The following is a 115,343-nucleotide window of genomic DNA, read 5'->3' on the forward strand; positions in this document are numbered from 1 at the left end:
GGAACAGGAGTAGTWACCATTGACACRACKGCWCCAACAGCAGATACRTTTACAAGTARCGATACTACCCCAACCTTAACAGGAACAGGAGAGGCAAATGAAACCTTAACAATTACTGTTGATGCAAATGGCGATGGTACGCCAGAGGTAACCTATACAGTAACAACTGACGGAACAGGAAACTGGAGTATTGATCCAGATACAGCAACAGCCGATAGTGGAACATTCCCAACGTTATCAGATGATGATACAATTGATGTAACCGCAACTGATGCAGGAGGAAACAGCGGAACAGGAGTAGTTACAATTGACACGACTGCACCAACAGCAGATACRTTTACAAGTAACGATACTACCCCAACCTTAACAGGAACAGGAGAGGCAAATGAAACCTTAACAATTACTGTTGATGCAAATGGCGATGGTACGCCAGAGGTAACCTATACGGTAACAACTGACGGAACAGGAAACTGGAGTATTGATCCAGATACAGCAACAGCSGATAGTGGAACATTCCCAACGTTATCAGATGATGATACAATTGATGTAACCGCAACCGATGCAGGAGGAAACAGCGGAACAGGAGTAGTAACCATTGACACGACTGCACCAACAGCAGATACATTTACAAGTAACGATATTACACCAACCTTAACAGGAACAGGAGAGGCAAATGAAACCTTAACAATTACTGTTGATGCAAATGGCGATGGTACACCAGAGGTAACCTATACGGTAACAACTGACGGAACAGGAAACTGGAGTATTGATCCAGATACAGCAACAGCSGATAGTGGAACATTCCCAACGTTATCAGATGATGATACAATTGATGTAGTAGCAACCGATGCAGGAGGAAACAGCGGAACAGGAGTAGTAACCATTGATACGACTGCACCTGTAATAACAATCGAAATAGATGATATTACCGAAGATAATATATTAAGTGCAGCAGAAGCAGGAGGAACAGTTGCAGTAACAGGAAGGGTAACGGGAGATTTTAATGAAGGAGATACAGTAATATTAACAGTTAATGGAACAGATTATACAGGAACAGTTGATGTATTAGGAAACTATAGCATTAATATACCAGGATTAGAACTGGCATTAGATGGAGATATAACAGTAGATGGAAGTGTAACAACAACAAATGGGATAGGAAACATTGGAACAGCGACAGATGTACAAATTTATAGCTTAGAAGATACAGACGGAGACGGAATTGCAGATGTAAATGATTTAGATGACGATAATGACGGAATTCCAGATACATCAGAAGGAACAGGAGATACCGATGGTGATGGTGTACCTGATTATTTAGATTTGGATAGTGATAACGACGGAATATTAGACGTTAATGAAGGAGGTGATGGTACATTAGATACTAATAATGATGGGGTTATTGACGCAAATGATAACGGATTTACAGATGTTAATAACGATGGCCAAGCTGATGGATCAGAAAATGCAGGAAACGAAGAACCAGATACTGATGGTGATGGCGTACCAGATTATCAAGATTTAGACAGTGACAATGACGGAATCAATGATGTTATAGAAGATGGTAATGTTGATGCTAATAATGATGGAATTGCAGATGGAGCAGATGCAGATGGAGATGGAATCGTGGACAGTGTAGATGCAGACGATCTAGTATTTGGTGAAGGAAACGGAGGTGAGTCTGATAATACAGATAGTGATAGTGATGGTATTCCAGATTATCAAGATTTAGATAGCGATGATGATGGAGTTAATGATGTTGTAGAAGGAGGAAATGAGGATATTGATGGAAACGGTCAAATAGATGGTCCTGATAACGATGGTGATGGGATCTTAGATATTGTAGATCAAGACAACGGAGACTTTGGAGATACAGGAAACACAGACGTAAATGATTCAGATCCAACGGACCCTACTGATGGAGGAAATGGAACAGTAGGAGATAGTGGAACAGATTCAGACGGCGATGGTATTCCAGACAGTGAAGATGGATTAGACGGATTCGGAGATGCAATAGATTTAGATACTTGTGTTGAAGTTTATAATGAGTTTACACCTAATGGAGATAATATTAATGACTATTTAGTTATTGGATGTATTGAAAATTTCAAAAATAATACATTAGAGATATTTAATAGATGGGGTAATACAGTGTATAAAGTAAAAGGATATAATAATTCTGATAAAGTGTTTAGAGGTATTTCTAATGGGCGAGCAAATGTAAGCGTTGATGAAAAATTGCCAGTAGGAACTTATTTTTATATGTTAGATTTAGGAAATGGATCTAAAGTTAGAAAAGGATGGATTTATATTAATAGATAATTAATACTTTTACAAAAAAAGAAAATTGAAATAAAATTTTATATAAAATGAAATTATTTTTAAGCATAGTTTTGGTATGTACATTTGGTATATGTATGATTACAAATGTACACGCACAACAAGATCCTCAATATACACAGTATATGTATAACACAATGAGTGTCAACCCTGCTTATGCTGGTTCAAAAGGTTATGGTGTTATTACTGCAATTGGAAGAACGCAGTGGGTAGGTTTTGAAGGAGCACCAAATACACAAAACATAAGTTATGATACTCCTATAGGATATTCAGGTTTGGGTTTAGGAGTTAATTTAATGAACGATGAAATTGGACCATCAAAAGAAATATATTTAGATGCAAATCTTTCTTATACAATCGAAACAGGAGAAGAAGGTAATCTAGCTTTTGGTTTGCGTTTAGGAGGGCGTTTTCTAAATATTGATTGGAGTAAAGGAAAGGCAGACAAGGATGAACCTATTTTTGGAGAAAATGTAAATAAATTTTTACCAACAGTAGGTGCAGGAATTTATTATCATGAACCAGAATGGTATGTAGGGTTATCGGTTCCAAATATTCTTCGAATTGAACACTATGATGAAAACCTTGCAGATACACAAACAACAGCAGTTGAAAGAATGCATTTCTTTTTTATAGCAGGTTATGTTTATGATATTAATGAAGATATCAAATTTAAGCCAGCAGTATTAGTAAAAGCAGTTTCAGGAGCTCCATTATCATTAGATGTTTCGGCTAATTTCCTATTTAATGAAAAGTTCAGAGCTGGTTTAGCATGGAGATGGGATGATTCTATTAGTGCTCTTTTGGGTTTCCAAGCTAGTGATAGATTATTAATAGGTTATTCATATGATTTAACAACATCAAACTATAATGTAACAAATTCAGGAACTCATGAGATTATGTTACAATATGAATTATTAAGAAACACAAAATTTAGATCTCCTCGATTCTTTTAAAAATAACTAATATGAATTTAAAAAAAGGACTATTATTACTTGTATTAATAGTAACTTTAAAAAGTTTTGGGCAAAGTAAAAAGGTAGCAGATCGTTATTTTAATGAATTTTCTTATGTAGAATCAGCCAAATTATACAAAGCTTTAGTCGAAGAAAAAGGAGACACATCTAAGCATGTTTTAAGTCGTTTAGCAGATTCTTATTACAATAATGCAGAAACTGAAGAAGCTGAACTTTGGTATAAAAAACTTGTTTTAACATATAAAGATAAGTTAGAAGACAAACATTTATTTAAATATGCCCAAGTATTACGAAGCAATGGTAAATATAAAAAGTCAGATTCTATATTTTTATCCCTAGCATCGTCAGATAATAGTAATCGAAAAAAGGAGTTAAAAAAAGACGATTATTTATTAGATTATTCAAATAAAAAAGTTCGAATAGGTGTTAGAAATTTATCGATTAATACTGAGTTTTCTGATTTTGGTGGTTTCTTATTGAATGGAAAATCATACTACACATCTGCAGTACCTAAGGGAATTAAAAAAGAACGTATTTACAAATGGAATAACCAACCATTTTTAAATATTTATAGTGCCGATGAAAAAATTGAAACGCTTGAAGAAAATGAAAAAGATACAGTGTTAACATTGATTAATCGTCGATTAATTGATGTGCCTATCACATCTGAGTTTCATGAGTCAACTCCAGTTTTTACAAAAGACGGTAAAACAATTTATTTTACACGTAACAATGCAAGCGGTAAAAAAGTAAGAAAAGACAAGAAAAACACTTCTAATTTAAAAATATATACAGCAAGTTTTGTAAACGGTTATTGGGTAAATGTTAAAGAATTACCATTTAACAATGACGAGTATTCTGTAGGACATCCAGCCTTGAGTACTGATGAAAAAACATTATATTTTGTGTCTAACATGCCAGGAGGTTTTGGAGGCACAGATATTTATAAAACAGCTATTTTAGGAAATAATGAATTTGGGACTCCTGTAAACTTAGGAGAAACAATTAATACTTCAGACAAGGAAATGTTTCCTTTTATAGGAGAAGACAATACGTTATATTTTTCATCAAACGGACACTTAGGTTTGGGACTTTTAGATATTTTTCAATCTAAAATAAGTCAAGATTCTATATACGCTAAAGCAGTTAATTTAGGAGAACCATTTAATAGTAAAAGAGATGATTTTTCTTTTTACGTTAGTAAAGAAGGTAAAAAAGGTTTCTTTTCATCTAATAGAAAGGAAGGTAAAGGAGATGATGATATTTATAGTTTTTATTTATATACAGAACCTCCAATTTGTGCTGAGCCAATTGAAGGTATAGTTACCGAAACAATAAACAACAGCCCTGTTGATGGCGCATTAATTAAATTAGTTAATGATGGTGGTAAGGTTGTAAAAGAAGCATTATCTAACAATTTAGGTAAATATGTATTTGAAGACATCTTATGCGGTAATAATTATACAGTAATTGCAAGTAAATTAGATCATAAATCAAAAGGTAAAAAGACTGTTACTATAACTAAAGGTGAAAGCAGTAATGCGAATTTAGAATTAACACCATTAATTGTTGGAAATCAGATTGTGATTAACCCGATCTTTTTTGATTATGGGAAATCAGTCATTAGAGAAGACGCTCAATATGAACTAGAAAGTATTGTAATGGTAATGACAAATCATCCTGAAGTTACAATAAAGATTGAAGCACATACAGATAGCAGAGGGCCTAGAACATTTAATAGAAAATTGTCAGATAAAAGAGCAAAATCTACAAGAGACTATATTTTATCAAGAGGTATAGCTAAAGACAGAATTGTAAGTGCAATAGGTTATGGTGAAGATCAATTATTGAATAAATGTAATGATGCGAATAAAAATAAGTGTACAGAAGAAGAGCATCAGAAAAATAGACGCTCATATTTTTACATAGTTAAAGGTGCTGATAATATTAAAATAAGACAAGCGGAACAAAAAATTAGAGTAAAAAGAAGAATTACTAAAAAGAATAATTTTTTGCTTTTTTTAAAAAATAATTTTAAAAAATCAAAGGGTAAAACTAATGGTAAGTGTATTATAGGTAAGGAGAAAGATTGTCACACAGATAAAAAAGGGTTTAAGATAAACTATAAAAACTAATTTAAGTCCCCCTTAAATTTTTGTGTATTAATAATTAAAAGCTCCTTTTTTAGGAGCTTTTTCTATTTAAATTCATAAGAAATAAAAAAACTCCTAAAAAAGGAGTTTTTAAAATATGTTGTCGGAAAAAAAATTATATAAATAAATTATCTATTTTTTCTTTTTCTTCTAGAGCTAAAGCAGCATCTACCAAAATACGACCACTATGTTCATCAATTGTAATTTTTTTACGATTAGCAATCTCTAACTGTACCTGAGGAGGTATTGTAAAGAAAGAACCTCCAGCAGCTCCACGTTCAATAGCTACTACAGCCAAACCATTTCTTACTTTGGTACGAATACGGTTGTAAGCTTTTAATAAATGATCATCGATAGATTTTGCGTATTCTTCAGACTTCTCTTTTAGTAACTGTTCTTCTTTCTCAGTCTCTTTTAAAATAGCATCTAACTCATTTTTTTTATGCGTTAAATGATTTTCTTGCTGTTTTAATTTTTCTTTAGTAGCTTCAATAACTTCATTTTTCTGAGCTATTTTAACTTTAAATTCTTTAATTCTTTTTTCAGATAATTGAATTTCTAATTCTTGAAATTCAACTTCTTTTGTTAAAGAATCAAATTCACGATTATTACGAACATTTTTTTGTTGTTCCTCGTACTTTTCAATTAATGCTTTAGATTCAGTGATAGCTAATTTTTTATTACTGATATCAGTATCTAAACTAGTAGATTCTTCTTTTAATTTAGATAATCTTGTGTTTAACCCGGCAACTTCATCTTCTAAATCTTCAACTTCTAAAGGTAATTCACCACGAACATTTCTGATTTCGTCAATTCTAGAATCGATTAACTGTAAATCGTATAACGCTCTTAACTTTTCTTCTACCGTTACTTCTTTTTTTGCCATCTGTTATATATAGTGTATTGGATTTGTACTTTTTTCACTTAAAATAATCGCAAAAGTACTAAATTTTTCACTAAGATAATCAAACAAAAGGTTTTTTGTAAACTGTTCACTTTCATAATGCCCAACATCAGCTAATAATATCTTTTTTTCGGCACTAAAAAACTCATGATATTTAAAATCAGCGCTTATATAAGCATCCGCTTTAGCTTTAATCGCATTTTTAATTGCAAAACTTCCTGATCCTCCTAATACAGCAACTTTTTTAATTTTTTTATTGAGTAATTCAGAATGTCTAACACAATCAGTTTTAAATGTTTTTTTTACAAAAGATAAAAATTCTTTTTCATCCATAGTGTTTAAAAATTCGCCCATCATTCCCATTCCTATATTTTGATTAGAATTGTTAAGCGTTATAATTTCATAAGCAACTTCTTCATAAGAATGAAAATCAAACAAAGTTTTTAATATTTTGCCTTCTAAATAACTATCAAAAGTTACAGAAATAGAAGTTTCTTCAGTAAAAGTTATTTCACCTTTTTGACCTATTGTTGGGTTCGAATTTTCATTGCCTCTATAGCTTCCTTTTCCATTAATATTAAAAGAGCAGTTATCATAATTACCAATGGTACCCGCTCCGGCTTCAAATAGTTTTTTTCGTAAATTTTCAGCTTCAGCAATCGGAACATACGTGGTAAGTTTTTTTATAATTCCTTTTTTAGGAATTAATGTTTTACAGTTTTGTAAGCCTAAAACTTCACACATTTTAGCAGAAACACCATTGTTTACGTTATCTAAAGCTGTATGTGTAGCGTAAATAGCAATATTGTTTTGTATTGCTTTTAAAACAACACGCTCTACATAATTATTACCGTTTATTTTTTTCAACCCACTAAAAACAATTGGGTGGAAGCTTACTATTAGATTACAGTTTTGTGCGATGGCTTCATCAACTGTTTCTTCTAAAGTGTCAAGCGTAACTAAAACTCCAGTTACTTTTGTGTTATAATCGCCTATTAATAAACCTACATTGTCAAAATCTTCAGCGTACGCAAGCGGAGCTAATTCTTCAATATAGTTAGTAACGTCTTTTATTTGCATAATTTAAAATATCTTGAATCAAAGTTAAGATTTTTATTACTTTTGATATAATGAAGTTACTTCGATTTTTATTATTTCCGTTTGCCGTTTTATACAACGTGATTACAACGATTCGTAATTGGTTTTTTGATATTGGTATTTTTAAGTCAACATCTTTTGATATACCTGTTATTGTAGTTGGGAATTTAAGCGTGGGCGGAACAGGAAAATCGCCTCAAATTGAATATTTGATAAGGTTGTTAAAGGATACCCATAAGGTAGCTGTTTTAAGTAGAGGTTATAAACGAAAAACAAAAGGTTTTCAAATAGTTAATACTTCGCACAAAGCGATTGATGTTGGTGATGAGCCTTTGCAGTTTTTTAAAAAATTTGGAAAAGAAGTAACCATTGCTGTTGATGCTGATAGAACAAACGGAATTCAACAATTATTAAACTTTAAAACTTCACCTGAAGTAGTTTTGTTAGATGATGCTTACCAACACAGAAAAGTAAAAGGAAGTACGTATATTTTGTTAACTAAATTTACAGATTTATATGTAAATGATTTTATGTTACCTACTGGAAATTTGAGAGAAAGTAGGAGCGGAGCAAAAAGAGCATCAGTAATTATTGTAACTAAATGTCCGCATGATTTAGATCAAAAGACTAAGGATACTATCATTAAAAAGATTGCACCTGAAAAAGAACAGCAAGTGTTTTTTACAACAATATCTTATGATGAAAATATCAAAGGAAGTGCAGCTCTGTTAACAATATCAGATTTAAAAGAAAAAGAAGTGTTGTTGGTAACTGGAATCGCAAACCCGGATTCGTTATTGAGTTTTTTATCAGAAGAAAATATAAAATACAAGCATTTAGCGTATCCTGATCATTATAATTTCACGGATAATGATATTATAAAGATTAAAAATGAAAGCAAAACCATTTCTTCTGAAACCGTAATTTTAACAACAGAAAAGGATTATATGCGTTTAAACGGAAAGATTGATAATTTGTGTTATATAACGATTAAAAGTACTTTTTTGTCAGATGAAGAAAAGTTTAATCAGTTTGTATTGAGTCACGTTAAAAAAAATATTAAATAACGCGTTCATTAGCTTTATAAGCACCACGTCGGTGTAAAATCCATTGTGCTTCATCTAAAGGATTCACTCCTTTAAAATCTTTTGTTTTACCCTCTCCTTCTGGGCAAACAGCATATTTATCAAACACCATTCTTAAACGAAGTCTTCCGCTACAAATAGTATTTAATTTAAAGCTTAAATCTAAAGATGTTGCTACGGGTATAGTTCCAGACAGAATTACTAAATCTTGATCAAAAGTAGGAGAACCTATAATAGCTCTTCTATTTGTAAGTTCTGAAATTAATTTACCTAATAACTCTTCATTAGTCTTTATTTCAAAGCGTAATAAAGGTTCTAATAAATGTGTACCTCCGTTTTGTAAACCTTTCATGATGCCCATCGGTGTTGCTAAATTAAAATCTCCAGGTCTAGAATGTACATTATGATCTTCTCCTTTAATTAACGTAATTTTTACATCGGTAACTTCCCAACCTAAAAGTCCTTGTTCAAGAGCTTTTGGAATTGTTTTTGCTATTTCGTTTTGATATTTATTATGAACGTCATTTTTCGAAACAATGGATTGATAGGTAACTCCAGAATTTAAAGGCGCAGGTTCAATTAAAAAAGTCATAATTGCCCAGCATGGTTTCGGCATCCAATAACGAATATAACCCTCGGAAGCTTTAGTAATGGTTTCTTTATAAACTATTTGAGGATCTGTAAAATTTACAGCAATATTAAAACGTTCTTGTAATAAATGAGTAAGTACTTCTATTTGCATATCTCCCATTAATAAAAGAATCAATTCTTTTTCGGGTTTGTGCCATTTAAATTGTAAACTCGGATCTTCCTTATCTATAAGTTGTAATGCCTGAGCAAGCGCATTATAATCTTTATCGTTGATAGCGATTACTTGTACGCTTAAAACGGGAATGTTTAATTCTGGCAAGGTTGGTGTTTCAGAAGGATTACCAAGAATGTCTCCCGCTTTTGTTCCTAAAACTCCAGTAATTATTCCGATATCTCCTACTGTAATATTGGTATCTAAATGTTTTGTTTGATGGAATGTTTTTGTCTGATTAATTTTAGTTTCTAATCCTTGTGTATGATTATCAATAACCGATTTAGCAGATAATTCACCCGAAAAAACTTTTACATATGCCATAGCACCATGTACTTTATGATGTTCTAATTTATATACATACGCAGCAACTTCTTCAGAAACATTTCTTTTTTTAGGTTTGATAAAATCAACAATTCCGTTTAATAAAATTTCAACACCAATGTTGTTTTTCGCAATTCCAGTAAAAACAGGAACGATCCTATTGTTTGAAGTACTTTTTGCAATTATATTTAAATAGACTTCATCAGAAAAATGAATTCCGTTTAAATATTGAGTAAGTAGCTTTTGATCAGTTTCTATGAGCTCTTCAGTAATAGTTTCTTTTTGCTCTTTACTAATTTTATTATTGTTAAAAACTTCGGATATATAGGCAGAAGTTAAACCTTCGTCATGACTTGTAGAAATAGCTACCGTTTTATATTGTAGCTCTTTTTTTATTTGCCTTAAAACAGCTTCTGTATCTGCACCTAATCTGTCTATTTTATTGATAAAAATTAGCGTAGGTATTTTTAAATCATGCAAGGCATCTACTATTGTTAAGGTATGTGCTTGCACGCCCTCAACAGCCGAAATTACTAAAATAACAGCATCCACAACACAAAGAGTTCTAGCAACCTCACTAGAAAAATCTACGTGACCAGGAGTGTCAATTAAGTTAATTTTAGTGTTTTTCCAATTAAAAGAAGTAGTAGCGGCTTTAATCGAAATTCCGCGTTCTTTTTCTAATGCTAAATTATCGGTAACCGCAGATCCTTTATCTACACTACCTATTTTTCTGATAGCACCAGTATGATATAATAAATGCTCTGTTAATGTCGTTTTTCCGGCATCTACATGTGCCAGAATACCAATATTAAGAATGTTAGAATGCTTCATTAATTAGTATGATGCTTGTTGTAGAATTAAAATTTTTTAGTAGCTGCTGCGCTTATTTGTTTGATATCTTGCTCATCTTTTCGTGGACAAATTAAAAGCACTCCATCTTTTTCAACCACAATAAAATCATTTAAACCTTGAATAATTACCTTTTTACCACTTTCGGTACGAATCATATTTCCGCTTGCGTCCCTAAAAATGGTTTCAGCACCTACAATAGCATTTTTTTGATCGTCTTTATCTAATTTATTATACAAAGATCCCCAAGTACCAAGATCATTCCAACCAAAATCTACAGGTAAAATGTGTACGTTGTTTGAGCGCTCCATAATTCCGTAATCAATAGAAATATCTTCACATTTTTCGTAATTGTTTTTAATAAAATCAGCTTCTAAATCAGTATTGTAAATAGCATTTGTACCTTCTAAAACCGTTAACATGCTTGGTAAGTGTTTTTTAAAAGCATCTAAAATACTTTTGGTAGACCAAATGAAAATTCCTGCGTTCCATAAATAATCACCACTAGCTATAAACTCTTTAGCAGTTGCTAGGTTTGGTTTTTCAGTGAATTTTTTTACCTTTTTTATATCCGAAGAACTTTCTTGAAACTGAATATACCCATAACCAGTGTTTGGTGCATCTGGTTGAATACCTAGCGTCATTAAAGTGTTGTTTTTTGCAGATGCTTCAAACGAAGTTTTTATGTTATTTAAAAATTCAGTTTCATCTTCAATCCAATGATCAGAAGGTGCCACTAACATCACTGCGTCTTTATTTTGAGCATTAATTTTTAAAGCAGCATATAAAATACACGGAGCTGTATTGCGCATTGCCGGCTCTAATAAAAGTTGCTTTTTAGTGGTTTTTGGTAATTGCTCTAAAACCAAATTTTCATAACGTTCGTTTGTAGCGATTAAAATATTTTCAGCCGGAATTAAAGCATTAATTCGGTTAAAAGTACGCTGAATTAATGATTCACCAGTTCCTAACATATCATGAAACTGTTTTGGGTATTCTTCTGTGCTTACTGGCCAAAAACGTGAGCCAACACCACCAGCCATAATTACTGCGTAATAATTTTTATTCATAAAAAAATATTATCATTCCTGAAAAAACAGGTGTTTTGTTTATGTGTTTGAAGCTACTAATATCACTTCTGCATTTTGATTAAAAAGATATATTCTTTTGTTCGTTAAATTTAAACATTCATAACGAGTTCTGCGTTTGTTTCCTCTTTTATATAACGTTTCTTTAAACTGAAAAATACTATCAACAGGGATTTGAAAGATAAAACTCTTTCCGTTTTCAGCTTCGCCACCACGTAGCGCTAATGATAAATTAACATCAGTATCGGTACTTGCTTTCGGGTTTTTAAGATAGTTAGCTAAATAAGGTAATATTTTCTTCGGATAAATATCTGGTTGTAAAAACGGCAACATTAAATGCTGAAAAACTGTTTTCCAATGTTTGCCATGAGGTTGGACTCGCCCAAACCTTTTATGCGTAACATGATGTGCAATTTCATGAATTAAAGTTAATAAAAACTGAAATTCGTTCAAGTTATTATTAACCGTAATTTGTGTTTGCCCGTTCGGAAAAGTTCGAAAATCACCATGTTTTGTTTGTCGCTGATTTACAATTTTAAGGTTGATTTTATGCTCGTTAATTAAATACTCAACTAACGGAATTGCTTTTTCAGGAATATATTTTATAAGTGTTTGGTACAAATGATATTAATTCGAATGATTTTTATTCTAGAATATAACAGAGAAATAAAGTTTCTCGAAGAGATATTTCGTTTTTATGGTGTTGAACTAGATACTTCTAGTACTTTTCCGTTGTAAAATTTATTTCCTGTTAAGGCGAAATCAAAAATATAACTTGCCATTTCTTTTGCTGATAATGGAGCAATGTAACCAGGAAAAGCTTCTTCTAACATTTCAGTTTGTACAGCACCTAAAGCCAATATATTAAAAGCAATTTGTTGCTCTTTGTATTCTTCTGCTAATAATTCTGACAAAGTAATTACTGCTCCTTTTGCAGAGCTATAAGCAGCTAAACCAGGAAATTTCATACTTCCTTGTACTCCGCCCATAGAGCTAACTGTAACTACATGACTTCCTTTTTTGAAAAACGGAATTAATAGCTTTGTTAACTCGGCAACAGCAAATACATTTACTTTATAAACTTCCTCGAAATCAGCCGTAGTTAAATCTGTAAAAGGCTTATTTACTAGTTTTCCTGCGTTGTTAATTAAAACATCAACAGTTTTCCATTCTTTTTTAATGAATAAGGTTACTTTGTTTAAATCGTCATTATTAGATAAATCGACAGCTATCGTTGTAATGTTTTTATGATTTATTTTTTCTAGTGGTTTTGTGTTTCTTGATAAAGCCAATACTTTATGTCCTTCGTTAGCAAACTGTTGTGCTAATTCAAAACCAATACCTCTACTGGTTCCTGTAATTACAATATGTTTCATTTTTATAATGATAATTAGAAAGAGCAAGCTAGTTAATTTTTCATACATTTATGTATCTAATAAAACTTTTAATATGAAAAAAAATAGCTTTTTACTTTTGTTTTTATTGATGTCAGTATATTCATTTAGTCAAAAAACGTATGTTTTATGCGGAAAATTAATAGATGTCGCATCAGGTGAAATTCAAATTAAAAAAACAATTGTTGTTAAGGATAATAAAATTATACATGTTAAGAGTGGTTATATAATGCCTAGAGATAAAACTTCTAAAACAATAGATTTAAGAGATAAAGTGGTTATGCCAGGCTTGATTGATATGCATGTGCATATTGAAATGGAATTTGATGCTAAAACTCGTTTGAATAAATACACTTTAAATGAAGCTGATGTAGCTTATAATTCTGTTGGTTTTGCAAAATCAACTTTGTTAAACGGATTTACAACAGTAAGAGATTTAGGAGGAACGGGTGTAAATATTTCAATAAAAAAAGCAATCGAAGCAGGGAAAATTCCAGGGCCAAGAGTTTTTACAGCAGGTAAATCATTGGCAACTACTGGTGGTCATGCAGATCCTACAAACGGAAGTAGTCGACTTTTAACTGGTAATCCGGGGCCAAAAGAGGGAGTTGTAAATTCGGTGGAGGATGCTAAAAAAGCCGTACGGCAGCGTTATAAAAATGGAGCAGATTGTATTAAAATTACCGCAACAGGTGGCGTTTTAAGTGTGGCTAAATCAGGTGATAATCCTCAGTTTACTGTTGAGGAAATAAAAGCGATTTGTGATATGGCTAAAGATTACGGAATGCATGTGGCGGCACACGCACATGGTGATGAAGGAATGCAACGTGCAATAATTGGCGGTGTTAAAACGATTGAACACGGAACTTATATGAGTGATGAAACCATGGAGTTGATGAAAAAGTACAACGTTTTTTTAGTGCCAACAATTACAGCAGGAAAAGAGGTAGAAGAGAAAGCTAAAATTAAAGGATTTTATCCTGATATTGTGGTTCCGAAAGCATTAGCTGTTGGGCCAAAAATTCAAGGAACTTTTGCAAAAGCATATAAACAAGGCGTTGGTATTGCATTTGGTACAGATGCAGGTGTTTTTAAACATGGTAACAATGGTAAAGAATTTGGTTACATGGTTGAAGCGGGTATGCCAGCGATAGAAACCATTCAGGCAGCAACTATTACGAATGCTAAAATCTTAAAAATGGAGAATGAAATAGGGCAGGTAAAAAAAGGTTTTTTTGCTGATATTATAGCTGTAAATGAAGATCCAACTAAAAATATTAAAACAATGGAAAACGTTGTTTTTGTAATGAAAAACGGTGTGGTTTATAAAAAGTAAAGTATATGAAGTTACTGAAGATAGCTATTTCAGAGGTAGTAAACGAAGGAAAGAAGTTTGTTTTAGATGAAAACAATTTGATAAGTTATGATGAGTTTTTATTGTTGAAAAGTACTTTATTTAAAGATAGAGGAGTAGTGTATTTTATTTTTGTTGAAAAAGAACTTAAATACATAGGGAAATCTAAAGGAAAGAACTTTAAACAACGAATGAGGAATCATTTTATAACTAAAAATAAGAAAACAGCATCTAAGTTAGATAAAATAAGAAAAGAAATCAATGCAGGTAAGAAGGTTAACTTATCATTTTTACTCACAGAAAAAGAGTCGTTTAGATCAGTTATTGAAGATGAGTTGATTTTATGGTTTAAAGATAAATATGAACTTTGGAATCAACAAAAAGGATAAGTTATTTAGTTGTTAAAAAATAATAATTTTTAAAACGTTATGTGTTGGTAAGCACCAATATCAGGATTTGTAGTTCTGTTAACTCCTAAAATATCTTCATAAATAGTAGAACTTTTAGCTTTATTAATAGCATCAGAATTTTTACCAATTATAAAATGATTTAAAGAAGTGTTTTTAAAGTGATAATTACCATTTAAAATATTGTTTTGATAATGTGTAGTATTATCAAAGTTTAACTCATTATTATTAGTAAAAGAATTATTAAAATCATTAAATTGAATCATTGAACTCTCAACATTATAGTTAAAAGTAGTTCCGTTTATTTTGTCTACAATTAATTCAATATTATTTCCTCCTGTAATAATGCAATTGGTAAAATTTGCAGCAATCAAATCGTTAGTTAGTACTTTTTCTTCATTATTACTATCAATAAAAGTTGTGTGATTGTTCACTAAAACACTTGGTAATTGCCTAAAACTATTGCCCCAGTAATTAGCAAAGGTTGCATGTGTAAAGTTATAAATACCACCATAAGTACAGGCTAAAGAAGATTGTCCTGCGTTACCAATAACCAAATTTTCTCCTAAGATGTTAGTATTTCTTCCTAAAATACCGTAGTTTGAGTTGTTGTAAATTTCAGTGTTTTTTATGGTAAGTGTGGGGGGTGTATTTGTACTTAGGCTATCGACTAAAATACCGATAACTCCGTTTTTAATTACGGCATGATTAATTTCATTTCCTTTACTACCAGCCCGCATCCAAATACCACCCCATTGACCAGGAACATTACTAAAACGATGTTCTAATCTATCTCCTTCAAAAACTACTTTTTTGTTAAGTGTTCCGTTAACTTCTAAGCTACCTTTTTTGTCAACAATTAATCCTGAATTTTTATGAAAGTGAATTTTAGCACCTGCATTAATAGTTAATTTTTTATCCGAAGAAATAGCAGCATAACCATAAATAACATAAGGTTTTTCATCTGTAAAAGTAAGTTCGGTATCTGTTAAAAAACGTCCTTGAATTTCGGTGTCTTTTCCATCAATAGTCAAGGTTTCAATTACTGAACCCGTTTTTGAAGGAAAAATAAAATGCGCATCTTGTACTAGAGTAACTAAATTTACATTTTGTTGCTTGTTTCCGTTATCAAATAATAATTTATCGGTATATAGTGGATTTGGAGTAGTGTTAAAATCAATAGTGGTTTCAATAAAAATATAGATACTATCGTTTGCTAAAATATCAATATTATAAAATTCTTTTCCTGCTATTCCATCAACATTTATGCGGTAGTTGGAAGTTATTCCATTGGCCAATTTAATTTCTGGAATTGATATTGCTTTGTTACTTCGATTATATACTTTTAAATTATAAGTAGCAGATCCAATATTTGAAAAAATGGTATCTAAAAAAACGGTGTCTTTAGAAAATTCTAGCTTTCCGAAGTTAGACACCGTTTTAAAATCTTTTCTACATGAAGCTATTGTTATTAAAATTACAATTATAATAAATTGAAAGAGATGCTTCATAGGTAGTTATTTTTTAATTTTACTTGAAGAATATATTATTTTTTTATCAACTCAATTTCAAATAATTTTCCCCAATGTTTTCCAGTAACAAATAAGCGATTGTTTTCTTTATCGTAAGCAATACCGTTTAAAACATCATCACTTCTTTCTAACTCTTGTTCTTCAGCAACAATATCTCTTAAACCATTTAAATTAGCAACACCTTCAACAACACCAGTATTTGGATTGATAATTAAAATTGAATTTTGCTGCCATTTATTAGCGTAAATTTTTCCGTTAATTAATTCAATTTCATTTAAATTATCAACAGCATATTTATTGGTGTAAACCTGAATATTTCTTTCCTCTTTCTGATTTAGGGCATTTAAAAACCAAATTTTATTAGTTCCGTCAGATTTTATTAATTCACTGTCGTTATGTGTTAAACCCCAACCTTCGTTACTATGGTTGTAATTAAATTCATTAATTTGTTTAAAAGTTTCCAAATCATATATAAAACCTTTACGAGCTTGCCATGTTAACCAATAAATTTTATTGTCAAAAATGGTCATTCCTTCACCAAAATATTTTTTATCTAAATCAATCTTTTGTAAAATTTCACCAGTTTTTATAGCAACTTTTCTTAAGGTTGATTGCCCTCTACGTCCTGTAGTTTCATATAAAAAACCATCATTAAACTCTAACCCCTGAGTATAGGCATCTTTATCGTGTGGGAAAGTGTTGATAATTTTATAAGTGTAAACAGCAGGAGCGTTTTTTGCTAAAATTTCAATAGAATTGTTAATTTTTTTAGATTTATTAGGATAAAAAGCCAAGGCAGTAACCAAGTGTTTTCCTACACCAAAATCAGTAGTGTTTATAGCAATACTTGTTTCGTTTTTGTTTACACGTTTTTTATTAACGAATAAATGTACCGAATCGATTTTATTTCCTTTAAGTTGTTCAAACTTTATAGCTGCTTTTTGTCCTAAAGTTGTTTTTTTAGAGGTGTTTAACTTAAATTTGTAGCCAGTTTCACTACAAGATGTAATAAATGTTGCTGTTAAAGCTAAAGCTAAGTATGTATAAATACGCATATTTTATAGTTTGATTTCTAATTTATTCGTTTGTACTACAAATTAAAACAATTTATTTGTTTGAAAATTAAAAAATATGGTTAAATTTGCATCCTCAAACAACTAAAAAAATATTTTTAGTGTAAAACCTTACCATTTTTACATGTTTGATAAAAAATTAAAACAATATTTAAAAGTCATTTAAGATGCGTAAAGGAATACATCCAGAAAATTATAGAATGGTAGCTTTTAAAGATATGTCTAACGGAGATGTATTTTTAACACGTTCAACTGCTAATACTAAAGAAACTTTAGACGTAGAAGGAACTGAGTATCCATTAATAAAATTAGAAATTTCAAGAACTTCTCACCCTTTCTATACAGGTAAGTCTAAATTAGTAGATACTGCAGGTCGTATTGATAAGTTCAAAAATAAATATGCGAAATTTAAAAAATAATTTCAAGTATCTAAAATATTTAAAAGCTCTAACATTTGTTAGAGCTTTTTTTATGGTATAAAACTTGTATTTTTGCCTATCAAAATTATAAAAATGAGAGATACAATCTTAGCAATTATTGTTGTCATAAATATACTATGTGGTATATTGGTTTACTTTATGCCAGATATGGGAAACTATATTTTATTAACCATTGCTACTGGAGTAACAATACTGGCTTTGTACGATGCTTTTATTCAAAAAAAACATTCATTGATGCGTGCTTTTCCTGTTGTAGCAAGGTTGCGTTGGGTATTTGAAGAAGAGCGCGAAAAAATTCAACAATATTTTATTGAAGATGATTTAAACGGAACCCCAATTAATAGAGAAAAAAGGAGTCTTGTTTATCAACGATCAAAAAAAGAAATAGAAACTGTACCTTTTGGTACACAACATAATGTGTATGAAAAAGGATATGAGTTTGTAAAACATTCATTATTTCCTAAAGATCACCATCATATTAAAGGCGAAAGGGTTATTATTGGTTCTGATAAGTGTACTCAAAAGTATGATGCTTCTATTGTAAATATATCAGCTATGTCTTTTGGATCCTTAAGTAAAAATGCGATTAAGGCGTTAAATCAAGGTGCAAAAATGGCAAATTTTGCTCATAATACTGGTGAAGGAGGAATTTCACCTTATCATTTACAAGGTGGAGATTTAATTTTTCAAGTAGGAACAGGTTATTTTGGAGCAGGAAAAAGTGTAGTAGGTAAACGTGTTTTTGATGCGGCTATTTTTAAAGAAAATGCAATTCGCCCTGAAGTAAAAATGATAGAAATTAAATTTTCACAAGGTGCAAAACCTGGGCATGGTGGTATTTTACCAGCCAAGAAAAATACCGAAGAAATTGCAAAAATCCGTTCAATAAAACCCTTTACTAGAGTCGATTCTCCACCAAATCATTCCGCTTTTACAAATTTTGAAGAAATGATTGCTTTTATTCAACAAGTAAGAGAGTTATCTGAAGGAAAGCCAGTGGGAATAAAATTTTGTGTAGGAGATAATGAAGAAATTGAAATGATGATAAAAGCATTTGCTGAGGCAAATAATTATCCTGATTTTATAGCGGTTGATGGAGGAGAAGGAGGTACCGGATCTGCTCCAATAGAGTTTTCAAATTATGTAGGTACGCCATTGTTAGAAGGTTTAGCTTTTGTAAATAAAACATTACAAAAATATCAGCTAAAAGATCAAATAAAAATTATTGCAAGCGGTAAAGCTATTGATGCTTTTGATATTGTTAAATATAAGGCATTAGGAGCCGATGTTATTGGTATGGCTCGTAGTTTTATGCTAAGTTTAGGTTGCATTCAAGCACGTGAATGTAATTTAGATACTTGTCCGGTTGGAGTTGCAACTCAAGACGAGGATTTGGTTGAGGCTTTAGTAGTTGGTGATAAAAATATTCGTGTTAAAAATTATCATGATAAAACCATTGCAGCGGTAAAAGAAGTAGTTGCCGCAATGGGAAAAGAATCTATTTTAGATGTGAAAGCAAAGCATGTTTTTAGAAGAAATAAAGCAGGAGATATCATTTCTTTGGATAAAATTTATAATTAAAAAATAAAATTATTGGAAACAACAATACAATTCAATTCTAAAGAATATCAATTAGAACGTTACCCAAAAACAGAAGATGAATCTTTACGTGCATGGAGTAGTGCTGAATTACTGGTGTTGGAATATATTTCAGATAAGAAAGACGATTATGTTCATTTGTTTAACGATCGATTTGGAGTATGGAATACTTTATTAAATAACAAAAAACTAACAACGGTTTGTACTTATGCTAGTCAGGAAAAAGCAATTATTCAAAATTTAAATTTAAATAATTTACCCGCGAATAATGATTTTAAAACGCCTTTAGATATTTTAAGTAGTATTGAATTAGCATTATTAAAAATTCCGAAATCGGTCGAATTATTTGAATTGTTTTTACAACAAATTCACAAAGCTTCCAGCAATGAGACCGAAGTTGTTTGCGGGTTTATGACCAAGTATTTTTCAATATCATTTTTAAAAATAGCAGAAGTGTATTTCGATGAAGTTGTTCAGACAAAAGCATGGAAAAAAGCGCGCTTGTTAGTTTTAAAGAAGCCTAAAAAAATAACCAAGTATAAAGAGTTGATAAATGAAGTTGAATGGAAAGATGAATTTTTGCAGCAGTATTACGGTGTTTTTTCATCAGGTAAAATTGATATTGGAACTCAGTTTTTATTAGAGAATTTAAAAGTAAGGTCTGATGAGTTAAATGTGCTTGATGTTGCTTCAGGAAATGGAATAATAGCTTATGAAATAATAAAGAAACAACCAAAAGCTATTTTAACGTTGGTTGATGATTTTAATTTAGCAATAAGATCTTCTCAGTTAAATTTAAAAAGTGAAGGAACACAGTTTGTTTGTGCTGATAACTTAGATAATTTACAAGACAAAAATTATGACTTGGTGGTGTCAAACCCTCCTTTTCATTTTGAGCATGAAAATAATATAGAAGTTGCATTAACACTTTTTAAAGGTGTAGAAAGTTGCTTGAAACTTGACGGGCGTTTTGTGTTGGTAGCAAACAAACATTTAAACTATAAAACACACTTAGAAAAACTTTTTAAAAATGTTTTTGTTGTAGCTGAAAATAAAAAATTTGTAGTTTATGAGTGTATTAAATAAGTTAGTAATTTGAATAGAATACAAACAAAGGTCTTGGTAATTTTACCAAGACCTTTGTTTGTATTAGGGTGGTGATTTAGTTTTTTTTTATCTCTAAACATTAGGATAATTATTTTTTAGTTTTTCTGAATAAAAGTTATTAACAATTTATTTTAAAAGTTATTAACACTTGTTAGTAAAATTTGTATATTTGCAGTTAATAAACGTATATTGAATTAATCCCTAAATTCCCCCATTCATATGTTTTCAGAAAAAAAAACACCTATAGGTGAAAAAAAAAGTAAACTTTTAGAGTTTCCTAAAATAAATGTGTTAGAACACAAGATTGAACAGGTAAATGAGTTTATAAGACAGCGAAAAGTCTTTTTTTTAAGAAATTTAAATAAAGATAAGTTTGAAATTTTTTTTACAGATCATACAGGTTTAAAAAGAATAGAAGCTTCAGTTTGGACAGTTTCAGAAAAAGCTATTATTCTTAAAAATACAACAGTAGTTCCGTTTAGTGATATTGTTGCAGTAGCATAAAAAGTAAAAAACCACTCTTTATTAAAGAGTGGTTTTTTTATGAAATTAAAACGTGTTAGTTTTAGTCTATGTAATCTTCAATAGGATTACAAGAACAGATTAAGTTTCTGTCACCAAAAGCATCATCTACTCTACGTACCGAAGGCCAAAATTTATTGTCAGCAATATAATCTAAAGGAAAAGCAGCTTGCTTACGTGTGTAAGGTAAAGTCCACTCATCAGCAGTTAACATCTCTTGCGTATGTGGTGCGTTTTTTAATGTGTTGTTACTGTTATCTTTTGTAGCATCTGCTATTTCTTTCCTAATAGAAATCATAGCATCACAAAAACGATCTAACTCGGCAATACTTTCAGATTCAGTTGGTTCAACCATGATAGTTCCGGCAACTGGAAAAGAAACCGTTGGCGCATGAAAACCATAATCCATCAAACGTTTTGCAATATCAACAACTTCAATTCCGTTTTGTTTAAAAGAACGACAATCTAATATCATTTCATGCGCAGCACGATTCATTTCACCAGAATATAATGTGTCGTAATGACCATTTAAACGCTCTTTAATATAGTTAGCGTTTAAAATAGCTAACTTAGTAGAGTCTGTTAATCCGTTAGCACCTAGCATTGTTATGTATCCGTAAGAAATTAAGCAGGCTAACGCTGATCCCCAAGGAGCAGCAGAAATAGCAGTAATTGCATTTTCTCCGCCAGTAGTGACTAAAGGATTTGTAGGTAAAAATGGTACTAATTGCGGTGCAACACAAATTGGACCAACACCAGGGCCACCTCCACCGTGCGGAATAGCAAAAGTTTTGTGTAGGTTTAAGTGACAAACATCAGCGCCAATGGTAGCTGGATTTGTTAACCCTACTTGAGCATTCATATTAGCTCCATCCATATAAACTTGACCGCCATTATCATGAATAATTTGCGTAATTTCCATAATAGCTTTTTCATACACACCATGTGTTGATGGGTAGGTAACCATTAAGGCAGCTAAATTATCTTTATGTTTTTCTGCTTTTGCACGTAAGTCTTCTACATCAATATTTCCTCTTTCATCTGTTTTGGTAACCACTACTTTCATACCAGCCATTACTGCTGACGCAGGATTGGTACCGTGGGCAGATGCAGGAATTAAACAAATGTTTCTATTAGCATCATCGTTAGATTCGTGATAAGCTCTAATTACCATTAATCCTGCAAATTCTCCTTGTGCACCAGAGTTTGGTTGTAAAGAGGTACCTGCAAAACCAGTAACAACATTTAATTGATGTTCAAGATTTTTTAAAACTGTTTGGTATCCTTCTGCTTGATTTAACGGAACAAATGGGTGAATATTACCCCATTGTGGATTACTTAAAGGTAGCATTTCAGAAGCAGCATTTAGCTTCATGGTACAAGATCCTAAAGAAATCATTGAATGATTTAAAGCTAAATCTTTACGTTCTAACTTTTTAATATAACGCATCATTTCAGTTTCTGACTGATACGTGTTAAATACTTCGTTATCTAAAAATGAAGTGTTTCTTTTAATATCAAAAGGAATCACATCCGAAGAAGTAAATTCAGTAATTGTAATATCTTGAATGTTAAAAGCTTGCTCAAAACAGTCAACAATAGCGTTAATTTCTTTTAAACTAACAGTTTCATTTACAGAAATCGAAATATGGTTATTGTCAATATAATTAAAGTTGATTCCGTTTGCCTCGGCAACAGGACGTAATTTATTTGCTTCAACTTCAATTAAAATAGTGTCGAAATAAGCGTTGTTTTTTTGCTTAAAGCCTAAGCTTTCTAAAGCGGTTGCTAAAGTGTTTGTGCTAGCATGAACTTTGTCAGCAATATATTGTAACCCGTCTTTTCCGTGATAAACAGCGTACATACCAGCCATAACTGCTAATAAAACTTGAGCAGTACAAATGTTTGAAGTTGCTTTTTCGCGTTTAATATGTTGTTCACGTGTTTGTAATGCCATACGTAACGCACGACCACCATCTACATCTTTAGTAACGCCAATTACACGACCAGGAAGGCTACGCTTGTATGCTTCTTTCGTTGCAAAATAACCAGCATGAGGTCCTCCATAACCTAACGGAATACCAAAACGTTGGGTTGTTCCTACAACAACATCGGCACCAAACTCACCAGGGGCTTTTAATTTTACTAAAGATAAAATATCAGCAGCTACAGCTACTTTTATGTTTTTTTCGTTACAGTTGGCTACAAAGTCTGTATAGTCACAAACTTGTCCATGTTTTCCAGGGTATTGAAGTATTGCTCCAAAAAATGCTGAAGAAAAATCAAAATCTTCATGGTTTCCAATCACTAACTCAATTCCGATAGGGATAGCACGTGTTTGTAAAACAGATAATGTTTGTGGTAAAATTTCTTCAGAAATAAAGAATTTATTTACACCTGCTTTTTTCTGAGCACGTTCACGTACATCAAATAACAAAGCCATTGCTTCGGCAGCAGCAGTACCTTCATCTAATAAAGAAGCATTTGCAAGTTCCATTCCTGTCAAATCACAAACCATTGTTTGGTAATTTAATAAAGCTTCTAAACGACCTTGTGCAATTTCTGCTTGATAAGGAGTGTAGGCGGTATACCAACCTGGGTTTTCTAATATGTTACGTTGAATAACACTCGGCACAATTGCCTCGTGGTATCCTAAACCAATATAACTTTTAAAAACCTTGTTTTTAGCTCCTAATTCGTTAATATGATTTAAATACTCATATTCACTCATTGCAGGCGCTAAATCTAATCCATTTTTAAGACGAATATCGTCAGGAATAGTTTCAAAAATTAATTGATCTAAACTATCAGCTTTAATAGTTTTTAACATTTGTTCTTGGTCCTTTACACGAGGGCCAATATGTCTTAGTTGAAATGAATTTGTGTTCATTCTGTGTTGTTGTTTTTAAGTGGCTCAAAAATAATGAAATTGTCTAATTTTTAGGGTATAAATTTTCGTTAAAAATGATATTTTATTAACTAAATGTTAGGGTTATAAACATAAAAACTATTTTTGTGTAATGAAGTTTTTTAAAAAACTACTTGATTTTTACATAAACGCTAGTATTCATGTTGCTTTAGCGGTGTATGCTTTTGTGCGAATTACTGAGTTTTATCTTGACTTGAGTTATAATGAATCGTTAGATTTTTTTCTTTTTTTTGCAACAATTACAGGTTATAATTTTGTAAAATATGCAGGAGTAGCCAAATTGCATCATCGAAGTTTGACAAAGAACTTAAGAGTGATTCAACTTTTTTCTTTAAGTTGTTTTTTGTTGATGTGTTTTTATGTAAGTAGACTAAATGTAGAAACCTTACTTTTTTTTATACCTTTCGGATTGTTAACGTTTTTATATGCAGTTCCTTTTTTTAGTAGATTTCAAAAAAACCTAAGAAGCATCGGTTATTTAAAAATTGTTGTGGTAGCCTTAGTTTGGGTTGGGGCAACAGTGTTTCTTCCTGTTTTTGATGCAGCAGTAGTATTTACAAGTAAAATTTATATAATGGCATTGCAACGTTTTTTATTAGTAATGGTGTTGATATTGCCTTTTGATATTAGAGATGTAAAATACGATGCAATTTCACTACAAACCATTCCCAAAAAAATAGGGATACAACAAACTAAAAAACTAGGATATGTTTTGTTAATATTTTGCTTGCTATTTGAGTTTGTAATATCGTCAAAAGAAGAATTTAAAACAGTGTTTTTAGTGGTTTTTACTATAATATTGTTTTTACTAATGCGAGCTTCAAAACAACAAGCAAAATATTATAGTTCTTTTTTTATAGAGTCGATTCCTATAATTTGGTGGTTATTATTGTTAATAGTTTAGTGTTTTTGTTAATAAAACAACGCAAACCTTTTCGAAGATTATTGCCTTTTTTATTAATTTGATTTGTATTTTTGATTGCTTATCAATAATATAAGTACGATGGCACCAAAAAGAAGTTTCGTTTTCGATTTTGATAGTACGTTAACAAGAGTTGAAGCATTAGATGTTTTAGCGGAGATTACTTTAGAAAAAAATCCGAAGAAAGAAGCCGTTATTAGAGAAATTGTCGAAATAACAAATCAAGGAATTGATGGAGAAATATCCTTTCCACAATCTTTAGAAAAACGCATTCAATTATTAAATGCTAAAAAGGCAGATTTACCAATTCTTATTACTGAATTAAAAAAACATGTTTCCTCATCTATCGAAAGAAATAAAGAGTTTTTTGAGCAGTTTTCTGATGACATTTATGTGATTTCAGCAGGATTTAAAGAATTTATAGATCCGATTGTGGCTGAATATAATATTCCATCCGAAAGAGTATTTGCTAACACTTTTCAATTTGATGAAAACGATTTAATTGTTGGTTTTGATGCTAATAATTCACTCTCAAAACATAATGGAAAAATTGAATGTTTACAAAACTTAAACCTACAAGGAGAAATACAAGTAATTGGTGATGGATACAGTGACGCGGTAACAAAAAAAGCAGGTGTTGCTGATACTTTTTTTGCCTATACCGAAAATATATCTAGAGAAAAAACAGTAGCCAATGCTGATCATATTACACCTAATTTAGACGAATTTTTATACCTAAACGATTTGCCAAGAAATATATCATATCCAAAGAACAGAATTAAAATATTATTATTAGAAAACGTACATGCCGATGCTTTTACAAAATTAACAGCCGATGGTTTTTCCGTTGAAACAATATCAAAAAGTTTATCAGAAGATGAGTTGATAAAAAAAATTAAAGACGTACATGTTTTAGGTATTCGATCTAAGACTCAGGTAACTAAAAAGGTAATTGAAGCAGCAGAAAAATTAATGGTTGTTTCAGCATTTTGTATAGGTACTAAACAAATTGATTTAGACGCTTGTAAAGAAAATGGAGTGGTAGTTTTTAACGCACCTTATAGTAATACGCGTTCTGTAGTTGAATTAGCTATCGGAGAAATTATTATGTTAATGCGTAGTGTTTTTCAAAGAAGTACAGAATTGCATAATGGACAATGGAACAAAACAGCACAAGGTTCGCGTGAGGTTCGTGGGAAAAAACTGGGAATTGTTGGTTATGGAAACATAGGTAAACAACTATCAATTTTAGCAGAAGCTTTAGGGATGGATGTGTATTATTATGATGTTGAAGATAAATTAGCGTTAGGAAATGCAACCAGAATTTCTACACTTAAAGAATTATTAAATATTTCTGATGTAGTAACCTTGCATGTTGATGATAACGCAGCAAATAAAAACTATATAGGGAAAGAAGAAATTTCACAAATGAAAGATGGCGTGCATTTTGTAAATCTTTCTCGTGGATTTGTAGTAGATATTGAAGCGCTGGTTGAGGGTTTAAAATCAGGTAAAATAGCAGGGTGTGCTATAGATGTTTATCCGGAAGAACCAAGAAAAAATGGTGATTTTATTACGCAATTAAAAGGTTTAGATAATGTGATTTTAACACCACATGTTGGTGGAAGTACAGAAGAAGCTCAAAAAGATATTGCCGATTTTGTACCTAATAAAATTATGGCATATATAAATTCAGGAAATACAGTAGATGCAGTAAATTTTCCGAATATAAGATTGCCACGTCAAACAAATGCACATCGTTTTTTACATATTCATAAAAACGTACCAGGTGTAATGGCAAAAATTAATAAAGTTTTGGCTGAGTATGAATTAAATATTACAGGGCAATACTTATCAACAGATGCTAAAGTAGGGTATGTAATTACAGATATTGACAAAGAGTACAATCAGGAAGTGTTAAATGAACTTCGTAAGGTTGAAGGAACTATAAAATTTAGAGTACTTTATTAAGAGTGCTTTAATGAAAGAGAATGATAAAAGCCTTGTAAATTTTACAAGGCTTTTTTTATAAAGAATTAAAATCTTGTAATGAATTTTCAATTAAGGTAGCTCCTTTTTGCAGAATAGATATATAGTTTTGTACGTTTTCTAATTTAAAGCGACTAGAAGGACCAGAAGCACTTATGCAGGCAATCGCATTTCCTTTTTTATTAAAAATAGGAATAGCTATACATATTAAACCTAATTCAAACTCTTCTAAATCTAAAGAATAGCCTTGTTTTTTTATGATGTTTAACGCTGTTTTTAATTTAGGAACTTTAGTAATTGTTTTTTGAGTATATTTAGTGAAATTGTTGTTTTTAAAATATTTTTCTTGCTTTTCAATAGAAGAAAAAGCTAAAAGTAATTTACCTGATGCTGTTGCATGAATTGGTTGATAAGAACCAATAGAGGTACTTATTTTTAAACCCTGTAAGCTATCAGCTTTATTTATGTAAAAAACTTGCTCTTCTTTTAAAATAGCAAGTAATATTGTTTCTTGTATTTCTAAAGCTACATTTTTAATAGATTGATTAGTCACTGTAATTAAAGATTGGTATAAAGAAACACGATTTCCTAATTCAAAAAGTTTACTGCCTAAACAATATTTTTCATTTTCATTCTGATGTATAACATTTAAAGAAACCAAAGTACTTAATAATCTATAGGTTGTACTCTTATTATAGCCTGTTTTATTCGCTAATTCACGAACACCCCATTCTTTTTTATCATTTGTAAAAGCATCTAAAACGGTAAACGCTTTTATAATTGATTGGTTTAAATTTTTGTTGTCAATCATTATTTTTTAAAAATCATTTTTGCTAATATAATAAAAAAGTGTAAATTTATAAAACACCGTTTCATTTAATGAAACACTTTTGTTTTTTGATTTGTTTATAAATCAAGTATCTTTAGTGTTTAAAAAGAAAGGTTTTTTTGAAATAAAAAGAAGCATGTACAAAGCAACACTCGACTACGCACAACAACAAGATAAAGAAGATAAATTAGCGCACTTGCGCAATCAATTTCATATACCAAAAGATAAAGAAGGTAATGAATGGTTGTACTTTACAGGGAATTCGCTTGGGTTACAACCTAAAAATACTCAAAAATATATTCAACAAGAATTAGATGATTGGGCTAATTACGGAGTAGAAGGGCATTTTGAAGGAAACACACCCTGGTTGCCTTACCATGAGTTTTTAACCGAGAGTATGGCGAAAATTGTAGGAGCAAAACCGCTAGAAGTTGTGGTGATGAATACGCTAACAACCAACTTACATTTGTTAATGGTGTCTTTTTATCAACCAACAAAAAAGAAATATAAAATAGTCATAGAATCTGATGCATTTCCTTCAGATAGATATGCCGTACAATCTCAATTAAAATTCCATGGATTTGATGTAGCAGACGGATTAATTGAATGGAAACCGAGAACGGGAGAAGAATTATTAAATATTGAAGATTTAGAAACAATTGTTGCTGAGCAAGGAGATGAAATAGCATTGCTATTGATAGGTGGCGTTAATTATTATACCGGTCAATATTTAGATTTAAAACGTATTGCTGAAATAGGACATTCAAAAGAATGTTTTGTAGGGATTGATTTAGCACACGGAGCAGGAAATATTTCTCCTAATTTACACGATTCAGGAGTAGATTTTGCAGCTTGGTGTACGTATAAATATTTAAATTCAGGCCCAGGAAGTTTAGGAGGATTATTTGTGCATGAAAAACATGCACATAATAAAGAGTTGCCACGTTTTGCAGGTTGGTGGAATCATAATAAAGAAACGCGATTTAATATGCGTCAACCGTTCGATGTAATGACAGGGGCAGAAGGTTGGCAATTAAGTAATCCGCCAATATTATCCATGGCAGCAATTAAAGCTTCTTTAGATATGTTTGCTGAGGTAGGAATGGAAGCTTTACGAGAAAAATCAGAAAAACTAACAGGGTATTTCGAGTTCTTGATCAATCAAATAGATTCTGATAGTATTAAGATTATTACACCATCTAATCCAAAAGAAAGAGGTTGTCAATTATCTATTCAAGTAAAAAATGCAGATAAAAGTTTGCATAAAAAACTAACAGAAAATAATATTATTACCGATTGGAGAGAGCCAGATGTTATCCGTTGCGCACCAGTACCAATGTATACGAGTTTTGAAGATGTATATAAAATGGTTTCAGTTTTAAAAGGATTGTTGTAACAAAACCAAACCTCACAGGTTTTTAAAACCTGTGAGGTTTAATTTATCAAAATATGAATAAAAAAGATAACATACTAATAATAGGAGCTGGTTTATGTGGAAGTTTATTAGCTTTACGATTAGCACAAAGGGGGTATAAAGTTGAGGTTTTTGAAAGCAGACCAGATTTACGAACTACGGATATTTCGGCAGGAAGATCAATAAATTTAGCATTGTCTGATCGCGGATTTAAAGCCTTACGTTTATGTGGTGTAGAAGAAAAAGCACGTGAAATATGTATTCCGATGTATGGGCGTTTAATACATGATAGTAAAGGAAATACTTTTACTTCTAATTATTCAGGAAGAGAAGGAGAATACATAAATTCAATTTCTCGTGGCGATTTAAATGGTATTTTGTTAACTGAAGCCGAAAAGCATGAGAATGTAACTATTCATTTTAATAAGAAATGTAGTTCGGTAGATATAGAAAAGATCATTGGACATTTTAAAGATTATAAAACCAAAGAAGAATTTTCTATAAATGCGGATGTAATTTTCGGAACAGATGGAGCTGGTTCGATATTGAGAAAAAGTTACTACTTAGAGAGAAAATTCTTATTTAGTTATTCGCAAAATTATCTATCACACGGTTATAAGGAATTAGAAATTCCTGCAGATGCCTTAGGGAATCATCAAATAAGTAAAGAGCATTTACATATTTGGCCTCGTGGCGAGTATATGTTAATAGCATTGCCAAATATGGATGGAAGCTTTACTGTGACCTTATTTTTAAGTTATGATGAAGGAGAATATAACTTTAATAATTTAACATCTGAAGAAAAGATAACTTCATTTTTTGAAACACAATTTCCAGATGCTTTAGCGTTAATTCCGAGTATAAAAGATGAGTTTTTAAATAACCCAACAGGAGCATTAGGTACTGTAAAATGTTCGCCATGGCATTATCAAAACAAAACCATTTTAATGGGAGATGCGGCACACGCTATTGTTCCGTTTTACGGACAAGGAATGAATGCTTCGTTTGAAGATATAACTGTTTTTGATGAAATCTTAAGTCATTTCGAGAGTAGTCGAGAAGTAGAAGATTGGGAAGCAGTTTTTAAAAGGTACGAGAAGGTAAGAAAAGAAGACACCGATGCTATTGCAGATTTAGCAATTGATAATTTTCATGAGATGAAAGATCATGTTGCTAATCCGATTTTTAAAGAAAAGCGAAAGTTAGAAATGACTTTGGAAGAGAATTTTCCTTCAGCATATTTTTCAAAATACTCGATGGTAACTTTCAATGAAAATATTCCTTATGCTGAAGCAATGAAAAAAGGAAGAGCACAAGATAAAGCGTTATTAAATATGGTTGCGCATCATGATTTAGATGCAATTACTGATTTAAAAGAAGTACTTAAAAAAGTACAAGAAGAAACAAACGAAATTTTAGAAGAGGATAAAATTGCAGGGATGTAATGTGTAAAATACCTCACAGGTTTTTAAAACCTGTGTGGTCTCAAAAATAAATATGAAAACATATATTGTTTTATTACGCGGAATTAATGTATCGGGAAAAAATAAACTCCCGATGGTTGAGCTACGTGAATTATTAAAAGGTTTAGGTTTTAAAAATGTTGAAACCTATATTCAGAGTGGTAATATTATTTTAAGTTCAGATAAAACAAAAGTTGAGGTTTGTAAAAAAGTAAATAAAGGAATTGCTGATAAGTTTGGTTATGATATTCCTGTGCTAGTAAGAACGCCACAAGAATGGACAGCGGTAATTGATAAATACCCTTTTTCAATAGAGAATGAAAAAATAGTTGCTTTTACTTTTTTAGATAAAACAACAAGTGAAACTGAAATTGAAATAAAAGGAATTAAAGAAGATCAATATAAAATAACGGGTGATGTAGTTTATTTAAACTGCCCATCAGGTTTCGGAAAAACAAAATTGACGAACAATACAATAGAGAAGAAATTAAATTTAATCGCCACAACAAGAAATTATAAAACAACTTTAAAGTTATTAGAATTAGCGAAAGACCTCACAGGTTTTTAAAACCTGTGAGGTCTACACAATAAATAGATGAAATACGAAATCTTACAATCAAATAATTATTACCATATTTTCAATAAAGGAAATAATGGAGAAAATATCTTTATAGAAGATGTTAACTATATTTATTTCTTAAAATTACTCAAAAAGTACGTAAATCCTATAGCTAATGTTTTATCGTATTGTTTATTAAAAAATCATTTTCATTTATTAGTTCAGATAAAAGAAGTAGCAGAAGAGAAAAAAGTATCTAAATCATTTTCTAACCTATTTAATTCATACTCAAAATCAATAAATAAGAAGTATAATAGAAGTGGTAGTTTATTTAGAGACCGATTTAAGAGAATTAAGGTTGAAGAAGAAGTCTATTTAAAAAAGTTAATAATTTATATAAATTTAAATCCAATTTATCATCAATTTGTAACGAGCTTAAATGATTATAAACACTCATCATATTTAAGTCTTATTTCAGAAAAAAGTACTTTATTAAAAAGAGAAGAAGTGCTGTTTTTATTTGAGAATAAAGAAAATTTTATACACCATTTAACTTACAAAAAATTGGAGTTTGATGAAAAATTGGCGGAATTAGTTTTAGAATAATTAAATATAGACCTCACAGGTTTTTAAAATCGATAAGGTCTTTTAAGTAAAATAATTATGGAGAAAAAAGTAACACCAAGAGGCGCATATCCACACGTAAAAGTTGTAGGAGATTTTATTTTTGTATCGGGTACAAGTTCACGACGAGCAGATAATACGATTGCAGGAGTAGATATTATTGATGAAATGGGAACCAAACATTTAAATATCGAAACACAAACACGTGAGGTTTTACAAAACATAGATAAGAATTTACAAACAGTAGGAGCAAGTTTAAAAGATGTAGTTGATGTTTCTACGTTCTTAGTAAATATGAATGATTTTGCAGGCTATAATAAAATATATGCTGATTTTTTTGAAAAAGAAACTGGGCCAACACGTACAACAGTAGCAGTACATCAATTACCACACCCTGATTTAGTGGTAGAAATAAAAGTAACGGCTTATAAAAAATAAAAATAGAGGAAAAACCTCACAGGTTTTTAAAACCTGTGAGGTCTAGTATAGAGTATGCATATAAAAAACTACATAAACGGCGAATTTGTAAATCCAATAAATGGAAATTACATTGATAATTACAATCCTTCAATAGGAGAAGTGTATGGTCAAATTCCTAATTCATCAAAAGAAGATGTTGAGTTGGCATATAATGCTGCCAAATCTGCCTTTAGGCAGTGGTCAGAAACAACCTTAGACCAAAGAAGTAAAATATTATCGAAGATTGCGGAATTAATAAAAGAGAAATTATCTTTTTTAGCAGAAGCAGAATCTAAAGACAACGGAAAGCCAATTAGTTTAGCCAAACAGATTGATATACCAAGAGCAGCAAGTAATTTTCAGTTTTTTGCAAATGCCATTACGCAGTTTTCATCAGAAGCACATGAAAGTGTTGGTTTAAATGCGATGAATTTCACTTTGCGACAACCAATTGGTGTGGTAGGTTGTATTTCTCCGTGGAATTTACCGCTGTATTTATTTACATGGAAAATTGCTCCGGCAATTGCAGCAGGAAACTGTGTGGTAGCAAAACCAAGTGAAGTAACACCAATGACAGCTTATTTATTAGGAGAAATCTGTAATGAGGCAGGCTTACCAAAAGGAGTTTTAAATATTGTTCACGGTTTAGGAGGATCAACAGGACAAGCAATTGTAGCACACCCGAATATTAAAGCAATTTCATTTACTGGAGGAACAACTACTGGAGCACATATTGCACGAGTAGCAGCGCCAATGTTTAAGAAGTTATCTTTAGAGTTAGGAGGGAAGAACCCTAATTTAATTTTTGCAGATTGCGATTACGATAAAATGTTAGCAACCACAGTTAGATCTTCATTTGCAAATCAAGGTCAGATTTGTTTATGTGGAAGTAGAATTTTTGTGGAAGAAAAAATATATGAACGATTTAAAAAAGATTTCGTTCAAAAAGTATCTGAATTAAAAGTTGGAAATCCAGCAAATAGCGATACAAATATTGGAGCTTTAGTGTCTAAACAGCATTTAGAAAAAGTAAAAAGTTATATAGATATTTCTGAACAAGAAGGCGGTAAGATTCTTTTTGGAGGCAAAACTGTGACTGTAACCGACAGTGAAAATGGTTATTATTTACAACCCACAATAATTGAAGTAACGGATAATAAATGTCGATTGAATCAAGAAGAGATTTTTGGACCTGTTGTTACTATTATGCCTTTTAAAACAGATGAAGAAGCATTAGCATTAGCAAATGATGTAAAATACGGATTGTCAGCAACGTTGTGGACAAATAATCTAAACAGAACTATGCAAATATCAAAACAAGTTCATGCAGGAATTGTTTGGGTAAACACATGGTTATTAAGAGATTTAAGAACTCCGTTTGGAGGGCAAAAAGAAAGTGGTGTAGGACGCGAAGGAGGTTTTGAGGCATTGCGCTTTTTTACCGAACCTAAAAATATTTGTATTAAATATTAAAAGATTAAATAATGTCAGTTCGAGTGATTTTGAGGAACGAAAAATTGTATCGAGAACTAAATAAAAATGATGAATAAAGAAATACGACAAAAAATAATTGAAGTTTGTAACGAGAAAATTGCAAAAAAAGGAGATAATGTAGGTTTGTCTTTCTACGCATTTTTCAAGAATAAAAATGACAATCCGAAGCTGTTAATGGAAGTCGCAAAATGGTGGATTGAAACTCATCAGTTAGATCATTTTGAAAAAGCAGTAAAGATTAAAGCAATGATTTTAGAAAATAAATAAGAACCTAGAGAAAAGAATCAAGAAAAAAGATGTAAAAATCTTTCTTCTAACATCTTTTTTCTTTCATCCATAAATTATGAATTTAAACATACAAAATAAAAACGCCTTGGTTTGTGGAAGCACGCAAGGAATAGGAAAAGCATCGGCAATTGGTTTGGCACAAGAAGGTGTAAACGTAACGTTGATTGCTCGTAACGAAGAAAAGTTAAAAGCTGTTTTAACTGAATTACCAGAAGGGAATCACAGTTATATTGTTGCCGATTTTTCAAATCCGAATGAATTAAAAGAAAAAATTGAAGCATCAAAATTAAACTTTCATATTTTAGTTAATAACACAGGAGGTCCTGCAGGAGGTCCTATTTTTAACGCCGAAATAGATGAGTTTGAACGCGCTTTTACACAACATTTAAAATGCAATCACGTATTGGTACAAGCAGTGGTTCCGTTTATGAAAGAAGCAGGTTTTGGAAGGGTAATTAACGTAATTTCTACTTCTGTAAAACAACCTTTAGAGGGTTTGGGAGTTTCAAATACCATTCGTGGTGCAGTTGCAAGTTGGTCTAAAACATTGGCAAACGAGCTAGGGCAATTTAATATCACCGTAAATAATGTATTGCCAGGAGCTACAGGAACAGAAAGATTAAAAGAAATTATAAACAATAAGGCAGCAAAAACAGGATTGTCTGTTGATGAGGTTTCAACAAATATGATGAATGCTTCGCCAGCAAAACGTTTTGCGAAACCAGAAGAGATTGCCAATGCAGTGGTTTTTTTAGCAAGTGAAAGTGCAAGCTTTATTAATGGGATTAATGTTCCTGTTGACGGAGGAAGAACTAAGAGTTTGTAATTTTTTTAGAAGCTGTTTCCTGCTTTCACTACTCGCTTTTTTAAGTAAAAAAAACTTAAAAAGAGCTCAAACAAACCGTTCAATCAGGGCTAAACTTGTTTGCTGAGGTTTGTTATAAAAGTGAATTTGAAGACTGTTTATAAAGAGATAAAAAGTTTGTAATTTAGAAACGAAATTTGCGTTAGGGATTGCAGCGGCATCCTTTTTATGTTAATTCGAGTGTTTTATTTTGAAGTGATAACGGAAAAATAAAATGTATCGAGAATACATAAAAAGATACAGCGAAAAGCCCGACCTTTAGGGAACGCCCAAAATATATAGATATGAATTTAGTACAGCCTTTAAATTTTAAAAAGTGGATTGATGAAAACCGTCATTTATTAAAACCGCCTGTTGGTAATAAACAAGTTTGGGATAATGGCGAGTATATTGTTATGGTCGTAGGTGGGCCAAATAATAGAAAAGATTATCATTACAACGAAACGCCCGAATTTTTTTACCAAGTAGAAGGTGATATGGTTTTAAAAATTATTGATGATAAGGGTAAAATGATTGATGTGGAGATTAACGAGGGCGATATTTATTTATTACCGGGAAAAGTACCACATTCACCACAACGAAAAGAAAACACGGTAGGTTTGGTTATTGAATATCCGCGTGCTGAAGGAATGTTAGATGCCTTGGAGTGGTACTGTGAAAATTGTGGAAGCCCGTTGTATAGAGAAGAATTTGCGTTGGATAATATTGAAACCGATATGCCTATTATTTTTGATAAATATTATTCAGATACTCAAAAATGTACTTGTGCTAATTGCGGAACAGTAATGGAAGCTCCTAATAAAATTAAATAAAAATTGCCTTAATTAAACCATCAAGTAAAAGATGACAAAAAGAAAACTACGCATAAACGGACATTCACATTTATTACCATACCCAGAACAGATTCCTCAATTTATGAAGGAAAAAGAAATTTTTTGGGTAGATGATGAACGAAAACACATGTTACAAAAAGGTTGGAAACGACCAGTAACAGATTCTAGTTTTTTTTTAGATGAAAAACTACGATGGATGGAAAAAAATAAATTAGACCATGCCGTAGTTTTAAACTTATCGCAATTATATGGTAACGGATTGCGCTTGGAGGAAATGAAAAAGGCATTACGTTTTCAAAACGATTTTAACGCAAAAGTACAGCATGATCATCCAGATAAGTTTACTTGTGGTTTTGTGGTACATCCAGGTTTTATTTACGGTGCATTGTATGAAATGGAACGTTGTGTTGAAGAGTTAGGTTTAAAAGTATTATGCTTACCAACGCATTTTATGGATTCGATAGGGCAGTGGCGTTGTGTGTTTGATAAAGAAAATGATCGCATTTTTGAATTAGCAGATAAATATAAATTAGCTATTGAAATTCATCCGTATGACGGTGATAAGATGATTAAGTTAGAAAATACCAATTGGCGTTTTCATTTAATTTGGATGTTGGCTCAATGTGGTGATGCGTATCATTTTTATACTTTAAACGGTATGCAAGAACGTTTTCCGAATATTCGAACCTGTTTTGCACATGGAGGACAATTAGCTCAAATGAATCTAGGGCGTCGTATTCAAGGATTTGACGGAAGACCAGATTTGTTTGAAGGGAAAACGCATCCAAGGAAAGCAGTAGGGCATCCAAATATCTTTTTTGATACCTTGGTACATGATACAGATTCTTTAAAATTAATGATAGATCGCCAAGGATCTAATCAAGTAATTATGGGATTAGACGATCCGTATCCCTTAGGAGAAATGGAAAGTGATGCACAATCTTCATATCCAGGAAAATTGTTAGATTTAGCAATTGATAGAGATATTATTAATCAAAAACAATATGACGAAATTTGGGAAGATAATACCTTACGTTGGTTGTTTGGTGATGATGAAAAAGCAAAACAAGATTTAATATCGAAGATTTTAAAATAGCATGTCTGAAGTTACCCAATTTCATAACATATCACATATTTTTATTTCCTTTATAGGTGCAGTTTTACTATTAGCAATTTATTATAATATTACTAAAAGGTTTCAGCAAGTATTAGCAGAAGGAAATGTAATAAAGCGGGTAGATAAAGGCTTATTATATTTAAGTTTTGGTATGTTGGTTTGGGTAATTTCAGGTATTTGGGCATATATAGCAGGTTATTTTAGTTTTACTGAAACTGTTAGTTATCAAATAGGTGTAAATATTTTATCAACTGTTAATAATTTGTTTTGGTTGTTGGCATTGTATTATGTGTATGATGCACCAAAATTTATTTATCAGAATGAAAAAAATGTAAAAATTATAGGAATTATAATTGTAGCAGTAGCTTCATTAACCATGTTATTGTCTTTTTTTGTAGGTAAAGAGGTTTATTATGGTGTAAAAATAACGGCGGTTCCTGATGTGTTATTAACTACTTTTTTGTGTTATTTAATGGGAGTTTCTTTTTTTAGAACCTTTATGCATCGAGATTTAAAGTTAGTGGCTATTATTTCGGTCGTTGTAATTTCGTTGTTATTTGTATCACAATTATACGATGTTTTTGTTGGGTTAGATAACGATTTTGTAAACCTGATGATTCGTATTATAGCCAAAACCTCTTTGGTTTCTGTCTTTTTAGTATTGGCAACAAGTTGGGTAATTCAATTAGCGCACACTCCGAAACCTAACGAGATTCGAATTAAATTTTTAGATTGGTCTTTAATACAGTTAAGTGTACCATCTAAAGGTATTTATGAGCAAAAAATTGACTTTGGATCGAAAACAACACAGTATAAAAATTTATTAAATTTTGCGTATAGAAGAAAATTTGCTGAAGCTTCTAATCAATCTATTGTTGTAAATTCAGGAGGCGAAATTAAAAGTCAAACCTATTTAACTAGAATCGTTGATAATATAAATTCGATACTTCAGTTAGAAGAAAACGATCGATTGGAGCGCAAAGATTTAATCACGTTTATAGGCGAAAGTAAATACCGTTTACGCATTTTACCTGAGCATATATTTATTGATGAAGCGTTATTAGAAGAGTATAAGCATTAATTATAAAGTGTTTAGTTGTCCTAATAAGTTAATAAGTTTGCTTTTTGTTTTAGCGTAATTGTATTGGTTTTTTACTTCTTTTAAATTGTTTTCAATTAATTTTACTTCTCTATAATTAATTAAAAATAATGAACTTTCGCCTAACGAAAACTTTCGTTCTTCACTTTTAACGATTGTTTTGTAATCATTAACTAAGTTTTTAAGAATGATATTTTGTTTTTTATACGAGGCAATTTCTTGCTTTGTAGCTTTAATTTTGTTTAGCAATATTGTTTTTGTGGTTGCTATTTCAAAATCTAAATCTTGTATTTTTAATTTTGCTAATTTTAAATCACCTCTTGATTTTCTTAAAAATAACGGAACGCTAACTTGAAGTGAATTTTTGTAATTAGATACGTTAAAGGCATCTAGATTATCTACTTTAGCACTTAATAAATTGTATTGAAAATCAATTTTAGGTAATAAGTTGTTAACTTTTAATCGTTTATTTATTTCTAAATTTTTTCTTTTTAATTCTAATAATTTTATTTTCGGATGGTTACTTATACGATTTTCAATAATCGTATTTGATGTTGATTTTAAAAGTCCATCCATCTTATAATACGTAGTGATATCTGGTACTACTTCTTGCTTTAATTCCATCGGAATATTAGCATCAATCCATAAAAAATTAGAAAATTCTAATTTTGATTTCAAGTATTTAATGTTAGCTTTTTCTAAATCTAGTTTTCGACTTTTTAAATTAATACTCGCTTCTAAGGTATCAACAGCAGCCTTATCACCAGCTTTAAAGCTTTTAACAACATTCTTTAAGCGATTTTCTGCGTTTGCATGATAATTTTTGTAAATAGTGTGTTGTTGGTAATATTGAATCCAATTTAGATATGAGTCTATAACATCAAATAAAATATTGTTTACCAATAATTGCTGTTCTAGTTTACCTTGTTTTGTATATAGTTTGGCTTGTTTTAAGGTAGCCATTCGCTTATTGATAAATAAATTTTTAGCTAAAGGAATACTTACACCAATGTTGTATAAACCATTTTTAGGAGTTTTAAATTGAGGGTTTAAATATTGACCAGAGTTGTTTTCATAACTCGCCTTTAATTCAATACCATACCAAGTTGGTACTTTAAAAGTTGAGGTTATTTTTTTATAATAATCGGTGTTTTTAAATTCTTTTTTGTCGTAATCAACCTCAATTTTAGGGTCAAAAGCACCACGAGCTTTCATTAATTTAGCTTCGTTTTTACTGGTAATAAGTTTTGCTTGTTTTAAAATAGGGTGATGTTTTTTAACATACCCTAAGCTTTCTTCTAATGAAAGTGTGTTGATAGATTGATTTTGAGAAAAAGATATAAAACTTATAAATAGGTGTAAAAAGGATAGTTTTTTCATCATTTCTTTTTCTTTGAATTTGTGTTTTTAGGTTGGTAAAAATTAGGAGGAAAGCTATTAATTTGCCTCCATAATTCATACCAAATAGGTACATTTTCTAACAAAGCAATTGTTTTTGCTCCTGAACCAATTCTAATAGCTTTAGGCCATGGTTGTTTGTTATTGTTAGGAACGATTAAAACTCGATACTTACCATTATCGCTAATAAAATTTTCGATGGCAATTATTTTAGCTTCGTAAGTTCCGGTAGACATATTTGGCCAACCGCTAAAAATTATTGCTGGCCAGCCATCAAACTGAACCCTAACTTTTTCGTTAATATGTATTAGTGGTAAATCAATTGGTTTTATATACATTTCTACTGCTAAATCATATGTAGCAGGCATAATATTCACTAATTGTTCACCTTCTTTAAAAGTTTCACCAATACCAGACTTTATAGTTTTATTGATGTAGCCATCTTGGGGTGCAGTAACATATAATAGAGAGCTTCTTTTATTGTAATTAGCAAGATTTGTTTCTAATTTAGAAACTTGTATTGCCGTTTCATAAGCTCCAGATTTAGCAGAATATAAACTACTTTCAGCTTTTGATATTTTGTCGATATAAGAAGCTCCTATACTTGAAATAGCAATTTCAGCATTGATAATATTGTTTTTAGAAGTTAATAGTTTATTTTTTTGAGAGATAACTTTTGCTGAGTATTCTTGTAATTTAGCTTTCTTTTCTTCAACATCTTTTACCGCTTTTAAACCTTCTCTTTGTAATGTAAGTGTTCTTTCATATTGAGTTTTGGCAATGCCTTGCTTTATTGTTGCTGTTTCTAAATCAATACTATCACTAGTAACTTTTAAATAAGCTTGTTGTAATTTGTTTTTTGCTTGTTGTAATTTTAGCTTACGTTCGTTTTGTAAACCGTTAATTTGTCTTTTTAAAGCAGCTACTTTATTTGTATAAGATTTTTCTGAGAGGCTTTTAGCGTTTAATTGATTACCGGTTCTTTCAGCTAATTTGGTGTCAAAATAATTACTCTTTATTTCAGATATTCTTAAAATAGTATCTCCTTTTTTTACAAAATTACCTTCTTGAATAAACCATTCTTCGATACGTCCAGGTATTTGAGATTGTATCGTTTGTGGTCGTTGGTTGGGTTTTAATGTAGTAACATTACCGGTGCTAGTTACATTTTGTGTCCAAGGTAAAAACAAGGTTATTAAAAGTATAAGTAAAAAAAAGAGTAAAAATTTTTTAAACTTTTTATGGTGCTCTTTTCTAAAAACTCTTTTACCTGATTTTAAACTAGATAAATCTATTTGATTTGCCACCGTATTATTAGATATGTTTAACATTTTATCTGTTTAATTATTAATAATAATACCTTTTTTTAGGGTAATTTTTTTTGTGCATTTTAGTTCCCAACTATCGTTACTGCTAACAATTATTAAACTCCACTCTTGTTGAGGTTTTGTAATAAAATCAATAATTGTTTTTGCTTCATTTTTTTCAAATTGATCTAAAGGATCTTCTAAAATTAATAATTTAGGCTTTTTTATAATTGCTCTTGCTAAAATTATTTTTTTGGCAATAGTGTAGCCTATAAGTTTTCCTTCAGGTTTTAAATAAGTATCCAAACCGTAGGGTTGATTTTTTAAAAAATCGGTTAAACCTACAATAGTAAATATTGAATAAATTTCAGAATCAGTAATTGAACTATCTCCAAAAGTTATGTTTTCTCTTATAGTTCCTTTAAAAGGAGTTTCTTCTGATAAAGACAACCCTAAATTAGCTCTGTAATCATTAATCTGTATACTTGTTAATGCTAAATCGTTAACAAATATATTACCTGCTGTAGGTTTTATAAGTCCACAGATTAGTTGAATTAAACTAGATTTGCCAGAACCACTTTCTCCTTGAATTAAAATTCGATCTTTTGGATTTACTTTAAGTGATATGTTATTTAAAATTACTGAATTTTCTTTGTTCATTTTATAAGAAACATCTTGAACTTCAATTGTAAAGGGAGTTGTTTTATCTATCTTAGTTCCGTTTTGATTTTCAATAGGTTTATCAATCACTTGCCCTAGTTTTTCTATTGAGGTAAGCACATCGTAAAAAGACTCTAACCCCAAAATTAGTTTTTCAACAGAGTTAATTACTAGTAATATAATTATCTCCGCAGCAACAAATTGACCAATATTCATTTGTTGATTTAATACTAAAAAACCACCCATTAAAAGTAAGCCAGCTGTAATAATAACTTTAAAACTAATCATTTGAATGTATTGAATGATTAATATTTTAAAGTGGCTTTCTCGAGAGTTTAAATAATCATTAACTAACGCATCGCTTTTTTCTAAAGCATGTTTTGTTTTGCCTGATAATTTAAAACTGATTATTGTTCGGGCAATTTCTTGCAACCAATGTGCTACTTTATACTTGTTTTTAGATTCGTTTAAACTTGTTTCTAATCCTGTTTTTGCGGTATACTTAAAAACTACATAAATTAATACTAATAATAAAGCACCAAATAAAATAAAAAAGGCATGATAAAATGAAAGTAATAATAAGGCAAAAACAATTTGTAAAAATGCTGACGGAACATCAATTAAAACTTTTGAAATTCCTTTTTGAATTGTGAGCGTATCAAAAAAACGATTTGCCAATTCTGGCGGATAATAATTTTGCAATTCGCTCATTTTAATTTTCGGAAAACGATAACTTAGTTCTATCGATGCTCTTGTAAATATACGTTGTTGTATGGTTTCTATAATTCTAATTTGCATTAGTTTTAATACACCACTAAAAGCAACCCCTATGGTAACTAAAATTACAAGAACTATCCAAGAAGCTGAAATTTGGGCGCCTTGTAATAAATTTATAATTGCTTGGATTCCTAAAGGAAGCGATAAGGCAACAATACCTTCAAAAATAGCATAGTATGATATTTGTAAAATATCTTTTTTTTCTATTTTTAAAAGTCCTAAAAAACGTTGCCAAGGAGTTAATTTACTCTGAATCATTTGTTAATGTGTTTAATGTTAGGTCTATAAAAAATGAAGTCGGTGAAATATTATTATTGCAATTTGTTAACGTTTTAAAATGTTGTTTTATAAACTGTTGATGTAAGGCTCCTTCAATAATTGTACTTGCCAATGTTAATGGGTGTTGGTAGTTGTTATCATAAATTATAATTATATCTGCTAAACGTCTAATTACTTCTTTATAAAGCTTAAAAAAGCCTTCTTTATTTTCAATATCTACGTCTTTTGTGGAGTATGATTTTGAGTTTTCGTTAATTACAATTAAGTTTAACAAAATTTCATTAATGTGCGAAAAATTACTGTCTTGTTCGGTTGTTTTTGTAACTACTTTAATAGCTTTAATTAGTTTTTCCTTCGGATTATTAATGCTATAGGTTTCTATTACCAATTGATACTGTATCCAACCCCAGTACCATGAAGTTAAATAAATTAATAGCTTATGTTTACTTTCAAAATATCGATAAATAGAGCTTTCATTTGAACCAATTAATTTTCCTAACTTTTTAAAGTTAAAGCTTTCAAAACCAATCTCTTCTATTAATTTTATACTGTTTTCTATTATTCTTTTTCCTAAATCAGATGTTTCAGGGTCTTTAATATAGATTCCCGAAGGGATTTCAATTTTAATATTTGATAATAAATTTTTCATAAAATAAAATTACACATGCAAATATAATAGTAATACTATTAATAAAGAAAGTGTTTGTGTTAATTTAATTTTAACATGACAGTTTTTAAGAGTTACAAAAACTCACAAGCACTTATTTTTTAGTATAATAAGCCACAATGCTTTTTAATTTTATTAAAGGAAGATAGGTTTGTGAAAAATTTATTTTATGAACACACAAACATCTACGTCAAATTTTATGGGACACCCAAAAGGATTGTTATATCTTTTTTTTGCTGAATTATGGGAACGATTTTCGTTTTACGGAATGCGAGCTTTACTAGTTTTATACATGACCAAACATTTGGTATATTCAGATGAAATGTCGTTTGGAGTTTATGCTGCTTATATGTCGCTCGTATATGTAACCCCGATGATTGGCGGTATACTTGCTGATAAAATTTTAGGATTTAGAAAAGCAATCTTATTAGGCGGAGTATTAATGGCATTGGGTCATTTTTTATTAACTTTTGAGCAACCGATTTTTTTTTACGGATCATTGGCTTTGATTATTGTCGGAAACGGATTTTTTAAACCCAATATATCATCATTTGTAGGTGATTTATATGAACAAGGTGATGTACGTAGAGATGCTGGATTTACCATATTTTATATGGGGATAAATATTGGTGGAGCTGTTGCTCCTTTGGCTTGTGCTTGGTTTGCCGAAGTGTATGGTTGGCATTACGGGTTTGTATTAGCAGGAATTGGAATGTTATTTGGTTTGCTTGTTTTTCAAAGAGGACTTAAGAATAATACATTTAAAGATAAAGGGCTGGTTACTAATGAAAAACTATATAATGAAACTGTTTTTGGAATAAAAAAAGGAAATGTTATTATTATTGCCGCATTTTTGTCGGTGCCAATTTTTGCCTTAATTGTACGATTTCATCAGTTTGAACATTATTTAGTTTGGGTAGTTTCATTATTTTTAATCGCCTACATCACATATATTTTAAAAAAAGTAAGTAAAACCGAAAAGCAGCGTTTATTAGTTGCTGTATATTTTACGGTTTTGTATACACTGTTTTCAGCTATTTTTGAACAGGCAGGTAGTTCGTTAACACTTTTTGCAGATAGAAATGTGAATTTAATAGGAATGAGTGCAGCAGGTACCAATAGTATCAACTCTGGATTTATTATTTTATTAGCAATTCCGTTTTCTATGTTATGGACCTTTTTGAGTAAAGTTAATAAAAACCCTAATTCTGTAATTAAATTCGGACTAGGGGTGTTGTTTTTAGGACTTGGATTTGTTATTTTCGGCATGTCAGCAAACCAAGTAGACGCTTTAGCAAAAACACCAATGTTTTACTTAGTGATTGGGTATTTAGTGTTAACAATAGGAGAGTTGTTTTTATCGCCTATTGGTTTGTCAAAAATGACAGAATTATCGCCTACAAAATATGTTGCTTTTATTATGGGAGTTTGGTTTTCTGCAAATTTTTATGGACATTTTTTTGCAGGTAAGATAGCGAAACTAACTACTGTTTCAGAAGGTGATTTAGGTATTTTTTCAACAGGAATATTTGGAGAAATTACTCGGTTTGTTACAGGGGTATCAAGTAGTGTAGTTTTAGAAAAAGGAATTGTATTTCAACAGTTATATTCGTATGTTTCAGTATATGCAAGTTTCGGAGTTATAGCTTCGTTAGTTGGGGTTTTGGTAATTGTTTTTTCATCTCCTATAAAAAAAATGATGCACAATATTCATTAAAAAAGTAAAACACCAAAAAGCCTTTGATTAAATCAAAGGCTTTTTGGTGTTTTATAATCAAAATGGTTTACTTAAAAGTAGAAGTAATGTTTATAGTAACATCATCCCATGTTTTAGAAACACCGTCAGCACCTTTATGTAGGTCTTTACAAGCTTCATTTAAAGATGTTAATGCTTTCTCTGCACCCCAATTAGTAATTTGTAGTTTACCTGTTAGTTTAAAGGTTTTTCCGTTTAACGAGTATTTAAATGGTAGTTTTTTTGTTACTCCATTCATGGTAATGTTTGAATAGCCAATAGAATCATTTTCTAAAATTAACTTACCAGATAGCAGCTTAGTGTTGTCCATAATACCAAAAAAGAACTTCTTAATCTTAAAGTCTCTACTAGTATCTTTCGTAAATACACTACTCACAGGTATTGTAAATTCAGCATTGTTAATAGCTTCTTTAGCGGTGTTCCCTTCTCCGTTTGCAGTAATTGTAATTTTTTGAAAATGACCATTTACAGGTATTTTTTCAGTTGTTTTATAGGCTGTCCAATTGATATTATTGTCAGCATCTTGTAATATAAAAGCAGCTTTCTTTTCAACTTTTACTTCTTCTTTTTTAACAGGTGTTTCTTTTTTTGCTTCTGTTTTACAAGAAACAAAACTTCCTATGGCAGCAAATACAAATAATGAATAAATGATTTTTTTCATGGTATTTATTTTATAATTGAGTTAACTAAATTGATGTATTCTTGTTTAGCTTCATTTTCATTCATGCCCTGTAATTGAATCCAAGCATTAAATTTAAAAGCATTTCTTAAATCATGATTGTTGTTAAATGTAAATTTATCTCCTTTTACCGCCTGTTTATAGTAAGCATAAAGCTTAAGCATAATATCAGGAGGTAATTTCTCTTTTAAGCAAGAAGCTTTAAGGTAAGCTTTTCTAAATTGGATATCTATATCGTTTTCCATAAATAATGAGCAAGTAGAAAATAATTACATTATGTAATGTATATACAAATATACAAAGGGAGCTAGGAAAAACAAACTATCTAACCTATCTAATAATCCTCCATGACCTGGCATAATTATACCGCTGTCTTTTATGTTAGCTTGTCGTTTAAATTTAGATTCTACTAAATCACCTAAAGATCCAAAAACAGCAACAATAATTGCAATAATAACCCAGTTTAATATCGAAAATGAATTGCTTAATTTACCAATTAAAAAACCTGCTAAAATGGAAAAAACTAAACCTCCAATAAAGCCTTCAATTGTTTTTTTAGGAGATACAGATTCGAACAATTTATGTTTCCCAAAATTTTTACCAACTATAAAGGCAAAGCTATCATTAGTCCATATCATTAATATAATACAGATAATTACATTCGGATGATAACTGTTATCTATAAACGGTAATTTTATTAAAAAATAAAAAGGTAAAATTAGATAAATTACTTGTAAAAATAATTTTTGTCCTAATTTTTCGGTTTTTATAGGTTTTGTACTTATTAATAAATAGAGTAATATTAATAAACCCGCAAATGAAAAACCAATTAGGTTACTTGTTAATGTTTTGGGTATTTCAATAACCGATAAATATATAAATGCGGTTAAAATAAAATAGGGTAAAATATTTTTAAGTTGTAGTATTCTTGAAAATTCAAAAACACATATTACTGAAAAAATCGCCATTAATCCTATATATGATTCTTTAGAAAAAAGAATAGCAGAAATGAAAATTATAGCATAAACAAGTCCAGAAATGCTTCTTGTTATAAGGTTGCGCATAGTTTATAAATCTTCAAAGAGGAGCAAATATAAGTTTTTTGAGTTACTATTACCATAACTTAGAAAACTATCATCTTCGCTGTCAATTTTGTAGTTTGTAGTAGAGCTAATATTAGTAGGTATATTACCGCTAAAGTGAGTTTTGATACCAGTAAGTCCTTCCCCCATATTTTTTACTAACTGACTTGTGGTAGCGTATACTATAAAATGATCCGAATGAGAAGGTAGTTTGTTGCTGCCGAGTTGATTAGATGAAAATAAAATATTACCGTTATTAGCAATTAAATGTTCACAAGAAGTAAAAAAAGGAACCGATTCAGTAATATGTTGTTGGACATCTATGTTTAACTTTTGGCTTACTTTTAATAAATCATAATCTGAACACGTAATTTTGGTCCAATTATTTTCTTGTAAAATATGTTTTAGGTTATTTGATACTTCATCAATGGTAGTACAGTATAAAAATTTACCTCCTTTATTAATAAAGTTATGAACAAAAGAATCATCTAAAGATAAAATAACTTCTTGTTCGTTAATTATCTTTTCTTTAGATGACTCTTTATATGATTTATATATTTTTTTTAAAAAATTCATTCAAATAAAAACTATTCTTCAATTTTAGGATTAGCTTTCTCTTCTTTTATTTCAAAAGGTCTTTCTCCAAATACCTTTACTAAATCATCTTTAAAAATAACTTCTTTTTCAAGTAGTAATTTAGCAAGTTCATTTAGTTTGTCTTTATGTTTGCTTAAAAGTGCAATAGCTCTTTCATATTGATTTTCGATCATTTTAGAGATCTCTTCATCAATAGTTTTGGCAGTATCATCACTATAAGGTTTTACGAAAGCATCGTTTCCTGATGAATCATAAAAAGTAACATTTCCTACTTTATCGTTTAAACCATAAACAGTAACCATAGCACGGGCTTGCTTGGTAACTTTTTCTAAATCACTTAAAGCACCAGTAGATATTTTATTGAACATTAGCTTTTCAGCAGCTCTACCACCCATAGTAGCACACATTTCATCAAGCATTTGTTCGGTTTGAATAATCTTCCTTTCTTCTGGGAGATACCAAGCCGCACCTAAGGATTGTCCACGAGGTACAATGGTAACTTTTACTAACGGAGCAGCGTGCTCTAACATCCAACTAACAGTTGCATGACCAGCTTCATGAAAAGCAATAACTTCTTTTTCTTTTGGAGTAATTACTTTATTTTTCTTTTCTAAACCACCTACAATTCTATCCACAGCATCTAAAAAATCTTGATGCTCAACAGCTTCTTTGTTGTTTCTAGCGGCAATTAAAGCAGCTTCATTACATAAGTTTGCGATATCGGCACCTGAAAAACCAGGAGTTTGCTGGGCTAGTAATTCTAAATTAGCATTTTCTGCTAATTTTAAAGGTTTTATGTGTACTTCAAAAATCTCTCTACGTTCGTGTAGGTCTGGTAAATCAACATATATTTGACGGTCAAAACGACCAGCACGCATTAATGCTTTGTCTAATACATCGGCACGGTTTGTTGCGGCTAAAACAATAACATTGGTATCGGTACCAAAACCGTCCATCTCTGTTAAAAGTTGATTTAAGGTGTTTTCACGTTCATCATTACCACCTGTCATGCTGTTTTTTCCTCTAGCTCGACCAATGGCATCAATCTCATCAATAAAAATAATTGAAGGTGATTTTTGTTGTGCTTGTTTAAATAAATCTCTAACACGAGAAGCACCTACACCCACAAACATTTCTACGAAATCTGAACCTGATAAAGAAAAGAAAGGTACACCAGCTTCACCAGCAACAGCTTTCGCTAATAATGTTTTACCAGTACCAGGAGGTCCTACTAATAAAGCTCCTTTTGGTATTTTACCACCTAATTTAGTGTATTTTTCAGGTGTTTTTAAGAAATCTACTATTTCTTGAATTTCTTCTTTAGCTCCTTCTAAACCTGCTACATTTTTAAAGGTAGTTTTTACCTTGGTTCCTTGGTCAAAAAGTTTGGCTTTTGATTTACCAATGTTAAATATTTGACCACCGCCAGCACCACCGCCAGCACCACCTGACATTCTTTTCATAAAGAAAAGCCAAATAGCGATAAGTAATATAAACGGAAGGAAATCAAATAAAGTAGTTATTAAACTTGTTGGTTCGATGTTACTTCTATCAAAGTCAAGGTTTTTTTCAGCCTTTTCTTTTTTAATTTCATTTTCGAAATTTTGTAAATCACCAAAGTTATAGGTGTATAAAGGCGCACCTTTTCTGTAAAAAGGAGAGCTTGTTATTTTTTTATGTTCTTCTTTTTTTTCAGCTTCACTTTTTAAGAATACTTGCGCAACATTATTGTTTTCGATAACAATTTTTTGAATATCGTTAGCTTGTAAAATCTTATTAAATTCGTTTTTTGAAATATTACGAGACCCTAAGTTGTTTGAGTTAAAAAAACTCAATCCTAAAAGGATTACTAAAATAGGAATATAAAGCCAAAATGAATTAAATGTAAATTTTGGGGTGTTTTTTTTCTTATCACTCATAAAAGTATGTCTATATTAGTAGCAATTAAGCGGGGTTTATTTCGGTAATTTTAGCATCACCCCAAAGGCTTTCAATGTCGTAATAATCACGTACTTGTTTTTGAAAAACATGTACAACTACGTTTACATAATCCATTAAAACCCATTCGGCATTTGCTTGTCCTTCAACATGCCAAGGTTTGTCTTTTAGTTCTTTACCTACAATTTTTTGTATAGATCCAGAAATAGCATTTACCTGTGTGTTTGAATTTCCTGAACAGATTATAAAATAATCACAAACTGTATTTTCTAATTCTCTTAAATCTAGTAGCTGGATATCTTCTCCTTTTACCTCGTCAATTCCTTTTATAATCACAGCGATTAAATCGTCAGTGCTTGCTTGTTTTTTTGTCATCAAAAAAAATTAAGTTTTAAGCAAAGTTATTATTTTTTTGCGAGTAATTTGCTTAATATTGATACTTGTTTTATTCGCAAAACTTATATGAAAATAATCAAACTTGATGCCATTGATTCAACCAATTCTTTTTTAAAGGATATGGCAGCAAAAGTAAGTGTTGAAGATTTTACTGTAGTAGTAACAAAAAAACAAACATCGGGTAGAGGACAAATGAATTCTAACTGGGAGGTGATAGCAGGTAAAAACCTGACTTTTAGCGTTTTTAAACTATTTGAAAGTTTGTGTATTACTGATTATAAGTATTTAAATTATTGTGTTTCTTTAAGTGTTTATGAAGCCATTAAGTACTTAAAACTACCTCGATTAGCTATTAAATGGCCTAACGACATTATGTCAGAAAATAAAAAAATAGCGGGTGTTTTAATTGAAAATTCGTTGAGTTTAAATAAAATTAATAGTTCTATTATCGGAATTGGATTAAATGTGAATCAAGAGATTTTTTCTTCAGATTTGCCAAACGCATCTTCTATAAAAATAATTTTAGATAAAGAAATTGATTTAGATCTTTTATTAAAAAGGATTTTATTTTATATGAAAAAGAAGATTTTATTGCTAGAAAAAAAGGAATATTTAATTTTAGAAGAGGAGTATTTACGTGTTTTGTATAAAAAAAATGTTCCGAGTATGTTTAAAACAAATCAGAACATTTTATTTATGGGTAAAATCATTGGAGTATCCGCTTCTGGAAACCTTCAAATAGAATTAGCTGATGAAACGTTTAAAGAATTTGGTATTAAAGAAGTTTCGTTTGCTTAATTTATAATTTTGCAATATTTTCAGTTAAAGTATCAATGAATTTGGTTAATGGTTTTTTTACCATCATTGCCATCATAGGATTAAAATCTCCGTCAAATTTTAAAACAACCTCACTTTCATTTTCTGATACTTCATTAATATTAGCAGCTAAAGTGAAAGGTAGTTTACTACTAGCAGCACCTAAAGTGATATTAGAGTATTCGGTTTTTTCTTTCATCACCAATCTAATTTCAGGCATTCCTTTTAATCCAAAAATAAAACTATCGCCATCAACCTCAAATTTTTGAGTGTTTTCAGGCATTAATTGTTCAAAATTATCTAGTTTGTTTAAGAAGTTAAAAACCTCTTCTGTTGATTTTTTTACAACTACTTTGTTTCCTTCAATATTCATTTTTCTTATTTTTCGTTTTGTTTCCATTTACTTGGTTCAACTCTCCAATCTTCTAACATTCTTAGTTCTTCACTCGTAATGTATTGGCTGTCTAAAGCTTGCTCAAGTAAATATTCATAATTACTTAATGTAGTAAGAGCTACGTTGTCATTTTTAAAGTTTTCAGTAGCAATATCAAATCCGTAAGAAAAAATAGCAATCATACCTTTTACATTGGCATGTGCTTCTTTTAAAGCTTTTACAGCATTTAAACTACTTTTACCTGTGCTTATTAAATCTTCAATAACCACTACGTTTTGCCCGCTTTCTAAATGCCCTTCTATTTGGTTTTTTCGCCCATGTTTTTTAGGTTCAGGACGAACATATATAAAAGGTACGCCTAGCTCTTGTGCAACTAACATTCCGATAGCAATAGCTCCTGTAGCAACCCCAGCAATAACATCAGGTTTACCATGTTTTTCTTCAACCAACTTAGCAATTTCCTGTTTCAAAAAATTTCTAACTGGTGGATAAGATAATGTAACTCTGTTGTCGCAGTAAATTGGTGATTTCCATCCCGATGCCCAGTTGAAAGGTTCGTTAGGGTTTAGTTTAATAGCTTTTATTTGCAGTAAAAGTTCTGCTGTTTTTTTTCCTGTATCTTTATTAAAATCCATAGCGCAAATGTATAAAGTTTTTGTTAATGATAAACCAATAATTTTTACAACTTCAATAAAAAAATGAAGAAGATTATGTGGTTTTTATTTACAAAAATACAATTATGGATGGACTTACGCATTGGTTAAAATCAGAGAAGTTAAAAATAAATTTACCTTATGAGTTTAAATTAGATATTATAGTGAGGTAATTATGTGTAGTGTTAAATTTTAACTTAAAGTTAGTGTTGGGTTTAAATAGTTGTTTTGTAGAGGTTTTTATTGCGGTTTATTGTTTTTAATAGTATTGTTTTGATGTTGTTCTTGAATTTAATATTTTAAAAGATACTATTTGTATTTAAGTTAAAGATAAAAATATACAAACATTATCAATTTTCTACAGCGCTTTTTTTGTACCTTTCAAAATGTAAAAATAAAGTTAATGCAATTAGAAAAATCGACACTTCAATTCTTACAGGACTTAAAAGAAAACAATACTAGAGAATGGTTTGCTGAACAAAAAGATACTTTTAAAGAAGTACAAAATCAGGCAAAAGATTTTTATGCACAAATAAGAGAAAATTTAGAAAAACACGACGTAGTAGATAAATTTAAACTATTTAGAATTTACCGAGATGTACGATTTTCGAAAGATAAAACACCGTATCAACCCCACTTTGCAGGTTCTTTTTCAAGAAAAGGAAAACATTTAAGAGGTGGGTATTATTTACGTATTCGCCCAGGAGAAAGCTTTTTAGCGGGCGGATTTTGGGAACCTAATAAAGAAGATTTATTACGTATACGTAAAGAAATAGAAATGGATGCTTCTGATTTTAGAGATATTCTAAAAGATCCTGAATTTGTACAGCTTTTTGGAGGTAAATTTGAAGGAGCCGAGTTAAGATCAGCTCCAAGAGGATTTGATAAAAGTCATCCAGATATTGATTTATTACGTAAAAAAGGATTTATTGCAGTTCGTAATTTTAGTGATAAAGAAGTGTTATCAAAAGATTTCTTATCAGAAATAAACAGGTCATATAAAGCTTTACGACCGTTTTTTAATTTAATGAGCGATGTGTTAACTACTAATTTAAATGGCGAAAGTTTAATTTAAACGAAATTTAACTTCCTTTCTTAAATATATATAAGTTACAAAAGTAGCTAAAACATCAGCAATAGGAAAAGACACCCACACACCCAAAACACCATAAAATTTAGGTAAAAAATATACCAATGGAATTAAGAAAAAACCTTGTTTTAACAAGGTTAAAATTAGCGCTGGTAACGCTTTTCCTGCGGCTTGAAAATATGCAGATCCGATTAATTGTATAGTAATAACAGGTGTTGCTAAAAAGACTATAATTAAAGCATCTGTAGTAAGGTTTTGTAAATTGATATCATCAGTAAACAAAGCAACCAATTCAGTAGGAAAAAACATTATAAATATAAAAATAAGTGTTGCTATTGCTGTTCCGAAAGCAATGGCTATTTTAATACATTCTTTTACTCTTTTAATATCTTTTGCTCCGTAGTTATAGCCAGCAATAGGTAAGAATCCTTGCATAACACCTAACACAGGAAAGAGTGAAAACATCATTATTCTATTGATAATTCCATATACGGCAATTGATATTTCTCCTCCGTATATAAATAAACTGTAGTTTAAGATAATTATTAAAATACTTATGGTTCCTTGCCTGATGATGGTAATTCCACCCAACGAAATGATTTCTTTTAATATATCTGAATCAATAATAAAATACTTAGGAATAATTTTTAAATCCGTATTTTTTGATAAAAAGAACCACAGTATGAATAAACCGCTAACAGCATAGGAAATAGAAGTTGCTAGCCCAGCTCCATACATTCCTAGTTCCATAAATTTTATAAACATAATATCTAAAATAATATTTATAATTGCGGGAAAAATCATGGTAAACATAGCATAGTTAGGTTTTCCTACAGCTCTTGCAACAGGATTTCCCATCATGGCAAAAGCTAAAAAAGGGATTCCCCAAACAATTACATTAAAATATTCGGTAGCAGGAGTTACGATAGTACCTTTGGCTCCAAATAATTGCAGCACAGGAAAACTAAAAAAAGTGCCGATAATTACAAATACAACGGATAAAGAAACAGTTAAACTAATTTGATTTCCAAATACTTTAAAAGCTTTTAAAGAATCACCTTTACCTAAAGCTCTTGAAATGATAGAACTGCCTCCGATACCAATTCCCATACCTATAGAAGAAATTAAAAAAGCAATTGGTAAAACCACTGTAATTGCAGCTATTGCCATCATATTAATCCAACGACCTACAAAAATGGTATCTACAATCATATTTAAAGACATTACTAAAATTCCTATAGAAGCCGGAATTGCTTGCTTTAAAAGAAGTTTACTTATCTTTTCGGTACCAAAATTGTTTGTAATTTTATTCATGTATGATTTAAAAGGTTCGAATATCAACAATATTACGATACCAATGCAAAATCAGGAGTGGTTTTAAGTAATAATTAACATCAATCGCGTAATTTTGTTAAATGAATTTTTACGAAAAAAAATACACAGTAACTTCAACTGAAATTGATGAATATAAACATGTAAATAATGTAGTTTATGTAAAATGGATGCAAGAAGTATCATCTGAACATTGGGCGTTATTGATAAGTAATATTCCAACACCAGACTATGTTTGGTTTGTAATTAGACACGAAATAGATTATAAAAAACAAGGTGCCTTAGGAGATGAAGTAATTATAAAAACTTGGGTTGGTGAAACTGCGGGTATAAAATCAATTCGCCATTTTGAAGTGAGAAGAGGTGAAGATATTTTGGTAAAATCACAAACGATATTTTGTTTGTTAGATGCCAAAACTCAAAAACCCAAAAGAGTAACTAAAGAAATAACAAACTTACTTTTAGGCAAAAAATAAGCAATATCTTTGCATTTATAAATAAATAAGATGACAACATTTACAGCATTAGGCATACGAAAAGAGTATGTTAAAGGATTAAAAGAGTTAGGTATAAACACACCTACTGAAGTACAAGAACAAGCAATACCTTATTTATTACAAAATAATGCTGATTTTGTGGGGTTAGCACAAACAGGTACTGGTAAAACAGCAGCTTATGGATTACCTGTTTTACATAAAATTGATGCATCAAAAAATACTACCCAAGCCTTAATATTATCACCAACGAGAGAATTGGTGCAGCAAATAAAAAAACAATTATTTAAGTTTACAAAATATGTTGATGCTAAAATTTTTGTAGAAGCAGTATATGGTGGAGAAAAAATTGATAGACAAATTAACAATTTAAAAAGAACTACACATATAATAGTAGCCACTCCTGGAAGGTTAATCGATTTAATTGAAAGAGGAGAGGTTAATTTAAAAGATATCAATACTTTAGTACTTGATGAGGCTGATGAAATGTTAAGTATGGGGTTTAAATTAGAGTTAAATCGTATTTTAAAATACACTTCAGGAACTAGAAAAACATGGTTGTTTTCAGCAACAATGCCAGATGAAATAAGAAGTATCATCAAAAAATATATGAATGCCTCAGCAAAACAAGTAGAAGTAAATAAAAACGCTTTAGTAAATGCTAATATAACCCATCAATTTGTACAAACTACAATTCCTGAAAAGGTAGATGTTATCATTAAGTTTTTAGATAAAAGGCAAGCAGAAAGAGGAATAATTTTTGCTAGAACAAAAGCAGGTGTTCAAAAATTAACCAAACAACTTAAAGAAGAAGGTTTTTCGGTAGATGCCTTAGAGGGTGATATGATGCAAAAAGAACGTGATAAAGTAATGCGTGCTTTTAAAAAAGAAAATATTCAAATTTTAGTATCAACAGATGTTGCAGCAAGAGGTATAGATGTTCAAAATTTAGGTTTTGTATTACATCATCAATTGCCAGAAAAATTAGAGTATTATACGCACAGAAGTGGAAGAACGGCAAGAGCTGGTAAAAAAGGAGTTTCGTTAGTATTAATTCTTAATAATGAAAGAAATAATATAAAAGAAGCTGAAAGAACGTTACAAATACAATTTTCTGAAATAAATATATAGTGGAAATTATTTACATCTTAGATTTGGCAGGTACATTTGCCTTTGCTATAAGTGGTGCTTTGGTTGCAATTAAAAAAGATTTTGATTTATTTGGAGTTGTTATTATCGCTTTTGTTACCGCAGTTGGTGGAGGTATGATTCGCGATGTTCTAATTAATGCACACCCTATAAATTGGATTGGTGATATTAATTACATCTGGACGATATTAATAGCTGTTCTAGTAACTTTTTTATTTAGAAGTAAAATAGCACCACTTCGAAAAACCATGTTTTTGTTTGATACTATTGGTATAAGCGTATTTACTTTATTGGGATTACAAAAGGGGTTAACCTATAATTTACATCCTTTTGTATCTTTGGTTATGGGAATGTCATCTGCGGTAATGGGCGGGGTTACACGCGATGTTTTAACCAACGAAATTCCGTTAATATTTCATAGAGAAATTTATGCGTCAGCATGTTTGGCAGGGGGAGTAGTTTATTTGATTTTAAATAATTTTCAAATAAATGAAGATATTCAATTTATTATAGCAGCTTCAGTAATTATTGTCATTAGAACCATAGCTGTTAAATATGAATTAGAATTACCACGAGTTAAAAAAGATGTATTAAATAATTTTTAACGTTATGAAAAAGTTAGTATTTGAAGACTTAGCAAAACTACACTCTATAGAAGGTAAAGAATTACCGGTAGGAAATTGATTTACTGTTACCCAGCAAATGATTAATGATTTTGCAAATGCTACGTTAGATAAACAATGGATTCATGTTGATGAAGAAAAAGCAGCTAAATATTCACCTACTAAAACAACCATCGCACACGGATTTATGTCTGTAGCCATGTTATCGGAATTAATTTCTGATTTGACAGAAATAAAAAGTGTAAAGTTGGGGTTAAACTACGGGTTAAATAAAGTTCGTTTTCCTAACTCCGTTCCTGTTAATAGTAAGTTACGCTTGGTAAGTTCGCTTAAACAAATAGAAGATTTCAATAACGGAAAAAAACTAACTTTTAATTGCTTAATAGAAATAAAAGGGCAAGAAAAACCAGCTTGTGTTGCTGAATTTATTTTTGTTTTAATTGAATAAAAAGCTGCCTTAATTTTACAAGACAGCTATAAGAAAAATTAGGTTAAGAAAGCAAACCGTTAGCTTCACTTTTTTTGGTATACCATAGTATAAAAACAGCAAAACCTATTATCATAATAGGCATTATAACTGCGCCAAGACCATAAACATCTAAAGCACCGCTCATAAAAACATTATAAAACATTTGTATTACAATTGCTATTAAAGAAACTAAAAAAATAGGTTTGGCTATTTTTTTTCGAAGTAATAAGAAAACACTTCCTAAAGCTCCACCAAAAACCGCAATAGCAAATGCTCCCATTACCCAAGAAGGAGTATTTAAAGCCATTTCTAAAACTTTTTCATCAGGATACATCGCTTTAAAAACATCGGTATTATATGCTTGTTGTAAATATTGATTTACGCCCATAGCATTCCATAATACCGCAATAATACCAATTACCCAAAACCATATAGTAGGTTTGTTTGAAGTTGTCATAAGTTTAAAATTTTAGTTAGTTTTATTTAAAAATAATGATAAACTATTATATAACAAAATTATGAGTAAAATCGATCAATCATAAAAAAGTGTTAAACTACAAACAAATTGTAACAATTAAATAAATACATCGTCATATATGTAAGTAATTACTTAATAATTTATTTTTAGTAATTAATTAGTTTTTAATAGTTGATTGAAAAAGGCTCGGAATTTTAAAATCCCGAGCCTTTTGAATTGTATAAAGATAATAGTTGTTATTTTCTTACTAATTGCGCCATGTAAAATCCGTCAAAACCAAATTTATGCGCTAATACTTTATTGTCTTTTACAAGTGTAAAATCTTTTCCATCTTCAGAGGCTAAAAATATTTTAACCTGATCTTGATTTTCAGATGGTAATACTGAACAAGTAGCATAGACTAATTTACCTCCAGGTTTTACCATTCTTGAGTAGCGTTGTAAAACATCTTGCTGAATTTCTTTAATATTATCTATAAATTCAGGTTGTAATTTCCATTTACTATCAGGGTTTCTACGGATAACTCCTAAACCAGAACAAGGTGCATCAATTAAAACCCTATCAGCTTTACCATATAATTTTTTAATTACTTTGGTAGAGTCAATTACTTTTAAATTGATATTACTAACACCATTTCTACGCGCTCTAATTTTTAGTTTTTTCAATTTACTTTCGTAAATATCCATCGCTACAATTTGCCCTTTGTTTTTCATTAAGGCAGCTAAATGTAATGTTTTTCCCCCAGCACCAGCACAAGTGTCAATTACTTTCATACCAGGTTCAACATCTAAATACGAAGCTACTAATTGTGATGAAGCATCTTGTACTTCAAAATATCCTTTATGAAAAGCTTCGGTTTTAAAAACGTTGGCACGTTCAACTAGGCGCAGTGCGTCGTCACAACCGTTAATAAATTCGGTTTCAATGCCTTCTTGTTTTAAATCTTTTTGGAGATTTTCTTTAGATATATTTAAGGTGTTGGTACGTAAAATAACATCGGCACGTTTGTTTAAGGCTGCAATTTCTTTTGTCCAAACAGCTTCGCCTAATTCTTTAACACCTAATTCATCAATCCAATCAGGAATAGATTCTCTATATTTTCTGGTTTGAGAAAGTTCATCAAACTTCCCTTTAATTCGTCTAGTAGGGGTTTCTTTAATTTGGTTCCAATCTGGTAATTTAATACCTCTTAACACACACCAAACTACTAGTAAACGCCATAAATCGGGTCTTGAATACGGTGTTTTTACATTGGCAATTTCACCATACAAACGTTTCCATCGTACAATATCATAAATAGTTTCGGCAACAAATTTCCTGTCACGTGCTCCCCATCTTTTATCTCTCTTTAACGCTTTTTCAACAGCCTTATCAGCATAAACATCTTCATTAAAAATATCGCGTAAACTATCAATAACTGCGTAAACTAAATTTCTATGTAATCTCATTTGGTGAATTTAAGAGTGCAAAGATAGTTGATTTTAATGGGTTTTTGTATTTTCGTTTTTAATGAATTTAAATCATCCCATAACATATATAAAAGGCGTAAGTGTTGCCAAGGCAGAATTGTTGTTTACCGAGTTGGGTATAAGAACATGTAGCGATTTATTGCATCTTTTTCCGTTTCGTTATATCGATAAAACTCAGTTTTATACCATTAATCAATTACAGCAAAATTCAGCCGAAGTTCAAATAGTGGGTAAGATTGTTGGAGTAAAGGAGGTGAAACAAAAACGTGGCAGTAGGTTAGTAGCTACTTTTTCTGACACTACTGGGTCGTTAGATTTAGTTTGGTTTAAGGGCGCTAAGTGGATTAAGGATAGCTTAAAAATAGGTGTTCCGTATGTAATTTACGGAAAATTAAACTGGTATAATAATACCGCCAACATGCCACATCCAGAAATGGAAACGGTAAAAGAATATAAAAGTAAGTTACAAATGGCTATGCAACCTGTATACCCATCCACTGAAAAATTAAGTAATAAAGGATTTAGTAATAAAGTTTTACGAGGGTATATTCAAAACTTATTTAAACAAGCATTCGGGGTAATTGAAGAATCATTTCCGACGTATCTATTAACCGAAAATCAATTTTTAGGAAAAAAAGAAGCCCTTTTAAATATTCATTTTCCTAAAAGTCAAGAATTATTAGCCAAAGCACAATACCGATTAAAGTTTGAAGAGCTGTTTTTTATTCAGCTACAATTATTGCAAAAAAAACTCATCAGAAAATCAAAAATTAAAGGGTATGTTTTTGATAAAGTAGGAGATGATTTTACTAATTTTTACAATAATTATTTACCTTTTGATTTAACTAATGCCCAAAAAAAAGTTTTAAAAGAAATACGAAAAGATATAGGTTCGGGCGCACACATGAATCGTTTACTACAAGGTGATGTTGGCTCGGGTAAAACTATTGTTGCTTTGTTAACTATGTTAATAGCAATTGGTAATGGTTACCAAGCAACTATAATGGCGCCAACTGAAATTTTAGCCATTCAACATTATAACGGAATTGTAGAGCTATTATCAGAAACGAATATAAAAGTAGATTTGTTAACAGGATCTGTTAGAACTAAAAAACGACGTGAAATTCATGCGGGTTTAGAAGACGGATCTTTACATATTTTAATAGGGACCCATGCAATTTTAGAAGATAAGGTTCAGTTTAAAAACTTAGGGATTTCTATTATTGATGAGCAGCATCGTTTTGGAGTAGCACAGCGATCTAAAATGTGGCAAAAAAACGAGTTGCCGCCGCATGTTTTAGTAATGACAGCTACACCAATTCCACGAACTTTAGCAATGTCGGTGTATGGAGATTTAGATATTTCTGTTATTGATGAATTACCACCTGGGCGTAAAGAAATTAAAACGGTACATCGTTACGATAGTAATCGCTTAAGTGTTTTTAAGTTTTTAAAAGATGAAATCGATAAAGGACGGCAGGCTTATGTGGTGTATCCGTTAATTCAAGAATCTGAAGCAATGGATTATAAAGATTTAATGGATGGGTATGAAAGTATCGTTCGTGATTTTCCGTCGCCTAAATATCAAATAAGTATTGTACATGGGCAAATGAAACCTGCCGATAAAGAATATGAAATGAATCGTTTTGTTAATGGGGAAACTCAAATAATGGTAGCAACAACGGTTATTGAAGTAGGTGTAAATGTACCCAACGCATCTGTAATGGTTATTGAAAGTGCAGAGCGTTTTGGTTTAAGTCAATTGCATCAATTACGAGGTAGAGTAGGGCGTGGTGCTGAACAAAGTTATTGTATTTTATTATCAAGTTATAAGTTATCATCAGACGGAAAAACACGTTTACAAACTATGGTAGAAACTACTGATGGATTTAAAATAGCAGAAGTTGATTTAAAACTCCGTGGTCCAGGTAATATCATGGGAACCCAACAAAGCGGGGTGTTAAACCTTAAAATTGCTGATGTTGTAAAAGACAGTGCTGTTTTACAAAAAGCACGACAAACTGCTGTTAATGTATTAGAAAAAGACCCTAATTTATCTAAGCCAGAAAATGCTAGTTTATTAAAAGTATATAGTCAAATACAAAAAACAAGCGGACTTTGGAGTAATATTAGCTAAGTGTATATGAATGTAAAAAAGAAAAACAAACAACCTTGGCCAACCAAAAAAGCTATGGAACAGGTGTATGAAATGAAACTTTGGGGCGATAATAAAACTGAGTTTTATTCAGGCGAAGGTTCTCATGATTTATTAATAACCGAACCATATATAAAGGCAGTAACAACATTTTTAATGTCTTTTAATAAACCAATTACTGTATGTGATTTAGGTTGTGGCGATTTTAATATAGGTAAACAATTAGTAAAATATACACATAAATACATTGGAATAGATATAGTTACCGATTTAATAGCTTATAACAAAGAACATTTTAAAAATTCAAAATTAGATTTTCATTGTCTTGATATCTCAAAAGATACGTTACCAACTGCCGATTGTATTATAATAAGACAAGTTTTGCAGCATTTGTCTAATGCTGAGGTTTTAAAAGTTGTACAAAAGTTGCAAAATTTTAAATATGTTATTGTAACCGAACACTTACCAGAAGGAAATTTTACTCCAAATAAAGATATTATTTCAGGACAAGGGATTCGACTAAAAAAACAAAGTGGAATTAATTTACTAGCTCCACCATTTAATTTTAAGATAAAAGAAGAAAAAAAATTGGTAAACAATGTTTTAAGTAATGGTAAAGGAGTTATTGTTACAACACTTTATCAGGTTTTTTAAAAAGTTAATTTTATTATTTTTTAATAAAATTTATAACTATTAATAAAGTAAATACTTTTCACGTACTTTTTTAAAGTCTTCTATATCTTTTGCCCAAGTAGCTTTAATTTCTGCTTCAGAAAAACCCTTTTCAATTTGTTGTTGTAATTTTTTTGTACCTGCTAATTTTGTAAAAAACGCATTAAAAAAATCTTTTTTATTAGCCATTTTATACGATTTTATCAGCCATGATAAATTCAAATTACTTAAAAATTCATTTTGTTGTAAATTTTCTCCGTAGCATAATTTACCCTTATGTTTTGGGTGTTTAGCTCCAGGGTTGGGTTGTGGTGTAAAACTAAAGTCATATTCAGTTAAAAAAGGAGCACCATAAATTTGAAACTGATTCTCAGTGCCACGACCGGCAGAAACATTGGTACCTTCAAAAAAGCATAAACTAGGATACAAATTTATACTTGTATCATTAGGTAAATTAGGCGAAGGTTTTATAGGTAAACTATATTTAATGGCATGTGTGTAGTTTTTTAGAGGAATAACAGTTAAATCACACAGAATTCCGTTTTTTAACCACTTTTCACCGTTAATCATTTGCCCGTATTCGCCAATAGTCATTCCATAAACTACCGGAACAGGATGCATACCTACAAAACTTTTATGCTCGGTTTCTAATATTGGGCCATCGATATAATGTCCGTTCGGGTTAGGTCGATCTAAAACAATTACAGGGATATTAGCCTCAGCAGCAGATTCCATTACATAGTGCAACGAAGAAATATAGGTGTAAAAACGAGCACCCACATCTTGAATATCAAACACAATAATATCTATGTTTTTAAGCTGTTCTTTAGATGGTTTTTTGTTTTTTCCATATAAAGAAATAATTGGCAACTGTGTTTTAGTATCAATACCATCTACCACAGTTTCACCAGCATCGGCTTTACCACGAAAACCATGTTCAGGAGCAAAAACTTTTGTAACGTTAACGTTATTATAAGTATGTAAATAATCAACTAAATGATGCTGTACAAGTTTAGAACCCATAATATTTGGTGCTATTTCAGTGTTTTGTAAAACATTTAAAACAGATGTTTGATTGGCAACAATAGCAACATTTTTACCTTTTAATTTAGATAAATAGCTAGCAGTTCTGTCAGCACCAATTATCAAAGAGTCAACAACTTTAATTGTTGGTGTTGTTTTTTTAGTAACCGTTTTTTGTTGCTTAGCACAAGCTATAAATAGAAAATTAATAGCTAAACTAAACACTATAAAATACTTAAAACTGTTTTTCATCTAAAGGTAAATTTAAAAGATAAAATTACTATTTAAAAACCTGTTTTATATAAAAAAGAGTAAAATATTTAAATGAAGGGTATTATTAAGTTTAGTTAAGTAAGAATTAATTACTTTTGATTTTGTTAAAAATAACGCTTTTGAATTTCGAATTATTTATAGCCAAACGAATTATTGCTGGTAAAGAGCATAAAAGTAATATCTCATCGCCAATTATTAAAATTGCAACCATCGCAATTACTTTAGGTATTGCTATTATGTTAATAGCTGTGTCTATTGCCGCAGGTTTTCAAAAAAAAATTAGCGATAAAATGACAGGCTTTAAAGGGCATGTTCAAATTGTAAATTACGATAGTAATAATTCAGATATTACTACTGCGCCTATAAGTATTAATCAAGATTTTTATCCAAAATTTAAAAATATAACCGGTATTAAAAACGTACAGGTTTTTGCAAATATTGGCGGTATTATAAGAACACCTACCGATTTTGAAGCCATTGTTTTTAAAGGTATTTCATCTGATTATGATTTTTCTTTTTTTAAAGAATATTTACTAGAGGGGCGTTTGCCAAATTTTGAACAACCTAGAAATAAAGAAATTTTAATCTCACAATCAATCGCAAATCGATTAGGATTTAAGTTAAATGATACTATTCAAACTTTATTTAGTGCAGCAAAAAGTAAGTTAAAATACAAAATGCGTAAACCAATAATTGTAGGTATTTATAATACCGGTTTTGAGCAGTTTGACAAAACAATGTTAATTGGTGATATTAGAGAGGTACGTCAAATAAATAGATGGAAACCAGATGAAATTGGCGGGTTTGAAGTTTTAATTGATGATTTTAGTCAGCTAACCCAAAAAGGAAACGAAATTTATAGTACTATCGGAACAACATTAAATAGCTATACAATTGTTGAAAATTATCCGTTAATTTTTGAATGGATAAAACTTTTTGATAATAATGTATGGTTTATTATCGCCATAATGATTGTCATAGCAGGTATTAATATGATAACCGCTTTATTGGTATTAATTTTAGAAAGGGTGCAAATGATAGGTATATTAAAAGCCCTAGGAAGTGCTAATTGGAGTGTTCGAAAAATATTTTTATACAACGCATCATACCTAATTTTAAAAGGATTGTTTTGGGGTAACTTAATCGGAATAACATTGCTATTACTACAACAAAATTTTAAAATAATTACCTTAGATCCAGCAACATATTCAGTAGCAACAGTACCAGTACATATTAGCCTTTTAGCAATCATTTTATTAAACCTAGGTACCTTATTATTATGTTTTTTAATGCTAATAATTCCGTCATATATAATTACCAAAATACAACCATCAAAGTCAATTAAATTTGCTTAACATAGTTTTTTTTTGAAGCTATTTCCCGCTTTTCGCACTCGCTCTTTTTTTGAAGAAAAATCAAAAAAAGGAGCTCAAACAAATGCTACAATCGGGGCTAAGTTTATTTAGTAAGTGATAGATAATTTAACAGTGAGTTCGAATTTTTTTTAGCTAGCAAAAACAATATAAAAAATAGATTAAAATTATTTTTTAATTTATAAAATAACACTAATAAACTGGTTGCGTTAGCGATTGAATGGTGTGTTTGAGCTCTTTTTTAATTTTGTTTTTTATTTGTGAGGGACGAACAAATTAACAAAGTGTACAAAATTAAAAAAAGCGAGTAATGAAAGCGCGACACTTGTGAAACGCCCAAAAAGAATTTACCTTTTTAGTTGTGAAATTATGACACTCTGTCATTGTAATTAAATGAATGCTTATTTTTTCTGCCAAAATAAAAGCAAATACTTGTTGGCACACACTTTGACTATTACTACTCGTAAAATTGAATTAAAAAAATTAAGATAAAATAGTTAATTATGAGTAAAATTATAGGAATTGATTTAGGAACCACAAATTCATGTGTTTCTGTAATGGAAGGAAATGAACCAGTTGTTATTCCTAATGCTGAAGGGAAAAGAACTACACCATCTATCGTAGCATTCGTAGAAGGAGGAGAACGTAAAGTTGGTGATCCAGCAAAGCGTCAGGCGGTAACTAACCCAACAAAAACAGTTTATTCTATTAAACGTTTTATGGGTAACAAATTTTCTGAATCTTCAAAAGAAGCAGGAAGGGTACCTTATAGCGTTGTAAAAGGAGATAACGATACACCACGTGTAGATATTGATGGTCGTTTATATACGCCACAAGAAATATCAGCAATGGTATTACAAAAAATGAAAAAAACTGCTGAAGACTATTTAGGTCAAGATGTGGCAGAAGCAGTAATTACTGTACCAGCATATTTTAACGATGCACAACGTCAGGCAACTAAAGAAGCTGGTGAAATTGCGGGTTTAAAAGTTAGAAGAATTATTAACGAACCAACTGCAGCTGCATTAGCGTATGGTTTAGATAAGGCAAATGATGATAAAAAAATCGTTGTTTTTGATTTTGGTGGAGGAACACATGATGTTTCTATCTTAGAATTAGGAGACGGAGTTTTTGAAGTGTTAGCTACGGATGGTGATACGCATTTAGGAGGTGATGATGTTGATGAAAAAATCATTAACTGGTTAGCTGATGAATTTAATGCAGAAGAAGGAATGGATTTACGTAAAGACCCGATGTCTTTACAGCGTTTAAAAGAAGCTGCTGAAAAAGCGAAGATTGAATTATCTTCTACTACTTCATCAGAAATTAATTTACCTTATATTACTGCTACTGCTAGCGGACCAAAACACTTAGTAAGAACATTAACAAGAGCTAAATTTGAAGCTTTAATTGATGACTTAGTAAAAAGAACTATTGAGCCTTGTCAAACAGCTTTAAAAAATGCTGATTTATCAACATCTGATATTGATGAAGTAATTTTAGTAGGTGGTTCAACTCGTATTCCTGCAATTCAAGAAGCTGTTGAAAAATTCTTCGGAAAATCACCAAGTAAAGGAGTAAATCCTGATGAAGTTGTTTCTTTAGGAGCTGCAATTCAAGGAGGTGTTTTAACTGGAGATGTAAAAGACGTTTTATTATTAGATGTAACGCCTTTATCTTTAGGAATTGAAACAATGGGTAATGTATTTACAAAGTTAATCGATGCAAATACTACTATTCCAACAAAAAAATCTCAAGTATTCTCTACAGCAGTAGATAATCAGCCATCTGTAGATATTCACGTTTTACAAGGTGAAAGAGCAATGGCAGCAGATAACAATACAATTGGTCGTTTTCAATTAACTGATATTCCACCAGCACAAAGAGGAGTTCCTCAGATTGAAGTAACTTTTGATATTGATGCAAACGGAATTATCAAGGTTTCTGCGGCTGATAAAGCAACAGGAAAATCTCAGGATATTCGTATCGAAGCTTCTTCAGGATTATCAGAAGAAGAAATCGAAAAAATGAAAGCTGAAGCTGAAGCAAATGCTGATGCAGATGCAAAAGCAAAAGAAACTGCTGAAAAAGTTAATGGTGCAGATTCAATGATTTTTCAAACAGAAAAGCAATTAAAAGAATTTGGTGATAAATTATCTGATGATAAAAAAGGACCAATTGAAGCTGCTTTAGTTGAATTAAAAGCGGCTCACGAATCTAAAGACTTAGCGCAAATTGATGCAGCTATGGAAAAGATTAATGAAGCTTGGAAAGTAGCATCTGAAGAAATGTATGCAGCACAACAACAACAACAAGCTGGTGGCGATGCAGGAGCGCAACAACAAGGTCAACCAGAAGCAAACAATGCTCAGGAAGATAATGTTGAAGATGTAGATTTTGAAGAAGTGAAGTAATTTTTACAAAATAATTTATAAAAGCTCGCCAATAGGCGAGCTTTTTATTTTATAAAAATCTCATTTTTCTTTTAGAAAAGAAAAGAAGTGCTTTAGAAAAAAATAAAGTCACTTGAGCAATTTTTTCTCAATGTGTTAGTAATCACTTATATATTTATGCTTAAATAAGGGAAAAACACCTTTATGTAAAATGTAAAAAAACAAAAAATAGACACACATGAGAAAAAAAATGACCATTTATGTTAGTGCAATACTTTTTGTATTAGCAAGTATTACAAGCTGTGATGATGATGAAAAAATTAGTCCAGCAGAATTTTCTATTACAGCGATAGAAAAAGATTTTGGAACAATAGAAGTAGAGCAATCGATTAACTACTCATTTAAAGTAACAAATGAGGGAGAGGCAGATTTAGAAATTGATGAATTTGTATTAATAGGAACAAATGCAGCTGATTTTTCAACTAGTGCAGTACCTAAAATAATTAAAAAGGATCAATCGTATAGCTTTGAAATTACCTTTGCTCCTTTAACAGAAGGAGAAAAAGAGGCTATTATAGAAATTACTACCAATATTGGAAAAAAAGAAATTACAGTAACAGGAATTGCAAAACCAAAACCATTACCAGGAGTTGATTTAAGTGCAACAGCGTTGGCTTTCGGAGATGTAGAGGTTAATCAAACAAAAGATGTTATGTTTAGTATAACTAATAGCGGAAGTGCAGATTTAGAAATTACTGCTTTTGAGGTAAAAGGAACAAATGCTTCTGATTTTTCAACTTCAGCAACAGCAGAAACCTTAGCAGCAGGAACAACAAAAACAATTACAGTAACGTTTGCACCAACAGTCGTAGGCGAAAAAACAGCAAGTTTAGAGGTAACAACCAATACAGGAGTTAAAGTTATTACTTTAAGTGGTAAAGCTACAGCAACACCAATACCTGTAATGGAATTTAGTGAAACACCTATTCGTTTTGGAAATGTAGAGGAAGGGAAAAACGTATCTAAAAACATTACAGTTTCTAATACAGGAAATGCAGATTTAGAGATTACTAATGTAAATATTATAGGAGGTAGTTCTGCATCATTTTTTACAGTAGTAGGAGGTACAAGTTCATTAATAAGAACTATTGCGCCAGGTGATACATATACTTTTGAAGTTAAGTTTACGCCAAGTTCACAAGGATTTGCTTCAGGATCTATTAAATTTTTTAATAATTCTAGTGATAATGAAGCGTCTTTACCAATGAATGGAACAGGAACAGCACCAGCACAACCTGCAATTGCTTTTAGTGAAACTGGATTAGGTTTTGGAGATGTTACAGTAGGTAACTCTTCAAATGATTTAACTTTTGCTATTCAAAATAATGGTCAAGGAAGTTTAGAGGTAAGTAATATTAGAATGAGTGGACTTAACCCTAGTGATTTTACCTTGGTAAATGTATCTGCACCACAAACAATTGCTCCTAATGGTGGTGTTTATGAGGTAACAGCACGTTTTACACCACAATCTGAAGGACAAAAACAAGCAATGATAGTTGTAGAAAGTAATGATCCTACAAAGCCAAGCCTTGCTATTATTATTAATGGTACGGGGTTACAAGCTACAACAGGTACTATTGTAAATATACCAGATACTAATTTTAAAACAGCTTTAGTTGCTAATAACGCTATTAATATTAATGGAGATAGTGAAATTCAAGTGTCAGAAGCTCAGGCTTTCACGGGTGAAATTAAAGTAGACGGATTGAATATCTCAGATGTAACAGGTATAGAGGCTTTTGTGAATATTACACAGTTTAATGCTGATAATAATTCGTTAACAAGTATAGATTTAAGTCAAAATACAGCATTAAAAAGATTAATCTTAAGAAGAAATAGTTTAACAGCCTTGGATCTTTCAGCTAATACAGCACTAGAAACTATATTAATTGAGGAAAATAGTATTAGTGCAATAGATTTAACAAATCATTCTAGCTTAGAGAATTTTCAATGTGGAGATAATAATATTGCTACTTTATCATTACCAACAACAGCCAATGATTTACGAACTTTATACTTAGAGAAGAATCAAATTAGTACGTTAGATGTTTCTATGTATCCAGATTTAAGAACTTTAGTTGTTTACAACAACAATTTAACAAGTGTAGATATTTCTAATAATTCGAGAGTTGTTAGTTTACATGTTAGACGTAACAATTTAACAAGTTTAAACGTAGCTAATGGCAACAATATAAACTTTATATATATGGTTGCAGATAGAAATGATAACTTAACTTGTATTCAACATGATGCTGGTTTTGATCCTTTAAACCCACCAAATACACAAGCAAACCAATGGGCTAAGCCATCTGGAGCTTCTTGGAGTACTTCTAGTTGTCAATAAAAAACATTCCCTTTAAATAGTAGTTCAAGAAAGTTACCTGTGTAAAAAAGCAGGTAGCTTTTAATAGCATAAAAACAATAATAGAAATGAAAAAATATACAATATTAGTTTGTTTATTCTTCGCTAGTTTTTTGTTTCATCAAACAGCTAATGCTCAGTTTGGTGGTATGTTAAAAAAAGCTAAGCAAAAAGTAACAAAAAAAATAACAAAGAAAGCTTCTTCATCAATAGAAAAATCAGCTACAAGTTCAACTACTAATTCAACGTCAAATACTAACGAGTACTCAGACGAAGAGTTTAAAAAAGAGTTAGCTAAAAAGTATCCCAACGATAAACAAAAGCAAGATTTTTATTTTAAAAAGTATAAAGAATATCAACAAAAACAGGCAGCAGAAAAAGAAGCCTTGTTAGCTAAAGAAAAAAGTAAAGGTAAAGAAGTAAATAAAATTCCTTCACCAATTGAAAGTAGTGAAAATGATAAATTTAAAGACAATCAAATTTATGTATTAAACAGAACGAAGTTTAAAAAAATGCCTGCTTATGATGGTGGTTTTTCAGATAAAATGGAACTGTCTGGTTACTACCATCTATCACAATACTTTGTTAGAAATCCAACAAATCATTTTGATAGAGATCCAGGTGATATTTACGAAGGTTTTTCTATTGAGTACGACCCAGCATCATATCAGTTAAATGCATATTTTTCACCAAACCAAAAACGTTACGGTGTTGTTCCTGAGAAGTACAGAAAATCTGCCGATAAAGGTAATATTCAATTTCAATTTGGAATGGGGGGTGGACCAGAATGGACGAATACAAATGTGCTTTTATTGGAGCCAGGAGTATTATTAATTGGAGCAGCGGTATATCATAAAAATGATAATGTTGGTCATAAATGGATGAATAATGCCCAACCAAAACAGTTTGTAATTGCGGCAAAAGATCCAGAAAAAATTAAGAAGTATTATAAAAACCCTGAAGTAACTTCTCAAACAACTTTTGCTAAGTTTGATGACTTACGTAAAGATTGGTTAGGAGCAAAGTTAAATAGTGTAACAATGCCAGCTAAAGGAAGTTTTGATAAAAATTCAGCAATTAAAAGAGCAGCTGTAAGTGGATTGAATAAATATTATGGTAAAATGAGTATGCAAAATATATATCAATACATGACATCTAATAGATGGTCAACTGTAAAACATAGAGTAACAGGAGTACCTTTGTATCAATGGGCAGTTGGGGCTGTTGTACAGAAAAATACTGGCGGAAAATGTATGTTGCAACAGTTTATAGTAAGAAAAGACTATACTGGGGGCGGAAAATATGGAAGTCCTTTTTTTAATGGAATTAACAGAGCTAGTGTTAGAGCTCCTTATGGTGGGTATGTAAAATGCAATGCTAAACCTAAAAACTAAATAGATACTTTAAATTAAGAATCGTTGTAAAAGGTGGTGTTTTGCGTATTATTGCATAACCACCTTTTTATTGTAATATTAAATTTGTGAAAAAAACGTTTTATATACTAATTATCATTTCATTTTTTGTTGAAAATATATTTTCGCAAGAACCTTTTTATACACAATTTACATCTGATGATGGATTAGTGTCTTTAGCAAATTATAATATTATACAAGATAAAGATAACCTAGTTTGGGTTGGAGGCGAACAAGGATTGTTTTATTACAACGGTAAAAAGTTTCGACAAGCAAAAAAAACGATTGCTACCACAAAAGGTATTTTTAATTTACAAATAGATAATGAAGGACAAATTTGGTGCTCAACTATTTCAGGGCATATTTATAAAGTTGTAAATAAAGAGTTACAGTTATTCAAAGATTTTTCTAATGAGCTAAAAGGAACTTATGCGCATTTAATAGTGATGAAAAATGATGTTTTTTTTATATCACAAAGAAATAGCTATCAGGTAGATAAAAAAACAGCATCAATTAAAAAAAACTTAAATGCTCATGTTTCTAAATTTGTAAAAACAAAGAATGGTTTTTTTTATTACAACTTAAAAGAAACTAATACGATAACGCAAGTTTATGAAGAAGAAGGAAAGCCTATTTTTAAAAAAATAAACTTCGATATAGAAAAAAACTGTTTGGATGAGGGAAAATTTCAAATGTTTCAATGGTTTAATGATGTTGTTGTAAAAGTAGATAAAGAAGAGTTTAAGGAATTTTCAATCAACATACATACTCGAAAAATTAATAGTGTTAAGCTACCAAAAAATCTTAAAAAAGCACAAGTTTATAATACTAAAAATTTTAAAGAAAACTGGATGCTAACATCAAAAGGTATTTTTATAGCTTTTGATAATGAAAAAGCTGATAGTACTAGACAAGTTTTTAAAGGTTATCATATAACTGATATTTTAAAAGATAATGAAAATAACTATTGGCTTACCACACTTCAAAATGGTGTTTTTGTTGTGCCAAATTTAGGGATAACAAAAAAAAGTTTTTTAGGAGTAAACGAAGATATTATTTCAGTTGAAATAATAGGAAAAGAGCGTTTATTATTAGGTACTCAAAATGGTAATTTAATTGATTATGATGTGCAAAATAACAGACATAAAGTTATAAAGTTAACTAACCAACGCCCCGTAAATAGAATTAAATATAACAAAACACTTCAAAGAGCATACATAAGTACCAACGGAACCAGTAGCTATATTTATGATTTAAAAAAGTTGAAAGTTATTAATCTAGGAGAGCAATTTACTACCGCAAAAGGTTTTGCACAAATAAACAAAGATTCACTGGTGTATTTATCATACCGTCATGCTGTTATTTATACTCATCTTTCTAAAAATAATAAAAAGTACACCGTTTTAGAAAATAAAAGACCAATAAGCACTCATTACGATGCTAAAAATAAACTTATTTATGTAACTTATATTGATGGGACAGTGGTTTATAATAAAAAACTACAAACTATTCCTGTGAGTTATCAAAATAAACCTATTATTTTTTCAGAATATACTCAAACTATTGATGGTGAAATATGGGCAACAGCAAGAAATAAAATTTTAAAGCTAGCAGCAGGAAAAGTTACTGATAGCATAACGTTTTCAAATGGATTATTAAAATCTCAAATAAAAGGAATTTTAGGAGAAGGTAATTTTTTATGGATTGTAACAGAAAAAGGGATACAAAGATACGATACTGATAAACAGCAGATAAAAACAATCAATTTAACAGATAAAAGCACTTTAAAGTTTAAATCTCCCGTAATACAAAACGGTTATTTGTGGATAGCAGGTAATAATTTCTTATGTTCAGTAAATACCGCTATTTCAGAGCTAAAACAGCCAAATTTAGCTCCGTTAGCTTATATAAGTAATATTAAAATTGGTGGAGTTGAACAAGAAATTAAGACAAAATACAAATTACCATATAAAACTAATGATATTACGTTTAATTTTAACGCTAATGGTTTTAAAGCTAGTGCTAAGAATGTTTTTCAGTATAAACTTTTAGGTTTTAATACAACGTGGCAAACATCTGAGTTGAATGATGATGTGGTAAGGTATATTGGAATTCCATCAGGAAAATACGAGTTTTTGCTTAGAACCAAAAGCATAGGTGGAACTATTGGAGAAGAAAGTAAAGGTGTTAAAATAATTGTACAAAAACCTTTTTGGAAAAACTGGTGGTTTATTATAATAGTATTTTTAATAGCTGTTTTAGGAGTAATAATATATTACCAAATTAAGTTAAAATGGAAAGAGGAAGAAGGAGAGCGAGAATTAGAAAAAGTAATTTTAGATAGTAGAATAAGTAAGTTAAGGTTAGAAAACTTACGTTCACAAATGAATCCTCATTTTATTTTTAATTCTTTAGGAGCTATTCAAGATTATGTAATGAAGAATGAAAAATATTTAGCAAGCGATTATTTGGTTAAATTTTCTCGTTTAATAAGAATGTATTTAAACCACAGTAGAGTTAATCTAATATCACTTAAAGAAGAACTTAACTCGTTAGATATATATATAGCTTTAGAGCAATTACGATTTGAAAATAAATTTAAAGTACATTTTTTAGTTGATAAAAAAATTAATAAAGAAGATTTTGAAGTTCCCCCATTGTTTATACAACCATTTGTAGAAAATGCAATAAAACATGGACTCGTTCATAAAAAAGATCAAGGAAATTTAACGATAATAGTAAAAAAAGATATAAGTAATACTCTAATTATAATTATTGAAGATGATGGTATTGGGCGAAAAAAATCATCAGAAATTAATAAAAAAAGACAAAGGCATAAGTCTTTTGCGGTAAATGCTACTCATGAGCGAGTTGCTTTGTATAAAAAAGAAAATTTATTTGATATTTTAGTACATTTTACAGATAAAGAGGATGAATATAATAATGCCACAGGAACAATAGTAACACTAAAAATAAAAAGAATTTAATAATGAAAGCTTTAATTATTGATGATGAAACAAAAGCACGTAGTGTAATGAAAACGATGCTTACTGAGTTTTTTCCTGAAATAAATAGTGTTATTACAGCAAATAATTTAGTAAACGGAGTAAAATCAATCCGTGAAAATAACCCTGATATTGTTTTTTTAGATATTGAAATGCCTGAATACTCTGGTTTAGAAATATTAGATTTTATTTCTGAACCTATAGAGTTTCAATTAATTTTTATAACAGCATATCAACAATACGCATTAGAAGCATTAAAATTATCGGCAATAGATTATTTGGTAAAACCTATTGATAGAGAAGAGTTGCGAGTAGCTATAAATAAAGCTAAAATAAATATTAATCAAAAGAAAGTAACTGCACAATTTTCAGAGTTAAAAAAAGCAATTCAATCATTATCGTCACATAAAATAGCTTTAGAAGTACCGGGAGAAATTATTTTTGTTTCGCATGAAGATATTTTATATTTAGAAGCAGATGGAATGTATACAAAAGTGTATCTAGCGAATAAGGAAAAACAACTAATATGTAAACCATTAGTTTACTTTGAAAATCAACTTCATAATAATAATTTATTTTTTAGGTGTCATAGGTCTTTTTTAATAAACCTCCACTATTTAGACAAGTTTGTAAAAAAAGATGGCGATTTTTTACTGATGCGAAATCATACAACGATCCCTATTTCAAAAACAAAAAAGCAAGAATTTTTAAAAATTATAAAAGAAGTGTTTTAGATTTGTAAAATGCAATTTTATCAAAAAGAAATTCAATTACCAGTATTTACTAGAGGTTATCATTTAATTACTGATGTTTTAGTTGCTGAAATACCTGAAATAAAGAGTATTAAAATAGGACAATTTCAGGCATTTATAAAACATACCTCTGCAAGTTTAACGATTAATGAAAATGCTGATCCAACGGTTCGGTTAGATTTTGAATCGCATATTAATAAAATGATTCCTGAAAACATGCCCTATTATAAACACAATTATGAAGGAGCAGATGATATGCCTGCACACATAAAAAGTTCTATGTTGGGTTGCCAAGTACAAATACCAATAACTAACGGAAAATTAAACCTAGGTATGTGGCAAGGTGTTTATTTAGGTGAACATAGAAATTACGGAGGAAACAGAACAATTGTAATTACCATATTTGGAGTTTAATGAAGTATCATAAATTCAATTTTTTTAAATACACGTATTGCGAGTTTGAATCTCGGTCAATAGATTTTTTTAAAGATAAATCAGCACATTATCAAAGTAAATCGGGTAGTTTGTATTTTTATACAGACGAAGGGGTTTACAGATATTCAAACCATTGGGGAAGAGTAGCAAATTGTCGTTGGAAAATTAAAAATATTGAAGATTATAAAAGTCAAAATTATTACGTAGGTTTTGCCAAATGGAGCGATTTTTACCCGTTAAATGATACCGATAAAGTGTTTTATGTAACCGTAGATTTTTTATTAAAACAAGCAAAAATCCAAAGAATTAATAAAAATGAGGTAGGAAATGGAAATTTTTTAATGACATCAATATTAGCACATCAGCGGTTAAAACAAATTAATACCTTATTTAAGGAGCATAAATGGGCACAATATTTTGATGAAGACATTGAGCAACTAAGAAAAATATTAATAACAAATTTAGTTACCACAACTAAAACAATACAACAATTAAAAAGAGAATTGTAGTTTTAGTAAACACTATTAACCCCTACGCTAAATCCAAAACGAATTTCACTTTCACTACCAAGCCTTTGAATAGCAATTTTACCTAAAGCAATTTTACCAAATTCATTATTGGTAATTTCTTCATCATTTAAAAATAACTGTCCCGTAAACTGCTTTTTAGTATTGTACTCGCTTTTATCTTTTTTGTTTTGGTACACATTAATAGATAAAATATTGTTTTTATCGGTGTAACCACAAAAAACACCATAATTATCCCAAAAAATATAATTATTACTTTTAGTAAGTTCTCTATCAGGTTTTCCTAAAGCGTTAATTAAAGTATCGTATTTTGTAGGAAAAGAAATAGGTTTTTTATTAATAAAAATAACATCAGTATCGCATTTAATAATTAAATTTTTTACTTTTTTCTTTTTAAAAAAATTAAACATAATAGCGTATTTTTATTAAGTGATTACTTTTGTTAAGTTGCATGCAAATTTAAAGAATAAAACTCAACTTTTCGTTAAATTTGCTAATCTGAAACAAAATCATTTAAAATGAATATACCTCAAACAAGTTTTCCTCGAGTCGTGATTATAGGGGGTGGATTTGCAGGACTGGCAGCTGCAAGAGGATTAGAAAAACAAGAACTTCAAGTTGTTTTAATAGATAAACATAATTACCATACTTTTCAACCATTATTATATCAAGTAGCTACTGGTGGCTTAGAGCCCGATAGTATTGCATTTCCGTTGCGTAAACGTTTTAATGATGTAGAAAATTTCTTTTTTCGTTTGGCAGAAGTAACTAATATTGAAACAGATAAAAAAAACATTGAAACAACTATAGGAAATTTAGAGTATGATGAGTTAATTATAGCTACAGGATCTACCACTAATTTTTTTGGGAATACGAATATTAAAAAATATGCGATGGAAATGAAATCGGTTCCGCAAGCATTAAATATTCGTAGTTTGGTGTTAGAAAATTTTGAAGAAGCGCTGTTAGAAACCAATTTACAAAAACGAAGCGCTTTAATGAATTTTGTTATTGTTGGTGGTGGGCCAACAGGTGTTGAGTTAGCAGGTGCATTGGCAGAAATGAAAAAAGGAATTTTACCAAAAGATTACCCTGATTTAGATATCCGATTGATGAAAATAAATTTGATTCAAAGTTCTGGCGAATTGTTAAAAGGAATGAGTAGTAAAGCATCAGAAAAAGCAGAAGATTTTTTAATAAAATTAGGCGTTGATGTTTGGAAAGATCTACGAGTTTTAGATTATGATGGAGTAACGGTAACAACAAATGGCCATGATAATTTTAATGCAGAAACTGTAATTTGGGCTGCAGGAGTAAAAGGAAAAACAATAAATGGCTTACAGCAAGAGTGTATTGTTGAAAGAGCAAGTAGGTTTAAGGTTGATAAATATAATAAGGTAATAGGTTACAATAATATATATGCCATAGGCGACGTTGCTTGTATGCAAACTGAAAAGTATAAATACGGACATCCAATGATGGCGCAACCTGCCATTCAACAAGGAATATTATTAGCAAAAAATATATTAGCGAAATTTAAAAGTAAAAAACTTAAAGAATTTAAATATAATGATAAAGGAGCGATGGCTACCATTGGTAGAAATAAAGCGGTGGTAGATTTACCTAGATTAAAATTTCAAGGCGTTTTTGCTTGGTTTGTGTGGATGTTTGTACACCTGTTTTCTTTAATAGGTTTTAGAAATAAAGTAATTGTTTTTATGAATTGGATGTATAATTATATTCGTTTTGATAGGGAGACAAGGCTTATTATAAGACCTTATAAAAACAAAAATAAATACAGTTTTAAAGCGTAAGAGATGAGTATTACAAGAAATATTAAATGCCCCGAATGCGGATTGTTTAATACGAATAAAGAGTATTGCGAAAATTGTAATACGCTAATTTCTCATGAAAAAAAACGAGCTTTAAAGCAAGAGGCTTTCAAGAAGTATGAAGTAAAGAAGGCGAAGCATAAAATAGATAACCCTAACTTAACAGAGCGTTTAAAAAAACATCCTTTCTTTTTATATAAAGCTATTGGTTGGGTATTATATTCTGCATTTTTAGTGATTAGTTTAATCGGAGGAGCATTAGCTTGGTTTATAGCAATGGTTGCAGCTGGTTAAAATGAAAAAAGCAATATATGTTTACTTTGTGTTTTCATTGTTTTTAGGAACAACTGTGTATTTTGCTCAAAAGTTAAAATTATCACTTCCAAAAATTATTAATTTTTATCTGAATGATTTTTTAATAATCCCAATTTTATTAATTAGTTGTTTAATTTTTTTAAGATGGAGTAAGCAAAATAAAAACTATCAAATACCTATTTGGATTGTTTTATATATTTGTGGTTTATATGCGCTGTTATTTGAGTACATATTACCTAAATTCCATCCACGGTATACCGCTGATATAATAGATGCGGTTTTGTATTTTGTAGGCGGTTTTGTATTTATGGTTCTTCAAAAAAAAGAGTAAAGGTAAAAATGACTTCTGAAAAAATAACTTCAAAAACAGTTGTAAGAATAAGTAAGGCAATTACTTATATTGAAGAGCATTTACAAGAAAAATTAATTTTAAAAGAAATAGCATCAAAAGCATATTTTTCTCCATTTCATTTTCACCGTCTTTTTTCAGTTGTAACTGGCGAAACATTAAATAATTTTATTGTTAGAAAAAGAATAGAAAAAGCCGCAGCATTTTTATTGCACAAAAAAGAAATGTCGGTTACAGAAATTTCAGAAATGGTTGGGTTTACAAGTATATCTTCTTTTTCAAGAGCATTTAAAAAATTTTATAGCATGAGTCCTCTTGAATTTAAGAAAGAAAGTAAACATAAGTTTAGCAAAATTTGTAAAATAAAAAGCAAGAACGGACAAATGGAAACGTATTTTGAACAATATATTTGTAATGTAAATAACGCTTTAAAATGGCTAAAAATGAATGCAAATACTGAAGTTAAAATTGTATCCGAATTACAATTAGCGTACATAAATCATCAAGGAAATATAAATTTAATTAGCCAAACCTATGGTAGGTTAATGCAATGGGCTTTTCCTAGAGGGTTAATGGAACAAGAAAATTTAAGAATGGTAACCATTTATCACGATAGTCCTAAAATAACAGCTCCAGATAAAGTACGTATGAGTGCTTGTATGACTTTAAATAAGAAAGTAGAAACAGCAGGAGAAGTAAATTTAAGAACACAAGCAGCATTAAAATGTGTTGTTTCTCGTTTTGAAATTACGGTTAACGAATTTGAAAAAGCATGGGAAAGTAGTTTTGTTTGGATGAGTGAACACGGTTATAAAAAAGCAATTCAAGATCCGTTTGGTATTTATTATAACAATCCAGACGAGCATCCAGAGAAAAAGTGTATTGTAGATATTTGTATACCTGTAGAATAACTAAAAATGCCTGAATTTTAATTCAGGCATTTTTTATTAATCTTTTAAAAAGTAGGTAACAGTAGTAACCACCCTTACAATTTTAATATCAGGGGTGTTTACATCTCTATCGTTAATTGTAAATAAACCTTGTTGTGCGTTTTTAATTTTTCCTACGGATGAGTTGCTGTCTTTTGCAAATTTTTCAGCAACCTCTTTTGCTTTTTTGGTAGCTTCTTCAATCATTTGCGGTTTAATCGTATTTAAATCTGTAAAAATGAATTCAATTGGGCGCCACGTATTTTTAGAGTTTATTATAACTCCTTTAGCAACTAAATTGATTACTTCCTTTTGTGCTTCCTTTATCTTTTTTAAGTCAGATGTTCGTAAAGTAACTTCTGTTTTGGCTAAATATCTAAAGTTTTTTTGTCGATTGTTTCCATATAAATCTGCTTGAGCATCTGTAATATTTGTATTCTCTATAGCAATTTCGTTATCAGAAAATCCTTTAGATAAAAAGAAATTTTCAACAGCTTTTTTCTGATTATCAAGATTGGTTTTTAAATCGCCTAAACTATTATTAGTAAGTGTAATTACCATTGGCCATACGGCTAAATTAGCATTCACCTCTTTTTTAGCTAAACCTTTAACAGTTACTTTACGGTTGTTTTTTAATGCTTTCCAATGAGAATTTCCAATAAAATAACCAGCAAAAACTAATGCCATTGCTAACAATGAGGTTTTTGCCAAATTTAAATTTTTCATAACTTGAATTATTTTTAATTATTAATTAAAATTGATTTTCTAAACACATCAATTTTATCTTTTGCTTTAATAGCAATTTTTGTACCATCTTTAGTAAACCAAGCATGGGTTGTTCCTAGGTAATTCATGCCTAAATAATTTGCACTTTCAATAAAAGGCATTTCAAACCCATTTTTTAAATCGTTAGCGCCAGAATTACTTATCATCGCCATATTTTTTCCTCGTAATTTTCTGCCTAATTCTTTTTTATAATGTAAAAGGTCCGACATTCTATCAAAAAAAGTTTTTAAAACTCCGCTCATTGCATACCAATATACAGGAGTAGCAAAAATAATAGTATCATACTTTTCAATAATCATTTCCATTAAAGAAATAAAATCATCATTAGCATTACTAAAATCGTACTCAAAAGCACCAATTTTTTTAGTTTTTAAATCAATAATATCAAAATCATTGTTTTTATTTAAATAGTTAATAACAGTATTTGTATTACCGTTACTTTTCGAACTTCCTTGTATAATTACTTTTTTATTCATTGGTTTTTATTTAGCGTATAAATTTCAGAATTTATATAAAAAAGATATTTAATATTTGATTGTAAAAATTGATGATTATCAAGAAAAAATCAATCGTAAAAGGAGATATTTTTTGTATTTTTATGCTACAATTTAACCTGAATAGATGAATGTAGATAGCTATAAGTTTTTTAACGAAGCAACATTAACAAGTTTTAATACAAAAGAAGTTGATGAAGATGCTAAAAAGAAACTTAAAAAAGTAAGAAAAGAAATTAGTGAACTTCAAGATACTATGTATGCCGAAGGTAAATACAGTATGTTAATTTGCTTGCAAGGAATGGATACTTCAGGAAAAGATAGTTTAATTCGCGAAGTATTTAAAGATGTAAATGCGCGTGGAGTAGTGGTACATAGTTTTAAAGTGCCTACAGATTTAGAGTTAAAACACGATTTTTTATGGAGACACTATATAGCGTTACCTGCAAAAGGAAAAATAGGAGTGTTTAACAGAACACATTACGAAAATGTATTGGTAACAAGAGTGCACCCTGAATATATTTTTGGAGAAAATATACCTACAGTTAAAAGTTTAGATGATTTAAATGATGAATTTTACCATGCTAGAATGGATAGAATCAATCATTTTGAAAAACATATTTCAGACAGTGGTACCATTATTTTAAAGTTCTTTTTAAATGTATCAAAAGATGAACAAAAAAACAGGTTGTTACGTCGTTTAAACATTCCAGAAAAAAACTGGAAATTTTCCTCAGGAGATTTAAAAGAACGTAAATTGTGGGATAAATATCAAGAGTGTTATCAAGATTTATTAAATAGAACATCAACAAATTATGCACCTTGGTATGTTGTACCTGCAGATGATAAACCTACAGCACGATATATTGTAGGTAAAACAATTAGTGAAGCCTTAAAAAAGTACGGTTTTAAAGAGCCAACATTAGCACAAAAGGATTTAGATAAAATAAACGAGTTTAAAGCTCAGTTAAATAACGAATAATTGCCAAAAAAGATGGAATTAAACTTAACAAAACCAATTATATTTTTTGATTTAGAAACCACAGGAATCAATATAGCAAAAGATAGAGTGGTAGAAATATCAATATTAAAAGTATTTCCAAACGGAAATAAAGAAAGTAAAACATGGTTGGTAAATCCAGAAGTAGCGATTCCAAAAGAATCGTCAGAAATTCATGGAATAACCAACGAAAAAGTAGCTAATGAACCAACTTTTAAAGAATTAGCACCAAGTATAAACGAAATGATTACAGGTTGTGATTTGGCAGGATTTAATTCAAACCGATTTGATATCCCGCTTTTAGCGGAAGAATTAATGCGTGCAGGCATCGATTTTGATATGAAAAATAGAAAAGCGATTGATGTTCAGGTAATTTTTCATAAAAAAGAACAACGTACCTTAAGCGCTGGTTATCAATTTTATTGTGGAAAAGAATTAGTAGGAGCCCATGGTGCAGAAGCTGATACTAACGCTACCTATGAAATTTTATTAGCACAGTTAGACAAATATGACGACATTGAAAACACTGTTGATGCGTTAAGTGAATACTCAACACACGGTAAAAGAGCCGATTTTGCAGGTTTTATTTTGATGAATGATAAAGATGAAGAAATTTTTTCATTCGGTAAATATAAAGGACGTACAGTAGAAGAAGTATTTAAAGAAAACCCAGGGTATAATGCTTGGATACAAAATGCCGATTTTCCGTTATACACCAAAAAAGTATTACGTGAAATTAAAGAACGCATGGCGGTACCTAAAAAGAAAATGTCTGACAAAGAAAAATTAGAAGCTTTGCAGCAAAAATTTAATTTAAGGTAATTTTTAGTATCAAATTAAAAAAGAAAAAAATGTTTACAGAATATAATAATTTACCAAACAATTCAAGAGTTTGGATTTATCAAGCGGACAGAGAATTTAGTATCGAAGAAGTAGAATATATTTGTGCCAAAGCCATCCTTTTTATTGATAATTGGACACGACATGGCGATGATTTAAAAGGATCATTTACCATAAAATACAATCAGTTTTTAGTATTAGGTGTTGATGAAGGTTTTAATAATGTGTCAGGCTGTTCAATCGATTCATCAGTGCGTTTTATACAAGAGTTAGAAAAAGAACTTCGAATTGATTTAATGAATAAAATGAATGTGTCTTTTAAAGATGGTGAAAATATTAATGTAGTAAAACTACCCGATTTTCAGCAATTAATAAAAGACAAAAAAATAACATCAAAAACTACCGTGTTTAATAATATGGTAAATACCAAAGAAGATTTTGAAACCAACTGGGAAGTAACTGCCGATAAAAGTTGGCATAAACGATTTTTGGTATAACAATTGATTTTAAATATTGTGAAGAGCAATATTATTTTGAAAAGAGAAGAAAAAATATAGATGAAAAAGATATTTATCATAATAGCGATAGCTTTTATACAAACATTACAGTCGCAACAAATAGATCCGTTGCTAGCAAAGGATACAGAAAATCAAAAAATATGGGTAGATAGTATTATGAATAATATGTCGATTGATGAAAAAATTGGACAGTTATTTATGATACAAGCCTATTCAAATAAAGATAAAAAGCACGAAAATTTTATAACCAATATGCTTACAAAATATCATGTTGGAAATGTTATTTTTATGCAAGGTACTCCTGAAAAACAGGTTGCTTTAAATAATAAATACCAATCAATAGCAAAAGTACCATTGCTGGTTGGTTTTGATGGTGAGTGGGGATTGGATATGCGTTTAAAAAACACCTATCGTTTTCCTTGGAACATGACTTTAGGAGCAATTCAAGATAATGAACTGTTAGAAGCAACAGGAAAAAGAATAGGAGAACACTGTAAAAGAGTGGGAATTCATATAAATTTTGCTCCGGTAGTAGATATTAATACAAACTCTAAAAATCCAATTATAGGAAATAGATCTTTTGGTGAAAATAAAGAAAATGTAACCCAAAAAGCAATCGCTTTTACCAAAGGTATGCAAAGTGTTGGAGTGTTGGCAAACGCAAAACATTTCCCAGGGCATGGAGATACAGCTGCCGATTCACATCATACTTTACCAACTATTAATTTTAACGAGCAACGATTAGATTCAATAGAGCTATATCCATATAAAAAAATATTTAAAGAAGGTGTTGCTAGTGTTATGACCGCGCATTTAAGTATTCCTGCATTAGAACCTAATAAAAAATTACCGTCATCATTATCAAAAAATGTAGTTACAACTTTATTGCAAGAAAAACTAGGTTTTAAAGGGTTGATAATTACTGACGGATTAAATATGAAAGGAGCTGCTAATTACTCAACACCAGCACAAATAGATGTGGCAGCAGTTTTAGCAGGGAACGATATTTTATTAATTCCACAAGATGTTCCTGGTTCGGTTAGATTACTAAAAAAAGCTTTAACTGAAGGGAAATTAACAGAAGAGCGATTAGATTATTCAGTAAAAAAAATATTGAAAGCAAAATATTTAGTTGGTTTAAATTCATATAAATCAATTGAAACAACAAATATTTCAAAAGAAATTAATTCGCCTTATGATGAGGTTTTACATCGAAAATTGATTAAAAATGCAATTACAGTTGTAAAAAATAAAGAAGCTATTTTGCCTATTAAGAATTTAAAAGACAAAAAAATAGCTTACGTCGCTTTAGGAGGTGCGAAAGGCGGAGCTTTTGTAAAGATGTTAAAAAATTACACATCAGTTGATGTAGTTTCAGATAAGTATTTAAGTGTACTGAGCCAAAAATTAAAAAAATATAACTTGGTTATTGTAGGTTTTCATAAATCCAACAAGCATCCATGGAAAGGGTATAAATTTTCGAACAAAAACTTAGTTTGGCTACAAGAAATAGCAAAAAACAAGAAAGTCATTTTAGATGTATTTACAAGTCCGTACAGTTTGCTACAAGTAAAATCGTTTGAAAATATTGAAGGAGTTGTGGTATCATATCAAAATAGTAAATTATCGCAAGAATTATCAGCGCAAGCATTATTTGGTGCTTTTGATATGAAAGGAAAATTACCAGTGTCTATCAAAAATGAATTTAAAGAAGGAACCGGTATTTTTGTAAAAGAAACGGGTGTTTTTCAATATACAATTCCTGAAGAAGCGGGAGTTTCATCAGAAAAATTATCAATAATTGATAAACGGATAGATACTATTTTACAAGAAAAAATGGCCCCAGGTGGTCAAATTTTTGTTGCTAAAAACGGAAAAGTTATCTATAATAAAAGTTTTGGATACCATACATTAGCAAAAAAAAAAGCAGTAAGAAACTCTGATATTTATGATTTAGCTTCTTTAACCAAAATATTAGCATCTTTACCTATGGTAATGAAAGCCGAAGAAGAGCGAAAGTTAAGTTTGTATTCTAGTTTAGGTGATGTTTTACCAAGGTATAAAGATTCTAATAAAGATACATTGCTAATAAAAGAATTATTGTCTCATTATGGGCGGTTACGTTCTTGGATTCCTTTTTATATGAATACAAGAGATGAAGAAACAGGAAAAAATTCAGTAAAGTATTATAGAAAAAAACGAACAGGTAATTTTAACATTAAAGTAGCCAGAAATTTATATTTAAATAAAAGCTATAAAGACTCAATATATAAACATATTGTTGATTCTGAACAACGAAAAAGAGTAGGATATAAGTACAGTGATTTAGGTTATTATATGATAAAAGAAATCATAGAAAAGAAATATAAAAAACCACTTAACAAGTTAGCAAATGATTTTTTTTATAGCTCTTTAGGTGCTAACAGAACGAGTTATTTACCACTTAGAAAGTTTAGAAAGTCAGAAATAGTACCTACTGAAAGAGATACATACTATAGAAACCAATTAGTACATGGTTATGTGCATGATATGGGAGCGGCTATGCTTGGTGGAGTAGGAGGGCATGCCGGATTGTTTTCAAATGCAAATGATGTTGGTAAAATAATGCAAATGTATTTGCAAGAAGGAACCTATGGAGGCACAAGGTATTTGGCAGCAGAAACTGTACAAAAATTTAATAAACGTTATTATGAAAATAAAAAAGTACGTAGAGGTTTAGGGTTTGATAAACCACAACTAAACCCTAAGGTAAAAGCAACTTGTGGTTGTGTTTCAGATAAAAGTTTCGGTCACAGTGGTTTTACAGGAACTTATACGTGGGCAGATCCTGCAACTGATATTGTATATGTCTTTTTATCTAACAGAATATATCCTACAATGCGAAATAGAGGATTGGTAAAAAGTAACATACGTACCAAAATTCAAAAAGATATTCAAGAAGCTATTTTGATGTCGGAGTAGTACTTAATTTGGTATAAATAAGTACAATTAATATTGAAGTAGCTAGGTAAATAAAAGCCATTTTATAATCTGTATAATAGCTAATAAGTAAACTTTGCAAAAGGTAAAATAAAGGAAAAAGCACGATATTTAAAGCAAATCTAAACGTGTCGATAAATTCTATTTCAGTTATCTTTTTACTTATTAGCTTCCAAATTAAATAAGGCACTATACTATTTATAATTAGTATATAAAATAAGAAAGAAACGTAGTTTTTACTACGTTTTTTTGCTTTTATAAATTGTGTTGTTTTAATAATTTTGTTTACATAATTAACATCTGTAAAGTCTATTTGTGCTTTATTTAGTTTTTGTAAGCTAGCGTGATATTCTTCATTGTTGTTTATGTGAACACTTAAACTTTCTAATTGATTTGTTACTTGTTGTTTTATTGTTTTTACAGATTTAGTAATGTTGTTTTTATCATAATAAGTATTAGCTAAAATAGGTTTCCCGAAGTTTAAAGTAACTTTTGAAGGATAAGAGGAAGCATTTTGATATGTGATTCCTACAGGTATAATATGTATTTTAGTAGTAGGGAAGTTATCTAAGGTGCCAAAAACAATTCGAGTAAAACCTTTACTTAAGGGTCGTATAAATCGATCTTTACAATGACTGCCTTCAGGAAAAATAAGTAACGTTTTGTTTTCTTTTAAAATAGTTTGGCACTTGTTAAAAATTTCTTCATTTTTAGAAAGTTGTTTTATCCCATCTCTTATGCGATATACAGGCATCATGCCTAATAAATCGAAAAAATAAGCTAAAAATCGATTATTAAAAACAGCAGCTCTAACCAAAAAATGAGTCTTTCTCTTTATATGTGTTGCAATGAATAAAGGGTCAATTAAGCCATTTGGGTGATTAGCAGTAAAAAGAACAGCTTCGTTTTTAGGAATGTTTTCTAAGCCCAAAACAGTTGTTTTTTTTGAGTAAAAAAACAAACCTGTTTTCACGTATACTTTTAATAAATAATATAAAAATGTTCTCATATACTAATTTTTTCTTCCCCAATAAGTTGCAAGTATCATTCCTGAAAAAACGTCCCAAATACCCCAAAAAGCAGCGAGTAATGCCATGCCACCAAGCCCTTCAAAGAAACCAAAAATTAATAATAATCCCAATCCGCCATTTTGAATTCCAGTTTCTATAGCAATTGTTTTGCTATCAGCCTTGTTTAAACCAAAAATTTTAGCAGTAAAAAAACCAAGAAAATAGGCTAAAACATTGTGGAAAATAACTAAAAATAGGACTAAATGAATATAATTTGTGAAAATAGTTAGGTTTTGAGAAAAAGCAATTACAATTAAAATAATAAAAACAATCATAGAAAGTGGTTTTAATATCTTTTCTGTTTTTTCAGCCATTTCAGCATGATAATGTTTTATAATCATACCAATTATTAAAGGAATTCCTAGTATTAGGGATACTAGTTTAAATAATTCGAAAGGATTTAATTCAACAGTTTTTAAAATTGTATTTGTAGGTTTGTATAAACTTCCCCAAAAATGTAAGTTTATAGGAGTCATAAAAATACATATTAATGTAGCAAAGGCAGTTAAACTTACAGATAAAGCGGCATTTCCTCCAGCCATTTTACTAAAGAAGTTAGATACATTTCCGCCAGGACAAGCAGCAATCATCATCATTCCTAAAGCAAAACTAGGATGTGGTTGTATTAAAATAATTGCAATAAATGTTACAGCAGGTAACAAAATAAATTGTGATAACACACCAACAAAAACAATTTTAGGTTTTTTTAAAAGGCGTTTAAAATCGTCTATTTTTATGCCCAATGCAACACCAAACATAATAATAGCAATTGCAATGTTTAGAAGCCATAAACCATCTGTATCAAAATTTATTTTAATACTGTCTATTTGTGTGTTATTAATGTTTAAAAGCATATTCAATAATATTTGCTCCCATTTTTAAAGCTTTCATCCTTATTTCTTTCGGGTTGTTGTGAATTTCAGCATCTTCCCATCCATCACTTAAATCACTTTCATAATCATAGAAAATAATTAATCGGTTTTTATAAAAAAGCCCCAAGCCTTGAGGAGGTTTTTTATTGTGTTCATGAATTTTAGGCATGCCTTTTTTAAAAGAAAATGTTTGATGATAAATTGGGTGGTTGTTAGGTATTTTTTGCAGTTTTAATGTTGGGAAAACCTTTTTTAACTCTCTTCTTAAATACTTATCTAGGCCATAATTGTCTGATATATGTATAAATCCGCCAGAAATTAAGTAGTTTCTAAGGTTTTTTACATCGTTATCAGTAAAGAATATATTTCCATGACCAGTAACAAAAACAATTGGATATTTATTAATGGTATCATCTTCTAAAGTAACTGTAGCAACCTTTTGGTTAACCGCAGTATTTATATTGTTATTACAAAATTGTAGTAAATTAGTTAGTGAGGTAGGGTTGGCATACCAGTCGCCACCACCGTTATATTTTAAAACAGCAATTTGTTGAGAAAAAATCACTGAATAATTTATAAGTAAAAAAAATAGTATAAAGCTTTTCATTAGGTAATTTAAGTTATAAAAAGCAAGATAATAAAAGAACAATAAAAAAACACTAATATTACTATTAGTGTTTTTAATGTATAGTCTTCTTCTTTTTCAATATTGAAACGAATTTCAATGTTTTTTTTTGAAGTTATAACTTTAAAAATAGAAAAACCCTTCAAAAATTCTCTAGCTTTAAATTATAGACTCTATTACAAATCTAAAAAAAGAATATTAAAAAAGAGTTCGAAAACGTCCAATCTGGGTGTTTCCGAACTCTTTTTTTTCTTTTATATATTAATTTTTTTGTTTTTTAAATTGTACAGGAGTACAGCCACATTGTTTTTTAAATACAGTATAAAATGTAGATTTTGAATTGAACCCGCATTCTAGTCCGATGGCAGTAATTGTGTAATTAGTATAATCAGAGTCAAGTAAAAGCAACTTAGCTTGTTTAATTCTTTTTTGGTTTAGGTAATCTGTAAAAGATTTACGAGCAATGTTGTTAATAATTAAAGAAAGCGTACTAGAGCTTAGTTTGGTTTCATTAGAAAGTATCTTTAACGTGTATTTAGGGAGTAAAAATTTTTTGTTTTTTGTAATGAAGCTATCAATTTCTAAAAATTGTTTTTTTTGTTTTTCAGAAGGAGAATCTTTAGTGTTTATATCAATAGTTTCTGTTTTATTTTCATCTAAATCAATTAGTAATGATTTTCTAATTTTCTTACGTTCATTTAAAATTCTTATTTGTTGTAATCCTTGGTAACCTAGCCAATATATAAGTATAGTAGTGTATATTCTAAGCGGATAATATGAAAAGATGAACCCAGTATAGTCCATTTTTACTTTAATAATTAAAGCAATAATCCATAAAGTATAGCCAATAGCGGTTAACTTAAAAAAAGTAAACAACCATTTTAAATTGTCAAAAGAAGATATTTTAGAAAAAATTCGCTCTTTTTTATGCAATATGTAAAATGAATAGATGAAAATAGAAAAAGAAACTACTAAACTAAAGATCTCTTCAAAAGAGGTGTATTTTTCATAAATATAATCAATGTCTACTTGTGGATAAACATCATCACGGCTTATCACGAATGTGATTTGAGTAATTATTATAACTAAAAATACAGGAATTATAATCTTTAAAATATTAAATGCTTTTTTTGATACATTTAAATAATTAATTAAAAACATATATAAAAATGGCATTGCTAAAAAATGCCAAGGTATTTGCAAATAATCTAAAGAAAATTTATGTTGAAATAATTGTTTTTCTAGTGCCCAAGATTGAATGTTATTTAGTGAGATCGATATTATTAAGAGGTTTAAATACAGCATACTTTTTTCTCTTCCATTTTTAGAACAAAAAAGAGTAAAGCTAAAAGTAAAACCAATTAAAGCACTAAAGATTAAAAAAAAATTAAATAAAGTAGCTGAGTTCAATGAGGGATATTTTGAACGAAATATACAAAAAAAACAGTTATTGATTTATAAAAGCAATATTTTGCACTACATTTAAACCAGCTGTTTCTGTACGAAGACGATTTATACCTAACGAAATAGGTTTAAAATTAACGGCTAATGATTTTTCAATCTCTTTAGATGAAAAATCTCCTTCTGGACCAATCATAATTGTGTATTTTGAATTTTTAGTAGCGATGTTTTTTAATGTTTTTTTCTCAATATTATCCTCACAATGTGCAATAAACACTTCTTCTGTAAAGGTTTGTTTTATAAAATCTGAAAATTTTATTGGAGCGTTAAGTTTGGGTAATGTAAATTGTAGTGATTGTTTCATTGCAGCTTGAATGATTTTCGACAATCGCTCAAGTTTTACAACCTTTCTTTCGGAATTATCACAAATGATTGGTGTAATTTCATCAACACCAATTTCGGTAGCTTTTTCTAAAAACCATTCTAAACGATCATTGTTTTTTGTAGGGGCGATTGCTACATGTAAATAATAATCTCTATTATTAGGTTTTTCTTCATACTTAATAACTTTTGCAAGGCATTTTTTGTCACTAGCAATGGTTATTTCTACAAAAAAAAGAAAACCACCACCATTAGTTATATGTAAAGTGTCACCTTCTTTTTTTCTTAAAACACGAACAATATGCCTGCTTTCTTCTTTTTCAAACTTAATTTGTTTGGTTTCAGGAGTAATATCTGGATTATAAAATAACTGCATTATAAATCGAGTTTATAGGTTCTTCTTCTTTTATGTATTGTTGGATTAAAATCTTTCCAAATTTTATGAATGGCTTCATTGTCTTCTAGCTCAGGAGTTCTAATACAATTTATAATCCCTTTTTTAGAAAAAGTGTCAGAATATTCTTTAAAAATAATGGCAAAAACCCCTTTGTTTTGATATTCAGGAGCTACTCCAATTAAATAAAAAGTAACATCTTTTGAGTTTTTACGGGCATTTAGTAAATGAAAAATACCAAAGGGAAAAAGTTTTCCTTTAGCTTTTTGTAAAGCTTTAGAAAAAGAAGGCATTACAATTGCAAAAGCTACTAGTTTGTTGTTTTTATCAACTACAAACTTGATGTACTCTGGGTTGATAAAACTTATGTATTTTTCTTTAAAATGCTTTACTTGTGCTGCTGAAATAGGTACGAATGTTGATAATTTAGCGTATGATTTACTAAATAATTCAAACATTTCATCAACATAAGGCATTATATCTTTGGTTGTAGTAAAATTTAAAGGCTTTAAGTTATATCTTTTTTGAATAATATTACTCGCTTTACCATATTTTACAGCATCAACATTTTTAAAAAGAAATTTGTTTTCTAAATATTCTTTTTCTTTTTTGTAGCCTAACTGCTCAAAATGTTTTGAGTAATACGGATGATTATACCATGTAATCATAGTACCAATATGGTCAAACCCATCAACAAGTACTCCTGTTTTATCTAAGTTGTTAAAACCAATAGGACCTTCAATATATTTTAAGTTATTTTTAAGACCAATTTCTTTAACTTTATTAAGTAATGCTTCTGTTACTTTAATATCGTCAATAACATCAAACCAACCAAAACGTATTTTTTTTATTTGTTGTTTTTCAACTTCGTAGGTATTAATAATCGCTATAACTCTCCCTACAATTTGTTGGTCTTTTAAGGCGATTAAAAAGGTTGCTTTTGCTTGCTCAAAAACAGGGTTTTTATCAGGGTTAAAACTATCAATTTCATCTTTGATAATAGGTGGTACCCAGTTTTTATTGTTCTTATAAAGAGAAAAAGGAAATTTAACAAATTGTTTCATTTCCTTTTTTGATGTTATTTCTTTGATTTTAATCATACAGCAAATGTAAGATTTTTAATTATCCTTCTTCTTGTCTTTTTCTTCTTCCTTTTTTAAATCTTCTTCTAGTTTTTTTATTTCTTTTTCTAGTTTTAAACGTTCTTCTTCTTTACGTTTTGCTTCCTTTAAAAGATTTTTTTCAATTTCTTGACGTTCTTTTTCTTTACGTTTAGCTTCTTTTTCTTCTTCTTTTTTAATGTTTTTTTCTAGCTTTAAACGTTCTTTTTCTTTTTTCTTAATAGCTTTTTCAGCATCTTTTTTAGCTTTTTTAGCGGCTTTCTTTTCAGCTTTAGTTGTTTTTTTCTTTTCTTTTATATCTTCTTTAACAATTACATCAACCAATGATTTAGAACGTTCTCTTTTTGGTTTTTCTACTGTTATTTTTTCTTCTTTTTCGCCTTCTTTTACAGTAACAGTATGTTTGTCTTTCTTTTTGAAAACACCTTTAATTTTATCAAACAAACGACCAAAAAAGCCTTTGTTTTCGGTGTAATTTGTAGGTTTTTGTTCTTCAATTTTATTACCAAATTCATCAACTTCTAAAAATTTGTCGCGATGCCTGTTTAATCTGTACGAAACTCCTATGCTGGTTTGAAAACCTATTTCATCTTGAATAAAATTACTTCTTATAGCTGCATTAAACTGCATGTTTTCGTTAAATAAATAAGCAGCACCAACACCAATATTGTTTTTACGTTCGTATTTTTCAAAGGTATCTTGCCATTCAGCAAAACCAGACCAATAATCATTAAAATTATAAGTACCAGTTATAATGTATGAAAATTCAGAAAAATCAGTGCCTATATAATCATAATGAATATTGGTAACTAAATTTAATTGATTTGAAAATTCGTTTTGAAGTAAAATTCCTACTTTAGGGCTAATACCTCCTTTTTTATGAGGTGTGTTTAATATGCTTCCAAAGTTAAGTCCGGCATAGGCTCCAACATGCGGAATCCATCTTTTCCAATCAAAAGAATGCCTTGCTTTCCAACTTCTAATTTCTTCTTTTTTGTTATTATAGGTGGGTGTATATATTAAATACTTAGCGCCTAAAGTAAGCTGACCTAAACCAAATTTATTATATGAAGATTCAAAAACGTTTTTAAAAGCAATTTTATCGCTTTGAAAACTGGTTTTTAAGTTAAATTCTAACTTTTCAGAAAAGAAACTCGTCCTAAACATAAGTCCTAAACCTACTGCTTGTGGATTACTAAAAGTAGGTGTAGCATTTATATTTCTAAAAAACAGGTTGCTTTCAAATTGATAAACATCTGAACCAACACTATAAGGGCTTTCAGAAAAACCAGGCATATTTGAGTTTATAACCGTTGTGTACTGGGCGTTTATAGCCAAGGTTGAGAAAAAAGCAATAAATAAAAAAAGTTTTTTAATCATGTTATAAATTCAATTAATACAATTAGTACAAACATACATAAAATACAAATTACTATATAATATAAGTTTTGTAAAGTCTTAACGCTTCCTTTTGCTTCAAATTGTTATTTTTGATTAATTTTTTATTAAAAGTTAAGATGACATATATAAATGAAGCTGGACCTATGAATTTTTTAAGAACCATATTAATAATTATACTTGTTTATTACGTGCTTAAATTTCTAGTAAAGTTATTTGCTCCTTATTTGTTAAAAAAAGCGGTAGATAAAGTTCAAAAGAAAGCAGCACAACAGTACAATAATCAACAAGAAAGTACTGTTGATGAAGGTAAAACTGTTGTAGATAAAAAGCCACAAACCACAAAACAAAGTAACAATTCGGTAGGCGAATATGTTGATTTTGAAGAAATAGATTAAGCATGAATTATAAAAAAATGATTCCGTATGCAATAACAATCATTGTTTTTGCAATTATTTCACTATTGTATTTTAATCCGGTTTTAAGCGGAAAACGAATAAAACAAAGCGATATTACCCAATTTATAGGGATGTCGAAAGAGGTAAAAGATTATAGAATTACCAATAACGAAGAGCCATATTGGTTAGGAAATGCTTTTAGTGGTATGCCAGCTTACCAAGTTAGTGCTTATTACCCGAATGATTTTGTGCGTTATATAGATAAAGCAATTCGCTTTTTACCAAGACCAGCAGATTACTTATTTTTATATTTCTTAGGATTTTTCTTATTACTTACAGCTTTAAAAGTAGATTGGAAACTTGCTATTTTAGGAAGTTTGTCCTTCGGGTTTTCAACATACCTAATTATTATTTTTGGGGCTGGTCACAATGCAAAAGCACATGCAATTGGGTATATGCCAATGGTAATAGCAGGAGTTTTATATGTTTTTAGAAAACGATATTTAGTCGGATTTGTAATTACAGCCTTGGCAATGGCTTTAGAGGTATACACAAATCATCCACAAATGACTTATTATTTAGGTTTTTGTTTGTTGATATTGGCAATTGTAGAATTTATAGAAGCTTTTAAAACCAAAACATTACCAGTATTTGCAAAACAAGTAGCCGTATTATTGGTTGCAATGTTTATCGGCTTGGGAGTAAATTCTACTCGATTATTATCAATGAAAGAATACGGTGATTTTAGTACGCGTGGAAAATCGGAATTAACGATTACTCCCGACGGATCACCAAAAGAAAAATCTACAGGATTAGAAAAATCGTACATTACCGAATATAGTTACGGAATTGCGGAAACTTTTAATTTGATAATTCCTCGTTTTATGGGAGGAGGAACAGTTGAAAAATTAGGAGAAGATTCTAACTTTTATCAAGTTTTAGAACAAAACGCAGGTAAAAGTGTCGCTAAAGATTATTCAAGTCAGGTATTAACCTATTGGGGAACTCAACCAATTGTTGAAGCACCAGCTTATATTGGTGCTATTTTATTTTTTTTATTCTTTTTAGGTGTTTTCTTAGTAAAAGGACGTTTGAGAAATTGGTTAGTTGCGGCTACTATTTTTTCAATTATGTTAAGTTGGGGGAAAAATTTTTCAGTTATTACAAACTTTTTTATTGATTACGTACCATTGTATAATAAGTTTAGAGCGGTTTCATCTATTCAAGTAATAGCCGAATTATGTGTGCCGTTATTAGGAATTATCGCTTTACGAGATTTCTTTTCATCAAAACCTACATCCGAAGAAAAAGAAGATGCGCTAAAAAAGGCATTTTATGTTTTAGGCGGAATTACTTTAGGTTTTGCGATATTCGGATCTAGTTTATTCGCTTTTGAAGGATTAAGAGATGGCCAATATCAAGAATTACCAACTTTAATAGATGCCTTAATTTCTGATAGAAAAACAATGCTATTTAACGATAGTGTTCGCTCATTTTTATTGATTTTAGGTGCAGCAGCTTTGTTGTGGTTTTATCTAAAAGGAAAACTAAAACAAGTTCCGGTTTTAATTATTTTAGGAAGTTTAATTGTTTTCGATTTGGTTTCGGTGGATATTAAATACGTAAATAAAGAAGATTTTACATCGGCAAGAAGAGTGTTAAAACCATTTACACCAACTAAGGCTGATAAAGATATTTTAAAAGATAAAAGTTATTATCGTGTAGCTAATTTTGCAGGTAACCCAATGCAAGATGGTCGAACATCATATTTTCATAATTCGATTGGTGGTTATCACGCCGCTAAAATGAAACGTTATCAAGAGTTATTTGATTATCAAATCGCAAAAAATAACATAAACGTATTAAATATGTTGAATACAAAATACGTTATTGTAGGTGAAGATAAGTTTCAAGAAAATACCGATGCAAACGGAAATGCTTGGTTTGTTAATACGTTAAAAATAGTAAGTTCAGCAAATGAAGAGATACTTGCTTTAGATAGTTTAAATACTAAAATATCAGCTGTAATTAATGGACGAGAGTTAAAAAGAAGTCCACAAGGATATATGGATTATAATAATATATTTAAAAAAGATTCAACAGCTACAATTTCATTAATTAAAAATAATATTACAACCTTAGTTTATAAAACAGCTACGCAAGAAAATCAGTTTGCTGTATTTTCAGAAATTTATTATAAAGATGGTTGGAATGCTTATTTAGATGGCGTTAAAACTGAACATTATCAGGTGAATTATGTACTTAGAGGTATGAATATACCAAAAGGAAAACACGAAGTTGTATTTAAGTACGAGCCAACTGTAATACGAAACGGAAATATAATTACATTATTTTGTTATGCGTTATTATTGCTAATTCCGATTGGCTGGTTTGTAATTCGCAAAAAACAGCAACAATAAATTTAGTTATAAATTTTTTAAATAGAATTAATGAAAACATATTATCCTCAAAAAAGGTATAACCATACGATAAAATTTTTAGAGAAAGTATTACCAGCACCAGCAACTATTTTAGATTTAGGTACTAGAAATAGGTTTACAGAAATTATGGAAAATCATGGGTATACTGTGATTAATACCAAAGGAGAAGATTTAGATTTTATTACAGATGTTGTAAAAGAATACGAAGTAGACGCAGTAACATCGTTTGAGATTTTCGAACACATGTTAGCGCCATTAAATATTTTAAAAGCAATAAAAAGTACAAAGCTAATTACTACAGTTCCGTTAAAACTATGGTTCGCAAATGCCTACAGAAGTAAAACGGATGTGTGGGACAGGCATTATCATGAATTTGAAGACTGGCAATTTGATTGGTTACTAGAAAAATCGGACTGGAATATTGTTGATTCAGAAAAATGGACAAGCCCGGTTAATAAAATAGGTTTCAGACCAATATTAAGGAAATTTATTCCGAGATATTATGCTGTTTACGCAGAAAGAAAGTAGTTGTAGATGAGAATAGGAATGATATTGGATAAGGTTTTTCCGCCAGATCCTCGTGTAGAAAATGAAGCGATAGAGTTGATAAAAAAAGGGCACGAAGTGTTTTTATTTTGTTTGACTTATGGAGGAGATCAGCAGGAAGAAACGATCAACCAAATTTATGTTAAGCGATACCAATCTAATAAATTAGAATATAAATTATCTGCTTTAGCATACACCATTCCTTTTTATTCATTTTTGATGAAAAAGAAGATTGCTGATTTTTTATCTAAAAATAAGATTGAAGCCATTCATATTCATGATATTCGAATCGCTGAAGCAGTTTTTTTAGCAAATAAAAAGCAGCAATTACCTGTGGTTTTAGATTTGCATGATAATATGCCAGAGGTGATGAAGTTTTATCCACATCTACAGAAATTTCCAGGAAAATATATCATTTCTCCTAAAAAATGGAAGCGAAAAGAAGAGGCGTTTATTAAAAAAGCTGATAAAGTAATTACGGTTTCTCAAGAGTTTGTGAATGAGTTGGTTGATAGAACTAAAATAGCTGAAAATAAAGTGGTTTTAGTACCCAATACGATTCGTAAATCTTTTTACGATTCCTTTGAACTGAATACGAGAATCATCAAAAAGTATAAAGAAAATTTTGTAATTCTTTATTTAGGAGATACCCATGTTCGTAGAGGTTTACTAACGGCAATAAGAGCTATTGCAAAATTAAAAGAACAAATTCCGACTATTAAATTGGTAATTGTTGGTAAAAACACGACCGATTACATATTAAAAGCAGAAGTTGAAAAATTAAATATTAAAGAATTTGTCGATTTTGAAGGTTGGCAAAATGTCTCGTTATTTCCGTCTTATATAAAAGTAAGTGATATTTGTATTTCGCCTTTAAAACGTAATATTCAGCACGATGTAGCGTATGCAAATAAGCTGTTTCAATATATGAGTTTGGCAAAACCATTATTGGTAAGTAACGCCATTGCTCAGAAAAACTTAATAGAAAAAATAAATGGAGGTTTGGTGCATGAAGCACAAAATATAGCAGATTTCGAGGATAAAGTTTTAACGTTATATAACAATCCTACTTTAAGGGAAGAATTAGGTGAAAACGGAGAAAATTTTGTTAAAAATGAATTTACTTGGGATAAAACATCTAAAGGATTAATCGATTTATACAATAATTTATAATTTGAAAGTATTAATTATTACATATTATTGGGTTCCGGCTGGTGGTTCTGGAGTACAGCGTTGGTTAAAATTTGTAAAATATTTACACGATTTTAATATAGAACCTGTAGTATATACAGTTGACGAAGCCAAATATCCAATTTTAGACGAATCTTTAGCAAACGATATTCCTAAAGGTATTGAAGTAATAAAAAAAGCTATTTGGGAACCGAATGATTTTTTGTTAATATTTAAAAAGAAAGAAACTAAAACAAGTGCCGGTTTTTTAAATCCGAATCCGACTTTTTTCGGTAAAATATTACAATATGTGCGAGCTAATTATTTTATTCCAGATGCAAGAAAATATTGGATAAAACCATCGGTAAAATACCTCGAAAAATACTTATCAGAAAATAAGATTGATGCAATTATTACTACAGGGCCGCCACATAGTTTACATTTAATCGGATTGCATTTAAAGAAAAAAACAAATGTAAAGTGGATTGCCGATTTTCGTGATCCTTGGACGGATATTGATTATTTTCATCAATTACCATTAACTAAAAAGGCTATAAAAAAACACCATCAGCTAGAAAAAGAAGTCCTTAAAAATGCCGATGCAAGTTTGGTGGTTGGTAAAACAATGAAGGCTAATTATGAGGTGTTTTCTGATAAGATACATGTGGTAACAAATGGGTATGATTCTGAAGAAAAGACTAATAATCAATCAGTTTTAGATTCTAAATTCTCCATCACACATATCGGGTTGATGAATGCAGATAGAAATCCGAAAATGTTATGGACAGCACTGGCAGAATTATCCGAAGAAAACACCGACTTTAAAAACGATTTAGAAATAAAACTGATTGGAAAACTATCTGATGATGTTGTAACAGATTTAAAGAAGTATGACTTTAAAAATGTAACACGTATAAATTATGTGCCACATAAAGAAGTACAACAGTATCAGCGAGCTTCACAAGTTTTATTATTAGCTGTAAATAATGTTCCAAGCGCTAAAGGAATTATAACAGGAAAGATTTTTGAATATTTACAAGCAAAACGTCCTATCTTAGCAATTGGTCCTGAAGATGGAGATTTAGGGGAGATTTTGGCAAAAACAAATGCAGGTACTATTGTTGATTTTGATAAGAAAGAAAAACTTAAAAAGGTAGTAAGTGATTTGTATAAAAAATACCAACAAAACTCGTTAACAGTTTCATCTGTAAATATCGAACAATACCATCGCAAAGAATTAACCAAACAATTATCAATAATACTTAAACAAGTAGTATATTCTTGAAAAAAATAGTTACCATATTAGGGGCTCGTCCTCAGTTTGTAAAAGGAGCTGTGTTAAGCCGAGTGATACAAAAACATGGCGAAGTTGAAGAAATAATTGTACATACAGGTCAGCATTTTGATGCCAATATGAGCGACGTTTTTTTTGATGAAATGCAAATACCGAAACCGAAGTATAATTTAAATATCAACGGTTTAAGTCACGGTGCCATGACAGGGCAGATGCTAGAAAAAATAGAAGAAATTTTAGTTGTTGAAAAACCAGATGCTGTTATAGTGTATGGAGATACAAACTCTACACTTGCAGGTGCTTTAGCTGCAAAGAAATTACATATAAAAGTGATGCATGTTGAAGCTGGTTTGCGTTCTTTTAATATGCAAATGCCTGAAGAGGTGAATCGTATTGTAACGGATAGAATTGCTAATTTATTAAGCTGCCCTACACAGGTTGCTATGGATAATTTAGAAAAAGAGGGTTTTAATAATTTAGATATTAAGATAGAACAGCATGGAGACATCATGAAAGATGCTGTTGAGTTTTACGGTAAGTTTTCAGAAGAAAAATCGACTATTATAAGCGAGTTAAACTTAACAGAAAACGAATTTGTTTTAGCAACTATTCATCGTCAGGAAAATACAGATTTTAAAGAGAAATTAACCGAAGTGTTTTCAGCTTTAGAAACCATAAATAAAACAAAAAAAGTAATATTACCACTACATCCTCGAACTAAAAAAATGTTAGCGGAGTATAACTTACAACCTAATATTACTTTTATAGATCCTGTTGGCTATTTTGATATGTTAGAGTTGTTAAAAAAATGTAGTTTGGTGGTTACCGATAGTGGTGGACTTCAAAAAGAGGCGTTTTTTAATAAAAAAAACTGCATTATTGTAAGAGAAGAAACCGAATGGACAGAATTGGTAGCTTGTAAATATGCTGTAATTACAGGAACCCATCCGAAGAAAATGACGAGTGCTTTCAGTGAGTTTTTAAATTCAGAAATGACATTTAAAGAACCGTTATACGGCAATAATGTTGGAGATAAAATATACAAATCAATCATAAAATTAATTCAAGAATAAATTGGGAATCGTACTAAGACAGTCGCTAAAAAACACCATTATAATCTATCTAGGGTTTTTAATTGGTGGAATTAATACATTGGTTTTATACACACGTTTTTTAAAGGATGAGTATTACGGATTAACAATGTATGTTTTTTCGGCTTCTAATTTAATTATGCCAATTACAGCATTTGGAGTACATTTTACAATTATAAAATTTTACTCGAGCTATACTTCTAAAGTAGAAAAAGATAAATTTTTAAGTACAGTACTATTTTTACCACTGCTAATAGCAATACCAATAGGTTTCTTTTGGAGTTATTTTCATGATTGGATTATGGATTTTGTAGCAAAAAGTAATTCAAAAGAAAATTTAATTATCGAAAACTACACGATTTATATATACATCGTTGCGGTTTCATGTGCGTATTTTGAAGTATTTTATTCGTGGGCAAAGGTACAAATGCAATCCGTTTTTGGTAATGTATTAAAAGAGCTCTACAATAGGGCAGCGGTTATGTTATTGTTAGTTGCGGTTTATTTAAATGTAATTACCAAACAAGAGTTCTTGTACTATATCTCGTTTGCATATATTTTAAGAACAATTCTTATGATGTTGTATGCTTTTAAGTTGTATACGCCAAAGCTTAGTTTTACGTTGCCAGATAACTTTAATGAAGTGCTTCGTTACACTTTTTATATTATTCTAGCAGGAAGTGCTGGTGCTATTATTTTAGATATTGATAAAGTAATGATACCAGGTAAAGATGGGTTTGCTACGGCAGCTTATTATGGAGTTGCGGTGTTTATAGGATCGTTTATAGAAGCGCCAAGTAGAGCTATGGGGCAAATATTACAACCGCTTACCTCTAAATCTATCAATGAAGATAATGATATAGAAACTAGGAGTTTGTATAAAAAAAGTTCGATTAATTTATTATTAGTAGGCGGTTTGTTTTTTATACTAGTAAATTGTAATGTAGACGAACTATTTAAACTAATGCCTAATAAAAATTATGCCGCAGGTGGTGGGTTAGTTGTTTTGTTAATTTCTATCGCAAAGTTATTTTTAATGTCTTTAGGTAACAATGGTGCTATTATTCAAAATTCAAAGTTTTATAGAATCACTTTACCAGTTGGAGTTGGTATGGCTTTGTCGGTATATTTCTTAAACACTTATTTTTATACCTATTTAAATATGGGAACCGAAGGGTTAGCATTGGCTACTTTAATTACTGTTTTAGTATTTAATATCTTTAAAGTATGGTTTGTAGGACAAAAGTTTAAGATGATTCCTTTTACCCAAAAAACACTTTTAATGGTATTTATAATTGCCATATTGTTTTTAGGATTTTATTTCTGGAATTTTAATATCCCTGAGATTTTTATCAAAGAGTTTCCAATTCATCCAATAATAAATATCATCTTAAAAAGTATTTTAATTGTTGTAGTGTATGTATTTGTGGTAATTAAACTAGCAGTATCAGAGCAAATGAATAATTTAGTAGGTAAGTATATAAAATAAAAAAGACTCATACACATAAGGGAATAAGTCTTTTATTAGGGGAATGAAAAACAAATAATTTAGGGGGATTATTTATACTACAAAGATATACGATGTTTTTAATAGTCTGATAAACATAGTTTTATAAATTTATTTTAACACAGTCAAAGTCAAAACGTTTATTAAAAATTATTTTTAATAGATGTTTTAGCATAAAATAGCGGTAACTTAAACCTATTTTGCAATTTGATTAAAGTTTGTTAATTGGAGTAAATTTGCTGGATGATACTCTAGTATATTTGTATAGAGAATCAAATACAAGTACTTAAAAACTATTCTCTATATAGTTTTATTTGATTTCGACTGTGCCAAATTTTACAAAAAAATACTCAATCTGATATTTTAGGTATATCAAAATTGCATAAAACATTTTAATTTTAAACCAAGTTTATAAGCGTAATTACTAAAACGCTAAGTACATAATATGATTAGGATTTGAATGGCTTGCTGATATTTGAAAATCAGTTTCTCCTACTATTGTAAAGCCAACTTTTTTATAAAACTGAATCGCTTTTTTGTTCTCTACCCAAACGTTTAACCAAATTCCTGACTGGTTATTTTCCTTACATAAGGCTACATTAAAATCGAATAATTTTTTACCGAGCCCTAAACCATAAAATTCCTCAAGTAAATACAATCTACTCATATAAGTGATGTTTTTAGCGGTAACATCTTTACAGGTTTTATTGAAAATTATTTTTGAATACCCAGCAGTTTGGCTTTCATATTCGAGTAAATAATATTCATTTTCTGGAGTTTCTAATTCTTCTATAAAGTCGCTTTCTTTAAAGTTATTAGCGATATAAGCATCCATATCTTTAGGCGGAGCAGAATGACCATGTGCAGTTAAAAAAGAAGGAACACTAATTTTAGAAAAAAGTTTTGCTTGTGAGGTGTTTGCTTTTGTTATTTTAATGATTTCTATTTTTTTAAGATTATACAAAGTATTCTGATATTATTCTTGCAGTTCTTCTAGCATATCTAAATAAACATCTTCAACATGTTCACGAGCCCAGCGAGTTCTTCTTAAAAAACCTAAACTCGATTTCATGGTAGGGTTGTACCTAAAACATCGAATATTTACACGTTCTGCCAAGCTTTCCCAACCATAATAATCAACTAAACGTTCTAGAAGTTGTGCAAGTTTAACACCATGTAGTGGATTGTTAAGTTGCTCTTCAGTAGCTTGCCTTCTATTTTGTCTAGAAGGATTTTCTTTATTTAATTGTTCGTTAGTTTTTGGTTTAAAAAAGGTGTTTACAATACTTTTAGATTGTGTTTGATTATTTTCTGTATCTATCACTTGTGTTTTTATCTTAATACTTAGCAACAAAAATATAAACTTACATCAGTAATTAAATCAATTTGATACAGTTTTTTAGATGATGTACAAAAAAACCTCCTTGAAAAAACAAAGAGGTTTTGTAATATTTAAAGTAATAGAATTACTTATTTAATAAGCTCATAAGAACGCTTAATAAAGTTGGTTAAATCTTCACCATGTAAAAGGTTTTGAGATAATTTGGCTAAATCGAAAGCTTGCGTAATTAAGTCTTTTTTCTTGTCTTCATCAGCATTTAAAATTTCAGAAACTAATGGGTGATTTGTATTTACAACTAAGTTATACATTTCAGGTAAATTACCCATTCCCATCATTCCACCTCCACCACCAGAAGCTTGCATTTCTTTCATACGACGCATAAATTCTGGTACAGTAATTAAGAAAGGAGAAGAAGAAGAATCCATAGATTCTAATTGAACAGTATATGTTTGAGATGCAATTACACCTTCAATAACTGGTTTTAATGTTTCTTTTTCTTCATCAGTTAATTTAGAAATAACAGCTTCGTCTTTCTTAATTAAATTATCAATAAAATCAGAATCTACACGTACAAACTGAACTTTTGTTTCGCCTGAAGTTTCTAATTTTTGCATTAAATGTGATACAATTGGAGAATCTAATAAAAGAACTTCATATCCTTTAGCAGTTGCTTCTTGAATATAACTGTGCTGAGCTTCTTTGTTAGAGGCATATAAAATTACGTGATTTCCATCTTTATCAGTCTGAGCGTCTTTTGTTTTTTCAATTAGCTCATCAAAAGTAAAATAAGTATCAGCAACGGTTGGGTATAAAGCAAATTTCTTAGCTTTATCAAAGAATTTATCTTCTGATAACATTCCGTATTCGATAATTACTTTAATGTCGTTCCATTTTTGTTCAAAATCAGCACGATCTTTTTTGTATAAAGAAGCTAGTTTGTCGGCAACCTTTTTAGTAATATAACCAGATATTTTCTTTACAGCTCCGTCTGCTTGTAAGCCTGAACGAGAAACGTTTAAAGGAATGTCTGGCGAATCGATAACACCTTTTAACATTTGTAAAAAGTCAGGTACAATACCCTCTACGTTATCGGTTACAAAAACTTGGTTTTGATATAACTGAATTTTATCTTTTTGCATATCTAAGTTTTGTGATAACTTAGGGAAGAATAAAATACCTGTTAAATTAAATGGGTAATCAACATTTAAATGAATATGAAACAAAGATTCTTCAAATTGCATTGGATACAATTCTCTGTAGAAGTTTGTATAATCTTCATCATTTAAATCTGCAGGAGCTTTTGTCCAAGCAGGGTTTGTATTGTTGATAATATTATCAACTTCAATTTGTTTGTGAGGTTCAGTAGTTTCTTTACCATCCGCATCAGTTGTTGTTTGTGGTGTAAACTCAGGGTCGTTTACTTGCTTAGTTCCAAATTTAATTGGCACTTGATTAAAACGATTGTATTTGTTAAGTAAACCACCAATTTTAGCTTCTTCTAAAAAGTCTAAAGAGTCTTCAGCAACATGTAAAATAATTTCTGTACCTCTATCAGATTTATCATGAGCTTCTAAAGTAAATTCAGGCGATCCATCACAAGTCCAATGTGCAGCTGGTTCGTCTTTAAAAGATTTTGTGATTAACTCAACTTTATCAGCAACCATAAAAGCAGAATAAAAACCTAAACCAAAGTGCCCAATTACACCGGTTTCGTTTTTACCATCTTCATATTTATTTAAGAACTCTTCAGCTCCAGAAAAGGCAATTTGGTTAATGTATTTTTCTACTTCATCAGCAGTCATACCTAAACCTTGGTCTTTAATGGTTATGGTTTTAGCTTCTTTATTAATACTAATTTCAATTTTAGCATCACCTAATTCGGTTTTTGCTTCACCAATAGCAATTAAGTGTTTTAATTTTGTAGTTGCATCTGTTCCGTTAGATATTAACTCACGTAAAAATATTTCGTGATCAGAATACAAGAATTTTTTAATCAGTGGAAATATATTTTCTACCGATACATTAATACTTCCTTTGCTCATAATTATATATTTTGTTTGATATTATTTTCTAGAAAGTTAAATAGTCAAAAAAAATACCAAAAGAAGTTTTGTGACAAGATGACATAAAAAAAACGATAACAGCATTGTTATCGTTTTCTTATAATGCATTTAAAAGTTTAAATGTTTCGTAACATTTCTGTTTTGTTTTTATTTTTCCAAGTGCCTCCTGTAAAGTCAGGTACCTTTACAGAACTACTGTTTTGAGCCACAGATAGTTCTGAAAGCGGAGTAATAGCACTCCATAACACACTGTCATATATATTTATATCTAGCGGTAAACCTTGGTTTAGGCATTTAATTAAACGGTAAATCATTACAAAATCCATACCTCCATGGCCAACAGAATTATCTGATATTTGCGCTTTTAATTTACTCCAAAGTGGATGGTTGTATTTTTCACGGTATTCATCATATTGCTCTTTTTTTAACCAGTTATGCCCCCACCAAGCCAATTCATCATCATTAATATATAATTTAGATGGATAACCTTCGTGAACAGCTTTTGTACCCACTACAGTATTTAAACGATTGTAAGGTCTACCTGTATGTACATCAAATTGCAGCATGATGGTTTTGCCAAGTTTGGTTTTAATCATGGTGGTATTCATATCACCACATTTTATGTTTGAAAACTTATCAACTCCGCTACGTTTGGCAGCATCGCTTAAACTTTTTTCTCTTGAACTCATTGATACTAGATGGTCAAAAGTGTCGCCACGACCAATATCCATATACTGACTAATAGGGCCTAAGCCATGGGTAGTATAAAAGTTACCGTCTTTGTTTAAATGATGTTTAATTCTCCATTGATCTTCATAATATTTTTCGTCTAATAAATGTTTACGTAAATCATGAATGTAAGCACCTTCAGCATGTGTAAGATCACCAAAAACACCTTGATTTACCATGTTTAACACCCAAAGTTCTTCATTATTAAAACAACAGTTTTCAAGCATCATACAATGCCTTTGGGTGCGTTCGGCAGTTTCAATAAGTTTCCAGCAGTCTTCTATTGTATATGCTACAGGAACTTCACAGGCAACATGTTTGCCTTTTTCCATAGCATATAATGCCATTGGTGTGTGCATTTCCCATGGAGTAGCAATGATTAATAGATCAATATCATCTCTATCTACTAATTTTTTCCATTCATCTGAATTTCCGTGGTATTCATCAGCAGTTTTTTGATGCGTTTTTTGTAAGTGTTCGTTTAATTTATCAGTTTTTTCTTTCTTTAAATCAGAAATAGCAATAATTTCAGCATTGTTGTTTTTAACTAACCAATCAAACATTTGTAGTAAAGTTTGTCCTCGATTACCGCAACCGATAATTCCTACGTTTACTTTAGCTATTTTAGGTGCTGTTAAGCTAAAAGCGGTTCCTTTTGCTGTGTTATTTAATAAATGATTTGTGTTTTCAGTAATTTCATTTTTACAAGAAATGGTGGTAGATAAACCTATAAAAGCAGCAGCTTTTGTTGATAATGATATAAAATCTTTTCTGTTCATAAACTAGGGGATTAGTGTTTGTTGTAGGGAAGTTAAAATATTACTATTTTTGAAGGCTACAAAATTGATACTAAAAATAAACAATTTCATATAAATATGTACAATTCAAAAATAACAGGCTTAGGCTATTATGTTCCAGAGAACGTAGTAACTAATGACGATTTGAAACAATGGATGGATACTTCTGATGAATGGATTCAGGAGCGTACCGGAATTAAAGAACGTCGTTGGATAGATCCAAAAACAGAGGATACCACTGCTGTAATGGGAGCAAAAGCGGCTAAAATAGCGATTGAAAGAGCAGGTTTAACGAAGGATGATATTGATTTTATTGTTTTTGCAACTTTAAGTCCAGATATGTATTTTCCTGGAGGTGGAGTACAAGTACAAGATATATTAGATATGCCAACAATTGGTGCCTTAGATGTACGTAACCAATGTTCGGGGTTTATTTATTCAATGTCTGTTGCCGATCAGTTTATTAAAACAGGAATGTATAAAAACATTTTAGTAATTGGAGCAGAAAACCATTCTGGAGGTTTAGAAAGATCAACAAGAGGTAGAGGAGTAACTGTTATTTTTGGAGATGGAGCAGGAGCAGCAGTGCTTTCTAGATGTGAAGAGGAAGTAAAAGGAATCTTATCTTCTCATTTACATTCGGAAGGTAAGCATGCAAAAAAATTAGTTTTAGAAGGGCCATCTACACAGCGTTGGGTACCGGATATTTTAGAAAAGAACGACCCAGAAGATCAATCATATTTTCCTTACATGGATGGGCAATTTGTATTTAAACATGCAATTACTCGTTTTTCAGAAGCAATAAACGAAGGTTTAGAAGCTAACGGATTAGAAAAAAGTGATATAGATATGTTAATTCCGCATCAAGCAAATTTACGTATCGCACAATTTATTCAGAAAAAGTTTCAATTGGCTGATGATAAAGTGTATAATAATATTATGAAGTATGGTAATACTACTGCTGCTTCTGTAATTATAGCACTTACTGAAGCTTGGGAAAAAGGTAAAATTAAAGACAACGATTTAGTGGTTTTAGCTGCCTTTGGTAGTGGATTTACTTGGGGTTCTGTAATTATTAAATGGTAGTTGTTTTAGCCCCGATTGGAGCAATTGTTTGAGCTCCTTTTTTTGTTTTTTTCAAAAAAAGAGCGAGTGCGAAAAGCGGGAAATAGCTTCAAATAAAAAATAATATAGAAAAAAAATCCGAAGTTATTACTTCGGATTTTTTTTATGCATCATTTTAAGGCTAAAACATTCCGCCGCCTTGTTTTTCGTTATTATCTCTTTGACGTCTTGCTTTTGCTCTGTTTTTACCGCCGCCAAATCTGTAATTAAAACCTATATAAGTGGTTTGACTTTCCCAGTTAAATTGTCCGCTTTGTTTGTAAGGTCTGGTAGAATCAAAACCAAATTTCATTCCGTTAAAAATATCATTAACTCTTAAGTTTACGGTACCTTTTCCGCCTAAAACAGTTAAACTAGCTCCGGTATTAATCATCCACATTTCTTTTACATCCCATTGAATATCTTCTCTAGGCCCACGATACATTGCAAATAATTGAAAGCGTAAGTTTTTAGTGGCTTTAAAGTTGTTACTAATGCGAGCGTTAAATGTCTCGTTTTGTACTGCTATTCTTGCAGCATTAGGGTTGCTTAAATCGGCAGTTCCAAATTGTTTTTGCGAATAAAAATCCATACTAGAGTTCAATCGCCACCAGTTGTTTACTTTATAGTTTGCCGAGAATTCCAATCCGTATGAGTCAGTGTCATCAAAATTAGCAAATGATAATATTTGACGAACTTCATTCGGGTCAGTAGGGTCTTTGTAAGTAACACGTGAAATAGCATCGTTAATTTTACGGTAAAAAGTACCAAAAGATAACGAACCTCCTTTTATTTTACGGGTATAATTAAACTCTAAAGAATTGGTGAATTGTGGTACTAAATTTTCATTTCCTATTGAAGTGATTAAAGGCGTACTCCATTGTCTAATTGGGTTTACTTGCCCTATTCCTGGTCTGTCAACTCTACGGCTATAACTTAATTGAAATTGATTTTTTTCAGAAGGATTATAGGTGAAAAAAGCAGATGGATAAATAGAAAAAATACCATCGGTAACTTTTGCAGGAGTTTTGTTTTCTAAATTAAAAGTTCCATCAATTTTATATTGCTCTAAACGAGCTCCTAGTTGCATGGTTACTTTTCCGAAGTTGTGTCCGTAATTTATATAACCTGAATATATTTTTCTGTCATAGGTAAAAGATGAGTTACCAACCCTTTCTGTACCTGTCATTTGTGGGTTATTATTGTTGTCAAGAATTAAATTACCATTATTATCTCTTAAATAAGTGTTTTGTTCTTGATCGGTTAAATTATCGTTATCAGTATTATTAACCCTATATTCTACACCTAGCTCTAGTTTTCCTTTTTCAGAAATTGGGTTGGTATAATCAATATTTATTAATGTATTATTTCTATTGTTTTTAATAGTGTTAAAGTAGTTTAATAACTTAGAGTTTGTGTTTACTAAATCTTTATTCATTGAGTTTTCAGGCGAATCGTTTGTTGAATAAGTAGTTTCAAATTCTAAATTGTGACCTTCCTTTTTAAAATCTATTTTATAATTAAGGTTGTAAGCGCTAGAACCTCCTTCTATATTTTGTGTGTTAGGTGCATCAGAAGTAAGGGTGTTGTTTTCAAAAATATTAGCTCTTGAGGTTCCGCCGCCTGTAAACCAATTTTGAGTAGTATAAAGCGATAATGTGTTTTTATCGTTTAGGTAAATGTCGGCACCAATTTTTGCTAAATGAGAGGTGTTTGTATTTACACTTCTAAAATTTTGTTCATTATTATTTTCTGGTCTTACTACATAACCGTAGTTTAAATTATCACCTGTATTGTAACCATAATTACCAAAAAAGTTTACTTTTCCTGTTTTATAATTCATATTGGTTGATCCATTAAAGCGAGTGTAATGATCGGCGGTAACTCCTAAATCAACAGAACCATTAAAGCCCATATTAGCATTTTTATTTAAAATGATATTAATAATTCCACTCATCCCTTCAGGATTGTATTTTGCTGACGGATTTGTAATTAACTCAATACTTTTTATTGATGAAGAAGGAATTTGTTTTAACAATTGTGCTGCACTCATGTTAGTAGGTTTGCCATCAACAAGTACACGAACATTATCGTTTCCTCTTAAGCTAATGCCACCTGTTTGGCTATCAACACTTACAGATTGTACGTTGTTTAGTAATTCTGAAGCAGTTGTACCTGCTGAGGTTAAATCTTTACCAACATTGATAACTTTTCTGTCTACTTTTTGTGTTACGGTAGATGTTTCTGCTCTAATTTCTACTTCATCAAGTGTAGTGCTGTCTTCACTTAAAGCGATGGTTCCTAAATCAATTTTTCTGTTTTTGTTATTAATAGTAATTGATTTCGAAATTGTTTTATAACCAATAAATTGAATTTCAAGAATGCTTTTTCCTTCAGGAATGTTTTTTATTGCAAAAATACCGTTGTCATTTGTAATTCCTCCTGTTAAAATTTTATTAGCAGCATCTTTTATGATTATATTTACATAAGGCAAAGGTTCTTTTGTTGTTTGATCGATTATTTTACCAGAAACAATCCCTGGTTTGGGTAAAATACTTTTAGGCATTTGAGCAAATAAATTTACACTAAAAACCGTTAAAAGTAATAATAGTATTTTTTTCATTTTGTTTGTTTTTTCGATTGTTTTGATGTTTAATAGACTAACAAAATGTGACTTTTGTTACCTTAATTAACACAGTTTAACGTATTATTAACAATTATGAAAAAAGATACTTTAGTTATAGGAGCTTCATTAAACCCTACGAGATATTCAAATATTGTGATTAAAAGATTGACTGATAAAGGTGTAAAAACTCTAGCAATAGGCTTAAGAAAAGGAGTGGTGTTAAATACCGTTATTGAAACAGAAAAAGTACCTTTTAAACATATTGATACAGTAACGTTATATTTAAATGCCGAGCGTCAAAAGGAATACTATGAATATATAATTTCATTAAAGCCTAAAAGAGTAATTTTTAACCCTGGAACAGAAAGCGATGAGTTTTATGCGCTTTTAAAAGAGAATGGAATAGAGAGCGAAGTAGCTTGTACGCTAGTTTTATTATCAACCAACCAGTATTAACTTAAAACAAATGTAGGAGTGGAATTGGCGGTGTGTTTTTTACCTGCTTCTGCTAATTCTACATTTTTAAATATAGTTTGTGCCTCTTTTTTAAAATCTTCAATATTAGAATATCTACTAGAATAATGACCGATAATTAATTTACCAACGTTTGCTTGATTAGCTATAGAAGCAGCTTGTTCGGCAGTAGCATGTTTTGTTCGCTCACATAAATCTTCTCTATTTTTTAAAAAGGTAGCTTCATGATATAAAAGGTCTACATTGTTAATAATAGGAACAATATCTGGCTTGTATGCAGTATCACTACAAAAAGCATAGCTTTTTGGCTTGGGAGGATCTAATGTTAATTGTGAATTAGGAATTATAGCTCCGTTAGATAAAACAAAATCTTTACCTGCTTTAATATTGTTAAAGTCACAAGTGTCAATTTCTTTGTGTTCTTCAATTTTACCAATATGTAGTTTTCTTGGCTTTTCTTTTTCTTTAAATAAATAACCGTTGGTATAAACTCTATGATCTAAAGGTATGGTGTATACCGATACGTTGTCATCTTCAAAAATTAACTCACTTTCATTTGAGGTTAATTCATGAAAAATAATGTGGTATTTTGTCCACGATTTTGATAATTTTAATTGTAACGTAGTAACTTCTTTAATTCCTTTTGGGCCATAAATATGCAATTCTTTTTCTCGATTTAAAATACCGAAAGTTGAAATTAAACCAATTAAACCAAAAAAATGATCGCCATGTAAATGAGAAATAAAAATGTGGTTTATTTTAGAAAAACCAACTTTGTATTTACGCATTTGCCGTTGTGTACCTTCACCACAATCAATTAAAAAATGACGATTATTAATTTCTAAATATTGAGATGTTGGGTGTGCGTTTACTCTTGGAGTAGCAGAATGACAACCTAAAACAGTTACGGTTAAACTCATTTATCGTATTACAAAACGTTTAGAAATTACTTCTTTATTACTTTGTACGGCGTATATGTACATTCCAGATTTTAAATCATTACGATCAAAAGGAATTTTATTTTTACCATTAACAACCTTAATTTTTTTAGAATATACTGTTTTGCCAAGTACATTTCTAACAGTTAAAATTATTGTTTGATTCATTTTTGAGTTTACAAAAATGGTCGTGTTGTTGGTAAAAGGGTTTGGAGATGCAACTAATTTATCTATAGATTTTTGTTGAGAGAAATTAGATAGTGTTACTGTTAATAAAAAGAAAAAAAGTATTTTTTTTACCATATGTATTCATTTAGGGGATAATAAATATTAGGTTAAAAACCTAAATCACGCTGAATATTTTCCATTTCGATAACATCTTGAGCTTCAACTAAGGTTGGGACAATGTTTAAATTTTCAGGAAAATCATCAATATTTACATCTTTTAAAACAATAACAAAAGATGTACCATTTTTTTGATGTTCATGAGCGTAATCCAAAAATAATAAAATATTTTGTTTAGAGTAGTTAAAATTCTCTGAAATTTTAACTACAAGGTGTTTTTTATTATAGTTAACATGTTCTTTTTCAAAATTTAAAAAAAAATCAGAAAAATTATTTGCTTCAGAACTTATTAGTACATAGTTCGATTTTTCTTCAATTTTCATATTATCTTTTTATTTGTTGTGCTAATAAGTAGATTACTGCCATACGTACCGCGACTCCATTTTCTACTTGATTTAAAATAATAGATTGGCTACTATCAGCAACATCACTTGTTAATTCAACACCACGATTTATAGGGCCAGGGTGCATTATTACAATATCTTTATTAAGATTGTCTAGCAGCTCTTTATTTATTCCAAAAAGTTGTGTGTACTCTCTTGTTGATGGGAAATACTTAATATCCATACGTTCATGTTGCACGCGTAAAACATTGGCTACATCACACCATTCTAAAGCTTTTTTTAAGTTGGTTTCAACTTCAACGCCTAAGCTAGAAATGTATCTTGGAATTAAAGTAGTAGGTCCACAAACTTTAACCTCGGCACCTTGTAATTGCAAAGCAAATATATTTGATAAAGCTACACGTGAGTGTAAAACATCACCAATAATCACAATTTTTTTGCCTTTTAAATTACTATTTAAAGCTTCACGCATAGAAAAACTATCAAGTAATGCTTGTGTAGGATGTTCATGGGTACCATCACCAGCATTTATAATTTTTGCATCTACATGGTTTGATAAAAATATACCAGCTCCAACGCTTCCATGGCGCATTACCACAATATCAACTTTCATTGATAGAATGTTATTTACCGTATCAATTAACGTTTCTCCTTTTTTAACAGATGATTGTCCTGCAGAAAAATTAATAACATCGGCAGATAAACGTTTTTCGGCCAATTCGAAAGAAAGCTTTGTGCGAGTACTGTTTTCAAAAAATAAGTTTGCAATGGTAATATCTCGAAGAGAAGGAACCTTTTTAATAGGCCTGTTTATTACTTCTTTAAAATGAGAAGCAGTTTCAAAGATAAGCTCTAAATCAGTTTTGTTAAGGTATTTTATACCTAATAAATTTTCAACACTTAACTGCTTCATCTTAGTTTGTTTTTGTAGTCATAACTAATCAAGCTTTGTAGGCTTGGTTTCTAGGTAAATGGTATCTTTTTTATGAGTTTCTAGCCAATTAACAATTACTTTTTCTTCGTTAATAGCATCTACTTGTCTACCTCTATAATCAGGTTGAATAGGTAGGTGACGACTAAATCGACGATCTATTAATACTAATAACTCAATGTTTTCAGGTCGTCCGTAGGATTGAATTGCAGTTAAAGCACTTCGTACACTTCTACCTGAGTATAGTACATCATCGATAATTACCACTTTTTTACCTTCAATCAAAAAATCAATTTGGGTAGAGGTTGCTTCTAATGGTTCGTCTCTTCTTCTAAAATCATCACGATAAAAAGTAATGTCTAATAAACCTAATTGTAAATTTTTAATTTGATATTCATCTGTCAACAATTTAGCCAATCTTTTTGCTAAAAAAGCGCCTCTAGGCTGCAATCCTATTAAAACAGTATTAGAAAAATCGTTATGATTCTCGATTAACTGACAAGCTAATCGATGCAGAATGATTTCAATTTCTTTTGAAGTAAGTAGTGTTTTTCTGCTCATGTTTTGCTATCAAAATTGGTATGATAGTTCAACGTTCAAAAATAAAGCAAAAAAAACAGCTAACAAAATTAAAGTTAAAGAAACATAAAACTATATGAATAAAAATATCTTTACCTTTGCAAACTTTTAAAATAGCCTTGTAATATTATGATGAAATACATTAAAAATAAGAAACTTAACATTAAAGATGATACCTTGGCAGGTATAACGGTTTCTTTAGCAATGATTCCTGAAGTTGTAGCTTTTGCTTTTGTGGCACAAATTAGTCCAATTGTGGCATTGTTTGGAGCGTTTGTAGTAGGAATAATATCAGCAATTTTTGGAGGTAGACCAGGACTTATTTCTGGTGCGGCTGGAGCCGTTGCAGTAATTTTTGTTAATATGATACAAGAAGGGCATGCAAAAGGATTGTTGTTTGATCAACCTGTTGAAAATATGGGCTATTTTTATTTGTTAGCAGCCGTAGTTTTAATGGGAGTAATACAGGTTTTTGCAGGTTTATTTAAATTAGGAAAATTTGTACGCTTAATTCCGCATCCAGTAATGATGGGGTTTGTAAACGGATTAGCGATCGTTATATTTATGGCGCAGCTAGGGATGTTTACAGAAAATAAAAAAGATTTTTTTGGACAAAATATGCGTAAAACCGAATCGAAAGAATTGGTGTATAATGTAGAAAATAATCAAGTAAAAGATATAAATACTGCTACTATTTTATTTAAAATTGAAGGTAATTCAGTTAAAAATGCAACAACAAACGAAAATGTTTATGTAATTGCTGACGGACAAGTTTTTGATGCAACCACAAAAAAAGTTGTTTTTAATGCTTCAGATGAAGGGTTTTACTCTGTAAAAGATAGCGGAGTTGTAAAATCAACAATGCAAGGAGCAACTTTATATACGATGATTGGCTTGGTATTATTAACGATGTTAATTGTTTGGGGATTACCAAAATTAACAACAAAAGTTCCTGCGGCATTAACAGCTATTTTAATTGTTACATTAATATCTATATTTAGTGGCTTAAATTCAATTAATGTTGGAGATTTTATTAGAGATGGTGGAGGTGCTGGTTTAAATGGAATTGATGAAATTTCTAAAAAACTAAATTTATTAGAGTTATGGAGCAACCTTCCGTTTAATTTAGATACTTTAAAGTTTATTGCTCCTTATGCATTTTTAGCAGCATCAGTAGGTTTAATTGAAACTTTAATGACGATGAATTTAGTTGATGAGTTAACTGATAGCAGAGGTAACGGAAATAAAGAATGTGTGGCACAAGGTGCAGGAAACATTGTGAGTGGTGTTTTTGGAGGAACCGGTGGTTGTGGTATGATTGGTCAAACAGTAATTAACATTAATGCAGGAGGTAGAGGAAGATTATCAGGAGTAATGATGTCGTTAACTTTATTAACTTTTATTTTATTCGCAGATAAATATATTGAGCAAGTACCAATTGCTGCTTTAGTAGGAGTAATGTTTATGATGGTTATTGAAACTTTTGCTTGGTCTAGTTTTAGAATTATGAAAAAAATTCCAGCTTCTGATGCTTTTGTATTAGTAATCGTATCTGCAGTTACGGTATTTTTCGATTTAGCAATTGCAGTTTTTGTAGGAGTTATAATTTCGGCTTTATCTTTTGCTTGGACAAGCGCTAAGAAAATTAGAGCTAGAAAGAGAATGAAGGCTGACGGAACGAAAGTGTATGAAATATGGGGGCCATTATTTTTTGGAAGCATTACAACATTTAATGAAAAGTTTGATATTAAAAATGACCCTCAAAATGTAGAAATAGATTTTGTAGAAAGTAGGATTTCAGATCATTCGGCTTTAGAAGCATTGTTTATTTTAGTAGAGAAGTATGAAAAAGCAGGGAAAACATTAAAATTAAAACACTTAAGTGAAGATTGTAAGGTATTAATGTATAAAGCTAGCGATAAATTTTATGATGTAATTATTGCTGACGTTGATGATCCTCGTTATCATTTGGCTGAAAACCCTGAGGCTTTTCCGAAGCCTTTGTCAGAGTATAAGTTTTAAAAATAAAAAGTCCCGCAAATTGCGGGATTTTTTATTGAATTAAGTTTTGTTTATGGGGCTAATTATTTCAACATCACTAAAAGCAATAGCACCTCTAATAACACTATCTATTGTGCTTTTTAAAGCTTCTATCAATTGCATTTTTAATTGCGATTTATGATGTATTAAACTAATTTCTCTAGCAGGTGGAGGTGTTTCAAACTCTCTTAAATGTTGTTTGTCATTTTCATTTAAATCTAAGGTATTTAAATAAGGCAACAATGTCATTCCTAAACCGTCTTTTGATAATTTTATAAGTGTGTCAAAACTTCCGCTTTCTAATTGAAAATGATGGGTTGAGTTTCTTTTATTTGTTCTACATAAATTAATAATACTATTTTTAAAGCAATGACCATCCTCTAAAAGTAAAATATCATCG

Annotated in this window: 104 protein-coding genes and 1 pseudogene (1 of these 105 running past the window's edge); 58 read left to right on the forward strand and 47 right to left on the reverse strand. The window is 30.3% G+C overall.

The window, feature by feature from the left end; translation table 11 throughout:
• The 3 genes from BA195_RS12500 to BA195_RS12510 all read left to right on the forward strand — a co-directional run.
• On the forward strand, positions 1-2,322 hold a 2,322-nt coding region (locus BA195_RS12500), incomplete at its 5' end, for a T9SS type B sorting domain-containing protein (RefSeq protein WP_141677718.1).
• Positions 2,323-2,369: 47 nt separating this feature from the next.
• Entirely contained in the window at positions 2,370-3,296 is a 927-nt protein-coding gene (locus tag BA195_RS12505; protein ID WP_068705981.1) for a PorP/SprF family type IX secretion system membrane protein, read from the forward strand.
• 11 nt (positions 3,297-3,307) lie between these two features.
• Positions 3,308-5,452 (forward strand): OmpA family protein, encoded by a 2,145-nt coding sequence (locus tag BA195_RS12510; RefSeq protein WP_068705982.1) that lies wholly within the window; start codon positions 3,308-3,310, stop codon positions 5,450-5,452.
• Positions 5,453-5,585: 133 nt separating this feature from the next.
• On the opposite strand, the gene BA195_RS12515 is transcribed toward BA195_RS12510, so the two are convergent.
• The gene (locus tag BA195_RS12515) at positions 5,586-6,356 is read right to left on the reverse strand and encodes a zinc ribbon domain-containing protein (protein ID WP_068705986.1); all 771 of its coding nucleotides are present in this window, start codon (positions 6,354-6,356) and stop codon (positions 5,586-5,588) included.
• 3 nt (positions 6,357-6,359) lie between these two features.
• Entirely contained in the window at positions 6,360-7,454 is a 1,095-nt protein-coding gene (locus BA195_RS12520) for a Nif3-like dinuclear metal center hexameric protein (RefSeq protein WP_068705988.1), read from the reverse strand.
• A gap of 50 nt (positions 7,455-7,504) precedes the next feature.
• Between BA195_RS12520 and lpxK the strand changes: the two genes are divergently transcribed.
• Positions 7,505-8,539, forward strand: a complete 1,035-nt coding sequence (lpxK, locus tag BA195_RS12525) for a tetraacyldisaccharide 4'-kinase (RefSeq protein WP_068705990.1) — start codon at positions 7,505-7,507, stop codon at positions 8,537-8,539.
• Here lpxK and BA195_RS12530 read toward each other — a convergent pair.
• The 4 genes from BA195_RS12530 to BA195_RS12545 form a co-directional block, all read right to left on the reverse strand.
• Complete coding sequence (locus BA195_RS12530; RefSeq protein WP_068705992.1) at positions 8,532-10,517, reverse strand: GTP-binding protein; 1,986 nt, start codon at positions 10,515-10,517, stop codon at positions 8,532-8,534. The two genes, lpxK and BA195_RS12530, sit on opposite strands and share 8 nt — an antisense overlap.
• A 26-nt stretch (positions 10,518-10,543) precedes the next feature.
• Positions 10,544-11,605 carry a mannose-1-phosphate guanylyltransferase gene (locus tag BA195_RS12535; protein WP_068705994.1) on the reverse strand — a complete coding sequence of 354 codons (1,062 nt, stop codon included), beginning with the start codon at positions 11,603-11,605 and terminating at the stop codon, positions 10,544-10,546.
• A gap of 39 nt (positions 11,606-11,644) precedes the next feature.
• Complete coding sequence (locus BA195_RS12540) at positions 11,645-12,244, reverse strand: SprT-like domain-containing protein (protein WP_068705996.1); 600 nt, start codon at positions 12,242-12,244, stop codon at positions 11,645-11,647.
• Positions 12,245-12,318: 74 nt separating this feature from the next.
• Entirely contained in the window at positions 12,319-12,999 is a 681-nt protein-coding gene (locus tag BA195_RS12545) for an SDR family NAD(P)-dependent oxidoreductase (RefSeq protein ID WP_068705998.1), read from the reverse strand.
• A 73-nt stretch (positions 13,000-13,072) separates the two neighbouring features.
• Between BA195_RS12545 and BA195_RS12550 the strand changes: the two genes are divergently transcribed.
• Both BA195_RS12550 and BA195_RS12555 read left to right on the forward strand, forming a co-directional pair.
• Positions 13,073-14,353, forward strand: coding sequence for a metal-dependent hydrolase family protein (locus BA195_RS12550; RefSeq protein ID WP_068706000.1), 1,281 nt, complete (start codon positions 13,073-13,075; stop codon positions 14,351-14,353).
• A gap of 5 nt (positions 14,354-14,358) precedes the next feature.
• Complete coding sequence (locus BA195_RS12555) at positions 14,359-14,760, forward strand: GIY-YIG nuclease family protein (protein ID WP_068706001.1); 402 nt, start codon at positions 14,359-14,361, stop codon at positions 14,758-14,760.
• A 29-nt stretch (positions 14,761-14,789) separates the two neighbouring features.
• On the opposite strand, the gene BA195_RS12560 is transcribed toward BA195_RS12555, so the two are convergent.
• Positions 14,790-16,289, reverse strand: a complete 1,500-nt coding sequence (locus BA195_RS12560) for a hypothetical protein (protein ID WP_068706003.1) — start codon at positions 16,287-16,289, stop codon at positions 14,790-14,792.
• 35 nt (positions 16,290-16,324) lie between these two features.
• On the reverse strand, positions 16,325-17,365 hold the full coding sequence (locus tag BA195_RS12565) for a glutaminyl-peptide cyclotransferase (protein WP_068706005.1): 1,041 nt from the start codon (positions 17,363-17,365) through the stop codon (positions 16,325-16,327).
• A gap of 185 nt (positions 17,366-17,550) precedes the next feature.
• Here BA195_RS12565 and BA195_RS12570 point away from each other — a divergent pair, with 185 nt between their 5' ends.
• The 4 genes from BA195_RS12570 to BA195_RS12585 all read left to right on the forward strand — a co-directional run bounded on the left by BA195_RS12570 (position 17,551) and on the right by BA195_RS12585 (position 21,033).
• Positions 17,551-17,802 (forward strand): type B 50S ribosomal protein L31, encoded by a 252-nt coding sequence (locus BA195_RS12570; protein WP_068706007.1) that lies wholly within the window; start codon positions 17,551-17,553, stop codon positions 17,800-17,802.
• A 93-nt stretch (positions 17,803-17,895) separates the two neighbouring features.
• Positions 17,896-19,404 (forward strand): FMN-binding glutamate synthase family protein, encoded by a 1,509-nt coding sequence (locus BA195_RS12575; protein ID WP_068706009.1) that lies wholly within the window; start codon positions 17,896-17,898, stop codon positions 19,402-19,404.
• A 12-nt stretch (positions 19,405-19,416) separates the two neighbouring features.
• Positions 19,417-20,508 (forward strand): class I SAM-dependent methyltransferase, encoded by a 1,092-nt coding sequence (locus BA195_RS12580; RefSeq protein WP_084443205.1) that lies wholly within the window; start codon positions 19,417-19,419, stop codon positions 20,506-20,508.
• Between the two features lie 240 nt (positions 20,509-20,748).
• Positions 20,749-21,033, forward strand: a complete 285-nt coding sequence (locus BA195_RS12585; protein WP_068706010.1) for a hypothetical protein — start codon at positions 20,749-20,751, stop codon at positions 21,031-21,033.
• Positions 21,034-21,094: 61 nt separating this feature from the next.
• Here the strand turns inward: BA195_RS12585 and gcvP are convergent, their stop codons facing one another.
• Positions 21,095-23,941, reverse strand: a complete 2,847-nt coding sequence (gcvP, locus tag BA195_RS12590) for an aminomethyl-transferring glycine dehydrogenase (RefSeq protein WP_068706011.1) — start codon at positions 23,939-23,941, stop codon at positions 21,095-21,097.
• A gap of 130 nt (positions 23,942-24,071) precedes the next feature.
• Between gcvP and BA195_RS12595 the strand changes: the two genes are divergently transcribed.
• Together BA195_RS12595 and serA are read left to right on the forward strand one after the other, a co-directional pair.
• Positions 24,072-24,884 carry a UbiA prenyltransferase family protein gene (locus BA195_RS12595; protein WP_068706012.1) on the forward strand — a complete coding sequence of 271 codons (813 nt, stop codon included), beginning with the start codon at positions 24,072-24,074 and terminating at the stop codon, positions 24,882-24,884.
• A 99-nt stretch (positions 24,885-24,983) separates the two neighbouring features.
• The gene (gene serA, locus BA195_RS12600) at positions 24,984-26,873 is read left to right on the forward strand and encodes a phosphoglycerate dehydrogenase (RefSeq protein WP_068706013.1); all 1,890 of its coding nucleotides are present in this window, start codon (positions 24,984-24,986) and stop codon (positions 26,871-26,873) included.
• A gap of 55 nt (positions 26,874-26,928) precedes the next feature.
• Here the strand turns inward: serA and BA195_RS12605 are convergent, their stop codons facing one another.
• Positions 26,929-27,702 (reverse strand): IclR family transcriptional regulator, encoded by a 774-nt coding sequence (locus BA195_RS12605; protein WP_141677719.1) that lies wholly within the window; start codon positions 27,700-27,702, stop codon positions 26,929-26,931.
• Between the two features lie 154 nt (positions 27,703-27,856).
• Between BA195_RS12605 and kynU the strand changes: the two genes are divergently transcribed.
• The 11 genes from kynU to BA195_RS12660 all read left to right on the forward strand — a co-directional run bounded on the left by kynU (position 27,857) and on the right by BA195_RS12660 (position 37,917).
• On the forward strand, positions 27,857-29,116 hold the full coding sequence (gene kynU / locus BA195_RS12610; RefSeq protein WP_068706226.1) for a kynureninase: 1,260 nt from the start codon (positions 27,857-27,859) through the stop codon (positions 29,114-29,116).
• 53 nt (positions 29,117-29,169) lie between these two features.
• The gene (locus BA195_RS12615) at positions 29,170-30,579 is read left to right on the forward strand and encodes an FAD-dependent oxidoreductase (RefSeq protein ID WP_068706015.1); all 1,410 of its coding nucleotides are present in this window, start codon (positions 29,170-29,172) and stop codon (positions 30,577-30,579) included.
• Positions 30,580-30,631: 52 nt separating this feature from the next.
• Positions 30,632-31,165, forward strand: coding sequence for a DUF1697 domain-containing protein (locus BA195_RS12620; protein ID WP_068706017.1), 534 nt, complete (start codon positions 30,632-30,634; stop codon positions 31,163-31,165).
• Between the two features lie 27 nt (positions 31,166-31,192).
• Entirely contained in the window at positions 31,193-31,762 is a 570-nt protein-coding gene (locus BA195_RS12625) for a transposase (RefSeq protein WP_068706019.1), read from the forward strand.
• A gap of 57 nt (positions 31,763-31,819) precedes the next feature.
• On the forward strand, positions 31,820-32,218 hold the full coding sequence (locus tag BA195_RS12630) for a RidA family protein (protein ID WP_176715001.1): 399 nt from the start codon (positions 31,820-31,822) through the stop codon (positions 32,216-32,218).
• Between the two features lie 54 nt (positions 32,219-32,272).
• Positions 32,273-33,712, forward strand: a complete 1,440-nt coding sequence (locus tag BA195_RS12635) for an aldehyde dehydrogenase (RefSeq protein WP_068706024.1) — start codon at positions 32,273-32,275, stop codon at positions 33,710-33,712.
• 69 nt (positions 33,713-33,781) lie between these two features.
• A complete protein-coding gene (locus BA195_RS12640; RefSeq protein WP_068706228.1) occupies positions 33,782-34,000 on the forward strand; it encodes a DUF6500 family protein in 219 nt (72 codons plus the stop codon).
• Between the two features lie 76 nt (positions 34,001-34,076).
• A complete protein-coding gene (locus BA195_RS12645) occupies positions 34,077-34,847 on the forward strand; it encodes an SDR family oxidoreductase (RefSeq protein WP_068706026.1) in 771 nt (256 codons plus the stop codon).
• 323 nt (positions 34,848-35,170) lie between these two features.
• Entirely contained in the window at positions 35,171-35,698 is a 528-nt protein-coding gene (locus BA195_RS12650; protein WP_068706028.1) for a 3-hydroxyanthranilate 3,4-dioxygenase, read from the forward strand.
• Between the two features lie 31 nt (positions 35,699-35,729).
• Positions 35,730-36,815 (forward strand): amidohydrolase family protein, encoded by a 1,086-nt coding sequence (locus tag BA195_RS12655; RefSeq protein ID WP_068706030.1) that lies wholly within the window; start codon positions 35,730-35,732, stop codon positions 36,813-36,815.
• A gap of 1 nt (position 36,816) precedes the next feature.
• The gene (locus tag BA195_RS12660) at positions 36,817-37,917 is read left to right on the forward strand and encodes a hypothetical protein (protein WP_068706031.1); all 1,101 of its coding nucleotides are present in this window, start codon (positions 36,817-36,819) and stop codon (positions 37,915-37,917) included.
• Here the strand turns inward: BA195_RS12660 and BA195_RS12665 are convergent, their stop codons facing one another.
• From BA195_RS12665 to BA195_RS12680, 4 genes are read right to left on the reverse strand one after another with little or no spacing between them, the layout of a single operon-like run.
• Entirely contained in the window at positions 37,918-39,318 is a 1,401-nt protein-coding gene (locus tag BA195_RS12665; protein WP_245662354.1) for a TolC family protein, read from the reverse strand.
• Positions 39,315-40,664 carry an HlyD family secretion protein gene (locus BA195_RS12670; RefSeq protein ID WP_068706032.1) on the reverse strand — a complete coding sequence of 450 codons (1,350 nt, stop codon included), beginning with the start codon at positions 40,662-40,664 and terminating at the stop codon, positions 39,315-39,317. The genes BA195_RS12665 and BA195_RS12670 overlap by 4 nt, the downstream gene beginning before the upstream one ends.
• 9 nt (positions 40,665-40,673) lie before the next feature.
• Entirely contained in the window at positions 40,674-42,335 is a 1,662-nt protein-coding gene (locus BA195_RS12675) for a peptidase domain-containing ABC transporter (protein ID WP_068706033.1), read from the reverse strand.
• The gene (locus tag BA195_RS12680) at positions 42,322-43,005 is read right to left on the reverse strand and encodes a TetR/AcrR family transcriptional regulator (protein ID WP_068706034.1); all 684 of its coding nucleotides are present in this window, start codon (positions 43,003-43,005) and stop codon (positions 42,322-42,324) included. Before BA195_RS12680 ends, BA195_RS12675 begins: the two co-directional genes overlap by 14 nt.
• Positions 43,006-43,192: 187 nt before the next feature.
• Here BA195_RS12680 and BA195_RS12685 point away from each other — a divergent pair, with 187 nt between their 5' ends.
• A complete protein-coding gene (locus tag BA195_RS12685; RefSeq protein ID WP_068706035.1) occupies positions 43,193-44,740 on the forward strand; it encodes a peptide MFS transporter in 1,548 nt (515 codons plus the stop codon).
• Positions 44,741-44,807: 67 nt separating this feature from the next.
• Here the strand turns inward: BA195_RS12685 and BA195_RS12690 are convergent, their stop codons facing one another.
• The 6 genes from BA195_RS12690 to rsfS are packed head-to-tail and all read right to left on the reverse strand — an operon-like array spanning position 44,808 to position 49,450.
• Positions 44,808-45,440: a YceI family protein gene (locus BA195_RS12690; protein ID WP_068706037.1), complete on the reverse strand. Its 633-nt coding sequence runs from the start codon at positions 45,438-45,440 to the stop codon at positions 44,808-44,810.
• A 5-nt stretch (positions 45,441-45,445) separates the two neighbouring features.
• Positions 45,446-45,703: an acyl-CoA-binding protein gene (locus tag BA195_RS12695; RefSeq protein WP_068706039.1), complete on the reverse strand. Its 258-nt coding sequence runs from the start codon at positions 45,701-45,703 to the stop codon at positions 45,446-45,448.
• 24 nt (positions 45,704-45,727) lie between these two features.
• Positions 45,728-46,522 (reverse strand): phosphatidate cytidylyltransferase, encoded by a 795-nt coding sequence (locus tag BA195_RS12700; RefSeq protein ID WP_068706042.1) that lies wholly within the window; start codon positions 46,520-46,522, stop codon positions 45,728-45,730.
• Between the two features lie 3 nt (positions 46,523-46,525).
• Positions 46,526-47,116: a hypothetical protein gene (locus tag BA195_RS12705; protein ID WP_068706044.1), complete on the reverse strand. Its 591-nt coding sequence runs from the start codon at positions 47,114-47,116 to the stop codon at positions 46,526-46,528.
• An 11-nt stretch (positions 47,117-47,127) separates the two neighbouring features.
• Complete coding sequence (gene ftsH, locus BA195_RS12710) at positions 47,128-49,056, reverse strand: ATP-dependent zinc metalloprotease FtsH (protein ID WP_068706046.1); 1,929 nt, start codon at positions 49,054-49,056, stop codon at positions 47,128-47,130.
• A gap of 25 nt (positions 49,057-49,081) precedes the next feature.
• The gene (gene rsfS / locus BA195_RS12715) at positions 49,082-49,450 is read right to left on the reverse strand and encodes a ribosome silencing factor (RefSeq protein WP_068706048.1); all 369 of its coding nucleotides are present in this window, start codon (positions 49,448-49,450) and stop codon (positions 49,082-49,084) included.
• An 87-nt stretch (positions 49,451-49,537) separates the two neighbouring features.
• Between rsfS and BA195_RS12720 the strand changes: the two genes are divergently transcribed.
• Positions 49,538-50,269: a biotin--[acetyl-CoA-carboxylase] ligase gene (locus tag BA195_RS12720; RefSeq protein WP_068706232.1), complete on the forward strand. Its 732-nt coding sequence runs from the start codon at positions 49,538-49,540 to the stop codon at positions 50,267-50,269.
• Position 50,270: 1 nt separating this feature from the next.
• Here the strand turns inward: BA195_RS12720 and BA195_RS12725 are convergent, their stop codons facing one another.
• Positions 50,271-50,660 carry an orotate phosphoribosyltransferase gene (locus tag BA195_RS12725; RefSeq protein WP_068706234.1) on the reverse strand — a complete coding sequence of 130 codons (390 nt, stop codon included), beginning with the start codon at positions 50,658-50,660 and terminating at the stop codon, positions 50,271-50,273.
• A gap of 5 nt (positions 50,661-50,665) precedes the next feature.
• Complete coding sequence (gene pyrE, locus BA195_RS12730; RefSeq protein WP_068706050.1) at positions 50,666-51,316, reverse strand: orotate phosphoribosyltransferase; 651 nt, start codon at positions 51,314-51,316, stop codon at positions 50,666-50,668.
• A 421-nt stretch (positions 51,317-51,737) separates the two neighbouring features.
• On the opposite strand from pyrE, the gene BA195_RS12735 reads away from it, so the two are divergent.
• Entirely contained in the window at positions 51,738-52,409 is a 672-nt protein-coding gene (locus BA195_RS12735) for a DUF2461 domain-containing protein (protein WP_068706051.1), read from the forward strand.
• On the opposite strand, the gene BA195_RS12740 is transcribed toward BA195_RS12735, so the two are convergent.
• Positions 52,401-53,738 (reverse strand): MATE family efflux transporter, encoded by a 1,338-nt coding sequence (locus BA195_RS12740; protein ID WP_068706053.1) that lies wholly within the window; start codon positions 53,736-53,738, stop codon positions 52,401-52,403. The genes BA195_RS12735 and BA195_RS12740 overlap by 9 nt on opposite strands.
• Positions 53,739-53,839: 101 nt before the next feature.
• Between BA195_RS12740 and BA195_RS12745 the strand changes: the two genes are divergently transcribed.
• The 4 genes and pseudogenes from BA195_RS12745 to BA195_RS12760 form a co-directional block, all read left to right on the forward strand.
• Positions 53,840-54,232, forward strand: a complete 393-nt coding sequence (locus BA195_RS12745; protein ID WP_068706055.1) for an acyl-CoA thioesterase — start codon at positions 53,840-53,842, stop codon at positions 54,230-54,232.
• Between the two features lie 30 nt (positions 54,233-54,262).
• A complete protein-coding gene (locus BA195_RS12750; protein WP_068706057.1) occupies positions 54,263-55,381 on the forward strand; it encodes a DEAD/DEAH box helicase in 1,119 nt (372 codons plus the stop codon).
• A 23-nt stretch (positions 55,382-55,404) separates the two neighbouring features.
• Positions 55,405-56,004 (forward strand): trimeric intracellular cation channel family protein, encoded by a 600-nt coding sequence (locus BA195_RS12755; RefSeq protein WP_420882852.1) that lies wholly within the window; start codon positions 55,405-55,407, stop codon positions 56,002-56,004.
• Between the two features lie 94 nt (positions 56,005-56,098).
• A pseudogene (locus BA195_RS12760) lies at positions 56,099-56,470 on the forward strand (MaoC family dehydratase); the annotation flags it as partial.
• A 43-nt stretch (positions 56,471-56,513) separates the two neighbouring features.
• On the opposite strand, the gene BA195_RS12765 reads toward BA195_RS12760, so the two are convergent.
• A complete protein-coding gene (locus BA195_RS12765; protein WP_068706061.1) occupies positions 56,514-56,948 on the reverse strand; it encodes a hypothetical protein in 435 nt (144 codons plus the stop codon).
• Positions 56,949-57,205: 257 nt separating this feature from the next.
• Positions 57,206-58,417, reverse strand: a complete 1,212-nt coding sequence (locus tag BA195_RS12770; RefSeq protein ID WP_068706063.1) for an RsmB/NOP family class I SAM-dependent RNA methyltransferase — start codon at positions 58,415-58,417, stop codon at positions 57,206-57,208.
• A gap of 61 nt (positions 58,418-58,478) precedes the next feature.
• On the opposite strand from BA195_RS12770, the gene recG reads away from it, so the two are divergent.
• On the forward strand, positions 58,479-60,575 hold the full coding sequence (recG, locus tag BA195_RS12775) for an ATP-dependent DNA helicase RecG (protein WP_068706065.1): 2,097 nt from the start codon (positions 58,479-58,481) through the stop codon (positions 60,573-60,575).
• A 6-nt stretch (positions 60,576-60,581) separates the two neighbouring features.
• Positions 60,582-61,247 carry a class I SAM-dependent methyltransferase gene (locus tag BA195_RS12780; protein WP_068706067.1) on the forward strand — a complete coding sequence of 222 codons (666 nt, stop codon included), beginning with the start codon at positions 60,582-60,584 and terminating at the stop codon, positions 61,245-61,247.
• 39 nt (positions 61,248-61,286) lie between these two features.
• Here BA195_RS12780 and BA195_RS12785 read toward each other — a convergent pair whose 3' ends face one another.
• Positions 61,287-62,540 (reverse strand): exo-beta-N-acetylmuramidase NamZ family protein, encoded by a 1,254-nt coding sequence (locus BA195_RS12785; protein ID WP_068706069.1) that lies wholly within the window; start codon positions 62,538-62,540, stop codon positions 61,287-61,289.
• 140 nt (positions 62,541-62,680) lie between these two features.
• Here BA195_RS12785 and BA195_RS12790 point away from each other — a divergent pair, with 140 nt between their 5' ends.
• From BA195_RS12790 to BA195_RS12825, 8 genes are all read left to right on the forward strand, one after another.
• The gene (locus tag BA195_RS12790; protein ID WP_068706071.1) at positions 62,681-63,916 is read left to right on the forward strand and encodes an ABC transporter permease; all 1,236 of its coding nucleotides are present in this window, start codon (positions 62,681-62,683) and stop codon (positions 63,914-63,916) included.
• A 521-nt stretch (positions 63,917-64,437) separates the two neighbouring features.
• Positions 64,438-66,348: a molecular chaperone DnaK gene (dnaK, locus tag BA195_RS12795; protein ID WP_068706073.1), complete on the forward strand. Its 1,911-nt coding sequence runs from the start codon at positions 64,438-64,440 to the stop codon at positions 66,346-66,348.
• Between the two features lie 217 nt (positions 66,349-66,565).
• On the forward strand, positions 66,566-68,731 hold the full coding sequence (locus BA195_RS12800; RefSeq protein WP_068706075.1) for a choice-of-anchor D domain-containing protein: 2,166 nt from the start codon (positions 66,566-66,568) through the stop codon (positions 68,729-68,731).
• 86 nt (positions 68,732-68,817) lie between these two features.
• Positions 68,818-70,143, forward strand: a complete 1,326-nt coding sequence (locus tag BA195_RS12805) for a hypothetical protein (protein WP_141677720.1) — start codon at positions 68,818-68,820, stop codon at positions 70,141-70,143.
• 86 nt (positions 70,144-70,229) lie between these two features.
• A complete protein-coding gene (locus tag BA195_RS12810) occupies positions 70,230-73,148 on the forward strand; it encodes a sensor histidine kinase (protein ID WP_068706079.1) in 2,919 nt (972 codons plus the stop codon).
• Between the two features lie 2 nt (positions 73,149-73,150).
• Positions 73,151-73,900: a LytR/AlgR family response regulator transcription factor gene (locus BA195_RS12815; RefSeq protein ID WP_068706082.1), complete on the forward strand. Its 750-nt coding sequence runs from the start codon at positions 73,151-73,153 to the stop codon at positions 73,898-73,900.
• Between the two features lie 9 nt (positions 73,901-73,909).
• A complete protein-coding gene (locus tag BA195_RS12820; RefSeq protein ID WP_068706084.1) occupies positions 73,910-74,332 on the forward strand; it encodes a secondary thiamine-phosphate synthase enzyme YjbQ in 423 nt (140 codons plus the stop codon).
• Positions 74,332-74,862, forward strand: a complete 531-nt coding sequence (locus BA195_RS12825) for a hypothetical protein (RefSeq protein ID WP_068706086.1) — start codon at positions 74,332-74,334, stop codon at positions 74,860-74,862. The genes BA195_RS12820 and BA195_RS12825 overlap by 1 nt, the downstream gene beginning before the upstream one ends.
• A 2-nt stretch (positions 74,863-74,864) precedes the next feature.
• Here the strand turns inward: BA195_RS12825 and BA195_RS12830 are convergent, their stop codons facing one another.
• On the reverse strand, positions 74,865-75,290 hold the full coding sequence (locus BA195_RS12830) for a DUF7738 domain-containing protein (RefSeq protein WP_068706088.1): 426 nt from the start codon (positions 75,288-75,290) through the stop codon (positions 74,865-74,867).
• Positions 75,291-75,398: 108 nt separating this feature from the next.
• Between BA195_RS12830 and BA195_RS12835 the strand changes: the two genes are divergently transcribed.
• From BA195_RS12835 to BA195_RS12850, 4 genes are read left to right on the forward strand one after another with little or no spacing between them, the layout of a single operon-like run.
• Entirely contained in the window at positions 75,399-76,694 is a 1,296-nt protein-coding gene (locus BA195_RS12835; protein WP_068706090.1) for an NAD(P)/FAD-dependent oxidoreductase, read from the forward strand.
• A 3-nt stretch (positions 76,695-76,697) separates the two neighbouring features.
• Positions 76,698-77,006, forward strand: a complete 309-nt coding sequence (locus BA195_RS12840) for a hypothetical protein (protein ID WP_068706091.1) — start codon at positions 76,698-76,700, stop codon at positions 77,004-77,006.
• A 1-nt stretch (position 77,007) separates the two neighbouring features.
• Entirely contained in the window at positions 77,008-77,358 is a 351-nt protein-coding gene (locus BA195_RS12845; RefSeq protein ID WP_068706093.1) for a hypothetical protein, read from the forward strand.
• Positions 77,359-77,366: 8 nt separating this feature from the next.
• Positions 77,367-78,287 carry an AraC family transcriptional regulator gene (locus BA195_RS12850; RefSeq protein WP_068706095.1) on the forward strand — a complete coding sequence of 307 codons (921 nt, stop codon included), beginning with the start codon at positions 77,367-77,369 and terminating at the stop codon, positions 78,285-78,287.
• 36 nt (positions 78,288-78,323) lie between these two features.
• On the opposite strand, the gene BA195_RS12855 is transcribed toward BA195_RS12850, so the two are convergent.
• Positions 78,324-79,031, reverse strand: coding sequence for an SIMPL domain-containing protein (locus tag BA195_RS12855; RefSeq protein ID WP_068706097.1), 708 nt, complete (start codon positions 79,029-79,031; stop codon positions 78,324-78,326).
• Positions 79,032-79,045: 14 nt separating this feature from the next.
• Complete coding sequence (locus BA195_RS12860; protein WP_068706099.1) at positions 79,046-79,567, reverse strand: flavodoxin family protein; 522 nt, start codon at positions 79,565-79,567, stop codon at positions 79,046-79,048.
• A 145-nt stretch (positions 79,568-79,712) separates the two neighbouring features.
• Between BA195_RS12860 and BA195_RS12865 the strand changes: the two genes are divergently transcribed.
• The 4 genes from BA195_RS12865 to BA195_RS12880 are packed head-to-tail and all read left to right on the forward strand — an operon-like array spanning position 79,713 to position 84,904.
• On the forward strand, positions 79,713-80,567 hold the full coding sequence (locus tag BA195_RS12865; protein ID WP_068706101.1) for a PPK2 family polyphosphate kinase: 855 nt from the start codon (positions 79,713-79,715) through the stop codon (positions 80,565-80,567).
• A gap of 12 nt (positions 80,568-80,579) precedes the next feature.
• Entirely contained in the window at positions 80,580-81,407 is an 828-nt protein-coding gene (locus tag BA195_RS12870; protein ID WP_068706103.1) for a 3'-5' exonuclease, read from the forward strand.
• A gap of 29 nt (positions 81,408-81,436) precedes the next feature.
• Entirely contained in the window at positions 81,437-81,922 is a 486-nt protein-coding gene (locus BA195_RS12875; RefSeq protein WP_068706105.1) for an ABC transporter ATPase, read from the forward strand.
• Between the two features lie 60 nt (positions 81,923-81,982).
• Positions 81,983-84,904 carry a serine hydrolase domain-containing protein gene (locus tag BA195_RS12880; protein ID WP_068706107.1) on the forward strand — a complete coding sequence of 974 codons (2,922 nt, stop codon included), beginning with the start codon at positions 81,983-81,985 and terminating at the stop codon, positions 84,902-84,904.
• On the opposite strand, the gene BA195_RS12885 is transcribed toward BA195_RS12880, so the two are convergent.
• From BA195_RS12885 to BA195_RS14465, 7 genes are all read right to left on the reverse strand, one after another.
• Positions 84,885-85,931, reverse strand: a complete 1,047-nt coding sequence (locus tag BA195_RS12885; protein ID WP_068706109.1) for a lysophospholipid acyltransferase family protein — start codon at positions 85,929-85,931, stop codon at positions 84,885-84,887. The genes BA195_RS12880 and BA195_RS12885 overlap by 20 nt on opposite strands.
• A 3-nt stretch (positions 85,932-85,934) precedes the next feature.
• The gene (locus tag BA195_RS12890; RefSeq protein ID WP_068706111.1) at positions 85,935-86,846 is read right to left on the reverse strand and encodes a bile acid:sodium symporter family protein; all 912 of its coding nucleotides are present in this window, start codon (positions 86,844-86,846) and stop codon (positions 85,935-85,937) included.
• Positions 86,830-87,471, reverse strand: coding sequence for a DUF4159 domain-containing protein (locus BA195_RS12895; RefSeq protein ID WP_068706113.1), 642 nt, complete (start codon positions 87,469-87,471; stop codon positions 86,830-86,832). The genes BA195_RS12890 and BA195_RS12895 overlap by 17 nt, the downstream gene beginning before the upstream one ends.
• Positions 87,472-87,750: 279 nt before the next feature.
• Positions 87,751-88,794 carry a helix-turn-helix domain-containing protein gene (locus tag BA195_RS12900; RefSeq protein WP_141677721.1) on the reverse strand — a complete coding sequence of 348 codons (1,044 nt, stop codon included), beginning with the start codon at positions 88,792-88,794 and terminating at the stop codon, positions 87,751-87,753.
• Positions 88,795-88,936: 142 nt separating this feature from the next.
• Positions 88,937-89,647, reverse strand: coding sequence for a 16S rRNA (uracil(1498)-N(3))-methyltransferase (locus BA195_RS12905; RefSeq protein WP_068706117.1), 711 nt, complete (start codon positions 89,645-89,647; stop codon positions 88,937-88,939).
• Positions 89,647-90,765 carry a GTP cyclohydrolase gene (locus tag BA195_RS12910; protein WP_068706119.1) on the reverse strand — a complete coding sequence of 373 codons (1,119 nt, stop codon included), beginning with the start codon at positions 90,763-90,765 and terminating at the stop codon, positions 89,647-89,649. The genes BA195_RS12905 and BA195_RS12910 overlap by 1 nt, the downstream gene beginning before the upstream one ends.
• Before the next feature lie 18 nt (positions 90,766-90,783).
• Entirely contained in the window at positions 90,784-92,166 is a 1,383-nt protein-coding gene (locus BA195_RS14465; protein WP_068706121.1) for a transporter, read from the reverse strand.
• 137 nt (positions 92,167-92,303) lie between these two features.
• Between BA195_RS14465 and BA195_RS12920 the strand changes: the two genes are divergently transcribed.
• From BA195_RS12920 to BA195_RS12950, 7 genes are read left to right on the forward strand one after another with little or no spacing between them, the layout of a single operon-like run.
• On the forward strand, positions 92,304-92,582 hold the full coding sequence (locus BA195_RS12920) for a DUF4834 family protein (RefSeq protein ID WP_245662356.1): 279 nt from the start codon (positions 92,304-92,306) through the stop codon (positions 92,580-92,582).
• A gap of 2 nt (positions 92,583-92,584) precedes the next feature.
• Positions 92,585-95,002, forward strand: a complete 2,418-nt coding sequence (locus BA195_RS12925) for a YfhO family protein (protein ID WP_068706123.1) — start codon at positions 92,585-92,587, stop codon at positions 95,000-95,002.
• A 30-nt stretch (positions 95,003-95,032) separates the two neighbouring features.
• Complete coding sequence (locus BA195_RS12930) at positions 95,033-95,551, forward strand: methyltransferase domain-containing protein (RefSeq protein WP_068706125.1); 519 nt, start codon at positions 95,033-95,035, stop codon at positions 95,549-95,551.
• A gap of 6 nt (positions 95,552-95,557) precedes the next feature.
• The gene (locus BA195_RS12935) at positions 95,558-96,742 is read left to right on the forward strand and encodes a glycosyltransferase family 4 protein (RefSeq protein ID WP_068706126.1); all 1,185 of its coding nucleotides are present in this window, start codon (positions 95,558-95,560) and stop codon (positions 96,740-96,742) included.
• A gap of 1 nt (position 96,743) precedes the next feature.
• Positions 96,744-98,024, forward strand: coding sequence for a glycosyltransferase (locus BA195_RS12940; RefSeq protein WP_068706128.1), 1,281 nt, complete (start codon positions 96,744-96,746; stop codon positions 98,022-98,024).
• The gene (wecB, locus tag BA195_RS12945) at positions 98,021-99,106 is read left to right on the forward strand and encodes a non-hydrolyzing UDP-N-acetylglucosamine 2-epimerase (RefSeq protein WP_068706130.1); all 1,086 of its coding nucleotides are present in this window, start codon (positions 98,021-98,023) and stop codon (positions 99,104-99,106) included. Before BA195_RS12940 ends, wecB begins: the two co-directional genes overlap by 4 nt.
• Before the next feature lies 1 nt (position 99,107).
• Complete coding sequence (locus BA195_RS12950; RefSeq protein ID WP_068706131.1) at positions 99,108-100,613, forward strand: lipopolysaccharide biosynthesis protein; 1,506 nt, start codon at positions 99,108-99,110, stop codon at positions 100,611-100,613.
• 442 nt (positions 100,614-101,055) lie between these two features.
• Here BA195_RS12950 and BA195_RS12955 read toward each other — a convergent pair whose 3' ends face one another.
• The 4 genes from BA195_RS12955 to BA195_RS12970 form a co-directional block, all read right to left on the reverse strand.
• Entirely contained in the window at positions 101,056-101,595 is a 540-nt protein-coding gene (locus BA195_RS12955; RefSeq protein WP_245662357.1) for a GNAT family N-acetyltransferase, read from the reverse strand.
• A gap of 12 nt (positions 101,596-101,607) precedes the next feature.
• Positions 101,608-101,955 (reverse strand): VF530 family protein, encoded by a 348-nt coding sequence (locus tag BA195_RS14610; RefSeq protein WP_338116852.1) that lies wholly within the window; start codon positions 101,953-101,955, stop codon positions 101,608-101,610.
• 146 nt (positions 101,956-102,101) lie between these two features.
• A complete protein-coding gene (htpG, locus tag BA195_RS12965; protein WP_068706133.1) occupies positions 102,102-104,015 on the reverse strand; it encodes a molecular chaperone HtpG in 1,914 nt (637 codons plus the stop codon).
• A 137-nt stretch (positions 104,016-104,152) separates the two neighbouring features.
• Entirely contained in the window at positions 104,153-105,544 is a 1,392-nt protein-coding gene (locus tag BA195_RS12970) for a Gfo/Idh/MocA family protein (protein ID WP_068706135.1), read from the reverse strand.
• A gap of 96 nt (positions 105,545-105,640) precedes the next feature.
• Between BA195_RS12970 and BA195_RS12975 the strand changes: the two genes are divergently transcribed.
• A complete protein-coding gene (locus tag BA195_RS12975) occupies positions 105,641-106,648 on the forward strand; it encodes a 3-oxoacyl-ACP synthase III family protein (protein WP_068706137.1) in 1,008 nt (335 codons plus the stop codon).
• Between the two features lie 160 nt (positions 106,649-106,808).
• Here the strand turns inward: BA195_RS12975 and BA195_RS12980 are convergent, their stop codons facing one another.
• The gene (locus BA195_RS12980) at positions 106,809-109,289 is read right to left on the reverse strand and encodes a TonB-dependent receptor (protein WP_068706139.1); all 2,481 of its coding nucleotides are present in this window, start codon (positions 109,287-109,289) and stop codon (positions 106,809-106,811) included.
• Positions 109,290-109,385: 96 nt separating this feature from the next.
• Here BA195_RS12980 and BA195_RS12985 point away from each other — a divergent pair, with 96 nt between their 5' ends.
• Positions 109,386-109,748 (forward strand): CoA-binding protein, encoded by a 363-nt coding sequence (locus BA195_RS12985; protein ID WP_068706141.1) that lies wholly within the window; start codon positions 109,386-109,388, stop codon positions 109,746-109,748.
• On the opposite strand, the gene BA195_RS12990 is transcribed toward BA195_RS12985, so the two are convergent.
• From BA195_RS12990 to pyrR, 5 genes are read right to left on the reverse strand one after another with little or no spacing between them, the layout of a single operon-like run.
• Positions 109,745-110,686, reverse strand: a complete 942-nt coding sequence (locus tag BA195_RS12990) for a ribonuclease Z (RefSeq protein WP_068706143.1) — start codon at positions 110,684-110,686, stop codon at positions 109,745-109,747. The two genes, BA195_RS12985 and BA195_RS12990, sit on opposite strands and share 4 nt — an antisense overlap.
• Positions 110,687-111,007, reverse strand: a complete 321-nt coding sequence (locus tag BA195_RS12995; RefSeq protein WP_068706145.1) for a T9SS type A sorting domain-containing protein — start codon at positions 111,005-111,007, stop codon at positions 110,687-110,689.
• 32 nt (positions 111,008-111,039) lie between these two features.
• Positions 111,040-111,372: a hypothetical protein gene (locus tag BA195_RS13000; protein WP_068706147.1), complete on the reverse strand. Its 333-nt coding sequence runs from the start codon at positions 111,370-111,372 to the stop codon at positions 111,040-111,042.
• A 1-nt stretch (position 111,373) separates the two neighbouring features.
• Positions 111,374-112,306 (reverse strand): aspartate carbamoyltransferase catalytic subunit, encoded by a 933-nt coding sequence (locus BA195_RS13005; RefSeq protein WP_068706149.1) that lies wholly within the window; start codon positions 112,304-112,306, stop codon positions 111,374-111,376.
• Positions 112,307-112,330: 24 nt separating this feature from the next.
• Positions 112,331-112,885, reverse strand: a complete 555-nt coding sequence (pyrR, locus tag BA195_RS13010) for a bifunctional pyr operon transcriptional regulator/uracil phosphoribosyltransferase PyrR (protein WP_068706151.1) — start codon at positions 112,883-112,885, stop codon at positions 112,331-112,333.
• Positions 112,886-113,032: 147 nt separating this feature from the next.
• On the opposite strand from pyrR, the gene BA195_RS13015 reads away from it, so the two are divergent.
• Complete coding sequence (locus BA195_RS13015; RefSeq protein ID WP_068706153.1) at positions 113,033-114,925, forward strand: SulP family inorganic anion transporter; 1,893 nt, start codon at positions 113,033-113,035, stop codon at positions 114,923-114,925.
• Between the two features lie 39 nt (positions 114,926-114,964).
• On the opposite strand, the gene BA195_RS13020 is transcribed toward BA195_RS13015, so the two are convergent.
• A protein-coding gene (locus BA195_RS13020) for a hydrogen peroxide-inducible genes activator (RefSeq protein ID WP_068706155.1) crosses the window boundary here: on the reverse strand, positions 114,965-115,343 show its end. 563 nt of this gene lie beyond the right edge of the window; 379 of the gene's 942 nt are visible here — the last part of the coding sequence; its start codon lies beyond the right edge, outside the window — the gene reads right to left on this strand; its stop codon occupies positions 114,965-114,967.

The organism is Tenacibaculum soleae, assembly GCF_001693415.1.
Taxonomy (GTDB): Bacteria; Bacteroidota; Bacteroidia; order Flavobacteriales; family Flavobacteriaceae; genus Polaribacter; species Polaribacter soleae.

Bases quoted from the DNA above. Each gene is read 5' to 3' on its own strand.
- BA195_RS12505 (WP_068705981.1), top strand. From the start codon at position 2,370: ATGAAATTATTTTTAAGCATAGTTTTGGTATGTACATTTGGTATATGT.
- BA195_RS12510 (WP_068705982.1), top strand. From the start codon at position 3,308: ATGAATTTAAAAAAAGGACTATTATTACTTGTATTAATAGTAACTTTA.
- BA195_RS12515 (WP_068705986.1), bottom strand. From the start codon at position 6,356: ATGGCAAAAAAAGAAGTAACGGTAGAAGAAAAGTTAAGAGCGTTATAC.
- BA195_RS12520 (WP_068705988.1), bottom strand. From the start codon at position 7,454: ATGCAAATAAAAGACGTTACTAACTATATTGAAGAATTAGCTCCGCTT.
- lpxK (WP_068705990.1), top strand. From the start codon at position 7,505: ATGAAGTTACTTCGATTTTTATTATTTCCGTTTGCCGTTTTATACAAC.
- BA195_RS12530 (WP_068705992.1), bottom strand. From the start codon at position 10,517: ATGAAGCATTCTAACATTCTTAATATTGGTATTCTGGCACATGTAGAT.
- BA195_RS12535 (WP_068705994.1), bottom strand. From the start codon at position 11,605: ATGAATAAAAATTATTACGCAGTAATTATGGCTGGTGGTGTTGGCTCA.
- BA195_RS12545 (WP_068705998.1), bottom strand. From the start codon at position 12,999: ATGAAACATATTGTAATTACAGGAACCAGTAGAGGTATTGGTTTTGAA.
- BA195_RS12550 (WP_068706000.1), top strand. From the start codon at position 13,073: ATGAAAAAAAATAGCTTTTTACTTTTGTTTTTATTGATGTCAGTATAT.
- BA195_RS12555 (WP_068706001.1), top strand. From the start codon at position 14,359: ATGAAGTTACTGAAGATAGCTATTTCAGAGGTAGTAAACGAAGGAAAG.
- BA195_RS12560 (WP_068706003.1), bottom strand. From the start codon at position 16,289: ATGAAGCATCTCTTTCAATTTATTATAATTGTAATTTTAATAACAATA.
- BA195_RS12565 (WP_068706005.1), bottom strand. From the start codon at position 17,365: ATGCGTATTTATACATACTTAGCTTTAGCTTTAACAGCAACATTTATT.
- BA195_RS12570 (WP_068706007.1), top strand. From the start codon at position 17,551: ATGCGTAAAGGAATACATCCAGAAAATTATAGAATGGTAGCTTTTAAA.
- BA195_RS12575 (WP_068706009.1), top strand. From the start codon at position 17,896: ATGAGAGATACAATCTTAGCAATTATTGTTGTCATAAATATACTATGT.
- BA195_RS12585 (WP_068706010.1), top strand. From the start codon at position 20,749: ATGTTTTCAGAAAAAAAAACACCTATAGGTGAAAAAAAAAGTAAACTT.
- gcvP (WP_068706011.1), bottom strand. From the start codon at position 23,941: ATGAACACAAATTCATTTCAACTAAGACATATTGGCCCTCGTGTAAAG.
- BA195_RS12595 (WP_068706012.1), top strand. From the start codon at position 24,072: ATGAAGTTTTTTAAAAAACTACTTGATTTTTACATAAACGCTAGTATT.
- serA (WP_068706013.1), top strand. From the start codon at position 24,984: ATGGCACCAAAAAGAAGTTTCGTTTTCGATTTTGATAGTACGTTAACA.
- BA195_RS12605 (WP_141677719.1), bottom strand. From the start codon at position 27,702: ATGATTGACAACAAAAATTTAAACCAATCAATTATAAAAGCGTTTACC.
- kynU (WP_068706226.1), top strand. From the start codon at position 27,857: ATGTACAAAGCAACACTCGACTACGCACAACAACAAGATAAAGAAGAT.
- BA195_RS12615 (WP_068706015.1), top strand. From the start codon at position 29,170: ATGAATAAAAAAGATAACATACTAATAATAGGAGCTGGTTTATGTGGA.
- BA195_RS12620 (WP_068706017.1), top strand. From the start codon at position 30,632: ATGAAAACATATATTGTTTTATTACGCGGAATTAATGTATCGGGAAAA.
- BA195_RS12625 (WP_068706019.1), top strand. From the start codon at position 31,193: ATGAAATACGAAATCTTACAATCAAATAATTATTACCATATTTTCAAT.
- BA195_RS12630 (WP_176715001.1), top strand. From the start codon at position 31,820: ATGGAGAAAAAAGTAACACCAAGAGGCGCATATCCACACGTAAAAGTT.
- BA195_RS12635 (WP_068706024.1), top strand. From the start codon at position 32,273: ATGCATATAAAAAACTACATAAACGGCGAATTTGTAAATCCAATAAAT.
- BA195_RS12640 (WP_068706228.1), top strand. From the start codon at position 33,782: ATGAATAAAGAAATACGACAAAAAATAATTGAAGTTTGTAACGAGAAA.
- BA195_RS12645 (WP_068706026.1), top strand. From the start codon at position 34,077: ATGAATTTAAACATACAAAATAAAAACGCCTTGGTTTGTGGAAGCACG.
- BA195_RS12650 (WP_068706028.1), top strand. From the start codon at position 35,171: ATGAATTTAGTACAGCCTTTAAATTTTAAAAAGTGGATTGATGAAAAC.
- BA195_RS12655 (WP_068706030.1), top strand. From the start codon at position 35,730: ATGACAAAAAGAAAACTACGCATAAACGGACATTCACATTTATTACCA.
- BA195_RS12660 (WP_068706031.1), top strand. From the start codon at position 36,817: ATGTCTGAAGTTACCCAATTTCATAACATATCACATATTTTTATTTCC.
- BA195_RS12665 (WP_245662354.1), bottom strand. From the start codon at position 39,318: ATGATGAAAAAACTATCCTTTTTACACCTATTTATAAGTTTTATATCT.
- BA195_RS12670 (WP_068706032.1), bottom strand. From the start codon at position 40,664: ATGTTAAACATATCTAATAATACGGTGGCAAATCAAATAGATTTATCT.
- BA195_RS12675 (WP_068706033.1), bottom strand. From the start codon at position 42,335: ATGATTCAGAGTAAATTAACTCCTTGGCAACGTTTTTTAGGACTTTTA.
- BA195_RS12680 (WP_068706034.1), bottom strand. From the start codon at position 43,005: ATGAAAAATTTATTATCAAATATTAAAATTGAAATCCCTTCGGGAATC.
- BA195_RS12685 (WP_068706035.1), top strand. From the start codon at position 43,193: ATGAACACACAAACATCTACGTCAAATTTTATGGGACACCCAAAAGGA.
- BA195_RS12690 (WP_068706037.1), bottom strand. From the start codon at position 45,440: ATGAAAAAAATCATTTATTCATTATTTGTATTTGCTGCCATAGGAAGT.
- BA195_RS12695 (WP_068706039.1), bottom strand. From the start codon at position 45,703: ATGGAAAACGATATAGATATCCAATTTAGAAAAGCTTACCTTAAAGCT.
- BA195_RS12700 (WP_068706042.1), bottom strand. From the start codon at position 46,522: ATGCGCAACCTTATAACAAGAAGCATTTCTGGACTTGTTTATGCTATA.
- BA195_RS12705 (WP_068706044.1), bottom strand. From the start codon at position 47,116: ATGAATTTTTTAAAAAAAATATATAAATCATATAAAGAGTCATCTAAA.
- ftsH (WP_068706046.1), bottom strand. From the start codon at position 49,056: ATGAGTGATAAGAAAAAAAACACCCCAAAATTTACATTTAATTCATTT.
- rsfS (WP_068706048.1), bottom strand. From the start codon at position 49,450: ATGACAAAAAAACAAGCAAGCACTGACGATTTAATCGCTGTGATTATA.
- BA195_RS12720 (WP_068706232.1), top strand. From the start codon at position 49,538: ATGAAAATAATCAAACTTGATGCCATTGATTCAACCAATTCTTTTTTA.
- BA195_RS12725 (WP_068706234.1), bottom strand. From the start codon at position 50,660: ATGAATATTGAAGGAAACAAAGTAGTTGTAAAAAAATCAACAGAAGAG.
- pyrE (WP_068706050.1), bottom strand. From the start codon at position 51,316: ATGGATTTTAATAAAGATACAGGAAAAAAAACAGCAGAACTTTTACTG.
- BA195_RS12735 (WP_068706051.1), top strand. From the start codon at position 51,738: ATGCAATTAGAAAAATCGACACTTCAATTCTTACAGGACTTAAAAGAA.
- BA195_RS12740 (WP_068706053.1), bottom strand. From the start codon at position 53,738: ATGAATAAAATTACAAACAATTTTGGTACCGAAAAGATAAGTAAACTT.
- BA195_RS12745 (WP_068706055.1), top strand. From the start codon at position 53,840: ATGAATTTTTACGAAAAAAAATACACAGTAACTTCAACTGAAATTGAT.
- BA195_RS12750 (WP_068706057.1), top strand. From the start codon at position 54,263: ATGACAACATTTACAGCATTAGGCATACGAAAAGAGTATGTTAAAGGA.
- BA195_RS12765 (WP_068706061.1), bottom strand. From the start codon at position 56,948: ATGACAACTTCAAACAAACCTACTATATGGTTTTGGGTAATTGGTATT.
- BA195_RS12770 (WP_068706063.1), bottom strand. From the start codon at position 58,417: ATGAGATTACATAGAAATTTAGTTTACGCAGTTATTGATAGTTTACGC.
- recG (WP_068706065.1), top strand. From the start codon at position 58,479: ATGAATTTAAATCATCCCATAACATATATAAAAGGCGTAAGTGTTGCC.
- BA195_RS12780 (WP_068706067.1), top strand. From the start codon at position 60,582: ATGAATGTAAAAAAGAAAAACAAACAACCTTGGCCAACCAAAAAAGCT.
- BA195_RS12785 (WP_068706069.1), bottom strand. From the start codon at position 62,540: ATGAAAAACAGTTTTAAGTATTTTATAGTGTTTAGTTTAGCTATTAAT.
- dnaK (WP_068706073.1), top strand. From the start codon at position 64,438: ATGAGTAAAATTATAGGAATTGATTTAGGAACCACAAATTCATGTGTT.
- BA195_RS12800 (WP_068706075.1), top strand. From the start codon at position 66,566: ATGAGAAAAAAAATGACCATTTATGTTAGTGCAATACTTTTTGTATTA.
- BA195_RS12805 (WP_141677720.1), top strand. From the start codon at position 68,818: ATGAAAAAATATACAATATTAGTTTGTTTATTCTTCGCTAGTTTTTTG.
- BA195_RS12815 (WP_068706082.1), top strand. From the start codon at position 73,151: ATGAAAGCTTTAATTATTGATGATGAAACAAAAGCACGTAGTGTAATG.
- BA195_RS12820 (WP_068706084.1), top strand. From the start codon at position 73,910: ATGCAATTTTATCAAAAAGAAATTCAATTACCAGTATTTACTAGAGGT.
- BA195_RS12825 (WP_068706086.1), top strand. From the start codon at position 74,332: ATGAAGTATCATAAATTCAATTTTTTTAAATACACGTATTGCGAGTTT.
- BA195_RS12830 (WP_068706088.1), bottom strand. From the start codon at position 75,290: ATGTTTAATTTTTTTAAAAAGAAAAAAGTAAAAAATTTAATTATTAAA.
- BA195_RS12835 (WP_068706090.1), top strand. From the start codon at position 75,399: ATGAATATACCTCAAACAAGTTTTCCTCGAGTCGTGATTATAGGGGGT.
- BA195_RS12840 (WP_068706091.1), top strand. From the start codon at position 76,698: ATGAGTATTACAAGAAATATTAAATGCCCCGAATGCGGATTGTTTAAT.
- BA195_RS12845 (WP_068706093.1), top strand. From the start codon at position 77,008: ATGAAAAAAGCAATATATGTTTACTTTGTGTTTTCATTGTTTTTAGGA.
- BA195_RS12850 (WP_068706095.1), top strand. From the start codon at position 77,367: ATGACTTCTGAAAAAATAACTTCAAAAACAGTTGTAAGAATAAGTAAG.
- BA195_RS12855 (WP_068706097.1), bottom strand. From the start codon at position 79,031: ATGAAAAATTTAAATTTGGCAAAAACCTCATTGTTAGCAATGGCATTA.
- BA195_RS12860 (WP_068706099.1), bottom strand. From the start codon at position 79,567: ATGAATAAAAAAGTAATTATACAAGGAAGTTCGAAAAGTAACGGTAAT.
- BA195_RS12865 (WP_068706101.1), top strand. From the start codon at position 79,713: ATGAATGTAGATAGCTATAAGTTTTTTAACGAAGCAACATTAACAAGT.
- BA195_RS12870 (WP_068706103.1), top strand. From the start codon at position 80,580: ATGGAATTAAACTTAACAAAACCAATTATATTTTTTGATTTAGAAACC.
- BA195_RS12875 (WP_068706105.1), top strand. From the start codon at position 81,437: ATGTTTACAGAATATAATAATTTACCAAACAATTCAAGAGTTTGGATT.
- BA195_RS12880 (WP_068706107.1), top strand. From the start codon at position 81,983: ATGAAAAAGATATTTATCATAATAGCGATAGCTTTTATACAAACATTA.
- BA195_RS12885 (WP_068706109.1), bottom strand. From the start codon at position 85,931: ATGAGAACATTTTTATATTATTTATTAAAAGTATACGTGAAAACAGGT.
- BA195_RS12890 (WP_068706111.1), bottom strand. From the start codon at position 86,846: ATGCTTTTAAACATTAATAACACACAAATAGACAGTATTAAAATAAAT.
- BA195_RS12895 (WP_068706113.1), bottom strand. From the start codon at position 87,471: ATGAAAAGCTTTATACTATTTTTTTTACTTATAAATTATTCAGTGATT.
- BA195_RS12900 (WP_141677721.1), bottom strand. From the start codon at position 88,794: ATGCTGTATTTAAACCTCTTAATAATATCGATCTCACTAAATAACATT.
- BA195_RS12905 (WP_068706117.1), bottom strand. From the start codon at position 89,647: ATGCAGTTATTTTATAATCCAGATATTACTCCTGAAACCAAACAAATT.
- BA195_RS12910 (WP_068706119.1), bottom strand. From the start codon at position 90,765: ATGATTAAAATCAAAGAAATAACATCAAAAAAGGAAATGAAACAATTT.
- BA195_RS14465 (WP_068706121.1), bottom strand. From the start codon at position 92,166: ATGATTAAAAAACTTTTTTTATTTATTGCTTTTTTCTCAACCTTGGCT.
- BA195_RS12920 (WP_245662356.1), top strand. From the start codon at position 92,304: ATGACATATATAAATGAAGCTGGACCTATGAATTTTTTAAGAACCATA.
- BA195_RS12925 (WP_068706123.1), top strand. From the start codon at position 92,585: ATGAATTATAAAAAAATGATTCCGTATGCAATAACAATCATTGTTTTT.
- BA195_RS12930 (WP_068706125.1), top strand. From the start codon at position 95,033: ATGAAAACATATTATCCTCAAAAAAGGTATAACCATACGATAAAATTT.
- BA195_RS12935 (WP_068706126.1), top strand. From the start codon at position 95,558: ATGAGAATAGGAATGATATTGGATAAGGTTTTTCCGCCAGATCCTCGT.
- htpG (WP_068706133.1), bottom strand. From the start codon at position 104,015: ATGAGCAAAGGAAGTATTAATGTATCGGTAGAAAATATATTTCCACTG.
- BA195_RS12970 (WP_068706135.1), bottom strand. From the start codon at position 105,544: ATGAACAGAAAAGATTTTATATCATTATCAACAAAAGCTGCTGCTTTT.
- BA195_RS12975 (WP_068706137.1), top strand. From the start codon at position 105,641: ATGTACAATTCAAAAATAACAGGCTTAGGCTATTATGTTCCAGAGAAC.
- BA195_RS12980 (WP_068706139.1), bottom strand. From the start codon at position 109,289: ATGAAAAAAATACTATTATTACTTTTAACGGTTTTTAGTGTAAATTTA.
- BA195_RS12985 (WP_068706141.1), top strand. From the start codon at position 109,386: ATGAAAAAAGATACTTTAGTTATAGGAGCTTCATTAAACCCTACGAGA.
- BA195_RS12990 (WP_068706143.1), bottom strand. From the start codon at position 110,686: ATGAGTTTAACCGTAACTGTTTTAGGTTGTCATTCTGCTACTCCAAGA.
- BA195_RS12995 (WP_068706145.1), bottom strand. From the start codon at position 111,007: ATGGTAAAAAAAATACTTTTTTTCTTTTTATTAACAGTAACACTATCT.
- BA195_RS13000 (WP_068706147.1), bottom strand. From the start codon at position 111,372: ATGAAAATTGAAGAAAAATCGAACTATGTACTAATAAGTTCTGAAGCA.
- BA195_RS13005 (WP_068706149.1), bottom strand. From the start codon at position 112,306: ATGAAGCAGTTAAGTGTTGAAAATTTATTAGGTATAAAATACCTTAAC.
- pyrR (WP_068706151.1), bottom strand. From the start codon at position 112,885: ATGAGCAGAAAAACACTACTTACTTCAAAAGAAATTGAAATCATTCTG.
- BA195_RS13015 (WP_068706153.1), top strand. From the start codon at position 113,033: ATGATGAAATACATTAAAAATAAGAAACTTAACATTAAAGATGATACC.